This window comes from Ruegeria sp. BG5 (assembly GCF_056538425.1).
Map to the genome: position 1 here is coordinate 1,536,499 of NZ_JBQFTC010000001.1, position 108,781 is coordinate 1,645,279.

A 108,781-nucleotide genomic window follows, 5' to 3' on the forward strand; every position below is an offset into this window, starting at 1 on the left:
CATGCTGGCCGCCGCGGACGCCTGCGTTGAACGGCTGCGCGGTCAGGCCGGGGCTGAGGTCGAATGCGAAGAGGTGACCAGCCACGCCGCAGCCGATGTTATCTTTCGCACGCTGTTTTCCGTACCGATCGAGCATGAGATCGCCGCCGAGGTGTTTCGTAAGTTCCGAACCTATCAGCGCGAACAACCGTTGCTGAATCTGGCGGCCTTTGTGCCGCTGCCACGCTGGTTGCCCCGGTTGCATTCGAAACGCACCCGTCAGACGGCTCGGGAAATCCGCGACCTTATCGCCAGACTCACGTCCGAGCGGGCCGTGGCGATTGCCCAAGGCGAGGCCCCGGATGATCTGGCAACCAAGATCATGACGACGCCTGATCCCGAAACCGGTGCGTGTTTTGACACCGAAGAGATGATCGATCAGGTCGCGATCTTCTTTCTGGCGGGCCATGAAACCAGCGCCTCGGCGCTTGCGTGGACGTTGTACCTGATGGCGCTGTACCCTGAGTGGCAGGAGAAAGTCGCGCAAGAGGCCGAGGCGTTGGACGTCCCCTCCTTCGCCGTCATGTCCAAGCTGAAGCTCAGCCGTGATGTGTTTCGCGAGGCATTGCGGCTGTACCCGCCGGTGCCGATGATGGTGCGGCAAGCCTCTTGCCCTGAAAGATTTCGCAATCGCGAAGTGCCGAAGGGGTCCCAGATCGTTATCAGCCCGTGGCATCTGCACCGCCAAGAACGGTTGTGGGATAACCCCGACGCATTCGATCCGGCACGCTGGCACACCGAAAATGGCAAGTCCTGTCAGCGCGACGCCTATATCCCGTTCTCCACCGGCCCGCGTGTCTGTACCGGGGCGGGGTTTGCGATGGTCGAGGGGCCGTTGATCCTTTCCACGCTATTGCGCAGGTTCAGATTCGAAACAATCGCCGAAAAAACACCGGTTCCGGTGGCCCATCTGACCGTCAGATCGAAAGACGGCATTTGGTTGCGCGTGGTTGAGCGCTAACAAACTATCATCGCCCAACGCCGTGCTGTATGCGAAGAATGAAATCGGAATCATTCTTGAACGGGAAAACATTATGTCCAAAGCAGAACAGCGCGCGCAGATGTCCAATGGCGCAGGGTTTATCGCAGCACTGGATCAAAGCGGCGGATCGACTCCCAAGGCGCTGGCGCTTTATGGCGTGGATGCCTCGCAATATGGATCGGACGAGGAAATGTTCGGCGAAATCCAGCAAATGCGCGCGCGGATTATTCTGGCGGATGACTTCACCAAGGACAAAGTGATCGGCGCGATCCTGTTCGAACGCACTTTGGGCGAGGAAATCGAAGGTCGCAAAGTGGCCGATTATCTGTGGTCGGTCAAAGGGATCGTGCCGTTCCTGAAAATCGACAAAGGGCTGGAAGATCAGGCCAATGGCGTTCAGATGATGAAGCCCATTCCGGGGCTGGCTGAAACCTTGGGCAAGGCTGAGGGCGTGTTCGGGACCAAGGAACGCTCGGTCATCCACGAAGCCAACGCCGAAGGCATCGCCGCTGTGGTCGCGCAGCAATTCGACGTTGCGCGCGAGGTTGTCGCCGCAGGCATGGTTCCGATCATCGAGCCTGAGGTGAACATCAACTCGGACACCAAGGCCGAGGCCGAAGATATCCTGAAGGGTGAGTTGCTGAAAAACCTCGACCAGTTGGACGAGGGGCAGGATGTGATGCTCAAGCTAACCATCCCGAGCAACGCGAACCTGTATGACGAGGTTGCAGATCATCCGCGCGTCGTGCGTGTCGTGGCGCTGTCGGGCGGGTATTCGACCGAGCAGGCCTGTGATCTTCTGGGTCAGAACGGCAAGATGATCGCCTCGTTCTCGCGCGCATTGACCGAAGGACTGTCGAAGCAGCAATCAGAAGCCGAGTTCAACGCGGCTTTGGGCGGCAATATCGACAAGATCTTCAACGCGTCCTGCTAAGCCTCAGACCGGTTTGACAAAATCGCGGCGCATCTGCGCCGCTTTTTCCCGGCATAAGCAGCCCTCGGCATGGTCATTGACCAATCCCATCGCCTGCATGAAGGCAAAGACCGTGGTGGGTCCGACGAATTTCCAACCGCGTTTCTTCAGGTCCTTCGACATGGCGATGGATTCAGCCGAGGTTGAGGCGCTGCGTGGCGGCGGCGGGATTTCCGGCTCATACCGCCAGACATAAGCGGCCAGAGAGCCTTCCGAGGCGACCAGTTCTTGCGCGCGGCGGGCATTGTTGATCACCGCTTCGATCTTGCGGCGATGGCGGATGATGCCTGTGTCCTGCGACAGACGTTCGACCTCTGCATCGGAAAACTCGGCCATCCTGTTGAAATCAAACCCACAAAAGGCTGCGCGAAAATTCTCGCGCTTGCGCAGGATCGTCAGCCAGCTGAGGCCGGACTGAAAGCTTTCAAGACACAGTTTCTCGAACAACCGTTGGTCGTCGGCCACCGGGTATCCCCACTCATTATCGTGATAGTCCGGAAACTCGGGCGCGGCCAAAGACCACGTGCACCGAGGTTTTCCGTCTGGGCCGATGGCTGTGTCCGTCATGCGCGTACCCTTTTTGTTCTCACCTCACGCTACACGCATTGCAAGCGTGCTTGCAAGGGTCAAACCTTGTCGCGGTACCAGTTCAATATGAAGACCCGAATAGCGGATGCCAGGCCTGTTTCGGGATCACGAGCCACATCAATCTCTGCCGCCAAAGCATTGATTGGTTGATCTTTTTCCTGTGCAATATCCCGAAAGGCCCGCCAGAACTCATCTTCCAGAGACACCGAAGTGCGATGCCCTTTAAGCGTCAGGGACCGTTTGACGGGACGGCCGCTCATTCATCCAACTCGTGATTGTCCAGGTCGCGCTTCTGCTTGTCCTGCCGCAGTTTCACGACGTCTTTTTCGGCCTTGGTCCGCCCAAAGGCGACAGCGTTCTGATCTGCGCGGGCCTTCTTTTCGGCCCGCGCCCTTTCTTTGCGAAACCGGTTCAGATTGACCGGCTTGCCCATCAGTTTTTCGGGCCGATCATCTGCTCGGGCCGGACAACGGCGTCAAAGGTTGCCTCATCCACAAAGCCCAGCGCGATGGCCTCTTCCTTCAGGGTCGTCCCGTTCTTATGCGCGGTCTTGGCAACGGTGGTGGCGTTGTCATAGCCGATCGTGGGCGCCAGTGCGGTGACCAGCATCAGCGATTCCTTCATCAGCTTGTCGATGCGCGGTTCGTTGGCCTTGATGCCCAACAGCATCCGTTCGGTAAAGCTGTCGGCAGCGTCACCCAGCAACTGGATCGATTGCAGCAGGTTGTAGGACATCATCGGGTTATAGACGTTCAGCTCAAAATGCCCCTGCGACCCGGCAAAGGTCATCGCGGCGTTGTTGCCCATTACATGGGCCGCGACCTGAGTCAGCGCCTCGGCCTGAGTCGGGTTCACCTTGCCCGGCATGATCGATGAGCCGGGCTCGTTTTCAGGCAGGATCAGTTCACCGAGACCAGAACGCGGGCCGGAGCCCAGAAACCGGATGTCATTGGCGATCTTGTAGCAACTGCCTGCAATCGTCGCCAAAGCACCAGACAGGAAGACCATGGCGTCATGGGCGGCCAGCGCCTCGAACTTGTTCGGGGCCGTCACAAAGGGCAGGCCGGTGATCTCGGCCATATGGCCTGCGACCGCTTCACCCCATCCATTTTGGGTATTCAGGCCGGTGCCGACGGCTGTGCCGCCTTGCGCCAATTCATAGATCCCCGGCATCGCCGCGTGCACGCGGGCAATCCCTTGACGGATCTGGTGGGCGTAGCCGCTGAATTCCTGACCCAATGTCAGGGGCGTTGCGTCCTGAGTATGGGTCCGGCCGATCTTGATGATGTCCTTGAACTCTTCGGCCTTCTGTTCCAGCCCCGAGGCCAGTTTCTCAAGACCCGGCAGCAACACGTCGCGCACGCTCATCGCGGTGGCGATATGCATGGCGGTGGGGAAGGTGTCGTTCGAGGACTGACCCATGTTGCAGTGATCGTTCGGGTGCACCGGGTCTTTCGAACCGATGACTCCGCCCAGAATCTCGATGGCGCGGTTTGCGATCACCTCGTTCGAGTTCATGTTCGACTGCGTGCCCGAACCGGTCTGCCAGACGACCAGAGGGAAGTTGTCGTCAAACTTGCCCTCAAACACCTCACCGGCCGCCTGAATGATCGCGTCAGCGATTTTGGCGTCCAGCTTGCCGGTCGCCTTGTTTTCCATGGCGCAGGCTTGCTTGATCACGCCCAGCGCGCGCACGATGGCCACGGGCTGTTTCTCCCACCCGATGGGGAAGTTCATGATCGAGCGCTGCGTCTGCGCCCCCCAATACTTGTCGGCAGGAACCTCGAGCGGGCCAAAGCTGTCGGATTCGGTGCGGGTCTGAGACATCTGTCACTCCGTCTGGTATGCAGTCGTATGCCGTTTAGCGGCCACAACGCCGTGACGCAATCGGCCAGTTGCGCGCACCTTAGACATACGGTCCCGAAAGGTATAGCCGCCGGATGGCATCATTTTAATTTGCACCGCACAGGATTGTGCCATTGTGCGCACCGCGCGCTTGTTTAGAATAAGGTGGCTGCGGTCGAGGAGGTTTAAATGCCCGAATCTGAACGGATATCGCCAATCAACGCCATCGCGGTGGCTTTGGCCGCAACCTTGTGGATCGCAGTTCTAAGCGTGTCGGCCCGCGCCGCCGACGTAACGCCGTTTGTCGGAGACTATATCGGTTCGGCAAATGTGGTGGACGCGGACGGAACAAGCACGCCCCGAGACATGAGCGTTTCGATTCACGAGACCAAGAACGGCTTTAATGTCAGTTGGAAAACAACGACCTACAAGCTGGACGGGCGCGTCAAGGAACAGGCGTTTTCAATCGATTTCCAACCGTCTGACCGGCCCGACGTGTTCGCCGCCGCGATGAAGCGCAATGTCTTTGGTCATGAGGTTCCGTTGGACCCCATGAAAGGTGAACCCTTTGTCTGGGGCCGCATCGACGGGGACACGATGACCGTGTTTTCACTGTTTATCGATGAGACCGGCGGATATGAATTGCAGCAGTTCGACCGCACTCTGGCCGAGGGTGGTCTGAACCTGTCCTTCTCGCGCTTTATCAACGGCGAAAAGTCCCGCTCGGTCGAAACGTTTCTGAAGAAATAATAAACCCCGCGTGGGTCGCGGGGTTTCAGGGCCTATTTGCGGAAGCTGTCCAACGAGACGACGTCTGCGTCGTGGTGTTCCTCAGGCTCTTCAACCTCAATCGACTCTTCGATGAAGTTGTCTTCTTCCAGCTCGTCCTCGGGGCTTTCGAACCGCAGGCCAAACTCGACGGACGGGTCCACGAAGGTTTTGATGGAGGTATAGGGGATATACAGCGGCTCGGGCGCGTCGCCGAAGTTCAGCGTGATGGCAAAGCCGGTCTCGCCAACCTCAAGGTTTTCGAACCAGTGCTGCATGACAATTGTCATCTCTTCTGGATACCGCTCGCGCAGCCAATCCGCGATCTGCACGCCGGGTTCACGGGTGTCGAAGGTGATGAAAAAATGATGGGTGCCGGGCAGGCCGGTTTCGGAAACGCCGGTCAGAACCGTTTTGATGAGACCGCGCATGGCGGTGTGCATCAGGTTTCCATAGTCGATGTCTTGCGACATGTGTGATCCTCGAAAGTGGTTATCCCCAGCATAGGCGTTTTAACTGGAAACGAAAGAGCAGGTATGGCCGGATTGATCAGAATAGATGGATGGCCATGCCAGCCAGAGCCATCAGCGCCAGTACCGTTGCCATCCCCAATTTTGCCTTGAAAATCAATAGACCTGCGGCAAATGTCAGGGCCAGAGCAGTATAATTTGCGGATAACACGTCCGGAACAGGAGTTGACAGCGGCCCCCAGCTTGCCTGACCGACCACATCAAAGAGAACATTTAGGGCGAACCACACGGACAGGTTGAGAATCACACCGACCACCGCCGCCGTGATGCCGTGCAGCGCGGCTGTCAGCCTTGGCCTCGTCGCAAGGCTGTCCAGATAGGGGGCGGCCAGAAAAATCCAGAGGAAACAGGGAACAAATGTCGCCCATAGCGCCACAGCACCCGCTGCCAGGGCCAATGTGACGCCGCCGTTTATCTGCCCGGTCAGCATGGCAACGAACTGCGTCACCAGAATCAGCGGCCCCGGCGTTGTTTCGGCAAGGCCCAGCGCGTCGATCATCTGGCCTGTGCTGATCCAGTTGTACTGATCGACGACCGTCTGAGTCATGTAGGCCAGAACCGCGTAAGCGCCGCCAAAAGTCACAACCGCCAGACGGGCAAAGAACCAGCCCAGATCGCTGAGCAGTTGGTGCCCCGACAGTGTCAGCAGGACCAGCGGTCCCAGCCACAGGGGCAGCCAAATGGCTATCGTACGAAACGGTTTTGCCAAGGTCGTTGCAGCGGTGGGTTCGGGTGCGGGTACCGCGCCCTTGAAACTGAGATACCCCCAAAGAGCAGCCGTCAGAATGATCAAAGGGAACGGAATGTTGAACAGGAAAATGCCCAGAAACCCGAGACCCGCGAGGATGCGGTGTTCCCCATCCGACAGCGCCTTGCGGGACAGTTTGAGCAAAGCCTGTAGGACAATCACGATGACCGTGGCCTTGATCCCAAGAAAGGCCGACTGAACCAGGGGCAGGGTGCCAAATGCTGCGTAAAGCATCACCAAAGCCGCGATCACAATCGCGCCGGGCAGCACAAACAGGGTTCCGGCAATCAACCCGCCGGTCACGCCGCGCAGGCGCCAACCCGCATAGGTCGCCAGTTGCATGGCTTCGGGGCCCGGCAGTAACATGCACAAGGACAAGGCTCGCAGATAGGCTTGCTCATCCAGCCAGGGCCGACGTTCAACCAACTCGTGATGCATCAGCGAGATCTGAGCGGCCGGCCCTCCGAAGGACAGAAGGCCAATCCTGCCGAACACTTGCGTTAATTCCCTGAGTGTAGGCGTCATGATCTGCGATCCGTCGGCCAGTCATGGGTTTCTTCAAACCCGTCGCGCGCCCATCGGTACAGGGCGTCATAGAGATGCATCCCGGCCTCAAGGTTTTCGTGATCGTCACGATATTGTCGTGACAGGCCGACCGAGATGGCCAGTAATCCGGCTGCCTCGGGGGCAAGGTCGTGGCGATTGGTGTCCGCAGCCCGCACCACGGTTGCAAGCCGATCCAACGCTTCAGAGCGCAGGCGCAGCTCGTCCAACAGTGTATCAAATGTGCAGGCGTCGCCTCGGTGGCTCCAGAATGCGTTTTCGATGTCAAAGGGCGTGGCGTTGAATTTTTCTGCGACGCTTTCCACCTCGGCTGGCGCGACGAACAGAAATTTCGCCTTGGGGTCGACAAAGCGACGGATCAGCCAGGGGCAGGCGATACGGTCAATCTTTGGACGGTGCCGCGTGACCCACAGTGTCTGCCCGTTAACCGGCGACGGCACAGACGCGGCCGGAATGCGCAGGCCGTCCGGCAGGTCGCGCCAACCATACATGCCGCCATCCAGATACTCAGCCGCGCAGCCTTCACTGCGCAGCCAGGAAACGACACCTTGGCTGAGTTTCTTGCCCTTTTGACAGATGATAACGCTGCGGCGATCCGAGACCAGCCGCACAAGCCCCGCAATGTCTGCGACCGGGTGCCGGAATGAACCGGGGATCAGATACGGATCCTCCGCAAAATCTTCGTCCAGACAAATATCCACCAGCATCGGGGCCTGAGGTGTGCCGATCAGACGCGACAATTGCTTTGGGGTAATGGAGTTTGGCGATGCCATGGCATGTTCCTTGTAGTCTCGGATACATGCGAAACTTGGGCTGACGCCTCACGGGGCGTTCGCAATCTTACCCCATGGCTCTAGCTACCGTGCAAGCCGCCCATGGGTCAAGATTGCACCACCCTTGGATCAGGCCCAATCCAGTCTTTGCCCCGTCATACAAACCGGCAGTGTGTCCTGCGGAAACTGCCCCAGTTGTTCGAAAAGCGAGACGAAATCGAACTGATTATAGGCTTCGACCATCTTGTCGCCCTTGAATCGCGCCATGACCTGCCCGGTGACCTCCAGCGGTGCCCCGTTATCGGCGCGGAAGGTTTTGACGTGCAGAATGGCTGAAACCCAATCGCCGTTTTCGATGATTTTGGGCATCTCAACAGTGATCTCGCCAAGGATATGACGGAAGGCCATGACCAGATCGCGGAAATCGTCGGCGCCCACCTGCATTTCGGGGATCAACCCCTCGGCCATCGTATCGGGCGCAAAATACTGATCGATCGCTTCGGTGTTTCCCTGTTCCCAAACCTCGGCGTACCATGCTTTTAGGATATCTGTGTGTTTCATCCCGGCTCTCCTGTCTGACTGGGATGACAGTGGACGAAAGGGATGAACAAACTCTAAATCTGCACAGAAAAAGAATTAAACTCAGACATTATAATGTGGAAATGCAGGTTTCTGTTGCCAGGTACCTGCGAACCCCGCCTTACGCGGCTAGGCGCAAGGGCTTAGATTTCGGTCTTGTTACTGCTTACGCAGCAACTGCAACCGGAGCACGATTGTCGTTTGCAATTGTACTATTTTCGCCGGTAACGGTGGCAGACAGCCGAGACAAAGCTAACCCCTTTAGACGTTCGTCGATCCTGTTTCGGCCCCAAAATCCCCAAACGAAGGATGGTTGGTGGAGCCGCCGGGTACCGCCCCCGGGTCCGATCCGCTTATTACGAGCGCGTTTATGTCCATAGTCCCGAAGGACATACCCTATATAGGTGAGGCGGCGCTGGGTTGCAAATCCAGATTTTTGGATGCGGATACGTTCAAGAACAGATGGTTACGTTGTTTTGTTGAAGTTCGCCGCAATCAGCCAGACGGCCAGTACAAGTTCGATTCCACCAAAAGTGGCTGCTTTGACGAATGGCGGGTTGTCCAACGCCAGCGACACGAACCGCCCAAGCGCCGCCCCTGCGTAGACCACGCCCAACATTGTGTAGGCCATCGGCGCGTTCAGCCAGATCACGGCAATGCCGGTCACAACAAACAACCCTCCGACCGAGGCGCGCAATTCACTTAGGCCCATTGTGCTGTCGGTCGGGGCCAGATCCAGCGCGTTGGCGGTGTGGGCGGGGGCCAGAAAGCCGAAAAGGCCGAATCCGATGGTCAGCAATGCGACGATTACATTCAGGGTTGTTACCATTTCGGCCTCTTCCAACTTGCTTATCCGACGACAACGGTAATCCGTTGTTTTCCGAAGAAAAGAACTAAATCGCAGACCACAGCCCCAGAACTCCAACCAGAATCAGACTGAGCGCCCAGATCAATTCCAGATTGAACCAACTGCGGGACAGGAATTGCAGGCCCAGCCAGCGATAGACGGCATAGGCCAAAAGACCCCCGCCAAGGATCATCGCGGCGGTATGCAGCGCCGCCACGCCCAGAACCAGCAGGCCATTCGTTGTCATGATCCGCAAGATTGCCTGATGCCCGGCATCCAATTCATCCAAGCCGCACAGGCCCAGATAGATCGGAACCAGCATCAGCGCGGCCCCATGCGCCAGCGCCACCAGAAAGGACCAAAGCGCCAGTTTGCTTGGGGGGACGCGCGACAAAAATCGAGGGTGGCGCTGGGTGAGGGCGATATACAGACCCATCGCGATGACGATCAGTGCGGCCCCGATGCGAATCTCGCGTTGGTAGTCAACCAGTACGGTCATAAGGGCAAAGGGCAGCAGGACCCCCAGCATCGCCACGAAGTGCCCGCCTGCCAAGGCCACCAGCGCGCGCCAGAGGGCGGATTGGCGCTGCTCCATCAATGCCGAAGAAACAGCCAGCGGCCAGCCCATTCCGGGGTTCAGCCCGTGATACGCGCCGCTGAGAACAACGGCCAGCCACAGGCCAGCCGTTGATGTCATCAGAGCCTCCAACTCAGACCGAGGGGTAGCAGAAGCTGTCGGTCGAGCAGTCTCCGCCCTCTAGCCGGATCTGGTGGCTGCGGTAGCCGTCGGGGAATTCGACCCAGAAGTTCGGGTCCAGCGTCAGGCCACCGTTTTCGCCGACATCGGCCTTGACCATCGCCGCGCCGCGTTCACCGGGATAGAACTGATCATCCCATGTGGAATAAAGCGAGTTGGTCCAGTAGACGCGTTTACCGTCTCGGCTAATCTCCACCATCTGCGGGCCGTAACCAAAATCCTGACCGTTTGGATGTTTGGTTTTCTTGACGATACCACCGATTTCAACCTTGCCCGCCAGCGTCGGGTTCATCGGGTCCGAGACATCGTACTGATGCATCTCACCCGTGCCCCAGCAAGCGACATAGAGATATTTGTCGTCGAGGCTCAGGTCGATATCAGTGACCAATGGCGGAACGGCCGAGAATCCCTTCAGCAGATCGGGCAGGTCATCCGGGTCGGCTGGTTGCGGGTCGATGGTGATGGTCTTTTTGGCCTCGAACGTGCCGTCCTCATTGCGCCACCACGTGAAAATCGCGCCTTGCAGGTTGGTGGTGTCCACAACCACGCCGCAGAACCCGTATTGCTTGACCGGATCATGGGCCGGGCGGATTTCCAGCGCCATCTGGTGGTTTTCACCCAGATCGATGGTCTGGATATTGGTCCGGTTGCGCAGGTTCCAGAAGTGGATGCTGTGACCGTATTTGTTCGACAACAGATCCTCGGCCACGATGCCGTTTTCGAACTGCGGAGGAAGTCCCCATTCAGAACTGACCATGTAATCGCGTGGCAGGTTCCACCAGAAATCATAGTGCTTGTCCTGCACGCCGCGCTCGATCTCATACCGCCCTATGATCTCAAAGCTTTGGCAATCCATGATGAAGATACCCGGCGGGCCATCGGTCCCATCTTCACCGCCACCACCCAGCGTGCTGACATAGATGCCCTCGGGGCCGCAATGGATGGTGTGAGGGCGGGAATACCCCGTCTTTGCAAAGACTTCTTCGGGTTCGATGATCTTGTGGATCTTGGCCTCAAGCGGGTTCTTGACGTCGATCACGTAAATCCGGCTCGACCGAATACCCGGAATAATCAGATAGCGCCGTTCCAGAAACGCATGGCCGGTAAGCGGTGACAAGGCCGAGGAACAGGCGTTCCAGCCAAAATGATGAAACTCATCACCTTTTTCCGGCATCATCACCTTGTGGACGATCTTGCCGAAATCGTCGGATGTCGGATCGACATTCACAACCGCCAGCCCGTCGGGTTGCGAAAAATCCGGGCTCAGCATCAGCGTGAAAGCAAGCGTCTCGGCGGGGCCCTCCATCGCCAGCTTGGCGGATGGATAAAAGGTTGGGTCCGGTCTTGTGTTCATAACGTCCTCCCGTAAGCAATTGATATTCAATTTGTATTGAGAGTTCCGGTCTTGGCGCCGGGTGACATCCTGCCTGCTCTGTCTTCCTTGTGCCTGTTCGTCTGCGTCAATCCTGGGGCCTGATCGGGATCAGGCGGGTTTGCGTTTGCGCTCGGCCACGTCCTGGGCCAGTTGGCGGGTGTAAGCTTCCAGCTCGACCAAGGTGGCATCGACCGTTGTGGCGTCATGCGCTTCAAGGGCGTCGGCGATCTTGGTGTGAAGCAAGATGATCTCTTCGCGTGACCTTGCGGTGAAGGTGATCATGTTCATCAGGGGCTGCATCGCCTCGACCGCGCCTGCCAGTTGATAGGACAGAACCGGATTGCCCGCGCCATCCACAAGTGCCCGGTGAAAGGCGACGTCCGAGGCGCAAAACGCCTCATCCGTCAAGCCGGGCTGCGCCTGTCGGAAAATCTCGGCCCGCATGGTGGCGAGTTGATCTGCTGTGCGACGCTGCGCAGACAAGGGGGCGCAGGCGCGTTCCAGCGCATATCGCGCCTCGCAAGCCGTATCGAAGCGCACCGCGTTCATCGACAGCAACAAGGTCGAAGTGGTGATTTGCTGCGAATACGCATCTTCAAAACTGATGCGGTTCACAAAGGCCCCGCCGGTTGCCCCGCGCTGGGTGCGGATCAGGGACTGAGCCGCCAGACGTTTCAGCGCCTCACGGACCGTTGGGCGTGAGACCTGAAATTGGTCGGCCAATTCGGCCTCGGACGGCAAACGCTCATCCACGATCAACTCACCCGAGACAATCGCATCGCGAATGGCCTGCGCGATTTGCGCGGACAGGTCTGCGGTTTTCTGTGGGTTAATCTTCATTTTGCACGCGGCTTTACGATTTTATTTGTCTGACATTTAAAAGTCTGACATTTGAAAAGCAAGGGAGTTGAGTCGGAGGGGATCACATGAGTCGCGCAATGCTACGCAGCGGGATGTGGCTGGCGTTCTATGTGCTGATCCTGTGGGCCTGGTGGGTCATGTTCTCGATGAGCCGCGACATGGACCTGGATTGGATCGGTCGTCCGGGTCCGATGGGGCAGGCCATGGCGGCGATGGACCCGCGTATGGACATGTATATGCCCATGGCCGAGTTTGGCCCGCTGTTCTGGATGTGGGCGATCATGATGGCGGCGATGATGCTGCCGACTCTGGTGCCAACCCTGCGCAGCTATGACGACCTGATCCACAGCGCGAATGGCTCGCGCGGCGGATGGCTGGGCGTTCTGACCGGATATTTCATCGTCTGGGTGGGCTTCGCGGCGCTGATCACCGGCGTTCAGCTGGCTTTGTTGTTCGGCGGCGCCATTTACATGCTGGGCATCGCCAAGTCCAACTGGGTGGCCGGAGGGTTGCTGATCGTCGTCGGTGCCTTCCAGTTCACCCGCGTGAAAGAGGTCTGCCACGGCGTCTGCCATGCGCCGATGACCTATTTCCTGGGCCATTGGAAAACCGGTTTCACAGGCGGCGTGAAAATGGGGCTGGGCCTTGGCGCGTTTTGCGTGGGCTGTTGCTGGGGCTTCATGGCACTTGGCTTTGTCGGTGGTGTCATGAGCCTTTTGTGGATGGGTCTGGCCACCCTGTTCATGGTTTTGGAAAAACTTCCCCAGATCGGGCATGTTGTGACCCGACCCATGGGGTTTGCGTTGATTGCAGGCGGTCTTGTCCTGCTGATCTATCCCTTTGCATACGGAGGATAAGCCGATGGCAAAAAACAGAAAACCCGAAGCGGACAGGCTTCCCATAAGTCAGCGGATCGACAGCCGTATGCCCAACCCGAAACGGCGCGAGATGAGCCCGACGGAATGGGCCATAAAGGGCGAGCTGATCCTGAACTGCTCGTGCGATGTGTTTTGTCCCTGCGTTGTCTCGCTGGGCGCGCACCCTCCGACCGAGGGGCATTGTCACGCGTGGATGGGTGTCATCATTGATGAGGGGCATTACGAGGGTGAGGACCTCTCGGGTCTGTGCGTCGGCCTGCTGGTCGACATTCCGGGCCGCATGGGCGAGGGGCAATGGAAAGTCGCCGCCTATGTGGACGAACGTGCCAGCGGCAAGGCGTATAACGGGCTATTGCAGATTTTCAGCGGTCAGGCGGGCGGCACCACCGGCTTGTTCACCATGCTGGTGAGCGAGATCATCGGGGCAGAGCGGGCTCCGGTCGTAATCGAGCGCGACGGCACCAAACGCCGGATCGTAATCGGTCGCAAAATTCAGGGTGAGATCGAGATGCTGGCGGGCAAGGACCCCGAGCATCCCGTGATGGTCTCGAACTCGAAATACTGGATGGGACCGGACATCATCGTGGCGCGCGGCACCAAGTCCAAGGTGCGCGATTATGGCCGTGTCTGGGATTTCGGCGGCAAATCGGCCGAAATTTGCCCCATCGATTGGCATGGGCCAAAGTGATGATTACCGGAGCCTATGCGCGTGAGATGTCGCGCTACAATCAATGGCAAAACAGTCAGTTGGCCGAGTTCCTTCAAGCATTGACCTCAGAGGAACTAACGCGCGAACGCGGGGCGTTTTTTGGCTCGATCCTGGGCACGGCGAACCATTTGCTGTGGGGCGATTGGATCTGGATGTCCCGGTTCGACAAAGGGCCGGGCCCGGAAAGCAACATCCATCGCAAAGGCGGCGGCATCCATGAAAGCGTCTATCTGTGTCCTGATCTGGCCAGTTGGCTGTCTCTGCGTAAGACCGTGGATATCCGGATTGCCGATTGGGCGAACACGTTGGGTGATGATCTGATCACCGGCCCGTTTACCTGGTATTCGGCGGCAAAAGAAGGTGATATTACATTGCCTTACGCGCAATGCATCATGCATTTTTTCAACCACCAGACGCATCATCGCGGTCAATTGCACAAAATGCTGACCGAGACCGGGTCTGAGGCCCCGGTCAGTGATCTGGTTTTCCTGCCGCAGGAGGGCTGAATGCCGCAAATATCCTTGTCTCGCCGCTTGCGGCGCACGCCCTTTTCCGACGGGGTCGAGGCTGCGGGGGTCAAAGGCTATACGGTTTACAATCGCATGTTGTTGCCGACGGTTTTTGAAAGTGTAGAAGCCGACTATCGCCATCTGAAAGAGCATGTTCAGGTCTGGGATGTATCCTGCGAGCGGCAGGTGGAACTGCGCGGCCCGGATGCGGCGCGGCTGATGCAGATGCTGACGCCCCGTGACCTGCGCGGGATGCTGCCGGGGCAGTGCTATTACGTGCCCATCGTGGATGAAACCGGTGGGATGCTAAACGATCCCGTTGCGGTGAAGCTGTCCGAGGACCGCTGGTGGATTTCCATTGCCGACAGTGATTTGTTGTTGTGGGTCAAAGGATTGGCAAATGGGTATCGGTTGGACGTGCTGGTGGACGAGCCTGACGTCTCGCCTTTGGCAGTTCAGGGGCCCAAGGCCGATGAGTTGATGGCGCGTGTCTTCGGAGATCGGGTGCGTGATATCCGGTTTTTCAAGTTCGACATGTTCGAGTTCGAAGGTCGCGATCTGGCTGTTGCGCGATCTGGCTATTCGAAACAGGGCGGGTTCGAGATCTATGTCGAGGGCGGCGATATCGGGATGCCGCTTTGGAACGCGCTGTTCAAGGCGGGCGAGGACCTTCAGGTGCGGGCCGGGTGTCCGAACCTGATCGAACGTATCGAAGGCGGCTTATTGTCTTATGGCAATGACATGACCGACGACAACACGCCGCATGAATGTGGACTGGGCAAGTTCTGCAACACGCACACGGCCATTGGCTGCATCGGGCGCGATGCCTTGCTGCGCGTGGCCAAGGAAGGCCCGGTGCAACAAATCCGACCGATTGCAATTCAGGGCGACCCGGTGCCGCCCTGCGATCGACCATGGCCGGCTTCTGTGGATGGGAAACAGGTGGGGCAGGTGACCTCGTCTGTCTGGTCGCCCGATTTCGAAACGAATGTCTCCATCGGCATGATCCGCCTGAGTCATTGGGAACCGGGGACCGAACTGGATGTTGAAACGCCGGATGGCACGCGCCGCGCGCAGGTGAAGGCGCATTTCTGGGTGTAGAGGGGGAAGGGGGCTCTGCCCCCGTCGCTGCGCGACTCCCCCGGGATATTTTTAGCCAGAAGAAGACTCGGATCTGGTTTTTTGGAAACGAAAGGAACTGCAAATGTTCAATGCGTTAGTAATGGACAAGGATGAAGAAAGCGGGCTGGCGAGCGCTTCGGTCAAGCAGCTTTCAGCAGATGATCTGCCCCATGGTGAGGTGACGGTTGCCGTCGAATACTCGACAGTGAACTATAAGGACGGTCTGTGCATGTCGCCCAAAGGGGGCGGGTTGGTGCGGTCGTACCCACATGTGCCGGGCATCGATTATGCGGGTACGGTCGAGGCGTCCTCGGACGATCGGTACGCGCCCGGCGACAAGGTGGTATTGACCGGTTGGCGCGTGGGTGAGGCGCATTGGGGCGGATATTCGCAGAAAGCCAACGCTTTGGCGGATTGGCTGGTTCCCTTGCCGGACGGGCTGAGCGCGCGGCAGGCGATGGCGGTGGGAACTGCTGGTTTCACGGCCATGCTGGCTGTCATGGCGTTGGAGGATCATGGTCTGTCCCCGGACAAAGGTCCGGTTCTGGTCACCGGTGCCGCAGGCGGCGTTGGGTCCGTGGCGACCGCCATTCTGGGCAACCTGGGTTACGAGGTCGCCGCCGTGACCGGGCGGCCCGAGACCGGGGATTATCTGAAGTCGCTTGGGGCCACGACCATTGTGCCGCGTGAGGAGTTGAACGAGACCACCAAACGCCCGCTGGAAAGCGAAACCTGGGCGGGTTGTGTGGATGCTGTTGGCGGAGAGATGCTGGCGCGGGTGCTGGGGCAGATGAAATACGGCGGCTCGGTCGCGGCCGTAGGTCTGGCCGGGGGCGCGGGGCTGCCTGCGACAGTGATTCCCTTCCTGTTGCGCGGTGTGAACCTGCTGGGCATCGACAGCGTGATGCAGCCCTATGAAAACCGCGTGCGCGCGTGGCAGCGGATCGCGACCGACCTGCCTATGGATAAGCTGGAGGCGATGGTGCACCCCGCCGCGCTGTCCGATCTGCCCGGACTGGGCGCGGATATTCTCAAAGGTCAGGTCAAAGGGCGCGTGGTTGTCGACGTGAACGCCTGATCTGACATGGCAGCCGGGGCGTGCCTGTCCCGGCTGATCAAAACCTGGCGAAAAAGGACCGAAACAACTCTGGTCATTGGCACAATTCCTGATCATGATTGCTATACATCCCAAGTGCGATGGCGTAAGACCCATCCAAACAGCACCTGAAGACGGGGAGTGAGCTGCATGTCTGACGACTTCGAACTGGACACCGATGATCTGAAGCGCCGCATGGAAGGCGCGATGTCCAACCTCAGAACCGAATTTGCCTCACTGCGGACCGGGCGGGCCTCGGCCTCGATGCTGGAGCCGGTGATGGTGGATGCTTATGGGTCGATGACACCGATCAATCAGGTTGGCACGGTCAATGTGCCCGAGCCCCGGATGGTGACGGTCAATGTCTGGGATAAGTCCCTGGTCGGTAAGGTGGAAAAGGCAATCCGTGAAAGCGGGCTGGGGATCAATCCACAGCTAAACGGCACGATCATCATGTTGCCGATCCCCGAACTGAACGAAGAACGTCGCCGCGAGTTGGGCAAGGTCGCCGGGCAGTACGCCGAAAGCGCCCGGGTTTCGATCCGGAATGTGCGCCGCGACGGGATGGACCAGATCAAGAAAGCCAAGGCTGACGGCATGTCCGAGGACGATCAGAAGTTCTGGGAAAGCGAAGTGCAGGACCTGACGGATGAGATGATCAAGGCCGTTGATGCCGCGCTTGAGACCAAGCAGTCCGAAATCATGCAGGTCTGAGCCGGTCTCATGCCCAAAGATCCCCACACCGAGCCCTGTGCTGGTCCGCGCCATGTGGCCATTATCATGGATGGCAATGGCCGTTGGGCGCAGGCGCGCGGTCGGCCCCGGCTGTTTGGGCACCATGCAGGCGCACGGCGCGTGCGCGAAGTGGTTGAGGCCTGCCCGGGACTGGGGATCAAATACCTGACAATCTTTGCCTTTTCGACCGAGAATTGGAAGCGGACACAGGTCGAGGTCGCCGGGCTGATGAGCCTGTTTCGCCGGTATATCCTGAAAGAAACCAAGACGCTGGCGGATAACGGCATTCGTGTGCGGTTCATCGGGGATCGGGTGCGCCTGGATTCCAAGTTGACCGATCTGATGGATTCTCTTGAGGAAGAGACCAAGGATAATGACCTTGTCCATCTGACGGTGGCGCTGAACTACGGCGGTCGGGATGAGGTTGCGCGGGCCACCAAACGTCTGGCCAGTGATGTCGCCGAGGGGCGGTTGAAGCCTGAAGATGTGGATGAAGAAACCCTGCCGAAATATCTGGATACCCGGGTTCTTCCCGACCCTGATCTGGTGATCCGCACCAGTGGTGAGGCTCGGATTTCGAACTTTCTGCTCTGGCAGTCGGCCTATTCCGAATATGAGTTCATCGACACCTTGTGGCCCGATTTCACCGCCGCTGAACTGGAACGCCTGTGTCGCAACTACGGCTCGCGCGAGAGACGCTTTGGGGCAGTTCCGGCATGAGCGAAGGCCGATGGTCTGATCTGACGACGCGGGTTCTGTCCGCCATTGTGCTTGTGGCCATCGGCTCGATCGAGGTGTGGCTGGGCGGTCTGTGGTTCGAGGCGTTCATCGCCATCGCCTGCGCCATCATGACATGGGAACTGGTTCGGATGATCGAACCGCAGCGCATGGGTGTGGCGGTTCAACTGGGCATTCTGACGGGCATCGCGGTGGTTCTGAGTTACCATGTGCCGCCGCTTTACAAACTACCGATCTTGCTGGCCCCGGCGCTGGTGGGGGCCGGGCAGGTCAGCCACTCCAGGGGGCTGTACGCCATCTTTGTGATCTGGATTGCCGGGGCAGGGCTGGGATTTATCTCGATCCGCGAGAATATGGGGTTCGGCTGGATGATCTGGCTGATCGCCATTGTGGTCGCCACCGATGTCGCGGGTTATTTCGTGGGCAAGACCATCGGCGGGCCGAAGTTCTGGCCCAAGGTCAGCCCCAAGAAGACATGGTCTGGTACGGCAGGCGGTTGGGTCGCTGCTGTTATTGTCGGGGTCGCGTTTGCCGCCCATGGCGGGTTTGGCGTTCTGTTCGTAATGGTCTCGGTCTTTGCGTCCATGGCCAGTCAGGCAGGCGATATCGTGGAAAGCGCGGTAAAGCGCAGGTTCGGGGTCAAGGACAGCTCGAACCTGATACCGGGCCATGGCGGGTTTCTGGACCGGTTTGACGGCATGATGGGTGCGGCCCTGTTTGTCTTGCTGGCAGGCCTGCTTTATTCACCCGGGGCAATGTGATGCGCAAAGTATCGATTTTTGGCGCGACCGGTTCTGTCGGTCAGAACACGATTGATCTGATCGCGCGGGATCCGCAGGCCTATGACGTCGTGGCGCTGACAGGTGGTGCGAATATCGAACAGCTTGCTGCTGATGCCCGTCGATTGAAGGCCGATTTGGCCGTCACGGCCTTTGAGGATCGCCTGCCGGACCTGCGCGACGCGTTGCAGGGGTCTGGTGTCGAAGCTGCCGCAGGATCTCAAGCACTGACCGAAGCGGCGGCGCGCCCGGCGGATTGGGTCATGTCTGCGATTGTCGGAGCCGCCGGTCTTGCGCCGGGGATCGAAGCGTTGAAGCAAGGCGCGACACTGGCGCTTGCCAACAAAGAAACGCTGGTTTGTGCCGGGCCTTTGGTGCTGGAAACAGCCAAGACCCACAATGCCCGCCTGCTACCGGTGGACAGCGAGCATTCGGCCGTGTTTCAGGCACTGTTGGGGGAAGAGATTGATGCGGTCGAGCGCATCATCATCACCGCCAGCGGCGGCGCATTCCGGGACTGGCCGCTGGACGATCTGGCCAAGGCGACGGTCGAACAGGCCTCGAGCCACCCGAATTGGGATATGGGTCAGCGGATTACCATCGATAGCGCGTCCATGTTCAACAAGGCACTTGAGGTCATCGAAACGAAAGAGTTCTTTGGCGTCGCCCCGGATCAGATCGAGGTTCTGGTCCATCCCGAATCCATCGTTCATGCGCTGGTCGGGTTTCGCGACGGGGCGGTGATGGCCCATTTGGGCGCGCCGGATATGCGCCACGCCATTGGATTCGCGCTACATTGGCCCAATCGGCAGGACTTGCCCGTTCAGCGGCTGGATCTGCCCGCCATTGGGCAGTTGAACTTCCAGGACCCCGACCTGGCCCGCTATCCGGCGCTGAAACTGGCGCGGGACGTGATGGCGCGCGGGGGCTTGTCGGGGGCTGTGTTCAACGCGGCCAAGGAACGGGCGCTGGATCACTTTATCGCGGGTCGAATCAATTTCCCCAGCATGGCGGATATTGTCGCAATGGTTCTGGACAGATTCGAAGCGGGACATAGTCTTATTGATGCCGCTTTGACTCTTGATAACGTACAGCAAACGGACCAACTGGCACGGCAATGGGCGGATGAAGCCGTAAGCAAACGAGCAGGATAGACATTTGGACCTACTTTCCCTGATCCCGCAATTTGGCAATTTGCTTTGGACCATTGTGGCCTTTGTCATCGCCTTGTCCGCCATTGTCGCGGTGCACGAATATGGCCATTACATCGTCGGGCGCTGGTCAGGCATTCATGCCGAGGTGTTTTCCATCGGGTTCGGCCCGGTGCTGTGGAGCCGCATGGACAAGCGCGGCACCCGCTGGCAGATCGCTTTGCTCCCCTTTGGCGGCTATGTGAAGTTTCTGGGCGATGCCAACGCGGCGTCGGGCAAGGACGAAGAGGCGATGGAAGAGATCGCCGAACAAAGCCCCAAAGAACTGCGTCGCACGATGCACGGCGCGCCGCTCTGGGCGCGGGCGGCCACTGTTGCGGCGGGTCCTGTGTTCAACTTTGCAATGTCGATCATCGTGTTCGGGCTGATCTTCTGGTCTCAGGGCGTTTCGCGCGAGCCTTTGACCGTGGGTGAGTTGCAACCCCTGCCGGGCACCGTTCAGGGTTTGCAGGTCGGTGATGAGATCGTCGCAATCGCAGGCATCCAAACACCGGATTTCGATGAGGAAAGCACCTGGAGCGAGTTCACCGACTCGCTGCCGGTTGAGCCAGTGCTGGACTACACGGTCATTCGCGATGGGCAGACCATCGATGTTGAAGCCCCGTGGCTGTTTCCGCCGCTGATCCGTCAGGTCGCGCCGCGCAGCGCGGCCATGGATATCCAGCTTGAGCAGGGGGATGTCATCACCTCGGTAAATGGTGAACCGATCTTTGCGTTCGAGCAGCTCAAGGAATTTGTCGAAAGCTCGGATGGTCGGGTTCTGTTGCTGAATGTCTGGCGCGACGGGGCCGATCTTGAGTTTGCACTGGCCCCGCGCCGCACGGATGAACCAAAGTCTGATGGCGGTTTTCAGACCCATTGGCGCATCGGTATCGTCGGTGGAATGATGCTGGAACCTGCAACCCAGCCTGCGGGTCTGTTTGACTCGCTAACAGGCGGCGTCAATCAAACGATCCGCATCATCGAAGGATCGCTGTCGGGGATGTGGCATATGATCACCGGCGCGATCAGCACCTGCAACATCTCCGGCCCGATTGGCATCGCCGAGACGTCGGGCGCAATGGCCAGCCAAGGCGCGCAAAGCTTTATCTTCTTCATCGCCGTCCTGTCCACCGCAGTCGGGTTGCTGAATCTGTTCCCGATTCCGGCTCTGGATGGTGGTCATCTGCTGTTCTACGCCTATGAGGCCGTGACCGGAAAACCACCCAGCGACATGGCATTGCGGATTCTGATGACTGTTGGAATCACGGTTATTCTCAGCCTGATGTTGTTCTCGGTGACCAACGACCTGTTTTGCTGATTGTGGCGCAAGCCGCACAGGAAAGCCGCATTCTTGCCGCATTCCGACGGTACGGTTTGCGCGACGTTGAGGGGCGATCATGACCAAAGCACTGCGCAAATCCTATCGGAGTTTTAGCTTCCTGTTCATGCTGAACTGGGATGTGTTGCTGAGTTTTGCCGTCACCGCTCTGGCACTGGCCGCTGGCGCCTATCTGGCGGGATTGTGATTCTGACAGACCGTCTTTTCACGCCCTAAAGGCCATCAAATGCCGGATGCGCTTTTTGGCCTTTTGACAACCCCATCCATTCCCGCTACTCAGCATTAAAGTCTTAAAATTCTGGGTTGAGAAAAAAATGACCGACGGGCGAGGCGCGGGCACATCCTGCGGGGGGCGTAAGTCTACAAACAAGATTTTGTGGCAATCGCTGACGTTTCTTTTCCTTTTTGTTGCCGCCAACTTACTGGCTTTGCCGAATACGGCACAGGCGCAAAGTTTCACCATCAACTCGTTCGAGGTGGAAGGAAACCGCCGCATCGAGACGGGGACGATCATCGCCAGAACGGGGATCGAACCGGGGCAAACCGTCACAACCGGTCAGTTGAATGACGCGTTCCAGCGTTTGCTTGACAGTGGTGTTTTTGAAACAGTCGAACTGACCCCGCGCGGCACAACTCTGCTGATCGAGGTACAGGAATACCCGACGATCAACCAGATCAGCATCGAAGGGAATCGTCGCGTCAAAGACGATGTCCTGCTCGAAGTGATTTCGTCCCAACCACGACGCGTTTTCACCCCTCAGGTCGCGGAAACCGACGCAGATCTGATTGCCGAGGTGTACTCGGCCCAAGGTCGGGTCGCCGCAACCGTAATCCCGCGCATCATCCGCCGCAGCGACAATCGCGTAGATCTGGTCTTTGAAGTCGCCGAAGGCACGACGATCGAGGTTGAGCGTGTCAGCTTTGTCGGCAACCGGGCCTATTCGGACCGCCGCCTGCGCCGTGTGCTGGAAACCAAACAAGCGACCTTCCTGCGCACTTTCTTCCGCAGCGACACCTTCATCGGTGACCGGATCGAGTTCGACAAACAGGTTATCCGCGACTTCTACCTGTCGCGCGGCTATATCGACTTCCGCGTAAACAGCGCAAATGTGGAATTCACCCGCGAGCGTGATGCCTTCTTCCTGGTCATGAACGTGACCGAGGGGCAGAAATTCTCGTTCGGCAAGATCACGACTGTCAGCGAAATTCCCGGCGTCGATCCGGCCCCGTATCAGGAAGCGCTGAAGATCAAACCGGGCGTGACCTATTCGCCCACGCTGATCGAAAACTCGATTGCCCGGCAGGAGCGTTTGGGGATCCGGCAAGGTGTCGATTTCCTTCGAGTCGAACCTCGGGTGACCCGCAACCCACGCGATCTGACGCTGGATGTCGAATTTGTCCTGAGCAAGGGACCACGCATTTTTGTTGAGCGGATCGACATTGAAGGCAACACCACCACGCTTGACCGCGTAATCCGGCGTCAGTTCGACACGGTCGAAGGCGACCCCTTCAACCCGCGTGAGATCCGGCAGGCAGCGGAACGCATCAACGCACTGGGCTTTTTTGCCGTGGCGAATGTCGAGCCGCGCGAAGGATCCTCGCCCAGTCAGGTTATTCTCGATGTGGATGTCGAAGAGCAACCGACCGGATCGCTCAGCCTTGGTGGTAGCTTCTCGGCCTCGGATGGCTTCGGGATTGCGATTGGCCTGAACGAGTCCAACTTCCTCGGTCGCGGCCAGAACCTGGGTTTGACCCTATCGACGGCGCAGGATTCCGAGCAGTACACCATCAACTTTACCGAACCTTATCTGCTGGGACGTCGTCTGCGTTTCGATCTGGGCCTCGGTCTGGCCGGTACGAACTCGGGTTTTGCAAGCTACGACACCGAGCGCGTGTTCTTTAACCCGCAGCTGACCTACGCGATTGGCGAGCTGTCCTCGCTTCGCCTGCGGTACGGCTGGGAACGCAGTGAGATGACGCAGCAGGATGATGAGATCAACGGCGCGGTCATTTCCTCGGAAATCGATCAGGGCAAGCGCACGACCAGTTCAATCGGTGTATCTTATGTCTATGACAGCCGTCTTGGTGGCCTGAATCCGAATGCCGGTGTGCTGTTCGAGGTTGGTGTTGATGCGGCCGGTCTGGGTGGCGACAACGAGTTCTTCAGAACAACCGCGCGCGGTATCGCACAGACCCGCGTCCTAAGCGAAGAAGTGGTGTTGCGCGCGACACTGGAACTGGGTGCCTTGCATTGGACAGGCAACGATTTCAGCCGCACAATTGACCGCTTCCTTCTGGGGCCGAACACGTTCCGCGGGTTTGAGCCCGCAGGTCTTGGCCCGCGCGACCTGTCCAACGGTCAGGACGACGCCATCGGCGGCAACTACTACTGGGTTGCCCGGTTCGAGTCGGATTTCCCGCTGGGCCTGCCGGAAGAACTGGGTTTGCGCGGCGGTGTGTTCTATGATGTCGGGAACCTCTATAACATCGACAACGTGAACACGGCCGGTGCAAACATCGTGGGCGCCAACGGATCGATCCGTCACGTCATCGGCGTCTCGGTCCTGTGGGAAACGCCGTTTGGCCCGCTGCGGTTCAACTTCTCGAAAGCTCTGAAAAAAGAAGAGTTCGACAACGAGCAGAACTTTGACCTGACCGTTCAAGCCCGGTTCTGATCCGCGATGCGGTGGATTTGCAAACGTCTCATTCAGGGCCCTTTGGGGGCCCTGTGTGTTTTTCTGGCTCTGTTTGGCGTGACATCAGCGGCGGCGCAGCAATTGGGCGTCACGCAGACCGTTGTGCTGACAGTCTCAAGTGATCGCTTGTTCACCGAATCCGAATTTGGCCAGCGGGTGCTGCGCGAGATTGAGCAGGAAGGCACGTTGCTGTCCGAGGAAAACGAACGGATTGTTGCCGAGCTAAGCACCGAAGAAAAGGACCTGACCGAGAAACGTGCTGAATTGGCGCCCGAAGACTTCCGTCCTCTGGCGGAGGCATTTGATCGCAAAGTACAATCGCATCGCGAGGGTCAGCGCGCCAAACTGGATGCTCTGGGCCGCATCAGCGAAGAAAGCCGCCAAAGGTTTTACGAATTGGCGCGCCCGGTTCTGATCGATCTTATGCGTGAAAACGGGGCGTCCATCATCCTCGAACGCTCCAGCGTGCTGCTCAGTTCGGACACTTCGGACATTACCAGCGCCGCGATTGAGCGTATCGATGCTGCAATCGGTGATGGAACCGGCTTGCAGGACGGGACAGGCGAATAGGTTTGCTTGCCCTTGCGGGCCTGTATTGCTAACCACGCTGAAACTGAGAATGCAAAACGGGACATTTGAGTTATGACCACGGAAACCAAAAGCGCTGACATTCAGCTGATCCAGCGGATTTTGCCGCACCGCTATCCGTTTCTGCTGGTCGATAAGGTGGTCGATATTACCGATTACCACTCGGCCCGTGGCATCAAGAATGTCACCATGAACGAGCCGCATTTCCAGGGCCACTTCCCCGGAACCCCGATCATGCCTGGCGTGACAATTGTCGAGGCGATGGCTCAGACCGCCGGTGTTATGCTGGGCGTTGGCATGGATGTGATCGACACCGAACTGCTGATCTATTTCATGAGCATCGACAAGTGCAAATTCCGTCGCAAGGTTGTTCCGGGTGACGTGCTGGAAATGCATGTCGAGACGATCCGTGGCAAGAAGGGCGGCAAGCTGTTCAAGTTCAGCGGTCGTGCAACCGTTGAAGGCGAGGTTGCAGCGGAAGCTGAGTTTTCGGCCTATGTTGACTGGGACATGGAAAAGACAACATGAGCGGCATTCACCCCAGTGCAATCATCGAAGAAGGCGCCCAGATCGGGCAGGACTGCGTCGTTGGGCCGTTCTGCTACGTCGGGGCGCAGGTCCGGTTGGGGGACCGGGTCGAGCTGAAGTCTCATGTGGTTGTCACCGGCGAAACTTCGGTTGGCGACGACACGGTGATCTTCAATTTCTCGGTCATCGGTGAGATCCCGCAGGACCTGAAGTTCGGTGGTGAGAACACGCGGCTGGAAATCGGTCAGCGCAACCGGATCCGCGAGCATGTGACCATCAACACCGGCACCGAAGGCGGCGGCGGTGTGACCCGCATTGGCGATGACTGCTTGCTGATGGCCGGTGTTCACGTGGCCCATGATGTTCAAATCGGCAACCGTGTGATCATGGTGAACCATGCAGGTGCGGCAGGTCATTGTATCATCGAGGATGACGTGATCGTGGGCGGAATCTCGGGCCTGCACCAATGGGTGCGTGTGGGTCGCGGGGCCATTATCGGCGCGCTGACCATGGTGCCCAATGACGTGATTCCATACGGGCTGGTACAGGCACCGCGCGGTGAACTGGATGGACTGAACCTGGTGGGCCTCAAGCGGCGCGGCGTGTCGCGCGCTGATATCTCGGCTTTGCGGGCGGCGTTCCGCGAATTGTCGGGCGGCGAGGGCACCTTTCAGGAGCGTGCCCGCCGCGCGGGTGAAGATACCGAAAGCGAATATGTGCGCCGTATCGTCGATTTCGTCACAGGTGACACGGACCGGTCGTTCCTGACCCCAAGGAAGTAACCCCATGCTGGCATTGATTGCGGGAACGGGTGTTTTACCGGAGGAGGTTGCGTCTGCGCTGGCAGAGCGGCCTTTGGTCTGTGCAATGGAGGGGTTCGAGCCCGATAACCTGACACCCGATCTGGTGTTTCCGCTGGAACAATTGGGCAGTTTCATCGCCGACCTCAAATCGCGGGGCGTGACCCAAATTTGCATGGCAGGCGCAGTTCGGCGACCCAAGGTTGATCCCGCACGCATTGATGCGGCGACGCTGCCGTTGGTGCCGATCCTGCAACAGGCAATCATGTCTGGCGACGATGGTGCCTTGCGGGCGGTGATCGGCATCTTCGAGGATGCTGGCCTGACCGTTCAAGCCGCGCATGACATTGCGCCTGATTTGCTGCCTCCGCTTGGTTGTCTGACCGAGGCGCAACCGTCCGAGGCTGATCTGGCTGACGCTGAGCGCGCCGCAACTGTCCTGCGTGCAATGGGCAACGCTGATATCGGACAGGCCTGTGCGGTTTCGCAACGGCAGGTGCTGGCCGTCGAAAGCATCTTTGGCACTGCCTGGATGCTGCAATCTCTGACTCAGCGGCCCGATGCTGGTGGCGGTGTGTTGTTCAAAGGCCCCAAACCCGCTCAGGATCGTCGGGCCGATTTGCCTGCGATCGGACCCGATACCGTGTCGGGCGCGGTGGCTGCGGGCCTTGCGGGGATCGTCATCGAAAAGGGCGGCGTTCTGGTGTTGCAACGCGACCGCGTGATTGCCGAATGCGACCGTCTGGGGCTGTTCCTTTACGTGCGCGAGCGTGCCTCCTGATGCGTGTTTTTCTGGTCGCCGGGGAACCTTCGGGCGACCGGCTGGGCGGCGCTTTGATGGAGGGGCTACGGACCCTTGTTCCCGAAATCGAATTCGATGGGGTAGGCGGGCCACTGATGCAGGCGCAAGGGTTGGAAAGCCGGTTCCCGATGGCCGAGCTGAGCGTCATGGGGCTGGTCGAGGTCCTGCCCAAGTTCTTCCACCTCAAACGCCGGATCGCCGAGACTGCGCAAGCGGTGCTGGACACGCAGCCCGATGTGCTGATCACCATCGACAGCCCCGATTTCTCGCTGCGTGTGGCAAAACTGGTGAAGGCGGCCAGCGACATTCGCACCGTGCATTACGTGGCCCCCAGCGTTTGGGCCTGGCGTCCGGGGCGGGCGGACAAGATGGCCAAGGTGATCGATCACGTTCTGGCCCTGCTGCCCTTCGAGCCGCCTTATATGGAACGCGCGGGGATGGAGTGCGACTTTGTCGGCCATCCGGTCGCCAGCGAACCAATTGCGACCGAGACGGAAATCCGCGATTTCCGGGCCGCCTATGATCTGGGCGATGCGCCCATTCTTCTGGCCTTGCCGGGCTCGCGCCGGGGCGAGGTGGACCGGCTGGCCCCCGTCTTTGGGAAGGCGCTGGGGCAGTATCTCAGAACCCGACCAGACACGCGCGTCGTGGTGCCCGCCGTGGCCCATATGGTTGATACAGTGGCCGAGCATCTGCGCGACTGGCCCGGATCGCCAGTTGTGATCGACCCGCGTGATATGCCCTCGGATCAGGCGGTGGCCCAGAAACGAGCAGCCTTTGCGGCGGCCGATCTATCGCTGGCTGCGTCGGGGACGGTCTCGCTGGAGCTGGCGGCGCAGGCGACACCAATGGTGATTGCTTACAACCTGAACTGGCTAACGACCCTGATCGCCAAACGCATGGTGCAACTGGACACCGTGACTCTGGTCAATCTGGTCTCGGAAACCCGGACGGTTCCCGAATGTCTGCTGGATGACTGCCAACCGGACAAGATCGCCGCTGCGTTGACGCAAGTTGCGGATGCACCGGATGCCCAGCGGCAGGCCATGGAGATCACGATGGAGCGTCTGGGCCGCGGCGGCGAAGCGCCAGGTCTGCGGGCGGCAAGGGCGGTTTTGCAGCGCATGACGGCCGCAGATGGGTGAATACCTGCTCTTTGCGGTGTCCGCCGGGATCGCGATGGTGTCGACCAATCTCGATAATCTGGCGGTGCTGCTAGGGCTGATGCTGGTCATGGATCACAAGCGGGCCGTGGCAGGGTTCGCCATGGCGCAGGCGATTGTGCTGTCGCTGGCTTTCGCGGTGGCCATCGGTGTCAGTCAAAGCGGCCTTCCGGGCTGGATCGGGTATCTGGGGCTGATCCCCTTGGCCTTGGGGCTTCGCGGTATCTGGCAGCAGTTTTCGGGGGCCGAGCGACAGGCGGATGGACCCAAAGGGGCGGTGACTTCGGTTGTGACCCTGTTTCTAAGCCTGTCAGTGGACAGTTTCGCAGTGATGACGCCACTGCTGGCGGATTCGGCCCCGGTTTTCCGGCTGGTCGCCCTGATCGGAGCGATTTGCGCCGCGGTTCTGTTGGCCTCGGTCGCTGCGTGGGGGGCGCCTTACGCACAGAACCTTGGGCCTCGTGTTGCGCGTCTGGATCGGATCGCGCCGTATATCATGGTCTGTGTCGGCCTTTACATCCTGCTCAATTCGCCGACCGACGTGCTTTGATCCGCCGTCTCGGCGTTGTGATCGCCGCGCTGTTGTCGCGGCGATCTGGCCCTGCAATACCCTGCGGCCAAAGGAGATCGCAGATGACCCGCATTCCCCCATTGACCGACGATCAGATGACTCCGCAGGCCCGCGCGGCCCATACCGAGCTGGGTGCATACGGCCCGTTCGACAACTGGGCGCGGGTGGCGGCCCATTGCCCGCCGGTGTTGGAACACGTGAGCGGTATGCTGACCGCATTGCGCGCGCAGGAAACTCTGCCGCGCCGGGCGCTGGAACTGGCGATGGTGACAGTGTCCAAGCTGAATGCCTGCGATTATTGCGTGTCGCATCACGCGCCATTGCTGACGGTTGCCGGGCTTAGCCCCGAAGGCGCGGCGCGGTTGCCCGATGTTGAAGATCACCCCGAACTGGACGCCTGCGACAAGGCGGTCGTGCTCTACGCTCAGGCGGTGACAACCCGTTCAGGCCGGATGCGCGATGCCGAGATTGCGGACCTGCGGGAATGGTTCAGCGATGCGCAGATCGTCGAACTGACCTGGCGCATCGCGCTGTGCGGCGCGTTCAACCGGTTCAACGATGCGCTGCAAATCCAGATCGAACCCGAGGTCGAGCCGGTCTCGGCTTAATACCCGCGCCAGATCCAGCCGCCGCCAAAGATGCGGCTGCCTTCATTGGCATAGAACACGCAGGCCTGACCCGGAGAGATACCTTCTTCGGGTGTCAGCAACTCGACCTCAGCCGTGGTGTCCGACAGGGGGCGGATGATCGCCTCACGCGGGGGGCGGGTCGAGCGAACTTTGACCGACAAGTGCCATTCACTGCGTGAGGTGAAGGGTTCATCGCCCAGCCAGTTGATCTCGCGCACGGGAACGGTGCGGGTGGCCAGCATCTCTTTTGGGCCGACAACAACCTGTTTCTTATCCACGTCCAGCTTGACGACATAAAGTGGCTCGCTCAGCCCACCGATGCCAAGACCGCGCCGCTGACCAATGGTGTAGTGAATCACCCCGTCATGCTGCGCCAGAATACGGCCATCGGCGTGCACAATCTCACCCGGTTCCGCAGCACCAGGGCGCAGCTTCTCGATCACGCTGGCATAGTTGCCGTTGGGCACGAAACAGATGTCCTGACTGTCGGGCTTGTCGGCCACTGCCAGCCCATATTGCGCCGCCATTTCGCGCGTTGCGTCTTTGGAGGGCAGGTGGCCCAGCGGGAAGCGCAGGTAATCCAGTTGTTCGGGCGTGGTCGAGAACAGGAAGTAGGACTGGTCGCGGTTTGCATCCTCGGCACTGTGCAATTCCGGGCCGTTCGCGCCCATCTTGCGCTGAATATAGTGACCGGTGGCCATGCAATCAGCTTCCAGATCCTTGGCGGTTTCCAGCAGATCCTTGAATTTCACCCGTTCATTGCAGCGGATACAGGGCACCGGTGTCGCGCCGGCCAGATAGCTGTCGGCGAATTCGTCGATCACCGCGTCCTTGAAGATGTTCTCGTAATCCAGAACGTAATGCGGAAAGCCACGTTCCTCGGCCACGCGGCGCGCGTCGTGGATGTCGATCCCTGCACAGCATGCACCTTTCTTGGCCAGCGCCGCGCCATGGTCGTACAGCTGCAAGGTCACGCCCACCACGTCATACCCCTGATCGGCCAGATAGGCTGCCACGACGGAGCTGTCGACGCCGCCAGACATGGCAACAACCACCCGCGTTTCCGAGGGAGGTTTGGCAAAGCCAAGCGAATTGAGTTGGGTCTCGGCGGCGAGGGCCATGGCGATTCCAGTCCGGGTTAAGAAAGACCGGCAGAATATAGGAAAATTCTAGACACTCTCAAGGGGCGGTTTCACCCGGCATTAAGTAGGCTGGTGCCAGCTTTGATGCAGCAGGAAAAGGGTTGAAAGATGTATTTGCACAAAGTTGAAGGACCGCGGTCCGTAACCCTGCCGGATGGAACGATTTTGTCCCGCGCCGATCTTCCGCCTTCGGACACGCGGCGCTGGGTGGCCTCGCGCAAGATCGTAGTCGTACGCGGGGTGCTTTATGGGCTGATTACGCTGTCAGAGGCCAAGAAGCGCTATGGCATCAGCGATGAAGAGTTCAACACCTGGGTCGCAGCGGTTGCCGAGCACGGTGTTGAGGCGCTGAAAGTCACCGCCTTAAAAAAATATCGACAACCTAAAGGAGAAAGTGAATAAATGATTCAACGGTAACGTCATATTAACCATTCTTGGTCAGGTTTAATTTTAATTGGAATATTTGACCCGAATTGGAGCAGTGAAATGAGAATACTTCTTGTCGAGGATGATCCGACCACGTCCAAAAGCATCGAACTGATGCTGACGCATGCAAACCTGAACGTGTATGCGACGGATCTGGGGGAAGAGGGGATCGATCTGGCAAAACTCTACGATTACGACCTTATTTTGCTGGACCTGAACCTGCCGGACATGAATGGGCACGAAGTTTTGCGGCAATTGCGGATCGCGCGGGTAGAAACGCCGATTCTGATCCTGTCGGGCGCCGATGATACCGAGAGCAAAATCAAAGGGTTTGGCTTCGGGGCTGACGATTACCTGACGAAGCCGTTCCACCGTGAAGAACTTGTCGCGCGTATTCATGCGATCATCCGCCGCTCCAAAGGGCATTCACAATCGGTGATCCACACGGGCCGCGTCGCAGTTAATCTGGATGCAAAAACGGTCGAAGTGGATGGCAAAACGGTTCATCTGACCGGCAAGGAATACCAGATGCTGGAGCTGTTGAGCCTGCGCAAAGGGACGACTCTGACCAAAGAGATGTTTCTGAATCATCTCTATGGCGGCATGGATGAGCCCGAACTGAAAATTATCGACGTTTTCATCTGTAAGCTGCGTAAGAAACTCAGCAACGCGACCGGTGGCGACAGTTATATCGAAACCGTTTGGGGCCGTGGCTACGTTCTGCGCGACCCGCAAAGCAACACGGTGGACGAGACCCGTATGGCCGTCGGCGCCTGACACAAGAACACCTGTGCCGCCGGTGGTCCAGGGCGGCACCCGCACTCACGGATCAGCACGTCTGGACCTGGCCATGGCCTCGCCCTATCACTGATGTCCAAGAAGACGTGACAGGGCGAGGCCATGAGCAACTCCATTACACCCGCAGACATGACCGAAGACGAGGCCCGCGCCGAGCTGGAGCGTTTGGCCAAAGCGCTTTTGCGGGCCAATCGGTTGTACCACGCCGAAGACGCGCCCGAGATTTCGGATGCGGAATACGATTCTCTGAAACGCCGCAATGCCGAGATCGAGGCGCAATTCCCGCACCTGAAACGCGCCGACAGCCCCAGCGAACAGGTCGGCGCCCGGGCCGCAGACGGATTCTCCAAGGTCACCCATGCGATGCGCATGATGTCATTGGGAAATGCCTTTGATGACGAGGACGTAGGCGATTTCGACCGGTCGATCCGAAAATACCTCGGGTTGGCCGCAGGCGCGCCGCTGGCCTTTACGGCGGAACCCAAGATCGACGGTTTGTCCCTGTCCTTGCGTTATGAGGACGGTGAATTGGTTCAGGCCGCAACGCGTGGCGATGGCGAGGTGGGCGAGAATGTCACCGCAAACGCCCGCACGGTTTCGGACATCCCGCAAAGGATCAAAGACGCGCCAGCCGTTCTGGAGGTTCGGGGCGAGGTGTATATGTCCCACGCGGATTTCGATGCGCTCAACCAGCGCCAGACGGAGAGCGGAGGGAAGACATTCGCCAACCCCAGAAACGCGGCCGCCGGGTCCTTGCGACAACTGGATGCGGAAATCACCCGCGCGCGACCTTTAAGGTTTTTTGCCTATGCCTGGGGCGAGGTGTCAGAGCCGCTGGCGGACACTCAGATGGGTGCAATTGAACGGCTAAAGGATTTTGGGTTTTCGACCAATGCCTTGACGCGTCTTTGTAATGCGACAGAAGATATTCTCGCGCATTACCGCGATATTGAAGCGCAGCGTGCAACCCTTGGATATGACATCGATGGGGTCGTCTACAAAGTGAACGACCTGGCGCTGCAAGCACGGTTGGGGTTCCGGTCCACGACGCCTCGCTGGGCCATCGCCCATAAATTCCCCGCCGAACTGGCCTGGACCCGGTTGGAGGCAATCGACATTCAGGTCGGGCGCACCGGTGCCCTCAGCCCCGTGGCGCGCCTGCATCCGGTGACAGTGGGCGGCGTCGTCGTGTCGAACGCCACCTTGCATAATGAGGATTATATTGCGGGTCGGGATGCCAAGGGTGGCACCATCCGAGACGGCAAGGACATTCGGGTCGGCGATTGGGTTCAGGTCTATCGCGCCGGTGACGTGATCCCCAAAGTGGCCGATGTCGATCTGACCAAACGCCCGGCAGACAGTATCGCGTACGCTTTCCCGCAAGAATGCCCCGAATGCGACAGCGCCGCCATCCGCGAAGATGGTGATGCCGTCCGGCGTTGTACAGGTGGGTTGATTTGCCCCGCACAAGCAGTTGAAAAACTAAAGCATTTTGTATCCCGGAAGGCGTTCGATATCGAAGGGCTCGGGGCCAAACAGATTGAGATGTTTCATGGCGATGAGGTTCTGCCGATCAACACTCCGGCAGATATTTTCACGCTGCAGGCGCGCGACGCGGGCAATCTGGCTCGGCTCAAGAACCGGGACGGATGGGGTGAGACGTCGGCCAGGAACCTGTTCGACGCCATTGACGAAAAACGAACCATCGAACTGGGGCGCTTGCTGTTCGCCCTCGGCATTCGCCATGTCGGAGAGGTTGGCGCGCGCGACTTGGCGCTACACTACCTGACCTGGGAGGCTATGGCGCAGGCGATTGATGCGGCCCGCCCGGCCGCACTGGCGCAACGACGCGCCGATCAGGCCGAAGAGGCCGAGCGCATCGCCGCCACCGAAGAAAACCGTCGGGCCCGCGTGAAAGAAGCACGCGACGCTGCAATCGCAACTTCGGATGTACCCGAGGCCGCTGCCACGGCCTGGTCCGATTTGATTGGCATCGACGGCATCGGCGCAACGCTGGGCCTGTCCCTGTCGGATGCCTTTGCCAATTCGGATGAGCGCCGCGCTTTCGATGACCTGATCCGGCATTTGACGATCATATCACCCGACGCCCCTGCATCGGACAGCCCGGTTGCAGGCAAGACGGTCGTCTTCACCGGAACGCTGGAAAAGATGACCCGCGCCGAGGCCAAGGCGAGGGCTGAGGCTTTGGGTGCCAAAGTCTCAGGCTCGGTCAGCAAAAAAACCGATTTGTTGGTGGCCGGGCCCGGGGCAGGATCCAAGGCCAAGAAAGCCGCAGAACTGGGCATCGAAACGCTGGATGAGGATGGCTGGCTGCAGCTGATCTACGGCGCATGAGCGGACGGCCCGAACAACTTTTCCCGCTGTTTGCCGGGTTGGAAACGCTGGAGGGTGTCGGCCCCAAAACCGCACAGGCCATGATGCAAAGCGGGATCGAAAGCCCGCGCGATGTGCTGTTTGGGCTGCCATATGCCGTGGTTGACCGGCGCAGGCGTGACACGATCCAAGGGGCTGATTTGCCGACAACTCTGACGGTTGAGGTGACTGTTGGCCCGCACGGTCCGCCCCGAAACAAGGGCGGGGCCTATCGGATTCATGTCGAGGACAGTCAGGCCGATTTTCAACTCGTGTTCTTTCACGCACGCGGCGACTATCTGAAGAAGGTGCTGCCGCAAGGATCGCGCCGGGTGATCTCGGGCAAGTTGGAGCTGTTCGACGGGATGGCGCAGATGGTGCATCCCGATCACATGCTGCCGGTTGAGCAGGCGCGCGACATTCCCGAATTCGAACCGGTCTATCATTTGACGCAAGGGGTGACGCAGAAAACGGCGTACAAGGCCGCGCGCAGTGCGTTGGCCCGCGCGCCTGAATTGGCCGAATGGATTGATCCGGCACAAGTGGCCCAGCAAAAATGGACAAGCTGGCATGATGCGGTTCACGCCGCCCATCATCCGCAGGGCGCCGATGATGTGGCCGCGTTCTCTCCGGCCCGGGAACGTTTGGCTTATGATGAGCTGTTGGCGCATCAGTTGACCCTGGCTCTGGCGCGTCAGATCGAACGCAAGGCGAGGGGGATCTCCAGCGTTAGCACCGGGGCGTTGCAGTCCAGAGTTCTGCGCAGCCTGCCGTATCGGCCGACCGGGGCGCAAACCCGCGCGATTGAAGAGATCTCGGCCGATATGGCATCTGATCTGCGGATGAACCGGTTGCTGCAGGGCGATGTAGGGGCGGGGAAGACACTGGTCGCGTTCATGGCGCTTCTGATCGCGGTTGAGGCTGGCGGGCAGGGCGTGATGATGGCCCCGACCGAGATTCTGGCCCGTCAGCATCTGGAAGGCCTGCGCCCCTTGGCCGAAGAGGCCGGAGTCGTTCTGGAAATCCTGACCGGACGCGACAAGGGGTCCGAGCGTCGCGCCAAGCTTGAGGCTTTGGCGCGTGGCGATATTCAGATTCTTGTCGGCACCCATGCAGTATTCCAAAGCGACGTGGCATTTAGAAACCTGCGGCTCGCCATCGTTGACGAACAGCACCGGTTCGGGGTGCGTCAACGGATGGAATTGTCTGAAAAAGGGAAGGGCGCCGATGTCTTGGTGATGACCGCGACACCGATCCCGCGCAGTCTGGCGCTGGCGCAATATGGCGACATGGATGTTTCAGTTCTGGACGAAAAGCCGCCCGGGCGAAAGCCGATCAAAACCGCGATTGTCAGCACTGGGCGCATGGATGAGGTCGTCGCCCATCTGCGTCGCGCGATTGATGAGGGGCGACAGTGCTATTGGGTGTGTCCCTTGGTCGACGAATCTGAGGTGTCGGATCTGACCGCGGCCGAAGAACGGTTCAAGCGTCTGCGGGCGGTGTTGGGCGAAGGCATCGTTGGGCTGGTGCATGGTCAGATGCCGCCCGCCGAAAAAGACGCGGCCATGACAGCGTTTCAGAACGGGGACACCAAGGTTCTGGTGGCCACGACGGTCATTGAGGTCGGTGTGAACGTACCCAATGCCACGATCATGGTGATTGAACGGGCCGAGATCTTTGGTCTGGCGCAACTACACCAGCTGCGCGGTCGGGTTGGTCGGGGCGACGCGGATTCGACCTGTTTGCTGATGTATCAAGCGCCGCTCAGCGAAGGCGGGCGCAAGCGGCTGGAAGTGCTGCGCGAGACCGAGGACGGCTTTCGCATCTCGGAAACCGATTTGCAGATGCGCGGGGCGGGCGATCTGATCGGCACGGCGCAATCCGGGTTGCCGAAGTTCCGCATTGCCGATCTGGAGCGGCAGGCCGGGTTGATGGCGGTTGCGCAATCAGATGCCCGCGCGTTGCTGAATGCGGACCCGAAACTGACCTCGGACCGGGGCAAGGCCGCGCGTGTTCTGCTATGGCTTATGAAACAGGATCAGGCGATCCGTTTGATTTCAGTGGGTTAGATCATAAATCCCGTAAAGTTCACAAATGTTCTCAAAAAGTTCTTTACCGACTCGGCAAAATATGAGAACAAAAGGTCAACAAAGGATTAAATCCCTGACCGGAGGTGACCCATGCTGACCCAGATCAAGACAGTCTTTACCCGCTCGCAACCGACGATCCTGCAGGATGCGGTGGGTGTGGCCTCCTTGGTCGTTATGCTGATGGTTGCCCTTCACCTTCCGATTGGATTCTAAGCCTTTCTGCCTGCGCTCTCGTGCCGATTAACCCGCGCCTGTCATCCCCAATACGATCAAGGGTGACCTGCCTGTCCCAAACCCCTTGAAGGGGCCATGCCTCGGCCCCGCGCGGTGTCCCGGACCCCACACGAGAAACGCATTGCCTGCCGCCGCCCTTTCCGCCCGGAAGGTGCGGCGGTTTTTTTATAGCTGACCGGTTTTCATGATTTCCAACATCGCCGACAGCACCGAATTGACTGCGACCGAGGCCAGGATCATTCCCATCACCCGGCTGATAATCGCGGCACCGGAATGTCCGATCAGGCGAATGATCGGCTCGGCCAGCAACATCAGGACAAAGGCAATCACCAGAACCGACAGCATGACCAGCGCGGTAATGCCCTGATCTGCCGCGCTGTAACGGTTGTTGTCGGTCAGGATCACAATCGCCAGCATCGCGCCCGGTGAGGCAAGGGACGGCACGGCAAGCGGAAAGATGGCCGGGTTATGCGTGTGGGTTTTGTCGTCCTTATCATCCTCGGCGGCGCGTTGTTCCATGTCCTGCTTGCTTTCGCCAAAGATCATGGTCAGTGCGAACAGGAACAGGATGATCCCGCCAGCTACTTGAAACGAGTTCAGGCCAATATCCAGCGCCTCGATCAGCAACTGGCCGAACACCAGGAAGAACAGCAAAACGCCGGCGCTGATCAAGGCGGCCAGAACAGCGGTGCGCCGTCGCGCGGCGGCCTCAAGCCCGGCAGTTACGGCAATGAACACAGGAATCGTCCCGATGGGGTCAATCACGACCCACAATGTCACGAAATGTTCGAGTAAATTGTTCACACCCATCTCTCCGCCAAATTGTGACTGACGTTAGACGGGATTGCCGCAAAACGCTACGATCAGGCGCAGTTGGCCTGTTCAGCTTGCGCAATTGCTTCGGCGGTGGCGTCAAGACACAAAAGGATCGAGGCGTGGCGGTTCTTATAGTCCCGCGCGGGTATCAGCACCTCTAACCCGTCAAACGGCGCGTCGGGGACCGGCCCGTCTTTTTTCAGCATCGCAGCCAGTTGATCCCGAGCGGTTTCGATCTGCGCCCGCGTGGCCCCCAATACCGCGTCTCCGACAACCGAAGCCGATGCCTGACCCAATGCACAGGCTTTCACGTCCTGCCCGAAAGCGGCGACTCGGCCATCCTGCACCTTCACGTCAACGGTCACGGTCGAACCGCACAGCGGAGACCGTTTTTTGACCGTCGCATCGGGGTTATCCAGCCGATCCAGATGCGGAATATCCGCCGCGAGCGCCAGAATGCGTCCGGAATAGAGCTTTATCAGATCGTTCTCGCCGCTCATGGCTTTCCCTCGTTGCGTGTTCCCCATACATAGTGGTCAGCCCCCGGGATGCAAAAGGTTTTTGTCATGTCTGACCCTGTCGTGTTTGACCCATCGACTTTGAAATATAACGAGGCTGGGTTGATCCCCGCCATCGCGCAGGATCACACATCCGGCGAGGTGCTGATGATGGCCTGGATGAATGCGCAGGCGGTGGAACGCACGTTGGAAACAGGGCGCGTCACCTATTGGTCGCGGTCGCGGCAGTCCTTCTGGATCAAGGGTGAGTCTTCGGGACACACTCAGGAACTGGTCGATTTCCGTGTCGATTGTGACAGGGACTGCCTGTTGGTTCTTGTTGATCAGAAAGGTCCCGCTTGTCACACCAACCGGCGCAGCTGTTTCTATACGGCCATTCGGGACGGAGATGAGACCGAGTTGATGAAACCGATGGAGTGAATGGCGCAAGCGCCATGCCTTCGGCGAGAGTATTTTTAAAAAGATGAAGCGCGGTCAGAGGCCGACCATGACGCGGATGTCCTGAGGCGACGCACCTTCGGATCGGTATTTTGAGATCGCGCGCGCGTCGTCGCGTTTTGCCAGCCGTTTTCCATTTTCGTCCCGGACAAGGTCGTGGTGGAGGTATTCAGGCGTCGGCAGGTCCAAAAGGGCTTGCAGCAGCACATGGATGCGGGTGGCTTCGAACAGGTCCTGCCCACGGATAACCCGTGTGATGCCTTGCTCGGCATCGTCCAGCACGACGGACAGATGGTAGGATGTGCCCATTCCCCGGCGCGCGAGGACCACGTCACCGATGGTTTCGGTCAATTCTTTGGGTGTGAAGGTGACAGTACCCGTTTCGCCGTTTGGCCCCTGGCCGAATTCGGCAAATTGACCTGCAGTGGGGTTTTTATCGAAGACGTGGCGCGCGGCTTTGGCCATGTCCAGTCGTAGTGCCTCGGTCCTTGGTCGGGGCGATGTTCCCCGCGTTTGGGGGCGGTTCCGGCAGGTTCCGGGATAGATCAAACCGTCCGGACCAAGCAGCGGCGCGCCCTCTTGCGGGGCGCTGACCGCCGCCCCGATGTCTTTGCGGTTGCAAGTGCAGGGATAAAGAAAGCCGCGTTGCCAGAGGCTGTCCAAAGCCGCGTCATAGATGGATTGCCGCTGCGACTGGCGCAGCGTCGGCTCGGGCCAGTCAAGGCCCAGCCAATGCAGGTCGTCATAGATCTGCTCTTCCCAGTGAGGCCGGGATCGGGATTGGTCGATATCTTCGATCCGCAGCAGAAAGGCACCGCCCTCGGCAGCCGCCATGTCACTGGCCAGCAGCGCCGAATAGGCGTGACCCAGATGAAGGGGACCCGTCGGAGAAGGCGCGAAGCGCGTGGTAAAAATCACGTTTTTTCTAATACATACACGTCAGATTTCATGTCCAGGCCGGGTAAATGCGGGCCATGTTCCCGGAACAGAAGACGCGCAGCCCCCATATCGAGCCAGTCGTTCAATCGTGACGTGTAGCTGTGATCCGCAAGCGTATGATCGTTAAAGGAAAAGGCCAGCTTTCCACCCTTGGGAAGCGCGTGCATAAGCATGTCCAGAGTTTCCGGCGGAGCGGCCCCCGAACCAATCACACCGATAGCCGTGATCGCCGCATAGGCATCTGGGGTCAACGGTGCGGGTTCGGTAATTTCAAAGCTCTTGAGATCCCGGTAAACAGCTTTGTCGCGCGCAACCTTCAGCATGTTTTCGGTTGGGTCCATGCCATCAAGCACTTCGAACCCGGCCTTGCGAAGCGCGACGCCGGACAGGCCGGTGCCACAGCCGTAATCCAGAACTGGCGTCAGGGGTTCCGGCATTTTCGACCAGAGCGCCTGGGCCACGCGGTCGGGGGTGGCATAGCCTTGCTCGGCCACCTCGGCCTCGTAGGTCGCGGCCCATTTCTGATAGTGGGCTTCGGTTTGTTCGGGTGTTTCCAGATCGTAGGTGCTTTTAAAGAATTCGTCGCTCATAACCACATGGTAGGCTGATCAACGGCGTCGCGTCCAGTCAGCACGCGGCCAGCCAGTTGGTCCATTCTTCTTTGGCGCGATCCGTGTAGGCTTTGTAACGGTCTTTGCGTCCGCGACGGCCGCCTTTCAGGCCATCGACAGGGCGGAACAGGCCGAAATTCACGTTCATGGGCTGAAAGGTCTTTGCCTCGGCCCCGCCGGTGATGTGGTGGATCAAGGCCCCCATGGCACTGTCTTGCGGTACGGTGGGTAGGGTGCGCCCCAAGATTTCGGCAGCAGCCAATCGGCCAGCAAGCAAACCCATCGCGGCGCTTTCGACATACCCCTCGACCCCGGTGATCTGACCGGCAAAGCGGATATTCGGTTTGGTTTTCAACCGCATCTGCGCGTCCAGCAACGTGGGCGAGTTGATAAACGTATTGCGGTGAATACCGCCCAAACGTGCGAAACTGGCGTTTTCAAGCCCGGGGATCATGCGGAACACCTCGGTCTGTGCGCCGTATTTCATCTTGGTCTGGAAACCCACAATGTTGAACAGCGTGCCCAAGGCATTGTCGCGACGCAATTGCACCACCGCATGAGGTTTCACGTCCGGCTGATGCGGATTGGTCAGGCCGACAGGCTTCATCGGACCGTGGCGCAGGGTTTCGCGACCACGCTCGGACATCACCTCGATCGGCAGACAGCCGTCAAAGTAACCTGCGGTCTCGCCTTCGTGGAACTCGGTCTTGTCGGCGGCCAGCAGGGCATCGATGAACGCTTCATACTGATCGCGGTCCATCGGGCAATTCAGATAGGCCGTACGTTCCTCTTCCGTCTCGCCCTTGTCATAGCGTGACTGCATCCAGGCCTGACTCATGTCGATGCTGTCAGCGTAGACAATGGGGGCAATGGCATCGAAGAAGGCCAGCGAGTCCGCACCGGTCTCGGCCCGGATTGCCTCACCCAAAGCCGGAGAGGTCAGGGGGCCGGTGGCAAAGATCCAATGCCCGTCATCGGGAAGGGTCGTGACCTCTTCGTCCGTCACGGTTACACGGGGATGGGCGCGCAGCTTGGCGGTGACATCCTCGGCAAACGGATCGCGATCGACGGCCAGTGCGCCCCCGGCGGGCAGGCGGTGCGCATCGGCGGTGGTCATGATTAGGCCGTTCGCGGCACGCATTTCCCAATGCAGCAGGCCCACGGCGTTTTGTTCGTCATCGTCGGACCGGAAGGAATTCGAACACACCATCTCGGCCAGATTGCCGGTCTGGTGCGCGAAAGTGCCGACATTGGGGCGCATTTCATGGATCACAACATCCACGCCCATCTCGGCGGCTTGCCATGCGGCCTCGGACCCGGCCATGCCGCCGCCCACGATATGCAAAACTTGTGTCATGCGCTGCCACATAGGGCAGGGGGCTGGCAGACGCAACTCAACCCTGTCAGTGGCTTCGAATTTTATGGGAGGGTCTTGGGGTCGCCGCTGCGGGAATGTCAACGCCGGTGAGAGAAACCAGCTTGGAGGGACCTTCCGCCCACGGCGACCCAAAAGTGTACCTGAGGCCTCAGCCTCGTCTCAGCTTTGCCACAGTGTCGCCCTTTTGAAAAGTGCAAAAATGAAAACAGTGGCAAAAAATGTACCTAACAATTGCGTCATTGCGTCCAATTCGGGGGGCGTTTCTCAATAAAGGCGGAAATGCCTTCTTCTGTGTCCCGATGCAGCATATTCTGCGCCATTACCTCTCCGGTATAGGTATAGGCCTGATCCAGCGGCATCTGAAGCTGTTGATAAAACGCCTCTTTTCCGATTTTAACGGCCGTTCCCAGCTTGCTGCCCAATTGCTCGGCCAATGAGATCGTTTCATGCTCCAGCAACATTTCTGGCACAACACGATTGACCAGACCCAATTCCGCGGCCCGTTCAGCCGAGATGAAATCACCCGTTGTCAGCATCTCAAACGCATGTTTTCTGGGGATATTGCGGCTGAGCGCGACCATGGGGGTCGAGCAGAACAGCCCGATATTCACACCATTCACGCCAAATCGCGTGCCCTCGGCAGCGACCGCCAGATCACAGGTTGCCACCAACTGACAGCCCGCAGCCGTGGCGATGCCGTGCACTTGCGCGATAACCGGTTGCGGAAGTGTCTGAATGGACATCATCATTTTGGCGCAACGCGCGAACAGGTCCTGGAAATAGGCCTTGCCGCCATCCTCGGACTGGCGTCCTGCGGTCATCTGTTTCAGGTCGTGCCCGGCACAAAAGGCCTTGCCCGCGCCCGACAGCGTGATCGCTCGAATCGAGCTGTCCTCGCGCAGCGCGTCGAATTCGGATTGAAGGGCCGCCAGCATCTCATCGCTCAGGGCATTCAGCCTGTCAGGTGCGTTCAGTTTCAACTGAGCAACCGCGCCTGTGTCGTTACGTTCCAAAATTGCCATCTTGCCCTCCCGCTGGCTGTTGGTCCAACTCTAGGGCGCGACGTTCAGGAGGGGAAGTATGGGTTTAGCGCTGCAGAAGGACGAACTGTCACAATACCTTCACCAGGTATTTCCGCAGGTGAAACAGGATTTTGTTGTCGAGGACCTGACCGAAGACAGTGTGACCATGCGGATGATGGTGGCCGAGCGTCACTTGCGCCCCGGTGGCACCGTATCTGGCCCGTCCATTTTCAGCCTGGCGGATGTCAGCGTCTATGCGATGGTTTTGGCGCGCAAGGGGCGTCAATCCCTGGCTGTTACCACCAACGGATCCTTGGATTTTCTGCGCAAACCGGAAGGCGGCAAGGATCTGATAGCCGAATGCCGGTTGTTGAAACTGGGGCGCAGCCTAGCGGTCGGGGATGTGCTGATCTTCTCGGAAGGGTCGAACAAGCCTGTGGCGCGGGCCAATATGACCTATTCCATCCCGCCCGAAGGTTCGGCTGCGGCGAAATTCGGTTGAAAAAGGGCCGGGGACGAACCCCGGCCTAGGAAGAGGTCCCGTGATGGGACTGGGGATAATTCAAAGCTGCCAGAAATAGCGTTTTACTTCGCGTGTGGCTTGCATGCGGGTCAAACCCACATCTTCAAGCAGCCTGTCATCCAGATAGCTCAGGTTAATACGACTGCGACGACGGCGTTCCCATTGAGTGACCGCCGCCGCAAACCGCACGGCCAGCGCGGCGATCAGCGGCAGCCGGGGGCTGTCGTTCAGCAGCAAGAGGGCGGGGTTGTGCATTGTGCGTGTCATCTCAGTATTCCTTTCAAATTGTATTGACACAAAGTATTATTGTTCGGTACAGTTGCTTGATACATTTGATATTGTGTCAAATGCAAAGGAAGAATTGTAATGGATACAATTTGGCCAGAGGCGCTACCGAAATCCAAGGGACCGAAGTATACTCTGGTCGCTGATACAATACGAAAAGCCATCGAAAGCAAAACGTTAGACATCGGAACCAAGCTGCCGCCGGTGCGTGAGCTGGCGTATCGATTGAAAATCACTCCGGGCACAGTTGCGCGGGCTTATACGATTTTGACGGACGAAGGCTTGCTACAAGCCGAGGTTGGGCGTGGTACATTCGTGGCCCCGCCAAAATCACCGATTCTGGACGATGTCTGGGCGCGGCAGCTGCATCTGCGGGACGATAAGTACAATGCCAATGTCAGCCTGTTTAGTCCTCGTTTGGCAGATGCCGGGCAGGTGGCGTTGATCCGGGAGTGTCTGCAAAAGGTCTCGCAAGCCGATCCGGGGCTGTTTTTGAATTATCCAACGCGCGATGCCTATCAACCGATGCGTCAGGCGGTTGTCGACTGGTTGTCGGACTTGCCTTTGGGTGCCGTCTCGCATGACGACATTGTACTGACCCACGGCGGTCAGAACGGGCTGTGTCTTGTGTTCCAGACAATCCTGCGCGGTCCAAAGCCGACTGTTCTGGTCGAAGATCTGTCTTATGCCGGGTTCCGACGGGCCGGAGAGCTAATGCGGGCCGAGGTCATTGGTGTGAAAATGGACAAATGGGGCATCGACCCGCAAGCGATGGAGCATGTGCTGCGGCAGAACCAGGCACAGGCTGTTTGCGTCTCGCCCGAAGTGCAAAACCCAACCGGCGCACATACGCCATTGGAGCGGCGCAAGGAGGTTGTCGAAGTGGCCCGCCGTTTCGATCTGCAAATCGTCGAGGACGATTGTTATCGTATGGGCGACGCCCGCGAACCCAGCTATCGCGCTTTGGCACCGGAACGGGGTTGGCATGTCTCGTCAATCTCAAAGACCCTGACCCCGGCCTTGCGGGTCGGGTTTGCCATTGCTCCGAAGGAACGCAGCGTGGATCTGCGACGCTCGGCGGAATACGGGTATTTCGGTCTGGCGCAGCCGCTTGCGGAACTCACCCGGTTGATCCTGTCCGATCCCCGCACCCGTCAGATCGCGCAGGACGTACGGTCCTGTATGGGCGAATACGTGCGGGTGACGGTGAATGCGCTGGGGGGCTTTGATCTGAACTGGGCGCCGGATGTGCCCTTTGTCTGGCTGAACCTGCCATCCGGCTGGCGCGCCGCCGCGTTCAGCCGCGCGGCTGAGCGGGAAGGGATACAGTTGCGATCCGCGGATGAGTTCGCCCTGCGTGACGGGCGCGCGCCGAACGCTGTGCGTATCGCAATGAACGGTCACGTCTCATTGCAACGGTTCGAGGATGCCATGCTGCGGCTGCGGGCACTGCTGGACAATCCACCTGAACAAATCAGCGTCTAAGCGGTTACAACTCGTCCAGGTAATCCTCGGCCAGATCGGCGATTTCCTTTTGCTTGTCGGTGCCATTGATGACCCGTCGCGCCTCAAGAAAATCGGTCTTTCCCTTCGACACGTAATCTTCAAGCTTTCGCCCCGTGAATGTGCCGATCTTCATACCATGAGCGATGGTGAACAGGGACGCGTCGTGCCGAAGGGCCAGATCGGGGTCGCCGACAAGATCAAGCCCCAGAATACTGGAATACACCTTGTAGTTATTCTCCCAGGTCAGTTGCACATAGCCGCGTCCGTAATAGGGATAGTAGCGAAAGTTGTCCCTCCGCCACTTTTCGCTGAGCCAGTAGGCTTCCTTTACCGGTTCGAAAGTGTGCCCGGTTTCCCACTGCGCGGTTGCAAGGCCGTAGGCGATCTGGGTCTTCAATCCCAAACCGATAAAGCGGAACATGGCGGCGATGCTGTCTTTGACGTCATCTTTGCTGTCGGCGGGCATTGCGAAAATTGTGCGCAGCCGCTTGGCCTTTTTCTTCAGGTGATCGATCACAGCATCAGAGACAACCGAGGGATGGCCATTTCCGATGTCCTGCACCAGTTCGGCAAAGGCGTTTCGGGTTTTGGGTCCGATCAACCCATCTGCTTCGCCAAGGGGGTGGGCGCAGATGGCCAACCCTCTTTGAACGGCGGCCAGTCGGGTTTTGTTCAGGTCATCCAGTCGTGTACCCGGATCGATTTTGTCTAACGCGGACAGGTCCAGCATGTTCCCCTCCTGAAATATGTGCTTGCGATGCAATCGCGTTTTGGAAACTGTCAGAAATTGAAAAATAGGGCAGCAGGATACTGCGCGAGGTGGAATTTAGATGGGGTAAAATAATACCTATTTTTTAACACTTTGTAATTACGTCATAAAATAAGGTTTTCGGTTGTTGACGCGGCATTCCCGCGCGACTAAAACCCGTCCATCGAATTCGGGCCGCTCCGCTGGGGCGGTCTTTCACATCAAACAGGACTATCCTGCCATGAAAACCTTTTCTGCAACACCTGCAGACATCGACAAGAAATGGATCCTGATCGACGCCGAGGGCGTTGTTCTGGGCCGTCTTGCCTCGATCGTCGCCATGCGCCTGCGTGGCAAGCACAAAGCGTCGTTCACCCCGAACATGGACATGGGCGACAATGTCATCGTGATCAACGCTGACAAAATCCAGATGACCGGCAAGAAGCGCGAAGAGAACTTCTACTGGCACACTGGCCACCCGGGCGGCATCAAGTCGCGCACCAAACAGCAGATCCTGGAAGGTGCACACCCCGAGCGCGTTGTGACCCAGGCGGTCAAGCGCATGCTGCCGGGCAACCGTCTGGCGCGCCAGCAGATGACCAACCTGCGCGTTTATGCCGGTGCCGAGCACCCTCATGAGGCGCAAGCGCCCGAAGTTCTGGACGTCAAGTCCATGAACAAGAAAAACACCCGGAGCTAATGACCGATGGCTGATCAGATCAATACTCTCGAAGAGCTGAGCGCCGTCGCAGGCGTCGAAACCGTAGTCGAAGAAGTCATCGCACGTGAACCCGTGCGTGACGAACTGGGCCGTTCGTATGCCACCGGCAAGCGTAAAGACGCTGTTGCCCGCGTTTGGATCAAGCCGGGTTCCGGCAAGGTCACCGTGAACGGCAAAGACCAGGACAAGTACTTCGCGCGTCCCGTTCTGCAGCTGATCCTGCGCCAGCCGTTCCAGGTTGCCGGCGTGGAAGGTGAGTTTGACGTTGTTGCAACCGTCAAAGGCGGTGGCCTGACCGGTCAGGCCGGTGCGGTCAAGCACGGCATCTCGAAAGCGCTGCAACTGTACGATCCGTCGCTGCGCGGCGCTCTGAAAGCCGCTGGCTTCCTGACCCGCGACAGCCGCGTTGTGGAACGTAAGAAATACGGTAAGCGCAAAGCGCGTCGTTCGTTCCAGTTCTCGAAGCGTTAATCGCTGCGGAATACGACATTCGAAGGGCTCGCATTTGCGAGCCCTTTTTCTTTGCGATTACTCTTCGTAGACCAGTTTCCACGCCCCGTTTTCGACCACGTTCACAAAGACCGTGTCCGCGCCCTGATGGTCATCCGGGCCGTAGGTGATGTGGTTACCGACCAGTTCGTCGGTGTAGTCCAGCGACTCCATTGCCGCGATAAAGCTTTCATGGGTCAGGTCCGGACCGGCGGCCTCTAGCGCCTTGACCATCATTTCCGCAGCGGAATAGCCCAGCATCGCAAAGCCAACCGGATCTTCACCCGTTGCGGCCTTGTATTCCTCGATAAACGCAGCCGGCGCAGGTTCGTCGGCGCGTGCCCAAAGATCCTTCCACGACGCCGCCGCGTAGAAACCGTCGGTCACACCGCCCGGCACCTGCGCGACAACGGTCAGGAAGCTGGCCGAGGTGCCCAGGAATTTCATGTCGGTCAGGCCCATTTTCTTGGCAGTCCCAACGACCGTGATCGCCTGCCGTACGCCAAGCGCCATGGTGACGATGTCGCAGCCTTCTTCCTTGAGTTTGCTTAGCGAGCCGACAAAGTCCGTCTCATCCGGCTTGTGGGTGGTTTCTGCGACAAAGGAAATCCCGGCTTCTTCAGCTCCGGCTTTGCTGCCTTCCAGAATTTCCTCTCCAAAATCGGTGGGAAGATACATGGTGCAGACAGATTGTGATCCAAACTCACCGTTGAGGTATTTCACGCCAACCCGGGCCTGATCATAATAGGTCGAGAAGGATGTGAACTTATTGTCCATCGGTTCCTGCAGCATCTGCCGCGCGGCGGTAAGAGGGGCAACGTTGGGAATACCTTTGGGGTCCAGCAACTTGAACCCGGCCAGGTTCATCGGTGTGCCCAGCGATTGCAGCATGGCAAACACCTTGTCGCGGTTCAGCAGCTTGTTATAGCCCTGCATCGCGCGCGGCATCTGATAGCCATTGTCCTCGACCACATAGCGGATCGTGCGACCATGCACGCCACCTGCGGCATTCACTCGATCAAAGACCACATTCGCGCCTTTGGTGGCCGGAACACCCACGGCGGCGAAAATACCGCTCAGATCATTGACCGAGCCGATCACGATCTCATCGTCGGTGACCCCTTGCGTTTGCGCCCAACCCATCGTTGCCGCTGCAGTCAGCGCCGCAGCAACAGTCAGCCGGTTCCTCAGCTTGCTCATCTTTCTCCTCCCGTTTTATCCCTTGGTTAACTGTACATATCTTCAATCAAATGTGCGTGTTTCTTTTCTACCAGCCCTCGTTTCAACTTCATCGTGGCAGTCAGTTCATCGTCTTCTGCCGTCAACAATACATCGATCAGGCGGAAATCCTTGATCTGCTCTACCCGCGCGAAATCGGAATTGACTGAGGCGACTTCGGCACCGATCAGGTCCTTGATTTCGGTTGCCGCGCAAAGTGATGAGAAGTTCGAGAAGGGGATTTTGCGGTCCTGCGCAAATTTCTCGACGTTTTCCTGATCGATCATGATTAGCGCGGTCAGGTATTTGCGCTGATCACCCACGATCACCGCGTCCGAGATATAGTGGCTGAACTTCAATCGGCTTTCGATTTCAGCCGGGGTGATATTCTTGCCGCCCGCCGTGATGATAATGTCCTTCATCCGACCGGTGATCGAAAGAAACCCGTCCTCGTCAATTTTCCCGACATCGCCGGTGCGCAGCCAACCGTCGGTGGTAAAGCTTTCAGCGGTTTTGGCGTTGTTGCGCCAGTAGCCCTGAAAGACATTCAGGCCCTTTACCTGAATTTCCCCGTCGTCCGAGATACGCATGGCACACCCCTCGACCGCGCGGCCAATGGTGCCGACGCGGTTGTCTTCGATCGTGTTCAGGGATGCCAGACCCGAGGTCTCGGTCATGCCAAACCCTTCGATCAACGGGACACCAATGGCCCAGTACCATTTCAGCAGATCAGGTGAGATCGGCGCCGCCCCGGACCCGCCGCGGCGCATTTTGTCCATGCCCAGCATCCGCCGCAGATTGCGCAGCACCAGATGATCCCAGACCCAGAACCGCGCGGCAATACTGGTTGGGACAGGCTGGCCTGTCGTCAGGTACTCGGCCCTTGCCAACCCGGCCTTTACCGCCAGACCAAAGGCCAACCGGCCCAGCGGCGTGGCATCCTGCGACATGATCTGTACCTGCGCATAGATCTTCTCCCACACACGGGGAACAGCGGTGAATGTGGTGGGCGAGACCTCTTGCAGGTTGGCGAACACCGTTTCCGGGCTTTCGGCGAAATTGACGGTGCAGCGGGCGGCCAAGGGGAAAAAGACGGAAACATCCCGTTCGAGAATATGGCACAGGGGCAGGAAGCAGAGCTGCTCGTCGCTGGCCAGGGTCGGCAGCGCCCTTGCACCGCATTCGATACCGGCCAGAATGTTCTCGTGACTCAGCATCGCGCCTTTTGGTTGGCCAGTGGTGCCCGAGGTGTAGACCAGCAAGGCGGTGTCCTGCGGTTTGGCAAGGGCAATTTCGGCCTCGAACCGGCTCGGATCTTCGGCTTCGGCCTGTTTGCCAAGCGCATAGAGGTCTTCGATCATCATACAGCGGGGATGATCCAGATCGTGCAGACCTTCGTCTTCCAGAATGATGACCTTCAGCAGCCCCGGAACCTCGTCTTCGACCTCAAGAAACTTGTCCAGTTGTTCTTCATTCTCGACAACCAGAAACCGGCTATCGCTGTCATTGATCAGGTATTGCACCTGTTTGGCCGCGTCAGTGGTGTAGATTCCGGAAGAAATACCCCCAACGCCTTGGATGCCCATATCGAACCAGGCCCATTCCTTACGGTCCTCGGACAGGATCGAGACCACTTCGCCGCGCTCAAGCCCAAGTTTGCGCAGCGCCAGACCGATCCATTTGGCGTGTTGCCAATAGTCGGTCCACGAATAGGACTTCCAGATGCCCAGATCCTTTTCCCGATGGGCCGAGCGATCACCCAGTTCCGCGCAGCGGCTTTGGAAAAGGTCCGAGATCGTGATGCAGCCATCCACGCGCACGGGGCGCTGACCGGGCGTTGCGTTCAACTGCACGCCGTTGATCGTGATCTGAGGGGGCAGGGGGGTGCTGTCCATCCGTGTCACCTCCACGTCTTTTTCCGCTTCCAGCGGCGGTTTTCCCGCGCGCCTTCTTCCTGCACGCCCAGATAGAAATTCTGGATGTCCTCGGATTGCAGCAATGTGTCGGCAGCCCCATCCATGACGATGCGTCCGACCTCCATCACATAACCATGATGCGCCAGTTCCAGCGCCGCGTGGGCATTCTGTTCAACCAGCATCATCGTCATGTTCTGTTCGTCATTCAACCGTTTGAGGATGCCGAAGATCTCCTGAACAAGCAGCGGCGACAGACCCAGCGAGGGTTCGTCCAGCAGCATGATCTTTGGACTGGCCATCAGGCCCCGGCCAATCGCCAGCATTTGCTGCTGACCGCCTGACAGGGTTCCGGCCTCTTGTGCGCGACGCTCTTTCAGAACCGGGAAATAGCTGAACACCATCTCGCGATCCTGTTCGATCTGGGCTTTGTCCTTGGCCGTGTAGGCCCCGAGGCTGAGGTTTTCGTTCACGGTCAGCAGGGGAAATACCTCGCGGCCCTCGGGGACATGAACGATGCCTTGTTGCACAACCTTATGCGGCTCGGACCCCTGAATATCCCGCCCGTCGAAGGTGATCTTGCCTTTTTCGGGGTCCATGACGCCCGAGACGGTTTTCATCAGCGTGGTCTTACCCGCCCCATTGGCCCCAAGGATCGAGACGATCTGACCCGGATGCACATCCAGCGAGACACCGCGAATGGCCATGATCGGGCCATAGAAGCTTTCGATATTGCGGATTTTCAGGATCGGCTCGCTCATGAGGCTTTCCCCAGATAGGCCTCGACCACGGCGGGGTGGGATTGCACCTCGGCGGGTGTTCCAAGGGCCAGTTTGGCCCCATCCGCCATCGCCAGAACTCGGTCAGACACGCCCGAGACCAGACCCATGTCATGTTCGACCATAAGCACGGTGATCCCCATCTGCCGCCGGATGTCATCGATCCACCAGCGCATATCCGTGGTTTCCTCGACCGACAGGCCTGAGGCTGGTTCGTCCAGCAGCAACAGCTTTGGATCGGTGGCCAGCGCGCGCGCCACCTCGACCACTTTGCGCACACCGTATGGCAGGCCCGAGATCATCTTGTCGCGATAGGCCTGCAGGTCGAGGAAGTCGATGATCTGTTCGACCTTCTCGCGGTTTTCCAGTTCCTGCCTGCGGGCCGAGGGTAGGAACAGAACCTCGGACAGCAGGTTGGTTTTGCGGTGCCGGTGCCGACCGACCAGCAGGTTTTGCAGCACGGTGGCATGTTCGAACAACTCGATATTCTGAAAGGTCCGCGCCACGCCAAAGGCGGCCACGCCCGAAGGTTTCACCCGCAACAGATCATGCCCGTCAAAGCGGATCGAGCCCGCGACCGGGTCATAGAAGCGTGAGATCAGATTGAACACAGTGGACTTGCCCGCGCCGTTGGGGCCGACGATGGCAAACACCTCGCCCTCCTCGACCTCAAACGACAGATTGTCGACCGCGGTGACGCCGCCGAATTTCAGGGTGACGTTCTCGAACTCCAGCAGACTCATCTCAGACGCTCCGTCTTGAGATAGGATTTCTGCCGTTTGAACATGTCCTTGCGGTAGAAGGGGAACAGCTCGAACCAGGTGCGGATTTTCAGCCAGCGGCCATACATGCCCAAGGGTTCGAACAGGATGAAGGCGATCAGGATCATGCCGAAAATGCCGAATTCCAGCCCCGGAATAGCGACTGTACTGCCGCCGAACAGGACACCCACATACTCCTTCGAGATTGACAGGAATTGCGGCAGGAAGCCGATCACGATAGCCCCCAGAAACGCGCCGTGGATCGAGCCCAGCCCACCAATCACAATCATCATCAACAACTGGATCGAGATCAGAACTGAGAAAGTTTCATTGTTGAACGCCCCGGAAAACATGCCCATCAACGCGCCGGCCCAGCCGGTTACGGCACAGGACAACGCGAACGAGATCATCTTGGTTCGGGCAATATCGACCCCCATGGCTTGCGCGGAGACTTCCGAATCCCGCACGGCGATGAAGCTGCGCCCCAAAGGTGCGCGCAGCAGGTTGATATAGCCCAGCGTGACCAGAACAGCGACGCTCAGCACCAGCCAGAAGAATGGGGCGGGGGTGCCCCAGCGATCCACACTCAGGCCAAAGATGTCGACGCCGCCGATGAACTTGCCCGCCACGCCACCCGTCAGAGGCTCGGCCAGAACGATCACGTCATCCATCAGGATGGACAATGCCATGGTAAAGATCGCCAGATAGATCCCGTGCAGGCGCAGGGCAGGGATGGCCACGGTGACACCGGCTATTCCGGTCAGGACACCGGCCAGCGGGAAAGCGATCAGGAAGGGTACGCCAGCCTCGATCAGGATCACATTGGCATAACAGCCAAAGGCCAGAAATGCAGCGTGACCAAGGCTGACCTGCCCCGTATGGCCGGTCAGGATCATCAGACCCAGACCGGCGATGGCCCAGATCAGGACATTGGTCAACTCACCCAGATAAAAGTCATCCAGCCACCACGGGGCAACCGCGACGACGACTAGCAGGAGCAGATACAGAACCAGTTGGTAGCGGTCCTTCCAGGGCCGAATATCCTGCATGTAGTTGGTTTTGAAAACGATGCGCATCGATCAGACCTTCTTGACCCGAACCTGGCTGAACAGGCCGTTGGGCCGGAAGATCAGCACGGCCAGCAGCAGCGCATAAGGGGCGATCTGGCTGTAGCCTGCGGCGATATAACGGCTGGCAAACGGCTCGATCACGCCGACGATCAGACCACCCGCCAACGCGCCGGGCAGGCTGCCGAAGCCGCCAATCACGGCGGCAGCAAAAGCCTTGATCCCCAGCAAGCCCGTCGTTGGATCGACCGAGCCCTTCGCGGCGAAGAGGATACCGGCGATCCCGGCCACAACTCCGGCCAGCGCCCAGATGAACCCCTGCACGCGCTTGACCGGAATGCCCATGTAATAGGCCGCCAACTGGTTCTGTGACGCACCCTGCATCGCCAGCCCCAGCTTGGTTCTGCTGAAGAACACATAAAGACCCCAGGTCAGCAGGATGGTGACGACGATGACAGCAACGTCCTCCATCCCCAGAACAAGCCCGCCAAAGCGGACCTCTTTCCCGGCCAGTGGGTTTTGCAGTGTCTGCGGTTCATGCCCCCAGATCAGCCCGGCGACAAAGCGGATCACAAAGCCCAGAGCGATGGTCAGGATGACAACGGCGGTCTGGCTTTGACCGAACATGCGGCGGATGATCAGGCGATCCAGCAGATACCCCAGCGCCCCCATGATCCCCAGAGAAATCGGCAGTGCCATCCAGAAAGGCAGGCCCATATATTCGGTGTTTGTCAGGCCGATCGTGACAAAGGCCCCCAGCATCATGAAATCGCCCTGCGCGAAATTCACCGCTTCGGTCGCCTTGTAGATCAGAACAAAACCAAGCGCGATCAGGCCATAAACACACCCGTTCGCCAGCCCGCTGATCAGCAGCTGCGCGTTATCCAAGCTCACCCTCCCCATGCCGGTTATCCGGTTCATGTCCAACCCGCACAGCAAAGGTGCGGCGTTCGTTCTACTATGGCGTGATAATCACCTTCCCGTCACTCTTTTTTAGCGCATCGGCGAGATTTGGGATCAGATTCCTGAGTGTAAGCCGTTCTGACACATCGGTTTTCCATCGCCCATCGGCAAACCGGGCCTGAACTTCGGTCACAACGCGCATCTGGTCTGCGGGCGGCGTGGACATCATCCATTGCGTCAGCCAGAAGCCTTCGATCCGCTTGCCCATAAAGATCAACTGGCCGGTTTGCGTCAGCGTCGGGGCCTCGCTGCCCAGCTTGCCGTAACACACCCACCGCGCCTTGTTTGGCATGGCGCAGAACACCTGTTCCGAGAGTTGGTCCATCACCGCATCCAGAAACATGCGAGGTTTCAGTGTGCGGCTCAGCTCGGCGAATTTCTGGCCCACATCAGGGTCCGAGGTGACCAGCACCTCGGACGCGCCAAGGTCTTTGAGCATATCGACAGTCTCGGCCCGCCGGACCAGAGCGATGGGTTTCAGACCCAGATCGCGCCCCAAGCTGCACATCAGCTTGCCCAGTTGGCTGGTCGCGGCCGAGATGACAAAGGCGTCGCCTGCCTCTTTCGCCATGTCGACCATTGCCATCGCGGTCAGCGGGTTGACGATCTGAGCCGCACCGTCATCGTCCGAGATGTCCGGGCGCAGCGGGATGCACATCTGCATCTGGGTCACCACATACTCGGCCCACGCGCCCGAACCTGCCGCCACAAAGGCCACGCGCTGATCCTGTAACGACTCGGCCCCTTTGCCGGTGGCCACCACATCGCCGCACCCCTCAAAACCCGCCGCAGCCCCCTTGACCCGAGGTTGTCCGTACTCGCCCTTGATGAAATGCAGATCCGATGGATTGACCGAGGCTGCACGCAGCTTGATCAGAACCTGACCGGGGCCGGGCTGGGGAACGGGCAGTTCCGCTTCGGCCAGCCAGTCATCGGCATCCTCGATCACCGGGCCGGTCATGGTGCCGGAATAACCCTCATGCCTGAGGATGGTTGCGAACATGGAAGAGGGGATATCGGTCACGGTTACGTCCTAAAAATTGTCGCCGTTGTATCGCTTGAATCCGAAGGACCCTGCGAAATGGCGATGGTTTGGGTGTAACGTGAGCCAAGCAAATGGGGGCTGCTGCGTCAATCGCGCGGATACCTGACCCAACGGAAGGGACGGTAACGTCCAAAAAAGGGGTCAGCCCTGAAAGCTGACCCCCGTTTTTTTATTGTTGCGTCAACAGATTGCGCAGGTCCTGGATCTTTTGCAAAATCGTCTCGGGCGAGGCTTTGATCTCATCAAAGATCTGGATCGCCTGGGTTTTCAGCTCTTCCGACAGCACGCTGTCCTGAACCGAGGCAACCATGGCGTCATAGTCGAACTGCTGCGCGGTCAGCATTCCGTCCTGCAGCCACGAGTTGAAGAGTTCCTGACCCTGACCTGCCAGCGCCGCAACCTGATCGCCAGCCTGCTCGGCCGCATCCGCGGCTTGATCCGCGACCGAAGACGCGGCCTCGGCTGCCTGATCCGCAGCAGCATCCAACGCTTCCGAGGCGGTATTCTGCGCGGACTCAACCGCGTCAGTCACAGCCTCTTGCGCGTCGGCCACCGCGTCGCTTGCCGCGTCTTGTGCCTCTGTCGCCGCGTCGTTCACAGCTTCGGCTGCATCTTGTGCGGCGTCCTGCAATTGCTCTGCCGGGGTGGGCTCGGGTTGGTTCAGATAGTAATAGCCGCCAGCGCCGATTGCAGCGATGACAATGGCCAGAATAAGAGTACGCGACATGTGAATCTCCTTTGGAATTTGTGTCGCCGGGATGCGGCAAAACTAGCTGTTCTCAAAGGGGAATTCCGCGAGTTTTTCTGCATCTGCGAGATATGCGCCATGCTACGCTGATCCAGCCGGTCCGGCACGGCAATAACACGCCAACCCGCACGATGATCTTAGATTTCTGGCCACACACCACTTGAAAGTTGCGCGCCCTATGATGTCGGAATTTCTGGCTACTCTGATTGAGTGGCGGAGAGACAGGGATTCGAACCCTGGGTGGGCTTGCACCCACAACGGTTTTCGAGACCGCCCCGTTCGACCACTCCGGCACCTCTCCGCGGGGGTCTGTGAGGGGGGGATTTAGTGAGGAACGGGCAGGGGTGCAAGCAGAAAATTCCTCAAATTCAGAAAGCCGTGATTTTCCATTGCCTGCCGGATCAAAACACCTAGGCTGATGGGTATGACACATCATGCCCAACGCCTTGCTCTTTCGTTTTTGGCCCCGCTTATCGCACTGTTGCTTTTGCCTTCACTTGTGGCCGCAGCCAATCGAGACCGGATCGAGGCTTTTCTGACCACCACGGGGTTTGACGTTGCCCTGGAAAGCATCGCGCTTGCGTCCGGGTCGGCACCGCAAATGCTGGGAATTGACCCGGACGGATTCGGCTCGGACTGGACGCGCCTGACGGAAGAGGTGTTCGACACCGAGGGCATGCATGAAACGGCTGTGTCGATCCTTGAGCAGACCCTGAATGACGAAGCACTGAACCATGCGGTAGACTTTTATGCCTCGGATCTGGGTCAGCGCCTGGTCGTGGCCGAAAATGCCTCGCACCTGAAAGAGGATGAGGACGGCAAGCAACTGGAAGGACAGCAGATCTTTGCCGCGCTGGTCGAGGCGGGGTCGCCACGGGTTGAAAGCTACAAGCGTATGAACGCGGCGATTGACTCGTCGGGCACTGCATTGCGGGCCTTGCAGGAGATTCAGGTGCGGTTTCTGCTGGCGGCAAGCGCTTCGGGCGTTATCGAATTGCAGCTGAGTGCGGATGAGTTGCGGGAAATGCTGAAACGCAATGAGGCCGGGATGCGCCAATCGCTGCAATTGTCCGGGCTGGCGGGGGCTGCGTATACCTATCAGGGCTTCTCGGACGCCGAAGTGGATGACTATGTCGAGGCGCTGGAACACCCGCTGATGCAGGAAGTCTACGAATTACTGAACGCGATCCAATACGAGATCATGGCCATGCGGTTCGAAGTTCTGGCAGCCCGAATGGCTGAATTGCACCCCGCGCAAGACATATGATGCGTCTGCTGACACTTATTCCCGCGCTGCTTTTCTGGGTTGTGCCCGGCTTTGCCAGTGAAAAGGTCGAACGGCTGGCCCTGGCCATGCATTTAATGCAGGCGATGGACATTATTGTCGACGAAGGCGACACCCAGCGGCAGGAACTGGACAAGACCCTATTGGACAATTCCGGTGGCGAGTTCTTTGAGGCGCAGGTCGAGGACATCTTTGACCCTGTCTGGATGCGCAACCGGATGACCGACGCTTTTGAGGTCGGACTGACCGATGCTCAACTGGATCAGGCAATCGAGTTTTTCGAAAGCGACCTGGGACAGACCATTATCACGCTGGAAAATTCGGCCCGGCGGGCATTTCTGGATGAAACCATCGAGGATATGGCGCGGGAGGCTTATGAAAATGCCTCGAAGGACGACGTGCATTATGAACTGGTGGACGAGTTTATACAGGTAAACGATCTGATTGACCTGAACGTTCAGGGCGCGCTGAGTGCCGATTACAATTTCTTCAAGGGGTTGGAATACGGCCCCAGCTCTGACGATGCCGAGTTGCTGGCGCAGCTTTTGGCCGAACAGGATGCGGTTACCGCAGATACGACCTCATGGGTCTATTCCTTTCTGCTGATGGCCTATGCCCCGCTGGACGAGACGCAGATGCGCGAATACATTGCCTTTTCCCGAACCGAGACGGGCAAGGCCCTGAACGACGCCTTGTTTGACGGGTTCGACCGGATGTTCGATGGAATTTCCTTCCGCTTGGGCGAGGCCGTTGCACAGGTTTTGAACGCCCCGGATCTTTAGGCCCGGTTGGGTGTTGACTTTGCCCCGCAATCTATGGATAAGCGCGCATCCCGGCCGGTTTTCCGCGCCGGGTCTCGTTATTATTTGACCCATCGGGATTGTCCCGGGGTCGTCACACAGCCCGAAAAGGGCGCGCTGTTCGAGGTGGCGAAAGCCGGCAACACCCATACGGGGACCACAGAACGCGGGTATGAAAAGGAAAGACGCATGTTTGCGGTCCTCAAGACTGGCGGCAAGCAGTACAAGGTTCAGGCGGGTGATATCCTCCGCGTTGAAAAACTGGCTGCCGACGCAGGTGAAAAAGTTCAATTCAACGATGTTCTGATGCTGGGCGGTGACGCTCCGGTTGTTGGTGCACCTTTCGTTGAAGGCGCAGGCGTACAGGCCGAAGTGATCGAACAGATCAAAGGTGACAAGGTCATCAAATTCGTCAAGCGCCGTCGTAAGCACAGCTCGAAGCGTACCGTTGGCCACCGTCAGAAGCTGACTCTGGTCAAGATCACCGACATCCTGTCGTCGGGCGCTGACAAGTCGGGCATCAAAGCTGCAACCGGATCGGCCCCGGCTGGCGAAGCAGCACCTGCTGGAAAGCCCGCCAAGAAAGCTGAAGCCAAAGCAGAGGCACCTGCCGCTGCTGCTGCCGCCGACGATCTGACCAAGCTGAACGGTGTCGGCCCTGCCGCTGCCAAAAAGCTGGTTGAAGCCGGTATCGAGAGCTTTGCCGCTCTGGCCGCCTTGTCGGACGAGCAGATTGCTGCTATCGACACCATCAAAGTGAAACCCGAATGGGTTGAGCAAGCCAAAGAGCTGGCTCAGGGCTAAGGAGAGAGAGAATGGCACATAAAAAAGCTGGCGGTTCCTCCCGTAACGGTCGCGACTCAGCGGGTCGCCGCCTTGGCGTGAAACTCTATGGTGGCCAGGCAGCCATCGCAGGCAACATCATCGTACGTCAGCGCGGCACCAAGTTCTGGCCGGGCGAAGGCGTAGGCATGGGCAAAGATCACACCATCTTTGCAACCACCGATGGCGCCGTGAAGTTCCACAAGGGACTGAAAAACCGCACCTTCATTTCGGTCCTGCCAGTGGCGGAGGCCGCAGAGTAAGCCGAAACCCATAAGGTTAATAAAAAATTCATGGGGGACCGGCAGAAAGTGCCGGTCCCTTTTTCGTTTTAACGCAGTCGTGATTGACCACCCTAATGACAGTCGCAACCACCAGTTTCCTGATCTTTGCCGCCAGCCAGGTCGGCACGCCGGGACCAGCCAATATGGTCCTGCTGGGAACAGGTGCGCGCTATGGTTTTCGGGCGGCATTGCCTTTTGTGGGCGGCGTTATATTGGGCAAGCAGTTGATCATCTGGCCGGTTGGGTTCGGGCTGATGCAAATGGCCGATCAGGCGCCGTTGGTGTTTGAGGTGCTGAAATATGCCTCGGCCGCGTATATTGTCTGGCTGGCGTGGAAGATTGCCAATCTGCGGCTGTCGCGCGGAAACGCTGACACGCAAGTGCCGGGTTTTCTGGCCGGGCTGATCGTTCACCCGCTGAACCCAAAGGCCTGGGCGATGATCATTGCCGGGTTTACGGGCTTTGTGGCCGTGGGCACATCAAGTTTTGAAGCGACGTTAACAATCGCTCTTTGCCTGTTGTTTTGTCAGGTCTTATTGCACCCGGTCTGGACTTTTGCAGGCGATCGGATCGCCCAGACGGTTGAAGGTCGGCCTGCGGAAAAATATCTGATGTGGACGTTAGCCAGTTTAACCGTTGCGTCCGTACTTTTTGTGTTGTTCGGAGGAGGAACGCACTCATGAAACTTGAGACGATAATCAATCAGCCGGTCATCGAAACCGAGCGGTTCGACCTGCGCCCCCTGCGCCGGTCGGATATGGGTCTCATTGAACATTATGCAGGCGATGAGCGCGTGGCGCGGATGACAACGTCGATTCCGCACCCATTGCCGCCGGGCTCGATTGAGGCCTTTGTGACCCGTTCGATGGCCGAAGACCGGGACGAAGACGTCTGGGCGATGGACGCCACCAAGGATGGCGGGCCTGAACTGATCGGCCTGATCTCGTTGCAGCGGCTGGATCGCAACCAGTCCGAGGTCGGCTATTGGGTCGCTCCGGTTTACTGGAACACAGGCATCGCGTCCTTGGCGGTCGAGGCTCTGGTTCTGGCGAATCCGCTGGAAAACTCGACCATGTTCGCCAGCGTGTTTCAGGACAACCCGGCCTCGGCCCGGGTGCTGACCCATTGCGGGTTTGAATATCTGGGGGACGCCGAAAGCTATTCGGTGGCGCGCGACGCAAATGTGCCCACCTGGACCTATAGTAAAAAACTCTGACTTGTGGCCGATGGGGCCTTTGCAGTAGGGGACTGACATGAAATTTCTCGATCTTGCAAAGGTCTACATCCGGTCCGGGGCCGGCGGTAGCGGCTGCGTCAGCTTCCGACGCGAAAAATACATCGAATACGGCGGACCCGATGGCGGGGACGGCGGTAAGGGCGGGTCTGTCTGGGCCGAGGTTGTGGATGGGCTGAACACCCTGATCGACTTCCGCTATCAACAGCATTTCTTCGCCAAGAACGGCCAGCCCGGTCGCGGTCAACAACGCACCGGCAAGGATGGTGACGACATCATCCTGCGCGTACCTGTCGGGACCGAGATTCTGGACGAGGACGAAGAGACCGTCATTTGCGACCTGACAGAGGTCGGACAGCGGTTCTTGCTGGCCAAGGGCGGCAATGGTGGGTTCGGCAACCTGCATTTCAAATCGGCCACCAACCAGGCCCCGCGCCGTGCAAATCCGGGGCAGGCGGGGATTGACCGCACCATCTGGCTACGGCTGAAGCTGATCGCGGATGTGGGTCTGCTTGGCATGCCCAACGCGGGCAAATCGACCTTTCTGGCAGCGACCTCGAATGCCCGACCCAAGATCGCCGACTATCCGTTTACAACGCTGCATCCCAATCTTGGTGTTGTCGGCGTCGATAACGTCGAATTCGTCGTGGCCGATATCCCCGGCCTGATCGAGGGCGCGCATGAGGGGCGCGGAATCGGCGACCGGTTCCTTGGCCATGTCGAACGCTGCGCGGTTCTGTTGCATCTAGTCGATGGCACCTCGGAAACCGTGGTCGAGGATTATCGGACCATCATCACCGAGCTTGAAGCCTATGGCGGAGAGCTGGCGGACAAGCCGCGCATCACCGTGCTGAACAAGATCGACGCTTTGGACGAGGAAGAGCGCGATCTGATCAAGGCCGAGCTTGAAGAGGCCGTTGGTGGCCCCGTCATGACCATGTCCGGTGTTGCTCGTCTCGGCGTGACCGAGGTGTTGCGGGCTTTGCGCGCGCAGATCGACGAAAACCGCCTTCGCCAAAAGCCCGCTGAGGAGGTTCAGTCTTGGCAACCCTGACCGCAGCACGCCGCTTGGTGGTCAAGATCGGGTCTGCCTTGCTGGTTGACCGGCACACCGGTTTGCTGCGCTCGGACTGGCTGAAATCACTGGCGCAGGACGTGGCGTGGCTCAAGGGGCAGGGCGCGGATGTCATTCTGGTGTCCTCCGGCTCAATCGCATTGGGTCGCGGCGTTCTGGGATTGCCGATGGCAGACTTGCCACTGGAGAAATCGCAAGCGGCAGCGGCAGTGGGTCAAATCAGGCTGGCGCGCGCCTATGAAGAGGCGCTGGCCCCTCATGACATCACCACGGCTCAGGTGTTGGTCACGCTGGAGGACAGTGAGGATCGGCGGCGCTATCTGAACTCGCGCGCCACGCTTGAGACTTTGTTGGGGCTGGGTGTTGTGCCCATCGTCAATGAAAACGACACCGTCGCCACGGACGAGATTCGCTATGGCGACAATGACCGTCTGGCCGCGCAAATCGCGGTGACGGTCGGGGCCGATCAGCTGATCCTTCTGTCCGACGTCGATGGGTTCTATTCCGGCAATCCGAACGAAGACCCCTCGGCCACCCGCTATGACACCATCGACACCATCACGCCCGAGATTGAGGCGATGGCAGGCGATGCCGGGTCCGGCCTGTCCAAAGGCGGGATGAAGACCAAGTTGCTGGCCGCCAAAATGGCGACTGCGGCGGGCTGTGACATGGCGATAACCGAAGGATCGCCCATCAACCCATTGAAATTGCTTGAAAATGGCGCGAACTGCACGTGGTTCACGGCGACGTTGGACCCGCATGCAGCCCGCAAGCGCTGGATCTCAGCCATGAAACCACGTGGGGAGATCAAGGTGGATGCGGGTGCCGCAAAAGCGCTGGCCAATGGCAACAGCCTGCTGCCCGCCGGTATCGTCGAAGTCACCGGAGATTTCGGGCGCGGCGACCCCGTTGCAATCCTCGACCCGCAGGCGCGGCGACTGGCGCAAGGGATCAGCCGCTATACCGCGCAGGAAGCGGACGCGATCAAGGGGCGCAAATCCTCGGAGATTGAGGCGACGCTGGGCTATCCCGGTCGCGCGGCGCTGATCCACAGGGATGATTTGGCGCTGTAATGGCGCAGAAAGGCATATGATATGAAGGACCTCGACAATATCCCCGCCCTGATGGCCGACCTTGGCAAACGCGCCAAAGAGGCTGCGCGCGAACTGGCCTTTGCCAGCGCCGAGCGCAAACATGCGGCCCTGATCGCGGCTGCTGAGGCCGTTTGGGCCAACCGTGCGGAAATCATCGAGGCCAACAAGAAAGATCTGGAGTTTGGTCGTGACAAGGGCCTGAGCCCCGCAATGATGGATCGCCTGATGCTGGACGAATCCCGCATTCAGGGCATGGTTGACGGGCTGCGCACTGTCGCGGACCAGACCGACCCTGTGGGTGAGGTGATCACCGAATGGGACATGCCCTCGGGCCTGAATATTCAGCGGGTGCGCACGCCGTTGGGTGTGATCGGCGTGATTTACGAAAGCCGCCCCAATGTGACAGCGGATGCGGGTGCTTTGTGCCTGAAATCAGGGAATGCGGTGATTCTGCGCGGTGGGTCCGAAAGCTTCCACTCCTCAACCGCCATCCACGCGTGTCTGGTCGAAGGGTTGAAGGCCGCGAACCTGCCCGCAGATGCGATTCAACTGGTTCCGACCCGTGATCGCGCCGCAGTTCAGGAATTGCTGACCATGACCGACTATGTCGATGTCATCGTGCCCCGAGGTGGCAAAGGCCTTGTCGGGCTGGTTCAGCGCGAGGCGCGCGTTCCGGTCTTTGCGCATCTGGAAGGCATCGTGCATATCTACATCGACAAAGCCGCTGACCCGCAAAAGACGCTGGACGTGGTGCTGAACGCAAAAACCCGCCGCACCGGTATCTGCGGCGCGGCTGAGTGTCTTCTGGTCCATCAGGACGTCGTAGACACGTTGGGGCGTGACGTGATCGCGGCGCTGATTGCAGCGGGTGTCGAGGTCCATGCCGAGGGCGCTCTGGCCACAGAAGGGACCGTCGCAGCCACCGCCGATGATTGGGGCAAAGAGTTTCTGGACAGCATCATCGCTGCCAAACCCGTTGCCGATATCGACGCGGCGATTGCGCACATCCAACAGTTCGGCTCGAACCACACCGACTGTATCATGACTGAGGACACTGCTGCCGCAGGGCGCTTCTTCGAACGGCTCGACAGTGCGATTTTGATGCACAACGCCTCAACCCAGTTTGCTGATGGTGGTGAATTTGGGATGGGCGCTGAAATCGGGATTGCCACCGGCAAGATGCATGCGCGCGGACCGGTGGGCGCGGCGCAACTGACCAGTTTTCAGTACCTGGTGCGCGGCAACGGCACCACCCGCGCCTAAAACCGAAGGGCGACGCGGGTTGAGTTGGTTTCTACGCTAACCCGCCGCCCCATCGCGGTCGCCGTCTCCGGCAGAAGGGCAAACTGCACCTGCGCAGGCGTGATCTTTTTGGGAAACCGCCCCGTTGTGACGTTCTTCCAAAGATCAGGGTCGACATTTAACTTGTCCGCCGTCCCGGTCACCTGCCAGCCGGTACCATTGACTGAAATCTCGACCTCGCCACCCAAGGGCATCGCACTTTCGCAACACATCAGCGCCAGAAAGGCCAGCTTGACCTGATTGCGCGGCACCGGCTCGGTCAGGTTCCAGTTCACCCGCACACGTCCGGCGCGTTCGATATCCTTCAGCAATTCAGCGACTTCGGTCTTCCCCAGCGGCTGATCGCTGGCCGACCCGAACGCCACCCGAAAGAACCGGATACGCGCGCCCGCGCTGCCAACACTGCCCGAGATCAACTCCATCTCGGGGCCCTGCACTGCGCCAACCATGTCCAACAGTTCCAATCCGTTGGTGATTGCCCCAATCGGGCTGATCAGATCGTGACAGATCCGCGAGCCGATCAGCTCGGCCAGGTTGACGTCCGTAGCGCCCATGCGTACCTCCTGCTGTATCTGCCACCGGACCGGAGCCCAAATGTCAGACCTCAATGCCATTCTTGCACCGGGCATGTATGTCCGCCACCCGGATTTCCCCGATTGGGGTATCGGACAGGTGCAGTCCAACATCGCAGGCAAGATCACCGTTAACTTTCGCGAGCAGGGGAAAGTGGTAATCGACGGGACACGCATTGCCCTGGTGCCGGTCTTTGATCCGTGAAACTGGTTTAGGAAAGGTTAACGCTGAACACCAGATGTGGCCGTGTTGCCTTTACGTGAAAACCTGCGGTATCAGCCGGGGGCAATTCAAAGGATAGACATGCCGGATACAGGCCCCTCATTTACCATCAAACTCGCCGAAACCGAGGATGACCTGCGCGCCGCGCAACGGCTGCGCTATGATGTGTTCGTGCGCGAACTGGGCGGCGGCGGCGAGATGGTCGATCACGACGCGGGTCTGGAACAGGACAAGTTCGACCCGTATTTCGATCACATGCTGGCCATTGACGACCTGAGTGGCGAAGTTGTGGGCGTTTACAGGCTGTTACCGGGCGAACGTGCTGCGGAAATCGGGCAGTTCTATTCCGAAGACGAGTATGATCTGACCGTCTTAAAGCAAAGCGGACGCAAGCTGTTGGAATTGGGCCGGTCCTGCCTGCATGCAGATTATCGCGGTGGTACTGCGATGTATCACCTGTGGAATGGCTTGGCCGCCTATGTGAACGAACGCGGGATCGAAGTTCTGTTCGGCGTCGCCAGCTTTCACGGCACCGATGTTCAACCCCTCGCGCAATCCCTGTCCATGCTGCACCACAACCATCTGGCCCCCGAGGATCTGCGGGTGCGGGCACAGCCGGACGTGTTTCAATCGATGGATCTGGTCGCGCCCGAAGACCTCGACCGCCGCGCCGCGATGGTGCAGGTGCCCGCGCTGATCAAAGCCTATTTGCGTTTGGGTGGATTTGTGGGCGAGGGGGCGTTTATCGACCATGCGTTCAACACCACGGATGTTTGCCTGATCCTGGATACCGCCCGTATGAACGAGCGGCAAAAACGCATCTATGGTGGGGCATAACCGGCGTGAACGATCCATTGTGGAATAGTGACGAGGCACCTGACCCGATCAATCTGGGTCCGCTGGGCTGGGTTCTTGTCATCTTGCGCGGGGTGCCTCTGGCGCTTTTGGTGTTTGGGGGCCTGATCGTCCTTCTGACCATTCGCCTGTTCGAACTCCCTCTCTTCGGGGTTCGTCGTCCGATTACTCCGTTCATCGCGCAATTTGTGTGCCGCAATGCACTCCGGTTTCTGGGTATCGGTTTTCGAACGTCGGGCGAGTTGATGCAGCAGCGCGGAGCTGTGGTGGCGAACCACACGTCCTGGCTGGACATCTTCGCCCTGAACGCGCGCAAGCGGATTTACTTTGTGTCCAAGGCCGAGGTCGCGAAATGGCCCGGAATCGGCTGGCTGGCCCGTTCGACCGGAACCGTATTTATCGAGCGGAACCCAAAAAAGGCGCGCGAGCAGACCAAAGTGTTCGAGTCTCGCCTGAAGGCCGGACACAAACTGTTGTTCTTCCCCGAAGGGACTTCGACCGATGGATTGCGGGTTTTGCCATTTAAAACAACGCTCTTCGCGGCATTCTTCGCAGATGAACTGCGTGATTTTATGTATGTGCAGCCTGTTTCCGTCGTGTTTCACGCGCCAAAGGAGCAACCGGATCGGTTCTATGGCTGGTGGGGTGATATGGAGTTCGGTCCGCACCTTCTCAAGACACTCGGCGCACTGCGTCAGGGTTCGGTCGAACTGATTTACCACGCGCCCGCCAAGGTCAGCGACTTTGAAAACCGCAAGGCGCTGGCAGCCCATTGCGAAGAGGCCGTGCGGCATGCGCACAGCCTGGCGCGGCTTGAAAAATAAGGGCAAAAGGCCCTTGCACTGCATCAAAACCTGCCGTATACGCGCGCCATTCAAACCCGCAGGCGGGGTTTGGGCTTTTTGAGGGAGACATCCTCATCAAGACCGCCGGTTGGAGCATCCGCTTCTTTCACCCCCGCCCAGGCGTAAACCGGAAAAGGAAAATAGCATGGCTCTTCCCGAGTTCTCCATGCGTCAGCTGCTGGAAGCTGGCGTTCACTTTGGTCACCAGACACAGCGTTGGAACCCCCGCATGGGCCCGTTCATCTATGGTTCGCGCAATGGCATCCACATCATGGACCTGACCCAGACTGTTCCGATGCTGGACCAGGCGCTGCAGGCCGTTCGTGACACCGTTGCAAAAGGTGGCCGCGTTCTGTTCGTTGGTACCAAGCGTCAGGCCGCCGGCCCGATCGCCGAAGCCGCTGAAAAGTCGGCTCAGTACTACATGAACCACCGCTGGCTGGGCGGCACGCTGACCAACTGGAAAACCGTTTCCCAGTCGATCAACCGTCTGAACCAGATCGACGAAGCGATGGAATCAGGCGCCGAAGGCCTGACCAAGAAAGAGCGTCTGGGCATGGAACGTGACCAGGCCAAGCTGCAGGCGTCGCTGGGCGGTATCCGCGAGATGGGCGGCGTTCCTGACCTGCTGTTCGTCATCGACGTCAAAAAAGAAGCACTGGCCATCGCCGAAGCCAACAAGCTGGGTATCCCGGTTGTGGCCGTTGTCGATACCAACTGCTCGCCCGACGGCGTTGACTATATCATCCCCGGCAACGACGACGCAGCGCGCGCCATCGCTCTGTACTGCGATCTGGCAGCCCGTGCCGCGTTGGACGGCATGACCGCTCAGCTGGGTGCCGCAGGCGTTGACCTGGGCGAGTTCGAAGAAGCCCCGGTTGAAGAAGCCGTTGCAGAAGAAGCTGAAGCACCTGCCGAAGCGTAAGCTGCCCGTCACGTAAATGACATATGGGGCAGGGTATGACCTGCCCCAATTCCGTTTGAATTGAGGAGAGCCAAGAGATGGCAATCACAGCAGCAATGGTTAAAGAACTGCGCGACGCAACCGGCGCAGGCATGATGGACGCAAAAAAAGCGCTGACCGAAACCGGCGGCAACATGGACGAAGCCGTTGACTGGCTGCGCACCAAAGGTCTGGCCAAAGCGGCCAAGAAATCGGGCCGTACCGCAGCAGAAGGTCTGGTTGCTGTTCACGTCAACGGTGGCAACGGTGTTGCAGTCGAAGTGAACTCGGAAACCGACTTCGTTGCGAAAAACGCCGAGTTCCAGGAAATGGTTGGCAAGATCGCTTACGCAGCCGAAGGCGTCGACAATGTCGAAGCGCTGCTGGCCGCTGATCTGGGTGGAAAATCCGTTGCCGACACCCTGACCGACAAGATCGCCACCATCGGCGAAAACATGTCGGTACGCCGTATGGCCAAGCTGTCGGGCGACACTGTTGTGTCGTACGTCCACAACGCAGCCACCAACGGCATGGGTAAAATCGGCGTTCTGGTCGCTCTGACCGGTGGCGACGAAGCGATCGGCAAGCAGGTTGCGATGCACATCGCTGCTGTGAACCCGGCAGCTCTGTCCGAGGCCGACATGGACCCGGCAGTTGTCGAGAAAGAAAAGCAGGTTCAGATGGACATCGCCCGCGAATCCGGCAAGCCGGAGCAGGTGATCGAGAAGATGATCGAAGGCCGCATGAAGAAATTCGTCGCGGAATCGACTCTGCTGAACCAGTCGTTCGTTGTGAACCCTGACCTGACCGTTGAAGCAGCGGCCAAAGAAGCGGGCGCAACCATCACCGGCTTCATCCGTCTGGAAGTTGGCGAAGGCATCGTGGTCGAAAAAGAAGACTTCGCAGCCGAAGTCGCCAAGGCGGCCCAAGGCTAAGCGACCATTCAGGGCCTCGTCAGTGGCCCGACACAACAAAAAAACCGGTTACGCACAGCGTAACCGGTTTTCTTTTTGGCCAACGTCAGGCCGACGCAAACCAAGAGGAAGAAGGATGGAGGGCCCCGCATGATGGGGATGGTCGAGGCCCCCCAAATTTCCGACCTCGTGACGCGGACAAATAGGCGCCTCAGTGTCAGAGTGACCAGAGAGCTCTGAAATTGCAAAGATCTGATCGATGTGTTCCCTGGCTAAAGCCACCACTCACGGAACAATATCAATCTGCAACTTTATCGCGTAAACCGGAAGTCATGATTTCCTTACCTAAGGTAAATTGACGCAGTTTAGCGTCAGAAATCAACAACATCAGGCCTCCATGATGAACATTTGGTTGTGTAGCGAGGCCTTGAGGACCGCTTGCGCCGTGGTTTCAACCGAAAGCGACTCGCGCGCGAGCCTCAGGTGCTTTTCCACGGTGGCCGAGGTCAGCCCCATCAACAGCGCAATGTCCTGAGTCGTCTTGCCATCCCCGACCCATTGCAGCGCCTCGCGCTGTCGTTTGGTCAGCGCCCGGTTCGGGGGATTGTAGGGCAGGGTCAGGATCTTGAGATGCGCCATGTTGTTCATCAACAGGATGTCTTCGCCATGCTCTGCCCAGATCTCGTCAACTTCATCCTGACTTGGCCCACCTTTTGCGGACAGCGAAATCGCACCCTTCGACCGCATCGAAACGGAATTGAAGCTAACCGTGTAGCCCGTCACTACGCCCATCGACTTGTTGAACTCAAAGACCTTGCGTTCCTGCGCCGTCATACGACCGCTGGACATCATGTCCTGGATCATCCGCCAACTGGCAGCGCCTTCGTTGTCCAGCGCCCATTTGAGCATCGGGGCATGGAAGTACAGTCCGCCCTTCAGAAAACCGTCCACGTAGTTGTGGCAGTGATTGGTCAGGATCACGAAATCCTCGGGGTCGCCCAGTGAGGTTTCGGTGCGGAACTGCGTATAGCCATAAATCAGCCGGTCAAAGCCATATTCGGCCATCTGCCGGCAATGCGCGTCCCACAACTCTTCCAGGGTTTTGGCGTAGCTTACGAAATGCAGGTATTCTTTCAGAGTCATCCGGCACCTCTTGACCCCAAATGGGCGGCCAGCGCGTCAAGCGCCAGAACATAGCTCTGCGCCCCGAACCCGCAAATCTGCCCCAGTGCTACCTTTGCGATATAAGACGTATGGCGAAAGGTTTCGCGGGCGTGGATGTTGGACAGATGAACTTCGACCATCGGAAGTTCGACAGAGGCGATCGCATCCATCAGCGCGATAGAGGTATGCGTATACGCACCCGCGTTAAGAACCAGACCGTCCTGCGCGCCCCGCGCCGCATGAATCGCGTCGATCAACGCGCCTTCGTGGTTGGATTGGAAATGCGTGACATTCAGGCCGATGGACGCACCATGTTCGACACACAAATCCTCGACCATCTGCAAGGTGGTGCTGCCGTAAACCTCGGGCTGGCGCGTGCCCAGCAAATTAAGGTTCGGACCATTCAAAACCAGAACGTTATTCATGTCTTTACTATCCCCATTACAGGTTCATAGACATGAATAGGCCAGATTGTCTACCGCGCTGTGTCGCATTGCAGCATAAGCGCCTCGGGCTGTGATCTTGTGCCGCTTGTTCAGCGGGAATTTCAGTCTGAACCGGGCGTGACGACCAGCTTTCCCAGAACCGAACGCCCGGCCAGCAGATCCAGCGCCTGTCCGGCTTTGGCCAGCGGGAATCGATCACTGATGCGCGGTTTGATGTGTCCCGCAGCATAGAGGCCAAACAGCTCGGCAACGTTTTCCGCGTGCCCCTTTGGGTCACGGAATACGGACGCGCCCCAGAATACGCCAACGACCTGACACCCTTTGAGCAAGGGAAGGTTCAGCGGGATGTTCGGGATCCCTGCCGGGAAGCCGACAACCAAAAAGCGCCCGTTCCACGCCATACTGCGCAGGGCGGGCTCGGCAAAGGGTCCTCCGACCGCGTCATAGACGACATCCACACCATTTGACCCGGCCAATGCTTTGATCTGGCCCGAGAAGTCCTTTTGCGCCTGTTTGTCCATGTCTTTCGGGTACACGATGGTTTCATCCGCGCCGACCTGACGACAGAACTCGGCCTTGTCCTGCGAAGACACCGCCGCAATCACCCGCGCGCCCATGGCCTTACCCAACTCAATCGCGGCCGAACCGACGCCTCCGGCCGCGCCCAGAACCAAGAGGGTTTCGCCGGATTGCAGATGCGCGCGGTCTTTCAGGGCGTGGTACGAGGTGCCGTAGGTGAAAATGAAACAGGCGGCGTCCTCATACGGCATCTCGTCCGGAATCTTGATCGCCGTCGCAGCCTTGAGTGTCAGGTGCGTCGCAAATCCGCCGTGACCAGTCAGCGCCAGCACCCGATCACCCGGTTCAAATCCGGTGACGCCTTCACCGATGGCCAGAACCTCTCCGGCAATTTCTCCGCCGGGGGCAAAGGGGCGCGGGGGTTTCATCTGATAAAGATCGCGGATGATCAGCGTGTCGGGGAAGTTCACGCCAGCCGCTTTCACTTCGATCAACAGATCGCCTTTGCCGGGGGTTGGATCGGGCAGGGTGGTCAGTTCCAAAGTCTCGGGCCCGCCGGGCGCGACGCTGAGTAATGCTTGCATGTTGACCCTGATGTCTCTGTTATTCTGTCACAGGAAGCTTTGGTGCAGGATCATGTGTTGTCAACGGGCCACCCCCTTGGTTCCCGCAACGGCACCTGCCCACAGATGTCAGTGAGGAGCAGACCATGACCCCCGAGACCCTATTTTCGCTGCAAGGCAAAACCGCGCTGGTGACAGGTGGTGCAACCGGCATCGGGCGCATGGCGGCCGAGGCTTTGGTCAGGGCCGGGGCCCATGTCCTGATCGCCTCGCGAAAAGGCGACGCCTGCGCAGCAGTTGCCCAAGAGCTGAACGCGCTGGATGCACCGGGCAGCGCGGTTGGATTTGCCGGGGATCTGGGAAGCCAGGAAGGGATTGATGCACTGGTTGCGGACATTAATGCGCGCACTGATCGCCTTGATATTATTATGAATAATTCCGGCGTTAGTTGGGGCGCGCCAATGGGGCAGTTCCCGTATGACGCTTGGGACAAGGTCATGTCCGTCAACGTTGCTGGTATATTTGATCTGACCCAGAAACTGTTGCCCTTGCTGATGAAGTCCGGCACCGCCGAAGATCCTGCGCGGGTCGTCAATGTCGGCTCGGTCATGGGTGAGGTTCCGATGGGCGATGGGGCCTATAGCTATTCGGCGTCTAAAGCTGCGGTGCTGCACCTGACCAAAATCTTGGCGAAAGAGTTGTCGCCTTACCATGTCACCGTGAACGCCCTGGCCCCGGGGCCGTTTGTGTCGCGCATGACAGCTTTTGCCACAGCGGACGAAGATACTCGCGCAAAGGTCGGCAAATCCGTCCCTCTGGGCCGCGTGGGCCGGGACGAGGATATTGCGGGCTGTATGCTGTTTCTGTGCGGACGCGGTGGCAGTTACGTGACCGGTGCGGTTATCCCAGTATCAGGTGGCATTAACGTTGTGACTGCCGGTAATATCTTTGAAGCTGCGTTCTAAGTGCGAGGGCCAGTTATGAGCACCGAAACCGATCTGGACCTGGATGCTGTCGACGCCTACCTGTCCCAACATCTGGCGGGGTATGAAGGTCCGCTGGACGCCACGAAATTCGCCATCGGCCAGTCGAACCCGACCTTCCGGTTGCGTACGCCAAAACAATCGTACGTTTTGCGCCGCAAGCCCCCGGGTGTGCTGCTGAAATCCGCCCATGCGGTGGATCGAGAGTTCCGGGTGCAACGCGCCCTTGCCGACAGCCGCGTTCCGGTGCCGCGCATGCTGTTACTGTGCGAGGATGATTCGGTGATCGGGTCGGCATTCTACGTAATGGAACATCTGGAAGGCTGGGTCTTTCTTGAGCCGCAGATGGAGGGCGAAAGCAACGATGCCCGCCGCGCGGTCATCGACGAAATGAACCGGGTTCTGGCAGAGTTGCATATGGTGGACATCGACGCCGCTGGTCTGACTGACTACGGCCCGACGGGGAACTATTTCGAACGCCAGATCTCACGCTGGACCAAGCAATACCGCGCATCCGAAACCGCGAACATTGCGGACATGGACAGGTTGATCGGCGCGCTGGAGACGTCGCTTCCGCAGGATGACGGGCAACGGACGCTGGTGCATGGTGATTATCGCATCGACAATCTGATGTTCGCCGCAGACGGCACAAACTGCATCGGTGTTCTGGATTGGGAATTGTCGACCATCGGCCACCCCTATGCAGATCTGGCAGCCGTGATCATGCAGTGGCAAATGCCTCCGGGAAAAGAGGGGCGCGGGCTGGCCGGAATCGACCGGGATGCTCTGGGCCTGCCTAGTGATCGGGCCTTTATCGCACAATATTGCGAACGGCGCGGACTGCCGGGGATCGACAATTTCGGCTTCTATCTGGCCTTCAACTTCTTTCGGATGGCGGGGATTTTGCAGGGCGTCTACAAACGCGCTCTGGATGGCAACGCGTCCGATCCAAAGCGCGCCCAGGCGTTCGGAGCCTATGTTCCCATCTTCGCGCAACACGGGCTGGCCGCGCTGGAACGACGTTAGGTAGGGTCGTCAAGCATCTAATTTTTCAGAGAAAGTTCAAGATCGAGATTGGCAAGGCTGTTCTTGCCAAAAAACATCTCGGACCCAACGAACATACTGGGAACACCAAAGGCGCCCCGCCTGACGATGTCCTTGGTCTGCTCTTTCAGCAATTGCTTGGTCTCGGGCGCGGCGATGGCCTCGCGGATTTTGCGGACGGGCAGTTCGGCCTCGCGCAGGATCTCTGATAGTACATTCAGCTCATCGACCTTTTGACCATGCACCCAAATCGCATCAAATACTGCGTCTATATATTTGTTTTCCCATGGCTTTCCGGAGGCAAAATACGCGCCGCGCATGGCGAATTTGGTGTTCACCGGAAAATGCGGGCTCATGTGAAAGCTTACGCCGCGACGGCGGGCAAAGCGATGCAGGTCATGGGTCAGATAGGATGATTTCTGACGGTTCTCTGAAAAAGCCTCGAACGGGCTTTGGTTATGCGTGGATTTGAAGATAACCGGCAACATCACCGGGACCGGCACGACCGTGGCCTTGTGCCCCTTGGCGATTTTCGGCAGCATTTTATACGCGAGAAACGCATTCGGGCTGCAAAAATCGTAAACGAAATCTATGGTTTGCGCCATGTCGGTACTCCAAAAGAAGGTGTCGGCAGATCTTTAGAACAGGCACGCAACGAATCTGCGACGGGGGCAGCCTTTCATAGAAAGTAATCGCTTATGGCCTGCACATTGCAAGGGACAAACTTTGCCGTGCTGGCATAGGGTGAAATCAGGCAGCATTCAGACAGGTTCATCATGACATCCTTCGACCCAAACCGCCTGAACCGCATCCGCACCTGGATAGATCGGTATGTCACGCAGCGAAAATACGCGGGCAGCGCGTTTTTGCTGACACATCAAGGTACCGAGGTGTTCTTTCACGCCTGCGGCCAGCGCAGTGTTGAAAAGGATCTGCCGTTTCAGCGGGACACGCTGACCCGGATTTACTCGATGACCAAACCGATCACGTCGGTCGGGCTGATGATGCTGGCCGAGAAGGGGCTGTTCCACCTGGATGCGCCTCTGTCCGATTTTCTACCGGAATTCAGGGGGATGCAGGCGCTTGTTCCCGGTGCCGAACGGCTGGATCAAACCGAGGATGCGCCGACGCCAACGCTTCATCAGTTGCTGACGCATACAAGCGGGTTCAGCTATCCGTTCAATCCAGGCCTTTTGCCCGAAGCGATGGATGAACAGGATCTGTTATTCAAGCCTAACCAAGGGGTTTTGGCAGATCGTATCCGTGATCTGGCCGCGTTTTCGCTGGCGTTTCAGCCCGGTACGCGGTGGGAATACTCGGTCAGCACGGATGTGTTGGGCCGCGTGATCGAAATCGTGTCCGGCCTGCCGCTGGATCAGTATTTCGCGCAAGAGATATTCGCACCACTTCAGATGACCGAAACCGGCTTTTCGGTGCCTCAAGGGGCAGGGGACCGGTTTGCCTCGCTCTACTCGCCCTTGTCCGGCGATGCCATGGCGCTGAACTCTGCCGAGCGGGGCACGGAAACTCTGCGCCTTGTGGATGAGGCCGGATCATCGCCCTTTGAACGCACGACCACATTTTCCGGCGGTGGCGGGTTGATCGGCACCATCGACGATTATGCGCGGTTTGTCGAAATGCTGCGCAATCGGGGGGCTTTTAACGGTCACCGTCTGCTGGGGCCGAAGACCGTAGACTTCATGCTTTGCAACCACTTACCGGGCGATATTGCCTCGATGGGTCCCAGCAGTTTTGCCGAACAACCGATGGAGGGGATGGGTTTTGGTCTGGGCGGATCGGTCGTCCTGAATCCGGGCAGGGTGCGTGTGCCGGGATCGGTCGGGGATTTCAGCTGGGGCGGCATGGCCTCGACCTATTTCTGGCTCGACCTGCAAAACGATCTTACAGCCGTGTTTTTTACGCAATTGTCGCCATCCAGTTCCTACCCGTCCCGGGCCGAGTTAAAGGCGCTGGTTCTGGCCGCCATGATTGAATGATCCGATACCGGCTGATACCCAAAGCACGATCACTTCCGGAGACAGGACCATGACCGAAGCCGAACGTATTCTTCTTGACCTTCTGGATATTGAACGGCTTGAGGTTGATCTGTTCCGGGGCACCGGGTCTGGCGGCGAAACCCCGACCCGCATCTTTGGCGGGCAGGTGATCGCCCAGGCCCTGGCCGCAGCCTATCGAACGGTTGAGGATCGGCTTTGCCACTCTTTGCACGCCTATTTCATTCGTCCCGGCGATCCGTCGATCCCTGTTATTTATCAAGTGGATAGAGCGCGGGATGGAGGCTCTTTTACAACTTGTCGGGTTGTTGCGGTTCAGCATGGGCGGCAAATTTTGAACATGTCGGCTTCGTTTCATGTTCAGGATGAAGGATGGGAACATCAGCATGCGATGCCCGCTCTGAACGGGCCAGAAACCTATCCGTCCCGAGCCGAGCTTCGGGGCAAATACCTGGACCGCGTTCCCGAGAGGCTTCGCAAGGAACTGATGCGCGAACGTCCTATCGAGGTGCGAGAGGTTGGGCATCTGGACCCGTTCAATCCGGCGGTGGCAGATGACCGCAACCAGATCTGGTTCCGCATGGGGGCCGCCGCAACCGCTGATGCCCGAACACAGCACCTGTTGCTGGCATATGCCTCGGATATGGGTCTGCTGAGTTCGGGAATGCGCCCGCATGGGCTAAGCTGGTTCACCGGACAGGTGAACGGCGCAAGCCTTGATCATACAATGTGGTTTCATGCGCCGGTGCGTTTCGAGAACTGGCATCTTTACGCGATGGATTCACCGTGGTCAGGGCAGGGACGTTCGTTCAATCGCGGCTCGATCTATTCGCAGGACGGCGTTCTGGTCGCCTCGGTCGCGCAGGAAGGTTTGATGCGCAAACCACAGTCGAGGGTTTAGTTATCTTCCACAAACTGTTGATTTAACTTCCGCATTCCGCCCAGCCAACGATCATAGTCGGCGGATTTGAGGCGGATGTAATCCAGAACCTGAGGGTGTGGCAGAACAAGAAACTGTTCGGCGCGAATGGCCTCGACACAGGCGTTTGCGACGTCTTCGGGTTCCAGCATCCCGTCTATGGCGGCGACCGAAGCCTCGTGCCCGCGCGTCATCTCGGACCGCACGGCCTGAGGGCACAGGACCGATACGCCCAGGCCTTTGTGGCCATAGGTCAAGGACAACCATTCGGCAAATCCTACGGCTGCGTGTTTCGTCACGCCATATGGCGCAGCGCCCGGTTGGTTCAAAAGTCCGGCCGCCGAGGCCGTTATCAGCACATACCCGTTGCCACGTTCGATCATGCGCGGCACCAGATGGCGCGCCATCCAGACATGAGACATAACGTTGATGGTCCAGATCCTGTTCCAGTCGTCATCCGGAATATCCGGGCCGCCAAGCGTCAGGATGCCAGCATTTGCACAGAATAGATCTATCGGCGCGATCTCGCTTTCTACATGATCGATCAGAACTTTGATTTGCGCTTCGCTGGACACATCACAGGGATAGGCATGGCCGCCGATACCAGAGGCAACGGTTTGCGCGGCTGCAAGATCAATGTCCGAACACACGACCGTTGCACCGTCCTGCGCAAACCGCTCGGCCAGACCTTTGCCAATGCCGCCAGCGGCGCCGGTTACAACAACTGTTTTTCCATTTATATCCATAGGGCGTTTCCGGTGTGGTTCAGATATGTGCGCTAAGCGTCGGGTTTTGCAGTGTTTTCAAATCACCTAACTTTACATAATACTGATTATACGATTATCTAAACACTGCTCCCACTGCCGCCAATCGCACGGTTGGCGGCAGATTTGGGATTGGTGCAAGACTTAATAAAACGCCTGCAACCCCGTCTGAGCACGCCCCAGTATCAGCGCATGCACATCATGCGTGCCTTCGTATGTATTCACGGTCTCCAGATTGACCATATGGCGGATCACGTGGAACTCCAGCGAGATGCCGTTGCCGCCGTGCATGTCACGGGCCATGCGTGCAATGTCCAGCGCCTTGCCGCAGTTGTTGCGTTTCACAATCGACACCATCTCGGGCGCGGCCTCGGCCTGGTCCAACAAACGACCGACACGCAAGCTGGCCTGCAGGCCCAAGGCGATCTCGGTCTGCATATCCGCCAGTTTGCGCTGGAACAGTTGGGTCTGTGCAAGCGGCTTGTCGAACTGCTTACGGTCCAGCCCATATTGACGCGCTGCGTGCCAGCAGTGTTCCGCAGCCCCCATGACGCCCCAGCTGATGCCATAGCGGGCGCGGTTCAGACAGCCGAACGGACCTTTCAGGCCCTGAACATGCGGCAACAACGCGCCCTCGCCCACTTCAACGCCGTCCAGAACGATTTCACCGGTGATCGACGCGCGCAGGCTTAGTTTGTTTTGAATCTTCGGCGCGCTCAGGCCTTTCAACCCTTTGTCCAGAACAAACCCGCGAATTTTGCCGTCATGGGCATCGGACTTGGCCCAGACCACGAATACATCCGCAATCGGAGCGTTTGAGATCCACATTTTGCTGCCGGTCAACCGATAACCACCATCGATTTTCTCGGCCCGCGTTTTCATGCCTGCGGGATCCGAGCCTGCGTCCGCTTCGGTCAGGCCAAAACAACCGATCCATTCGCCAGAAGCCAGTTTCGGCAGGTATTTTTGACGCTGTTCTTCGCTGCCGTAGGCATAGATCGGATACATGACCAGCGAGCTTTGCACTGACATCATCGAGCGATAGCCGGAATCCACACGCTCAATCTCGCGCGCGACAAGGCCGTAGGACACGTAGTTGCCGCCCAAACCGCCGTATTCCTCCGGGATCGTGGTGCCCAGCAGGCCCATCTCACCCATCTCACGGAAGATCTCAGGATCGGTTTCTTCGGTCTGGAAAGCGGCAGTCACGCGCGGCAGCAGCTTTTCCTGAGCATAGGCCCGGGCGCTGTCGGTGATCATCCGTTCGTCTTCTTGCAGTTGGTCAGACAGGCGAAACGGGTCTTCCCACGAAAATTTACCCAGATCCGGCGCATCTTTTGCACGCAAGGTCGGTTTCGTTTGAGGCGCGTTCATTGTGCTTCTCCGCTTGATCAGATTTGCTGCACCCTAACGTGGGTCTGCCGCAAAAAACAGCAAGAGTTTGGCACGTGTCCACAAGCAATTGTCATGGGCAGGAAACCGGTGTCCGAGGTCCCTGCCCTTGATGTGTTATCCCAAAGCGTAACCGGCGCCGCGCACAGTGCGCACAGGGTCTTCACCGCCATGTTGGGTCAATGCCTTGCGCAGCCGACCGATATGAACATCGACGGTCCGCGTATCGACATAGATGTCGCGGCCCCAGACCCGATCCAGCAGTTGCTCGCGGCTCCAGACGCGTCCCGGTTTTTCCATGAAGGTACTCAGCAGCCTGAACTCGGTCGGGCCCAGTTTCAGCGGCTTGCTGTCGCGGCTGACCTTATGCGTCTCGGAATCAAGAACAATGTCGTCGAACTCCAACAGGATGCCCACGGTCGCCGGACGCACGCGCCGCAATTGGGTGCGCACGCGGGCCATCAGTTCGACAACCGAATAAGGTTTGACAACATAGTCGTCTGCGCCCGTTTCAAGGCCGCGCACCTTGTCGACCTCTTCCGAGCGCGCCGACAGCATGATGATCGGGATCGAGCGGGTATCAGGCCGGGTTTTCAACCGCCGACAAACCTCGATCCCGCTGAGATTGGGCATCATCCAGTCCAGAACGATGATGTCGGGGCTGTCTTCATCCACCAGAAGCAATGCTTCGTCACCGCTGGCGGCTTTGGAAACCCGAAACCCTTCGGCCTCGAGGTTATATGCCAGCACTTCACGCTGGGCGAGTTCATCCTCGACAACCAGGACAGTTGGCTGATCTGCGGACATCTTCTGCGTCTCCTAGACGGTTTGCGACGTGGTGTCGGCCTTGGGCCGCGCTTCGGCCGGGCGTTCACCCGTGACCAGATAGACCACCTGCTCGGCAATCGAGGTAACGTGATCGCCCATCCGTTCAATATTCTTGGCGATGAAATGCAGGTGCATACAGGCCGAGATGTTGCGCGGGTCCTCGGCCATATAGGTCAGGAACTCGCGGAACAGGCCGTTATACATCTGGTCGACATCTTCATCGCGGTTAATGACGTCGGTCGCCAGTTCGGCATCGCGCTGGATATAGGCGTCCAGGGCGTCGCGCAGCATCCGTTCGACTTCGCGCGCCATGCGGCGCAGGGCGGCGGCACTGCCGTTGACCTCGCCTGCATCGACCAGAACCGTGGTACGCTTGGCGATGTTCTTGGCATAGTCACCGATTCGTTCGAGGTTGCCGGATACTTTCAGCACTGAAAGAACCAGACGCAGGTCGCTGGCTGTCGGCGCGCGCAGCGCGATCAGGCGGGCGGTTTCCTCATCGATCACCTCTTCCAGCGCGTCGATGGCCTTGTCACCCTGCCGCACTTCCTGCGCCAATTCCACGTCGCGGGATTCAAGCGAGCGGGCGGCGCTCATGATGGCGGCTTCGACCAGGCCGCCCATCTTCATGATATGCGCCTGGATGGCCTCAAGGTCACGATCGAAAGCAGATGCAATATGTTGTTCGCTCATATCGGTCATATCTGAATACCTGTGCTCAGCCGATGCGGCCTGTGATGTAGCTTTCCGTGCGCGGATCTACGGGGTTGGTGAAGATCTGACCGGTTTCTCCGAACTCGACCAGATTGCCCAGATGGAAGAACGCGGTTTTCTGGCTGACGCGCGCGGCCTGCTGCATCGAATGGGTGACGATCACCACCGAATACTGCGCGCGCAGTTCGTCGATCAGTTCCTCGACTTGCGCGGTCGCAATGGGGTCCAGCGCCGAGCATGGCTCGTCCATCAACAGAACTTCCGGCTCAGTCGCTACGGCGCGGGCGATGCACAGGCGCTGCTGCTGACCACCCGACAGGCCGGTGCCCGGGGCATCGAGACGGTCTTTGACCTCATCCCAGATCGCACCGCGGCGCAGGGATTTCTCAACGATCTCATCCAGTTCCGCCTTGTTCTTGGCCAAACCGTGGATGCGCGGACCATAGGCTACGTTATCATAGATCGACTTGGGAAACGGGTTCGGTTTCTGGAACACCATGCCGACCTTGGCGCGCAGCTGCACCGGATCGACGCGTTTGTCATAGATGTCTTCGCCATCCAGTTTGAAACTACCCTTAACGCGCGCCACGTCGATTGTGTCGTTCATCCGGTTCAGGCAGCGCAGAAAGGTGGACTTACCGCAGCCCGACGGGCCGATGAACGCGGTGACGGTTTTGTCTTCGATATCGACATTCACATCTTTGATGGCGTGGGTGTCGCCGTAGTAGACTTGGCAGTCCCGGCACTCCAGCTTGATTTCATTGGTGTCCACTTGTCTCTCCACTCGCGACATGTCGTTCATAGTATAGCCCCTTTTTACCAGCGGCGTTCAAAGCGGCGGCGCAGGATGATTGCAATGATGTTCATGGTCAGCAGGAACATCAGCAGAATGATGATCCCGCCCCAGGCCTTTTCGTAGAAACCCACATCGGCGCGGGCGGCCCAGGTGTAGATCTGGGCGGGCATGGCCGAGTTTGCCTCGGTAAACCCGGCAAGGAAGCCGTCGGGGTAGCCACGGGCCACAAAGCCCACCATCCCGATCAGCAGCAGCGGGGCGGTTTCCCCCAAAGCCTGCGCCAAACCGATGATGGTTCCGGTCAGGATGCCGGGTGCAGCCAGCGGCAGAACGTGGTGGAACACCGCCTGCATTTTCGAGGCCCCTACCCCAAGCGCCGCGTCACGGATCGACGGAGGAACCGCCTTCAGCGACGCGCGGGTCGAGATAATGATCGTCGGCAATGTCATCAGCGTCAGCACCAGACCACCGACCAGCGGGGCCGATTGCGGCAGGTGCATGAACTGGATGAACACAGCCAGACCGAGGATACCGAACACAATCGACGGAACAGCGGCGAGGTTCGAGATATTTACCTCGATCAGATCGGTAAACTTGTTCTGCGGCGCGAATTCTTCCAGATAGATCGATGCCGCCACACCAATCGGCAGGGACAGGCCCAGAACGACCAGCATCATGAAGAACGAACCCACGACCGAGGCGCCGATACCAGCACCGCCGGGGTTGTCCACGCCCGAGTCTGCGCCGGTGATGAAGGGCCAGTTGAAGACCTGCTTGATGATCCCGGCCTCTTCCAGCGCATCCACCAGATCCAGGTCGCTTTTCTGAAGGAAGCGGCTGTCCTGAATGCTGTCGCGCGACACTCGGCCCTTGTAGTATCCGTCCACCCGGCTGGACGCTGCCAGATCAAACTCAACCGGTTGGCCCAACTGATCCGGGTTGTCCGCATAGAACGTCCGAATGGTTCCGCCGACTTTACCCAGAAGACGCTCAATCGCGGCCTCGTCGAAATCGACCTCAAGTCCGCTTTCATCCAGCTCTTTGTTCAAGGCCGCGATGAACAGGTCAGAATAGGCCTTGGTCTTGAACAAGGTGCTTTCGGCTTCTTCCTGTTCCTGCTCGGTCAGTGTGAATTCCACGCTGACAACGGTCCGGGTAAAGGCCGGGATCCCTTCGGACAGGATCGAGGCGAACAGGACGAGCAGAAAGAACAGGCCGGTGGCAATGGCCACGATCCCATAGGCGCGAAAGCGTTTTTCGGCATTGGCACGTTTGCGGGTATGTGCGTCTGACGCCGTGAGCGACACAGATTTGCGACGCGGCTCAGAGGTTTGCATGCTTGCGTCGGTCATTCGTACTGCTCCCGGTACTTGCGCACGATGTAAAGGGCAAAGACGTTCAGGCCCAGCGTGACAACGAACAGTGTCATGCCAAGCGCAAAGGCAACCAGCGCTTCGGGCGAGGCAAAATCTGCATCACCGGTCAGCTGGCTTACGATTTTCGCGGTGACGGTTGTCATCGCCTCAAAGGGGTTCAGGCTAAGCCGCGCTGCGGCCCCTGCCCCCAGAACCACGATCATGGTCTCACCAATGGCGCGCGAGGCTGCCAGCAGGATGGCACCAACGATCCCCGGCAACGCGGCAGGCAGAACCACCTGACGAATGGTCTCGGACTGCGTGGCACCCAACCCATATGACCCGTCGCGCATCGCTTGTGGCACAGCGTTGATGATGTCGTCGGACAGGGATGAGACAAACGGGATCAGCATGATGCCCATGACCAGACCGGCGGTCATCACAGCCGTACCGGCTTTCATCCAGCCCAAACCTTCATCGCCGAAGACACCCAGCAGCATCGGGCCAACGGTCAGCAGGGCGAACAGGCCGTAGACGATGGTCGGGATACCAGCCAGAACTTCGAGCAGCGGCTTGGCAATCGAACGAACGGCGGGCGAGGCATATTCGCTGAGGTAAATCGCAGCGAACAGGCCAATCGGCACCGCCACCAGCAAGGCAACGACCGAGATATACAGCGTGCCCCACAGCAGCGGCAGGATGCCAAGATCCGACGCGCCACCCCGGCCCGAAAAGCTGGGCGCCCAGGTGGTGCCAAAAAAGAAATCAGAGGCAGGGTATAGTCGGAAGAATTCCCACGTGTTGAAGACCAACGACAGAACGATGCCAACGGTTGTCAGGATGGCGATGGACGCGGCGGCCAGTAGCAAAACGCGGACGCCCTGCTCAACCACATTTCGCGCGCGATAGCTGGCATTGGTTTGCACCAGGCTGACGGCTGCGCCTGCCAGAGCAACAAGGATCACAGCGATCGTCATCACCAAATAGCCGCTTGCATTCATCACGCGATAGCGCTGCGCGGCTTGAAGAACCGGTTGCGTGATGGTCGATGTCACAACCTGCCCGGCGTCTTTCAAAAGTTGCGTGATGTCGGCGACGTCCGCGCTTGGGTTTTGGGCGACAGCCTCATCCAACTGACCCTGAGTGATAGCGGCATCCAGCCCCGAAGCGGTACGGCGCACTTCGGCCATGACCAGCCCGCGCGACGAGCCTTCCTGAATGGCCGAGTCCGGGATCATCCCCGAGATCTGAGAGTTCACGAATAACGGCTGCGCCAGCAGCCACACGATCAACAACCCAAAGGCAGGTATGACCACCTTCAGCGCGACATTGGCACCATAAAAGGACGGAAGGGAATGCAGTTCCCGACTGTCGCCCCCGGCGCTTTGCAAGGCGCGAGACCGCCCCAACACATAACCGACTGCCGCAATCGCCAAGACAATCAGAAAAAGCCAAACTATCGGCATAACGCCCCCACAGGTCTTGATCGGGAAGAAAAGAAACATGGGGGCGGCACAGAATGCCGCCCCCCGCAAATCATATCGAAGGGGGCTTAGCTGCCCGAACCCATGGTGACTTCGTTGGCAATTGCTTCCTGAGTTTTGGACAGCTCAGGGTCAGCAACCAGACCATAGTTGGCCAGCGGGCTCGACGGGCCAGCGATTTCGTCAGCGGTGAAGAACTGAGCGTATTCTTTCAGGCCGGGGATCACGCCGATATGGGCTTTCTTGACGTAGAAGAACAGCGGACGCGACACGGGGTATTCACCGGTCGAGATGGTCTCGGTCGACGGTGCGATACCGGACATGGTCGCAACTTTCAGCTTGTCGGTGTTGTTCTCGTAGAACGCCAGACCAAACACGCCAATGCCGTTCGGGTTGGTGTCGATACGGGCCAGGGTTTCGGTGTAGTCACCGTCGATGTCGACCGACTTGCCATCGGTGCGCACGTCCAGACATGCATCTTCGGCGTCATCTTCGCTCATGCCGCCTGCAACCATGGCTTCCATTGCACCGGTTGCTTCACAGCCGATCAGCAGAACTTTTTCTTCGAACACTTCACGGGTGCCGTGCTTGGTGCCCGGAATGAAACCGGCGATTTCAACGTCAGGCAGGTCGCCGTTGAACTCGGCCCAGGTGTTGTAGGGGTTGTCGACGATCTCGCCGTCTTTCAGGACCTTCGCGCCCAGGGCATTAAAGATGTCTGCGGGCTCAAACGCGGTGAAGGCAGGGCCAGACTGTTGGCTGGCAAAAACGATGCCGTCATAGCCGATGCGGACTTCCATGATGTCGGTCACGCCGTTTTCGGCACAGGCTTTGATTTCTTTTTCGCGGATGGCGCGCGATGCGTTTGCAACGTCGATGGTGTTTTCGCCAACGCCCTCACAGAAACGCTTCAGACCCGCCGAAGAACCACCCGATTCGACAACAGGTGTCGGGAAATCGGTGTTTTCACCAAACAGTTCAGCAACGATCGAGGCATAAGGCAGAACGGTCGACGAACCGGCAACCTGTACGTTGTCACGAGCTGCAGCAGTGGTTGCCGAGACGGCAGCGATTGCCAGCGCAGATGCCGACAGTTTTACAAAGGACATTTCAGTCTCCCTGAAAAGTAGAACTTGATCACCCCCATGATGATCTTGCGGGCACGTTTAAGTGAGGTGCGTAAGCCTTTTGTGACAGCTATGTAACAGCTTTATGACAGTCGTTATGAAAACTGAGTGACGTGACGCAAAGCTGCCATGCGCCGTTTACATACCGACGGGTTCAACCACGGACCCAGTCATTACCGTGGTAAAATAACAGTAAAGACCGATCCCTTGCCCAGATCGCTTTCCACGCGCAACCGCCCCCTGTGGCGATTGACGATGTGCTTTACAATCGCCAACCCCAACCCGGTTCCACCCAATTGACGCGAGCGGTGGCTGTCGGCGCGATAGAATCGCTCGGTCAGGCGCGGCAGGTGCACCGCATCGATGCCCGGGCCTTTATCCACGATCTGAACCCGAACCGCCGGGCCGCGCATGGCTGTGTCACGCTCGGACGGGACAATGCGCACTTCGACACTGCCGCCGCTGCCGCCATATTTGATGGCGTTCTCGATCAGGTTCGTGAACACTTGCCGCAACTGGTCGCTGTCGCCGATCAAAGGCACTGGGTCCTGCGGCGCGTTCAAATTCAGGACGACACTGGCATCCTCGGCCAAGGGTTTCAGCGAATTCAGCGTCGATTGCAAAAGCCCCGTCAGTTCCAGCTGTTCTTTGGGGCGCACCCTCTCTTCGCTTTCCACACGGTTGAGCGACAGAAGATCGCCAACAAGCCGGTTCATCCGGTTCGCCTCATCCGTCATGATCTGAAGAAACCGATCCCGCGCCGCCGCGTCCTCGCGCGCGGGGCCGCGCAGGGTTTCAATAAAGCCCATCAGCGCGGTCAGGGGCGTGCGCAATTCGTGGCTGACATTTGCGACGAAGTCACGGCGCATCTGGCTGGCCTGTTCCAGATGGGTAATGTCCTGAAAGATGGCCAGAACCGCCCCGCCCGAGACGGCACCGACACCGTTCATATAGCGGCACTGAACTTCGAACGTGGTGTCCTGCGCGCCGTCATTGGACAGATGTCGGGTTTTGCTGGGCCCTTTGCTGCGCAGGCTCTGCTCCATCGCGTCGATCACCTGCGGTTGGCGCAGGATGGTCGCGAAATGCCGACCTTGCATATTTTGCCCCAGCAGCGTGCGGGCATCGGTATTTGCGGCGATGATGCGCTCGGTCTGATCTACCATCAGCGCAGGCATCGGAATGGCCGACACTATTTCCGTAAGCAGGTCTTCTGACATCGGCTGATTCCGTACTTGTCCCGATCTGTCAGGACACAGGCCTCATGGTTTCGCGAAATTTGCGCATGTTCTGCTGATAGTGCAGCGCGCTGAACGTGATCCGCTGGGCCGAGGCATCATCCAACTGGCGCACAACTTTGCCCGGTGATCCCATGACCAGCGAATTGTCCGGGATTTCCTTGTTCTCGGTAATCAGGGCCCCTGCCCCGATCAGACAATTCTTCCCGATCTTTGCCCCGTTCAGAACAATCGCGCCCATACCGATCAGAGTGTTTTCACCGATGGTGCAGCCATGCAGCATGACCTTGTGACCAATGGTGCAGTTCGCCCCGATGGTCAGCGGATAACCCGCATCGATATGCATGACACAGTTTTCCTGAACGTTGCTGCCTGCGCCCACCCGAATCTCTTCATGATCGGCCCGGATCGTGCAGCCGAACCAGACCGAGGCGCCTTCTTCCAGAACGACCTTGCCGATGAGATTTGCATCCGGCGCGACCCAGGTGTCTTCATGGATTTCGGGTGCGTGATCACCCAGAGCATAAATGGTCATGACAGGGCCTCGAATTCGTTTTGCAATGTGCGGACGTGGTCTTGAAGTTTCGGCTGTTGAATGCGGCGCATCCGTTCGGCGCTGACGATGGTTTTCAGCTTTTCCTCGGTCGCGTCCAGATCATCATTGACCAGAACATAGTCGTAATAGCCCCAGTGGCTGATCTCATCCCAGCTTTTCAGCATCCGCTTGGCGATCACATCTTCGCTGTCCTGACCCCGGCCTTCCAGACGGCGGCGCAGTTCGGGGATCGAGGGCGGCAGGATGAAGATCGACAACGCGTGTTTTCCAAGGTCCGAATTACGGATCTGAACCTCGCCCTGCCAATCCACGTCGAACAGCACGTCCTTGCCCGCATCGATCGACTCGCGCACCGGGCCAGCGGGAGAGCCATAGAAATTACCGAACACATGCGCATGTTCCAGCATCTGGCCATTGGCGACCTGCTGTTTGAACTCATCCTCGGTCTGAAAATAATATTCGCGCCCGTGTTCTTCGCCCGGACGCGGGGCGCGGGTTGTGGCCGAGATCGAGAATTCAAGGCCGGTGTCCCAGGCCATTAGCCGGCGGGCCAAAGTGGATTTGCCCGCGCCTGATGGCGAAGACAGGATGATAAGTAGCCCGCGGCGATCTGCCATTTCAGTTCTTCCTATTTTCATTCAACATTCTGCACCTGCTCGCGCATCTGATCGATCACGGCCTTGAGTTCCAGCCCGACCGACGTCAGTTCCGCGCTTTGCGCCTTGGAGCATAGGGTATTGGTCTCGCGATTGAACTCCTGCATCAGGAAATCCAGTTTCCGCCCCACGGCCCCGTCCTGCGCCAACAGATCGCGCGCGGCGGCGACATGTGCGGTCAGGCGGTCAATCTCTTCCGTGATGTCGGCCTTCACCGCGATCAGCGCCAGTTCCTGCGCCACCCGATCCGGGTCGGCACCCTGCGCATTGTCCAGCACCCGCGCAAGGTTGTCGCGCAGCGCGTCTGCCATCTTGTCCTTGCGCTGTTCGGCCAGATCGGCAGCCTGCGTTGTCAGGGCTTCAACCTGATCCAGTTGAGCGCGCAGGATCTGGGCCAGCGCCTCCCCCTCGGTCCGGCGCATGTCGATGAAAGCCGCCAACAGGGGCGCAAACTCGGATGTCAGATGCGCAACCAGAGGCGCGGGATCATCGGCTTCGGTGCCTGCGTCCATCATCCCCTTCAGGGCCAGTAAATCGGTCGCCGTGGATGGGGCTAAGGCAATCCCCTTGGCCTGAGCCATCTCTTGCGTCTGCTGCAAGGCGTCCAGCGCCGCAGCCATTGCGGTTGCGTTCAGGGCCAGATCGGGTTGCGATTCATCCCGGCTGAGGCGCATCGACAGGGTCACGTTGCCCCGGCTCAGCGATTTGGACAGGGTGGCGCGCAGCGCAGCCTCAAGCCCGGTCAGCCAGTCCGGCACACGGATGCGCATGTCCAGGCCCTTACCGTTGACGCTACGCAGCTCCCAACTCCAGCTATGCGGGCCAAACTCCCCCGTCCCCGAGGCGAACCCGGTCATGGATCTGATCATGACTGCCCTTTCTGTCCCACACGTCTTTTTCTTGTCTGCCGCACCTAATGCCATTGGCTGGTCCAGAGCAAGAGTTTGCTCAACACGCAATTCATCCGCAGAAGTTAACCATTCGTTAAAGAATTCCTCCAAAATTGTATTAACCCGTGTCAATTTGGCCGTAGCACAGGCTGTCGGGCCGCGAATGCCCCCGATGCACTGCATTTTAGAAAATTGCGATCAATTGACGGTAGGGTGATGGTAATGAAAACCTTTTTCGGGACTGGCTCCGGCTCAGAATTTGGAAAGATCGTCGCAATGGATCGCTTTGACAGTGGACGCTCTCTTTCGCCGATCCGTCAGGCCGAGGCGTATTGGACCGCGTTGCTTTCGGAAGACGGTGTGCCCATGCGGTCGCAGATTGACCCGCGTGGATTAGAAAACGTTCTGCAATACACGTTCATTCTGGAACGCATCGCGCCCGGTCTGGCCCGGTTCCGGCTGGCGGGCACACATCTGAACCAGCTTGCCGGTATGGAAGTGCGCGGTATGCCGTTCACCGCCTTTTTCGAAGCTGATTCCCGGCCCAAGGTCAAAGACACGCTGGAACAGGTGTTTTCGGCCCCCGCAACGGCCGAGATGGGGCTTGTGTCCGGCGGAGGGTTCGGTCGCGCCCGCCTGCAGGCCCGTTTGATCCTGTTGCCGTTGAAAAGCGATCTGGGCGATGTCAGCCGGATCATGGGCGTCATGCTTTGCGATGGCACTATCGGCCCTACTCCGCGCCGCTTCACGATCTCGGACCAGCGTATCAAGCCGGTGTCCGAGTTGCAGACCCCAGCGGCACCTGCGGCCAGAGAATCCGCAGGCTTTGCCGAAGATCAGGCCGGATTCAAACCGGCGGCAAGCCATCTGCGGCTGGTTGTTTCCAGAGACGACTAACGAAAAACGGCGAGCCATTGGCCTGCCGTTTCGCATTCATATCTGCCCTGTTCAGCCTGCGGCGCGTTTCGAGCCGTTCCGGCGCAGGTTGGTCAGTTCTTCTGCCACCAGGAAGGCCAGTTCCAGCGACTGCGACGCGTTCAGGCGCGGGTCGCACGCGGTGTGGTAGCGGTCGGACAGGTCCTCTTCGGTCACGGCGCGGACGCCGCCGGTGCATTCGGTCACATCCAGACCGGTCATCTCGAAATGCACACCGCCGGGAATGGTGCCCTCGGCCTGATGCACGCCAAAAAAGTCGCGCACCTCGCGCAGGACGGAATCGAACGGACGCGTCTTATAGCCCGTGGCCGACTTGATCGTGTTGCCATGCATCGGGTCGCAGACCCAGGTGACATTGGCCCCTTCTTCTTTCACGGTCTTGACCAGACGCGGCAGATGCTCGCCCGCCTTGCCGGCCCCGAAACGGGCGATCAGGGTCAGGCGACCCTCTTCGTTTTCGGGGTTCAGCTTGGCCATCAGAACCTTGAGGTCTTCGGCAGTTGTGGTTGGGCCACATTTCAAACCGATCGGGTTCTGAACGCCCCGGCAGAATTCCACATGGGCACCGTCAGGTTGACGGGTGCGGTCGCCGATCCAGATCATGTGACCCGATCCAGCCAGCCAGTTGCCCGACGTGGAATCCAGACGCGTCAGCGCCTCTTCATATTCCAGCAGCAGACCTTCGTGGCTGGTGTAGAATTCAACGGTCGAGAATTCATGCGTGGTATCCGCCGTGATCCCCGCTGCATCCATGAAGTCGATGGTGTCCTGAATGCGGTCGGCAATCTCGGAGTATTTCTGCACGTCCTGCTCATCCGTGAACCCAAGGGTCCACGAGTGAACGCGGCTCATATCCGCGAAACCGCCGGTCGAGAAGGCGCGCAACAGGTTCAGCGTCGCCGCCGCCTGCGTGTAGGCCTGAAGCATCTTGGCCGGATTCGGAATCCGCGCCTCAGGGGTGAACGCCAGTTCATTGATGATGTCGCCGCGGTAGCTGGGCAGTTCCACGCCATCCACAACTTCGGTCGGCGCGCTGCGCGGTTTGGCAAACTGGCCTGCCATGCGGCCCACCTTGACCACTGGCACCTTGGCACCATAGGTCAGAACCATCGCCATCTGCAGCATCACCTTGAACGTGTCACGGATCGCATCCGCGCTGAATTGTTCAAAGCTTTCAGCGCAATCCCCGCCCTGCAGCAGGAAGGCCTCGCCGCGACCGGCGGCACCCAGATGTTGCTTGAGACGCCGCGCTTCGCCCGCAAAGACCAGCGGGGGATACTGCGAAAGCTGAGCCTCGACTTTGGCCAGCGCGGCCGCGTCGGTATAGTCTGGCATCTGAACCCGGGGCTTGTTGCGCCAGTTCGATTTTTGCCATTCGGTCATAGCTTTGATCTCCGCTGAAGTGTTCAGGTCGCTTCTATACAAAATGCATTGCAGAGTGACCATATCCCATTTGCGCCTCTTGACGCCGGAAACAAGCTTTGAGCATGGTGTCTGGCAAATCACACGCGACGGGGGGTCAACCGTCGTGGATTCGGGGAAACAACAGCCATGCAAGAGCAACGCCAAGTTGTCACAGTGGACGGCGGGTCGGATAAGCCTGTCAATTTCGTATTCATTTTGCTGGACAAGTTCTCGCTTTTGTCGTTTGCGTCTGCGCTGGACAGCCTGCGCATTGCCAACCGCATGGCCGGGCGCGAGATCTATAGCTGGTCGCTGGTCGGCGAAGGCGGCGAACTGGTGTCGTGTTCCGCCGGAACAACATTCAAGCTCGATTCGGACCTTGAAGAGCTACATCGCGACGATTTGATCCTGGTGTGCGGCGGGGTGGACGTTCAAGCTTCGACCACCAAGAAGGTTCTGAACTGGCTGCGGCGCGAGGCGCGCAAGGGTCTGAAGATTGGCGGTCTTTGCACCGCCGCCTATACGCTGGCCAAGGCCGGATTGCTGGATGACAAGCGGGCGACGATCCACTGGGAAAACGCCGACAGCTTTTCAGAAGAATTCGACGCGGTCGAATTGACCAAATCCGTGTTCATCGTGGACGGCAACCGCATGACAACGGCGGGCGGTACATCCTCGATCGATCTGATGCTGAAGCTTATTGCGGATGATTACGGCGAGGAACTGGCCAACGCGGTGGCGGATCAGATGATCTATTCCTCGATCCGCACCGATCAGGACACCCAGCGCCTGTCCACCCCGACCCGGATCGGGGTGCGGCACCCAAAGCTGAGCCAGGTTATCCTGATGATGGAGAAAAACACCGAAGAGCCGATTTCGCCCTCGATCCTTGCCAAAGATGTCGGCATGTCAACCCGCCAGCTGGAACGCCTGTTCCGCCGGTATCTGAGCCGGTCTCCCAAGCGGTATTACATGGAGTTGCGCCTTCACAAAGCGCGTAACCTGCTGATGCAGACCGATATGAGTGTTATCAACGTGGCCTTGGCCTGCGGCTTTGCCTCACCCAGTCATTTCTCGAAATGCTACCGGGCGCACTACAATACGACGCCATACCGCGAGCGCGGATCACAAAGTGGGCGGTTGTCGATCTGATTAGCCGGGTGTAAGCCTGTAAACAGCGCCCTGCCCGACAGAAATGAACCAGATCGATCCGTCCGGTCCTTGAACAATGTCGCGGACGCGTTCGGTTTCCGGGCCTTTGATCTGTTCCACCTCGCGCAAGGGTGAGCCGGACAGGCGTGCGATGTAGTCGAACTTGAGCGAACCTACGAAAATGTCGCCTTTCCATTGCGGGAACATGTCACCGGAATAAACCAGCAGGCCCGAGGGCGCGATTGAGGGGTCCCAATACAGCGCCGGTTGCTCCAAACCCGGTTTTGACGTCCCCTCTCCGATTTTCTGACCGGAATAATGGGTGCCGTACGAGATCACGGGCCACCCGTAATTCTTGCCCGGTTGCACCAAATTGACCTCATCCCCGCCGCGCGCGCCGTGTTCGGACACCCATAATGTTCCGCGCGCATCCAGACCGGCCCCTTGCGGGTTTCTGTGGCCATAGGACCAGATTTCTGGTCGCACACCGGATTGCCCGACAAACGGATTGTCCGCAGGAACCGAACCATCGCGGTTGATCCGAATGACCGACCCCATATGAGTGCTGGTGTCCTGCGCCGAAGGCCGGTCGCCCCGGTCTCCGATGGTAATGAACAGGGTCCCGTCCTGCGCCTCGACCACGCGCGAGCCGAAATGGCGACCGCCAGAGCCGCCCGGTTTGGCCTCGAAAACGACCCTGACATTGGTCAGTTTGTCCCCGCGCTCGGAAAGGCGCGCAACGGCCAGTGCGGTGCCCGCGCCGCCAGATTGCGGTTTGGAGAAGGTCAGAAAAATCTCGCGGCTGCGGTTGAAGTCACGGGGAATGGTGACATCCAGCAAACCGCCCTGCCCCGAGGCAGCCACTCTTGGCACACCCGACACATACCGGGCCTCGCCTTCAGACACATGGATCAGCGCGCCGTCCCGCTCGGTCACCAGATAGCTGCCGTCGGGCAGAAGACCCAGCGCCCAGGGCGTATCCAGCCCGCCCAGCATCTTTGTGGCCCGAACCGGGCCGTCGGCTGTCTGCAATGTCTGGGCATAAGCCACACCGCCGGACCAGATCAGAACGAAAAACGCGAAAAGCCGGATCATATGTGACCTCCATCAGTTGGGGTTCAGTCGTCAGGGCAAGCCAATACGTCAAACAGATAGGTGCGCTTTGTCAAAAAGCAGGACCTCTATAAGACTTTTCTTTTCCCGATAGCTTGCCTAGGGTCGTGCCCAGTTAGACTACGACATCAGGGAGTAACCTTATGAAAAAGCTGCTTACAGCAACTGCAGCAACCGCTCTGCTGGCGGGCACCGCCATGGCCGAGGATGTAAAGCTGGGCATTCTGTTCGGTTTCACCGGCCCCATCGAATCTCTGGCACCGGCCATGGGATCGGGCGCGGAAATGGCGATTGCCGAGGTCAGCGAGTCGGGCAAACTGCTGGACGGCAAGACAGTTGTTGGCACCCGCGCCGATACCGGCTGTATCGACAACGGTCTGGCCACCTCGAATGGTGAGCGCATGATCGCGGATGGCGTTGCCGGCATCATCGGCGGTGACTGCTCGGGCGTGACCGGCGCGATCCTGCAGAACGTGGCGATTCCGAACGGTATGGTCATGATCTCGCCTTCGGCCACGTCGCCCGGCCTGTCGACCATGGAAGACAACGGCCTGTTCTTCCGCACCGCGCCGTCGGATGCGCGTGAAGGTCAGGTGATGGCGGACATTCTGAATGACCGCGGCATCAGCTCGATCGCCTTGACCTACACCAACAACGACTACGGCAAGGGCCTGGCGGATGCGATCCAGTCCTCGTTCGAGGCGTCGGGGGGTGAAGTGACCATCGTGGCCGCGCATGAAGACGGCAAAGCCGACTACTCGGCCGAAGTGGGCGCGCTGGCCTCGGCCGGTGGCGACATTCTGGTTGTTGCTGGCTATCTGGATCAGGGCGGTCTGGGTATCATTCAGTCGGCGCTGGACAGCGGCGCGTTTGACACGTTCGGTCTGCCTGGTGGCATGATCGGTGACTCGCTGCCTGCAAATGTTGGCCCCGACCTGAACGGCTCGTTCGGGCAGATCGCCGGTTCGGGTGGTGAAGGCGCCGAGAAATACTTTGCCATGGCAGAAGCTGCGGGCTTTGACGGCTCGTCGCCGTATTCGCCTGAATCCTATGACGCCGCCGCGCTGTTCATGCTGGCGATGCAGGCCGCAGGGTCCACCAACCCGGCGGATTACGGTGCCAAGGTGATGGACGTCGCGAACGCGCCGGGTGAGAAGATCTATCCGGGTGAGCTGGTCAAGGGTCTGGAGCTGATCGCTGCGGGTCAGGACATCGATTATGTCGGCGCTTCGGGTGTTGAACTGATCGGCCCCGGCGAAAGCGCGGGCTCGTATCGTGAGATCGAAGTGACCGACGGCGAGAACAAGACCGTCAACTTCCGTTGATCCTGCGCTAAGCGTCATAAAACAAAGCAGCCCGGGCCTTGTGTCCGGGCTGTTTCAATGAAAAAAGGCCGCACCTCGGGTTCGAGGATGGGATAAGAACGCCGAAAACGGCGGCTAGGGGAAAAGATGATCGTCGTCGAGGACGTGCACAAGCATTTCGGCGGGTTTCACGCGGTGGATGGGGCATCGCTGGAAATCCAGAAGGGTTCGATCACCGGGCTGATCGGCCCGAACGGTGCCGGAAAAACCACGCTGTTTAACGTGATTGCGGGTGTTCTGCCACCGACGTCTGGCCGCGTGTTCATGGATGGCGAGAACATTACCGGCCTGCCCCCGCATGATCTGTTCCACAAGGGTTTGCTGCGCACGTTCCAGATCGCGCATGAGTTTTCCTCGATGACCTGTCGCGAGAATCTGATGATGGTGCCGGGCGCGCAGGCCGGGGAATCGCTGTGGAACACCTGGTTCGGACGCAAGCGGATCGCGGATGAAGAACGCGCGCTGAAGGCCAAGGCGGATGAGGTTTTAGAGTTTCTGACCATCGAACATCTGGCCGACCACAAGGCCGGTCAGGTATCGGGCGGGCAGAAGAAACTGCTGGAGCTTGGACGCACCATGATGGTTGACGCCAAGATCGTGTTTCTGGACGAGGTTGGTGCAGGCGTGAACCGCACCCTGCTGATGACTATCGCCGACACAATTCTACGCCTCAATAAGGAACGCGGCTATACCTTTGTGGTCATCGAGCATGACATGGATTTCATCGGCAAGATTTGTGATCCGGTCATCTGCATGGCCGAAGGCAAGGTTTTGGCCGAGGGGACCTTGGATGAGATCAAGGCCAATGAGCATGTGATCGAGGCCTATCTGGGGACCGGGTTGAAAAACAAAGACAAACTGGAGGCAGGCGCGTGAATGGAGTGATCCAGATGTGCGCCTGCGGCGCGCTTGAATTGTTTGATTGGGGGCTCTGCCCCCATGACCCCCGAGATATTTTTAGCCAGATGAAGAAGGATCCTGTGAATGGCTGAGCCGTTTCTGATCGGGGACACCATGACCGGCGGTTATGGCAAGGGGCCGGATATTCTGCATGACTGCACCATCGCCGTGGACAAGGGCGAGATTGCGGTGATCGTTGGCCCGAACGGGGCCGGTAAATCCACGGCGATGAAGGCCGTGTTTGGGATGCTGGACGTGCGCGCTGGTTCTGTTCGGCTGGACGGAGAAGATATTACGTCATTGTCCCCGCAAGACCGGGTGAACAAGGGGATGGGCTTTGTGCCGCAAACCCAGAATATTTTTACCTCGATGACGGTGGAAGAGAACCTTGAGATGGGGGCTTTCATTCGTCGAGATGACATCAGCCAAACGATGGAGCAGGTCTATGATCTGTTCCCTATTCTGCGCGACAAGCGCAACCAGGCCGCCGGCGAACTGTCCGGCGGTCAACGCCAGCAAGTTGCCGTGGGCCGCGCGCTGATGACGCAACCGAAAGTGCTGATGCTGGATGAACCCACCGCCGGTGTCTCGCCCATCGTGATGGATGAGTTGTTCGACCGGATTATCGAGGTATCGCGCACCGGGTTGCCGATCCTGATGGTCGAGCAGAACGCCCGTCAGGCGCTGGAGATTGCGGACAAGGGATATGTGCTGGTACAGGGCCGCAATGCCTATTCCGGCACCGGAAAGGAACTGCTGGCAGACCCGGAAGTGCGTAAGAGTTTTCTGGGCGGCTGACTCCGGTATCCTTGCGCGCGGAGGATTGAGTGATTCCGCGCCAAAATAAGGCGGTTTTGCGGCGAAGATGCTCGGCGTTAGAGGTCGCCTTTCAAAGATGCATTGTAAGCTTATGTTATTACACATCTAATCAGCATCACGACGGTTCGATGTAGCTGCCATTCAATCCAAAGATTGCCCGCTTAAGGATGCATTCCGGTCAGAATATTCTCCTATCGCGTGCGTGCTGATGCTCCAGTTCCATCTGCGCCTGACATCGCGCTGCTCGGATTGGCGTGCGCACAACATCAATGAAGAACGACAGGAAACAACAAAAATGACAAAATGGATGATGGCGACGCTGTTCGCATTGGTGGCGTCGGGTGCCGCAGCAGAGGAGCATGTTTTTTCGTGCGTTTCAAATCTGGACGGAACTGAATTTGTCCTCAACAGCGCGTCGGAAGGCAGCGCGGGCACGATTTCGACCATCGACATCGCTGGCGACACTGTGGCCTTTGACGCCCAGGTGTTGAAAGGTGTTGGCAGTGTTACTTTCCTGTCGATGCAGGAAACGCAGGTTCTGACCTATGTCGTGAACTTTTCCGACATGACCTATGATTTGTCGATCAATGGGGAACACTCGGCAAATGACAAAGGGACGTGCACGGAAGGGCAAGTTTGATCTTGGCACGGTTGAGTAAAATTAACCGTTAAATATCAATGTGATATAATTCTTCATTACACGGAATATTCACCGCGACTCAACTGACGGTGAGAACGGATGTAACACCGTTTCCCGACCGACTTTCTGGCTTAGGTCTATTGATGTGATCCGTGTTTGGATTCGACGCCAAACCTGATCTCATCAGACCTAAGACCAGGCGGTAGGTGGCGTGAATACCAGCGCCCCGTAGACCGCCCAAAAGTTGGAAATGTGACCGATGAAGAAGATGATCGCCTTGACCCTTTCGCTGCTGATCCCCCAGCTGGCCTCGGCCCAGAATGCAGGCCCACTGGACGGCGCGGATTTTGTCGTCAATTGCGTGTCGGACAAAGACGGCAGCTCGGTGACCCTCGCCCGTTCGGGTGGCACCAACAAGGGCTATATCGTGACCGACGCCATCCGGGGCGAAGCGACCATCCTATCGGGCATCGGGTCGTTGACATTTCTACACCTGATGGAGCGGGAAGTGATCACCTTTGTGGTTGATTTCGACAACCTGAGCTATGACCTGACAATCAAGGGTCCGCACGCCACCCAGGACCATGGTGCTTGTGATGATCCGATAAGCTGACGGATCGTACAATTTTCTCACTGGAACTGTAATTTACGGCCCAAAAACGGGCGCAAAATATTGTGCCCGGCAGGCAGGGCATGCCATAAGGCTGCACTCGGACAGTGAGAAGAACTGATGGATTTACTGAACGCGCTTGTTGCGCTTGCGAATTTTGTGATCGTTCCTGCGATTGCCTATGGGAGCCAACTTGCGCTGGGGGCGCTGGGCGTCACTCTGATCTACGGCATCCTGCGGTTTTCCAACTTCGCCCATGGCGATACGATGGCCTTTGGCGCGATGATCGCCGTGCTGGTAACCTGGGGCCTGCAGGCTGCCGGTGTCAGCTTTGGGCCGCTGCCGACCGCTCTGCTGGCGCTGCCCTTTGCGATCCTAGGCTGTATTGTTCTGGTTCTGATCACGGATCGGCTGGTCTATCGGTTCTATCGCGAGCAAAAGGCCAAGCCGGTGATCCTTGTCATCGTGTCGATGGGCGTAATGTTCATCATGAACGGGTTGGTTCGCTTTGTTATCGGACCCGACGATCAGAGGTTTTCCGACGGCGCGCGGTTTCTGATTTCCGCGCGGGATTTCAAGTCGATGACCGGGCTGAGTGAGGGTCTGGCGATCCGCACATCCCAAGCGATTACCGTTGTTGTAGCCGTCGTTGCGGTAGCTTTGCTGTTCTGGTTTCTGAACAAGACGCGCACGGGCAAGTCGATGCGGGCCTATTCGGATAACGAAGATCTGGCCCTTCTGTCCGGTATCAACCCCGAGCGCGTTGTGATGATCACCTGGATCATCGTGGCGGCACTGGCGACAACCGCCGGGGTGCTTTACGGGCTGGATAAGAGCTTCAAGCCCTTCGTCTATTTCCAGCTTCTTCTGCCGATCTTTGCCTCGGCCATTGTCGGCGGGCTGGGCAACCCGCTGGGCGCAATTGCCGGTGGCTTCATAATCGCATTTTCCGAGGTGACGATTACTTACGCCTGGAAAAAGGTCCTGACCTATCTCGCGCCAGAGACGCTGGCACCGTCGGGTTTGGTGCAGTTCCTGTCCACCGATTACAAATTTGCCGTCAGCTTTGTGATCCTGCTGATCGTCTTGCTTTTTAAGCCCACGGGCCTGTTCAAAGGGAAAGCGGTATGAGCGAAGCAACCAAAAACACGCTTCTGTTTGCCGTGGTCGGCGGGCTGATCCTGATGACCGGTTTCACGCAAAGCTGGAACGCGGCGATTCTGATCCTGAACATGGGGCTGATCTCGGCCATCATGTCGATTGGGGTGAACTTGCAATGGGGCTTTGCGGGCCTGTTCAACGTTGGCGTCATGGGCTTTGTCGCGCTGGGCGGTCTGGCTGTTGTGCTGGTATCTACGCCGCCGACGCCCGGGGCGTGGTCCTCTGGCGGGTATGGCATTGTGCTTGCTTTGCTGTTGGGTGCGGCGACCGTTGTTGCGGCTGTTATGGCGGCGCAGAAACTGCCCAAGGGCAATGTGCGCAACCTGTCCATCCTCGGTATCCTTGTGGCTGGTTTTTTCATCTATCGCGCGGTGTTTGACCCCAGCGTTGCGGGGGTCGAGGCCATCGATCCTGCGATTGCGGGCAACCTTGGCGGCCTGAACCTGCCGGTTCTTCTGGCCTGGCCTGCGGGCGGGCTGCTGGCGGCGGGCGCGGCCTGGCTGATCGGGAAAACGGCTTTGGGTCTGCGGTCCGACTATCTGGCCATTGCCACGCTTGGTATCGCCGAGATCATCATTGCGGTCCTCAAGAACGAGGATTGGCTGGCCCGCGGCGTCAAGAACGTCTACGGCCTGCCTCGCCCCGCCCCCGTGGTCGGGTATGAGATCGACCTGCAACAGGATCCCGGATTCATCGCGCGTGCGGAATGGCTGGGGCTGGACCCGGTAACTGCCTCGACGTTGTCCGTCAAGCTGGGATACTCGCTGCTGTTCCTGATCGTTCTGCTGGTGCTGCTGTGGATGGCGCAAAAGGCGCTGCACAGCCCCTGGGGTCGCATGATGCGCGCGATCCGCGACAACGAAGTGGCTGCCGAGGCGATGGGCAAGGATGTCACCCGCCGCCATTTGCAGGTGTTTGTTCTGGGCTCGGCCATTTGCGGGATCGCTGGTGCGATGATGACCACGCTGGACGGGCAGTTGACCCCCAGCGCCTACCAGCCGTTGCGCTTTACCTTCCTCGTCTGGGTCATGGTGATCGTAGGCGGCTCGGGCAACAACTTTGGCGCGGTTCTCGGCGCGTTCCTGATCTGGTTCCTGTGGGTTCAGGTCGAGCCGATGGGTCTATGGATCATGAACCTGATCACCTCTGGCCTGCCGGACGGCAGCGCACTGAAAGCGCACCTGATCGAAAGCGCCGCGCATATGCGCCTGTTTACCATGGGGCTGGTGCTTTTGATTGTTCTCAGATTCAGTCCAAGGGGCCTGATCCCCGAGAAATAGGCTGAAATCTTCTCAAATCACAAAGCCGTGTCGGCGAATACCGGCGCGGCTTCTTGATTCTTAAAGATTTTTTGACTAAACCAACCCACCATTCCCGGCATTGGATACGTCTTCATTTCTGTCGACGCTCACTCACACACCCTCTCGCCGGTCTTATGAGGCCAGTTACCCAGTCTAAAGAGTAGATCTTAGAACCATGAAAAAACCACTCAGCAAAGTTGTCATCCTGTTGCCGCTTGTTGCGGCAGTTGCGGCCTGTGTCCCCTCGCCCGAAGATCTGGAAACCACACCGGTCAAGGTCAACACGCCCGAGGGTGTTGTGACCTGTCAGCTCTATCGCCATGACCGCGTGACCTGGGACCGGGCCATTGATTTCCCGGCGACCAAGATGTCGGTGCGTCAGGCTGATGCCTATTGCCGTCAGGAAGGCCAGCGCCGCCTGAAAGGTTGAGCTAGCGGTTTCGGAACAATCCACCCAAGATGCCGCGCACGATGCGGCGACCGGTGGTGCCTTTCAGTTCCTTGATCACGGCCTCGCTCATCGCGGTGGCAAACGTGTCTTTCTTGCGCGTCACGCGCGAGGAAGACCGCCCCACCCGACTGCCCGAATATCTGCGGGCCGAGGCGAATTCGCGCTCCATAGCCGTCTGCATTTCCACAACCTCTTCGGCTTCGGCGGCTTCGGCTTCCTTGGCGGCGGCCTCGGCGCGGGCCTGAAGGATCTCAAAGGCCGATTTTCGATCCACGGGTGTGTCGTATTTTGCAGCCATTGGTGACGCACTCATAACCTCCTGGCGTTCAGCGTCAGAAATCGGCCCCAACTGGGAAGCCGGCGGGCGGATCAGTGTACGTTCGACAATGCCCGGCACACCCTTCTTTTGCAGCATTGATGTGACGGCTTCACCCACACCGACCTCGCGGATTGCCTCTTCGGTGTCAAAAGCTGGATTCTCGCGATAGGTTTCTGCGGCAAGGCGCAGGTTCTTCCGGTCGCGCGCGGTAAACGCCCGCAAGGCGTGCTGCACGCGATTGCCCAACTGTCCCAGAATATCTTCGGGTATATCGGCCGGATTCTGCGTGATGAAATAGACCCCGACACCCTTGGAGCGGATCAAGCGCGCCACCTGTTCCACCTTGTCGATCAGAACCTTCGGCGCATCCTCGAACAGCAAATGGGCCTCATCGAAGAAGAAGACCAGCTTGGGTTTCTCGGGGTCACCAACCTCGGGCAGTTCTTCGAACAACTCGCTCAGCAGCCATAGCAGGAAAGTTGCATAAAGGCGCGGCGATCCCATCAGTTTGTCCGAGGCAAGGATGTTCACAACACCCTGCCCGGCCTCATCCGTGCGCATCAGGTCGGCGAGGTCCAGCGCCGGTTCCCCGAACAGCCGCGTGCCGCCCTGGTTCTCCAACACCAGCAACCGGCGCTGGATCGCACCGATTGAAGAGGTCGAGACATTGCCGTAACGCAATGAAAGCTGCGCCCGGTTCTCACCAATCCAGACCAACAGCGCTTGCAGGTCCTTGAGGTCCAGCAGCGGCATGCCTTCTTCATCGGCCACACGGAAGGCGATGTTCAGTATCCCCTCCTGCGCTTCGCTCAACTCCATCAGGCGGGACAACAGCAATGGCCCCATCTCGGTCACTGTCGTACGAACCGGATGCCCCTGCTCACCAAACAAGTCCCAGAAGGTCACCGGGCAAGCACGGTACGCGAAATCGGTGAATCCGATCCGCGTGGCGCGATCCATGAAAGCCTGATGCAGTTTGTGTGTCTCGGTTCCCGGCAATGCCAGCCCGGACAGGTCACCTTTGACGTCCGACAGGAAAACCGGAACGCCTGCCTTGGAAAACCCTTCGGCCAGAATTTGCAGCGTCACCGTCTTGCCGGTCCCGGTGGCCCCGGCAATCAACCCATGCCGGTTCGCGTATTTCAGCGTCAGCCCCTGCGGCTGGCCATAGTCCTGACCGCCGCCGCCCAGAAAGATATCTTCGCCCATGTTTTCACTGCCTTATGTCTCACCGATCCGGACCCAGCATACAAAGTTAACCTTTGACTGCGATAGTCATTTTGCGCGCTTTGCGGTGCCAGCCGCAAAGGCGCACTTCCTCCCTGTTGACTGGCCGTGCCTTCGGGCACGGCTTTTTTGCCCGTTCACGCGGATTAAACTGAACTGACGAGTATATTAAAAGTTCAGGTTAGCAGTTGACCACCGCGTCCCCCTCTCGTAACGTCTGCCACATAACTAAGTCGGCCAGTCCGACGGGGAGAAACATTTATAGAAGGGAGCTGCTCCACCAGCTCCCTTTTTCTTGTTTTTAAGGGGTGGAAACCCTACCTGAGTGGCAAGAAATTGTTCATTTTCGAACCGACCCATCGCTTAGTGCCTGACACCAGCCGTGAACGGTGCTAGAGGAAGAAAAAAAACTCAATCACCAAATATCGAGGCATTCATGATCAAGTCACTCCTTTCGATCAATACGCTCGCTGCTGTCCTTGTTTGCGGCGCTGTCAGTGCACAGGAAACCTCGGAACCCGAGGCCGATAACGGGCTGGACCTGGGCGAGACCGGTCCGCGTGCGGGCGAACAGTTCGTCAAAGAAACTTCCGGCGACTGGGAGGTGTCCTGCATCAAGGCGCAGGAAGGCGAAGACCCATGCGCCATCGTTCAGGTTCTCAACGGCCAGCAAGGCGATCCGATTGCCGAGGTGTCCATTGGCAAACTGCCCGAAGGTGGGGCCGCCGTGGCCTGGGCGAATGTGATCGTTCCGCTGGAAACCCTGCTGCAGGCGCAACTGGCGCTGTCCATCGATGGCGCGCCGCGCAAGCTGTATAACTATCACCACTGTGTGCCGGTCGGCTGCGTCGCCCAACTGGGTCTGAGCCAGGGTGACATCGATGCCATGAAGGCGGGCAGCAAGGCGACCTTCTCGCTGGTGCCCGCACGCTTCCCGGATCAGGTTCTGACCATGGACATGTCGCTGTCTGGCTTCACCTCGGGGTTTGACAGTCTCAGCGTCAACGTAAACTGAGCGATGCTTTCGTCGCCGCAGTGGAAACGCTGCGGCGACTTTCGGGCTGTCGTCAGACTTTCTTCAAAGCCAGAACAGCATTCAGGCCGCCAAAGGCAAAGGCGTTGCTGAGGGCAACATCCACCTTGGCCTCGCGCGCCTCGTTCGGTACCACATCCAGCGCGCATTCCGGATCGGGTTCCTCGTACCCGATGGTCGGCGCAATAACGCCATCCCGCAGAGCCATGATGCAGGCCAGCAATTCGACAGCACCAGTGCCGCCGATCAGGTGCCCGTGCATGGACTTGGTGGACGAGATCATCAGGTCATCCGCATGCGGCCCGAACACGTCTGCAACTGCGGCGCATTCCGTTTTGTCATTTGCTGCCGTTCCGGTGCCATGCGCGTTGATATAGCTGACATCGCTGGCGTTCAGCTTTGCGTCAGCCAAAGCCCCGGCCATGGCGCGTGATGCGCCCTGCTTGCTGGGCATGACAATATCGGCCGCATCCGAGGACATGGCGAACCCGACGACCTCGGACAGGATTTCTGCACCCCGCGCGCGGGCATGTTCGTATTCCTCGAAGACAAAAATGCCGGCACCTTCGCCCTGAACCATCCCGTTACGGTTGGCGCTGAACGGGCGGCAGGCGTCTTTGGACATGACGCGCAAGCCTTCCCAGGCTTTCACGCCGCCAAAACACAGCATCGATTCCGACCCGCCGGTGACCATCGCAGGCGCAGCACCGCTGCGGACCATCTGGAACGCTTGCGCCATCGCATGGTTCGACGATGCGCAGGCTGTTGAAACGGTAAAGCTGGGTCCTTTGAGGTTATGTTCCATTGACACATGGCTGGCGGCCGCATTGTTCATCAGCTTTGGCACAACAAAGGGGTGCACGCGGTTTTTTCCGTCTTCGTAGACCGACCGGTAATTGTCGTCCCAGGTCGAAACACCGCCGCCTGCCGTGCCCAGCACGACGCCGGACCGGGCCGCCAATTCCCCGTGGAATTCGATCCCCGATTGCTCGATGGCTTCTTTGGCTGCGGTCAGTGTGAACTGCGTGAACCGGTCATACAGAGACATCTGTTGGCGATTAAAGCGCCCTTCGGCCTCGAACCCGCGCACCTGACCGCCGATCTTGATGGCCAGACGATCGACATCGCGAAACTCCAGTTCCGAGATACCGCAGCGCCCTTCACGCATGGCCTCCAGCGTGTCGGGGACAGAGTGACCCAGCGAGTTGATGGTGCCCGCGCCGGTGATAACAACCCGTTTCATTGTTCCGGGTCAGACCTTTTCCGACACAAGCTGTTCGATGCCCGCAATGATCGCGGCCACGTTCGAGATGTCGAAATCGTTCGATTCAGGTTCGTTGGCGTTGAAGGGAACCGAGATGTCGAACTCTTCCTCGATCGCAAAGATGCTTTCGACCAGACCCAGACTGTCGATGCCCAGATCTTCCAGCGTGCTTTCGGGTGTCACATCCGATGGCTCCAGCACGGCCTGCTCTGCAATTATTGCGATGACGCGGTCGCTGATGCTCATATCGATCCCCTGATTATCAATCTGAGGATGATTTAATCGCTCGGGGGCTGTTTGGAAACAGCCTTTTTAAGTGCCTCAACGTCGCGGGCCAGACGCGGCAACCGGCGTTGCGCTTTGTAGATGTCGGTATGGGTTTCCATCTTGATCCCCGGATAGCCCATGATCACCCGACCGGCGGGCACATTGGACAGGATTTTGGTGCCGCCGCCCGAGATTACGCCGTCGCCGATGAAAATGTTGTCCACCACGCCGGTCTGGCCGCCCAACACCACGTTGTTGCCAATATCGACCGAGCCGGACACGCCGGTCTGTCCGCACAGCAGGCAGTCACGCCCCACACGGGTGTTGTGGCCCACATGCACAAGGTTATCCAGTTTCGACCCATCGCCGATCCGGGTGTTGCGAATTGTGCCATTGTCTACGGTACAGTTCGAGCCGACCTCGACATCGTCACCAATTTCAACCGCGCCCAGAGAATGAATGCGCAGCCAGCTTTGCGCCTTCGCCTCACCCTGATCCCCCATGGTTTTGCGCGCGTTTTCTGCGCCAGATACTTCGGGAGTTACAAAGCTGAAACCGTCTCCACCAATCCGCGCGCCCGGTTGGGCGATAAAGCGATCCCCGATCTGAGCGCGCGCGCCGATGCTGACCATTTCGCGCAGCAGCGCCTGTTCGCCAAGAACAGCGTCGATACCAATCGTGCAATGGGCGCCAATTACCGATCCGGCCCCGATCCGCGCCCTGGCCCCGACAACCGCCAAAGGCCCAATCGACACATCTGCGCCAATCTCTGCCGTCGGATCAATCACGGCCGAGGGGTGAATGCCGGGCTCAACACCCTGCCCGCGATCCAGCATCGATGTTATGCCTGCCATCGCCATGCGCGGACGTTTCACAAAAATCGCCGCGCGCAGGCCCATGGCCTGCCAATCCGCACCTTCCCACAGAACCGCCGCGCGTGCCTCACCACCTGCCAGAGCCTCGGCGTATTTCGGTGACATCGCCATGGCCAGATCGGTGGGTCCGGCGTCACCGGGCTCGGCCGCGCGCACAATCGTCAGGCCGGTGTCGCCCTGGCACTCGGCACCGAGGCTGTCGGCGATTTGCTGAATGGTAAACTGCATGGCGGGCTTTCTTTCGGCAGGATTTGCCCCCGTGCTTACCCCTGAACGTCCGGCAGGGCTACCCCTGCCTTTTGCAGCGCGTCCCAAATCTTGGCGTCGCGGTTGTAGACGTCGCGGCGATACTGCACCTCGCCCTTCGGGCCCATATAGGCGGTGCGATAGATCAGATGCACCGGAACCTTCTGGTCCAGTTTCACTGTGGTTTCCTTGCCGGTATTCAGCACTCGGTGAAAAAACGCTTTTGGGTCTTCCTCTTGCTTGGCCAGCAACGCATAGGCGAATTCGAACGGTTGCGCCAATCGGATACAGCCATGCGAGAAGGCCCGCACCTCGCGCGCGAACAGAGATTTCTGAGGCGTATCATGCAGATATATGTTGTACTTGTTGGGGAACATGAACTTCACCAGCCCCAGTGCATTGCTTTTGCTCGGCGGTTGACGCATCGCAAACGGGAAGTTGCGCGCGGTGAATTGGGTGAAGTCCACGGCCCCGCGGTTGACCTGACGGCCACTGCGATCGGTGATCTGGATATGACCCACGGCATTCGGGTTGGATTGCAGCTTGGGCAGATATTCCTTTGTGATGATCGAGCGTGGCACATACCAGCTGGGGTTGATCACCATATGCTCCATCTCGTCCGAAAACTCGGGGCTGCGGCGGTCATGCACGTTTTTGCCGATTACTGCGCGGGTCTCGAACGTGACCTGCCCGTCATCGACGATCTTGGCAGAGAAATCGGCCTGATTCACCAGAATATGGCGGGTCCCACGTTCACGCGGCAACCAACGCTCGCGTTCCAGCGCCACCAGAACCGACTTCAACCGGTCCGATGCCGGGCGGTTCAGTTCCGAAATCGTGCCCTGCCCGGCAACACCGTCCGGCTCCAACCCATGCGCGGTTTGAAAGCTGCGAACAGCCTCAAGCAAAGTGGCATCAAACGAAGGGCTGGCAGTGGGTTTCAGATAGCCCATCGCCACCAAACGGTTGCGCAGCTTGATGACATTTGGCCCTGAATCCCCAAGTTCCAGCTTGGCCACCGGAACACTCGCGCCCCAGCCGCCCTGATCGACCAGAGCCTCCAGTGCGAGTTTCTGCTTCATCAGCGCACGATACTGGCGCGTCTGCGGTGCGAGCTGATCCAGATAGGCCGCACCATGCGTGTTCAGTTGCTGCAGATGTTCCTCGGGGCTGCGCCGTTCCACCTTGCGCACCAGCCCGTCGTCAATGCTGGCCGGGCGCAGGGCACCGGAATACAGATCGTCGGCGTAAGCCAGAAACACCCGCGTCAGTTCAGCCTCGACCGCGCCCAAATCCCGAACAGATCGCGCCTGCCGCATCTGTTCAACCAGCGCGTCTACATCGTAACCTGCTGAGGGCAGACCGTGCATATGGCTGTTGGACAGCGCGTTGATCAACGCGGCGCGCCGGTCGGCATGATCTTGCGAGGCTCCGACCCAGACAGGCGAAAACCCGTTGGTCCGGTAAAACGCCGCAATATCGCTGGATGTCGGAGTGTGCTCGGCCACAGCCATTTGAAACGCGGTGCCCTGAATCGGGTCAGACGTTGTGTTGGCAATGGCTGCTGTGGCCGCAAAACATGCCGCGACAAGGATACTGGTACTGGTCCGCAATACTGAGAACATGGGATGCCCTTGGTTATTCAATAGTTTGCGCTGATGGGGATGCGCCGAACAAATATCATTTTTGCACTCTGCCTTTGTCTATTCACAAATTCCTTACTCGGCCTCTTCTATTTCGGCCTGATGCGCGTTTGCATCGAAGCGGTGCCGAAACGCCTCAATTGCGCAAAAAATGTGCCGGTTGCCCCATCTGCGCAAAAAACTGCCGAAAATTCCCCCTTGAAAAGGTGAGTATCAAACACTTCTTGGCGACCGAATCCGATTGTGCCATAAATTCGCCATCTGGGATGGGAAAATATTAATACAGCGCGCGTAACATCGTGCGCAGGCAGGAACAGTACGGGACGAAACAAAAATGACCAAGAGCAGTACATCGGGCTTGACCCGGCGTGCCCTATTGGGGGCATTCGCAGCCACAGCAGTTGCTGCAGCACCGACTTATTCCAATGCAGCAGGTTTTCTTCGCGGCGGCGGCGACATTCGTCGTATCCGCATGTATTCCGGTCGCACAGGCGAACGGATCGATATGATATATTGGGTTGACGGCAAATACATCAAGGATGCTGTCAAGGAAGTGAACCATTTCATGCGCGACTGGCGGACCGATCAGGTCAAAAGCATGGATTTGCGCACGGTCGACATCATGGCCGCCGCCCACAATCTTCTGGACGTGAACGAGCCTTACATGCTGCTGTCCGGCTATCGTTCGCCGCAGACAAACGCCATGCTGCGTTCCAGATCGCGCCGCGTTGCCCGGAACTCCCTGCACATGCAAGGCCAGGCGGCAGACCTTCGCCTCGGCTCGCGTTCCGTCTCGCAAATGGCCAAAGCGGCGATGTCGTGTCGCGCGGGCGGTGTAGGCCAATACTACCGGTCGAACTTCGTACATATGGATTGCGGCGTGGTCCGCACCTGGCGCGGCTAATCCGCCTCGCCAATACCAATTGTTCCGAACCCCCGCAGATCGTCTGACGGGGGTTTTGTTTTGCGCAATGCGATCCGACCGGAGCGCGGATGCTAAACCTAGTGAAAGATGGCGCACCTGAGAGGATTCGAACCTCTGGCCTCTGCCTTCGGAGGGCAGCGCTCTATCCAGCTGAGCTACAGGTGCCTTGGCCGTTAGCTAACCTTGTTCCGGGTCGGGTGCAACTGGAAATCTGCGCGACCCGGCAAGGTTTCACGCAAACAAATCATGCGCCAGTTCAAGCGCTTCGATCAGCGTGTCGACCTCATCCGTGGTATTATACAGGCCAAAACTCGCCCGGCAGGTCGCAGTGACGCCCAGATGATCCATCAACGGACCCGCGCAGTGATGACCGGCGCGCACGGCGACGCCCTTTTTGTCGAGGATGGTCGAGACGTCATGCGCGTGCCCCGCCCCATCGAGCGTGAAGCTGAAGATCGCGGCCTTGTCCGGGCGGGTGCCCTGGACCTGTACCCAGTTCAACCCGGTCAGGCGTTGCATCGCATAGTCGCGCAGGCTGGATTCATGGGCGGCGATGTTCTCCATCCCCAGATCCATCATGTAGTCCAGCGCCACGCCCAAACCGATGGTTTGCACGATGCCGGGTGTTCCGGCTTCGAACTTCATCGGCGGGTCGTTATACGTGATCTGGTCCTTGCTGACCTCTTTGATCATGTCACCGCCACCAATGAAGGGGCGCATTTCGGCCATACGCTCGGATTTGATGAAGATCGCGCCGGACCCCGAAGGGCCGTAGAGTTTGTGCCCGGTGATCGCGTAGAAATCGCAGCCGATCTCATCGACGCTGACCGGCATATGAACCGCGCCCTGACTACCGTCCACCAGAACCGGAACACCTTTGGCATGGGCGCCTTCGGTGATGGCTTTGACATCTACAACCGTGCCCAGAACGTTAGAGCACTGCGTCACCGCCACCAGTTTGGTTTTGGGCCCGATCGCATCCAGAACGGCCTGCGGATCAAGGCCGCCATCTGCATCCACATCGACCCATTTCAGAACAACGCCCTGCCGTTCGCGCAGGAAATGCCAGGGCACGATATTGGCGTGATGCTCCATCACGCTCAGCACGATTTCGTCGCCTGCCTCAAGCCGGGGCATGGCCCAGCCGTACGCGACCAGATTGATCCCTTCGGTGGTGCCCGAGTTCAGGACTATCTCGTTCTCATTCGCCACCCCAAGGAACCGCGCAATCGTGCCACGAACGCCTTCGTATTTCTCGGTCGCGAGGTTTGACAGGTAGTGCAAACCGCGATGAACGTTCGAATATTCCTCGGCATAGGCACGGGTCACTGCATCTATCACCGCCTGAGGTTTCTGCGCCGAGGCCCCGTTGTCCAGATAGGTCAGCGGCTTGCCGTTCACCTGCCGCGACAGGATCGGAAAATCAGAGCGGATTTTCTGCACATCATACATAGGGCTGTCTTCCTAGACGGGCGCCACGGGGGCGAGCATAAGGACAAAAGGAACCGCAACCAAAGCGGACAACAAAACCACACCGAACGATTTCCAAAGCGATCCGAACTGATGCGCCTCGTTCAGGAAATGCAACGTGATGTAGAGACTCAGGATCGCGGTGGCCAACAGCAACACCGCCATCAGAAACGGGATCGTCAGGCTCAGGATCAGGACGCCAAGCAATGCCGCGATCTGCAGGTATTGCACCCAGACGATCAGCACCATCATCCCCTCGAACCGCGCCGTTCCGCCCAGAAAACGGCCGACGAACAGGAAGGCAAGGATACTGAACATCATCGTACCTGCCGAGCGAACCAATACAATCGGAACGCTTTCCGTAATCGGGCCAGCATCGCCTTCGACAACCGGAATCGACAGATCAATGCCCAACTGGATTATGCAGTTCAGCACAACGGCAAGGAAAAACGCCAGCCAAAGCACCTCGCGCCCCGGGTTCAGGGCCAAAAGCTGACGCGCCGCCTCGGCGGGTTGTCTTAGCGTCAGAACCGCCAGTTGACCCAGGTTCGGAGTATTCATTCAGCGGACCTTTGTACTTGTCGCAGTCCGGATAACCAGAACCAGACAAAAACGGCAACCCAAATCAAACCCACAAGGGTCAGCGTTGGACCAGAGCCGATGAACCCGGCGACCAGCCCGTTCAGCAAAACCAAGGGGGCGGAAGACAGCAAGGCCCAGAACAACGCCAAACGCGCGCCATAGGGCGTCCCTTTGCCACCCGCCAAACGCGCGGCCCAATGCGAGATCAGCGCCAGACTGTAAAAGAACAACGGCAGGATAAAGACCGAGCCCAGCAAGGCACCGCCCAGCAGCATGTTCAGCTCCACCCCTTCAAGATGCGCACGGCGCGCAAGGCTTGGCATCTGGGCGATGAAGGACACAATGCAGAAGGCCATGACGAAAATCAGCGCCCGGTCTTCGCGCGGCCCCATATCCAGAAGCCGGCGCACGACACGCCCCGGCCCCCGGTATGTGGCAACGATATCTGACGACACAGGCATCAGCTGCGGCGCGCCAACCAACCTTCCAGACGGCTCACGATGGCCTCGGCCAATGCGCCGTCTTCGATCTCGTCGACGGCCTCGGCCAGGAACGCCAGCGTCAGCATGTTGGTCGCGTCCTTGGTCGGAACCCCGCGCGAGCGCAGGTAGAACAGCGCGGTCTCGTCAATCGCGCCCGAGGTCGAGCCGTGCGAGCAGGCCACGTCGTCGGCGTAGATCTCAAGCTCGGGCTTGGCGAGGAACTGGCTGTCATCATCCAGAA

Annotated in this window: 118 protein-coding genes, 2 tRNA genes, 1 other RNA gene and 1 pseudogene (2 of these 122 running past the window's edge); 62 read left to right on the forward strand and 60 right to left on the reverse strand. The window is 58.7% G+C overall.

Annotated features, from left to right (window positions below):
* A protein-coding gene (locus ACR0KX_RS07100) for a cytochrome P450 (protein WP_170621769.1) crosses the window boundary here: on the forward strand, positions 1-1,000 show its 3' portion. It extends 350 nt beyond the left edge of the window; only the last 1,000 of its 1,350 coding nucleotides appear in the window; its start codon lies off the left edge, out of view; its stop codon occupies positions 998-1,000.
* Between the two features lie 73 nt (positions 1,001-1,073).
* On the forward strand, positions 1,074-1,955 hold the full coding sequence (locus tag ACR0KX_RS07105) for a fructose bisphosphate aldolase (protein ID WP_170621770.1): 882 nt from the start codon (positions 1,074-1,076) through the stop codon (positions 1,953-1,955).
* 3 nt (positions 1,956-1,958) lie between these two features.
* Here the strand turns inward: ACR0KX_RS07105 and ACR0KX_RS07110 are convergent, their stop codons facing one another.
* The 4 genes from ACR0KX_RS07110 to fumC are packed head-to-tail and all read right to left on the reverse strand — an operon-like array spanning position 1,959 to position 4,409.
* Entirely contained in the window at positions 1,959-2,561 is a 603-nt protein-coding gene (locus ACR0KX_RS07110) for a DNA-3-methyladenine glycosylase I (RefSeq protein WP_170621771.1), read from the reverse strand.
* Positions 2,562-2,620: 59 nt separating this feature from the next.
* Positions 2,621-2,842 carry a ribbon-helix-helix domain-containing protein gene (locus ACR0KX_RS07115; RefSeq protein ID WP_170621772.1) on the reverse strand — a complete coding sequence of 74 codons (222 nt, stop codon included), beginning with the start codon at positions 2,840-2,842 and terminating at the stop codon, positions 2,621-2,623.
* Positions 2,839-3,015, reverse strand: a complete 177-nt coding sequence (locus ACR0KX_RS07120; protein ID WP_170450832.1) for a DUF4169 family protein — start codon at positions 3,013-3,015, stop codon at positions 2,839-2,841. The genes ACR0KX_RS07115 and ACR0KX_RS07120 overlap by 4 nt, the downstream gene beginning before the upstream one ends.
* On the reverse strand, positions 3,015-4,409 hold the full coding sequence (fumC, locus tag ACR0KX_RS07125) for a class II fumarate hydratase (RefSeq protein WP_170450830.1): 1,395 nt from the start codon (positions 4,407-4,409) through the stop codon (positions 3,015-3,017). Before fumC ends, ACR0KX_RS07120 begins: the two co-directional genes overlap by 1 nt.
* 207 nt (positions 4,410-4,616) lie before the next feature.
* Here fumC and ACR0KX_RS07130 point away from each other — a divergent pair, with 207 nt between their 5' ends.
* Positions 4,617-5,177: a hypothetical protein gene (locus ACR0KX_RS07130; RefSeq protein ID WP_480708160.1), complete on the forward strand. Its 561-nt coding sequence runs from the start codon at positions 4,617-4,619 to the stop codon at positions 5,175-5,177.
* A gap of 32 nt (positions 5,178-5,209) precedes the next feature.
* Here the strand turns inward: ACR0KX_RS07130 and ACR0KX_RS07135 are convergent, their stop codons facing one another.
* The 9 genes from ACR0KX_RS07135 to ACR0KX_RS07175 all read right to left on the reverse strand — a co-directional run bounded on the left by ACR0KX_RS07135 (position 5,210) and on the right by ACR0KX_RS07175 (position 12,208).
* The gene (locus ACR0KX_RS07135) at positions 5,210-5,668 is read right to left on the reverse strand and encodes a ClpXP protease specificity-enhancing factor SspB (RefSeq protein ID WP_170450827.1); all 459 of its coding nucleotides are present in this window, start codon (positions 5,666-5,668) and stop codon (positions 5,210-5,212) included.
* 76 nt (positions 5,669-5,744) lie between these two features.
* Positions 5,745-6,998, reverse strand: coding sequence for a chromate efflux transporter (chrA, locus tag ACR0KX_RS07140; RefSeq protein WP_170621774.1), 1,254 nt, complete (start codon positions 6,996-6,998; stop codon positions 5,745-5,747).
* On the reverse strand, positions 6,995-7,810 hold the full coding sequence (locus ACR0KX_RS07145) for a sulfurtransferase/chromate resistance protein (RefSeq protein ID WP_170450823.1): 816 nt from the start codon (positions 7,808-7,810) through the stop codon (positions 6,995-6,997). Before ACR0KX_RS07145 ends, chrA begins: the two co-directional genes overlap by 4 nt.
* A gap of 129 nt (positions 7,811-7,939) precedes the next feature.
* Positions 7,940-8,371, reverse strand: coding sequence for an ester cyclase (locus tag ACR0KX_RS07150; protein WP_170450821.1), 432 nt, complete (start codon positions 8,369-8,371; stop codon positions 7,940-7,942).
* Positions 8,372-8,471: 100 nt separating this feature from the next.
* Positions 8,472-8,819, reverse strand: a transfer-messenger RNA (tmRNA) gene (ssrA, locus tag ACR0KX_RS07155).
* Positions 8,820-8,855: 36 nt separating this feature from the next.
* The gene (locus ACR0KX_RS07160; RefSeq protein ID WP_170518469.1) at positions 8,856-9,218 is read right to left on the reverse strand and encodes a DUF4345 family protein; all 363 of its coding nucleotides are present in this window, start codon (positions 9,216-9,218) and stop codon (positions 8,856-8,858) included.
* A gap of 64 nt (positions 9,219-9,282) precedes the next feature.
* Positions 9,283-9,933: a hypothetical protein gene (locus ACR0KX_RS07165; protein WP_480708163.1), complete on the reverse strand. Its 651-nt coding sequence runs from the start codon at positions 9,931-9,933 to the stop codon at positions 9,283-9,285.
* Positions 9,934-9,946: 13 nt separating this feature from the next.
* Positions 9,947-11,347: a selenium-binding protein SBP56-related protein gene (locus ACR0KX_RS07170; RefSeq protein ID WP_170518475.1), complete on the reverse strand. Its 1,401-nt coding sequence runs from the start codon at positions 11,345-11,347 to the stop codon at positions 9,947-9,949.
* A gap of 129 nt (positions 11,348-11,476) precedes the next feature.
* Complete coding sequence (locus ACR0KX_RS07175; protein ID WP_480708165.1) at positions 11,477-12,208, reverse strand: FadR/GntR family transcriptional regulator; 732 nt, start codon at positions 12,206-12,208, stop codon at positions 11,477-11,479.
* Between the two features lie 86 nt (positions 12,209-12,294).
* On the opposite strand from ACR0KX_RS07175, the gene ACR0KX_RS07180 reads away from it, so the two are divergent.
* The 19 genes from ACR0KX_RS07180 to ACR0KX_RS07270 all read left to right on the forward strand — a co-directional run bounded on the left by ACR0KX_RS07180 (position 12,295) and on the right by ACR0KX_RS07270 (position 29,083).
* Positions 12,295-13,086, forward strand: a complete 792-nt coding sequence (locus ACR0KX_RS07180; RefSeq protein WP_480708167.1) for a DUF2182 domain-containing protein — start codon at positions 12,295-12,297, stop codon at positions 13,084-13,086.
* A 4-nt stretch (positions 13,087-13,090) separates the two neighbouring features.
* Positions 13,091-13,795 (forward strand): DUF1326 domain-containing protein, encoded by a 705-nt coding sequence (locus ACR0KX_RS07185; RefSeq protein ID WP_170621778.1) that lies wholly within the window; start codon positions 13,091-13,093, stop codon positions 13,793-13,795.
* The gene (locus ACR0KX_RS07190) at positions 13,777-14,322 is read left to right on the forward strand and encodes a DinB family protein (RefSeq protein WP_480708169.1); all 546 of its coding nucleotides are present in this window, start codon (positions 13,777-13,779) and stop codon (positions 14,320-14,322) included. The genes ACR0KX_RS07185 and ACR0KX_RS07190 overlap by 19 nt, the downstream gene beginning before the upstream one ends.
* The gene (locus tag ACR0KX_RS07195) at positions 14,323-15,426 is read left to right on the forward strand and encodes a dimethylsulfoniopropionate demethylase (protein ID WP_170621779.1); all 1,104 of its coding nucleotides are present in this window, start codon (positions 14,323-14,325) and stop codon (positions 15,424-15,426) included. It begins immediately after the preceding gene.
* Between the two features lie 103 nt (positions 15,427-15,529).
* Positions 15,530-16,525 (forward strand): acryloyl-CoA reductase, encoded by a 996-nt coding sequence (gene acuI / locus ACR0KX_RS07200; protein WP_170450802.1) that lies wholly within the window; start codon positions 15,530-15,532, stop codon positions 16,523-16,525.
* A 168-nt stretch (positions 16,526-16,693) separates the two neighbouring features.
* The gene (gene frr / locus ACR0KX_RS07205) at positions 16,694-17,257 is read left to right on the forward strand and encodes a ribosome recycling factor (RefSeq protein ID WP_170450800.1); all 564 of its coding nucleotides are present in this window, start codon (positions 16,694-16,696) and stop codon (positions 17,255-17,257) included.
* 9 nt (positions 17,258-17,266) lie between these two features.
* Positions 17,267-17,998, forward strand: coding sequence for an isoprenyl transferase (locus ACR0KX_RS07210; protein ID WP_170450798.1), 732 nt, complete (start codon positions 17,267-17,269; stop codon positions 17,996-17,998).
* Positions 17,995-18,777 carry a phosphatidate cytidylyltransferase gene (locus ACR0KX_RS07215; RefSeq protein ID WP_480708395.1) on the forward strand — a complete coding sequence of 261 codons (783 nt, stop codon included), beginning with the start codon at positions 17,995-17,997 and terminating at the stop codon, positions 18,775-18,777. The genes ACR0KX_RS07210 and ACR0KX_RS07215 overlap by 4 nt, the downstream gene beginning before the upstream one ends.
* Positions 18,777-19,949, forward strand: a complete 1,173-nt coding sequence (dxr, locus tag ACR0KX_RS07220; RefSeq protein WP_170450795.1) for a 1-deoxy-D-xylulose-5-phosphate reductoisomerase — start codon at positions 18,777-18,779, stop codon at positions 19,947-19,949. The genes ACR0KX_RS07215 and dxr overlap by 1 nt, the downstream gene beginning before the upstream one ends.
* A gap of 4 nt (positions 19,950-19,953) precedes the next feature.
* On the forward strand, positions 19,954-21,306 hold the full coding sequence (gene rseP, locus ACR0KX_RS07225; protein WP_170621781.1) for an RIP metalloprotease RseP: 1,353 nt from the start codon (positions 19,954-19,956) through the stop codon (positions 21,304-21,306).
* A 79-nt stretch (positions 21,307-21,385) separates the two neighbouring features.
* Positions 21,386-21,514, forward strand: coding sequence for a hypothetical protein (locus ACR0KX_RS07230; RefSeq protein WP_480708172.1), 129 nt, complete (start codon positions 21,386-21,388; stop codon positions 21,512-21,514).
* A gap of 127 nt (positions 21,515-21,641) precedes the next feature.
* On the forward strand, positions 21,642-24,002 hold the full coding sequence (gene bamA, locus ACR0KX_RS07235; RefSeq protein ID WP_170621782.1) for an outer membrane protein assembly factor BamA: 2,361 nt from the start codon (positions 21,642-21,644) through the stop codon (positions 24,000-24,002).
* Positions 24,003-24,008: 6 nt separating this feature from the next.
* Entirely contained in the window at positions 24,009-24,593 is a 585-nt protein-coding gene (locus ACR0KX_RS07240; RefSeq protein ID WP_170450788.1) for an OmpH family outer membrane protein, read from the forward strand.
* Positions 24,594-24,665: 72 nt separating this feature from the next.
* On the forward strand, positions 24,666-25,139 hold the full coding sequence (gene fabZ, locus ACR0KX_RS07245; protein WP_170450786.1) for a 3-hydroxyacyl-ACP dehydratase FabZ: 474 nt from the start codon (positions 24,666-24,668) through the stop codon (positions 25,137-25,139).
* Positions 25,136-25,921: an acyl-ACP--UDP-N-acetylglucosamine O-acyltransferase gene (lpxA, locus tag ACR0KX_RS07250; protein WP_170518503.1), complete on the forward strand. Its 786-nt coding sequence runs from the start codon at positions 25,136-25,138 to the stop codon at positions 25,919-25,921. Before fabZ ends, lpxA begins: the two co-directional genes overlap by 4 nt.
* Before the next feature lie 4 nt (positions 25,922-25,925).
* On the forward strand, positions 25,926-26,720 hold the full coding sequence (locus ACR0KX_RS07255) for a UDP-2,3-diacylglucosamine diphosphatase LpxI domain-containing protein (protein WP_170621783.1): 795 nt from the start codon (positions 25,926-25,928) through the stop codon (positions 26,718-26,720).
* Entirely contained in the window at positions 26,720-27,886 is a 1,167-nt protein-coding gene (lpxB, locus tag ACR0KX_RS07260; RefSeq protein ID WP_480708175.1) for a lipid-A-disaccharide synthase, read from the forward strand. The genes ACR0KX_RS07255 and lpxB overlap by 1 nt, the downstream gene beginning before the upstream one ends.
* Positions 27,879-28,454, forward strand: coding sequence for a hypothetical protein (locus ACR0KX_RS07265; protein WP_480708177.1), 576 nt, complete (start codon positions 27,879-27,881; stop codon positions 28,452-28,454). Before lpxB ends, ACR0KX_RS07265 begins: the two co-directional genes overlap by 8 nt.
* Positions 28,455-28,537: 83 nt before the next feature.
* Positions 28,538-29,083: a carboxymuconolactone decarboxylase family protein gene (locus ACR0KX_RS07270; protein WP_170621786.1), complete on the forward strand. Its 546-nt coding sequence runs from the start codon at positions 28,538-28,540 to the stop codon at positions 29,081-29,083.
* Here the strand turns inward: ACR0KX_RS07270 and mnmA are convergent.
* Complete coding sequence (mnmA, locus tag ACR0KX_RS07275; RefSeq protein WP_170621787.1) at positions 29,080-30,225, reverse strand: tRNA 2-thiouridine(34) synthase MnmA; 1,146 nt, start codon at positions 30,223-30,225, stop codon at positions 29,080-29,082. The genes ACR0KX_RS07270 and mnmA overlap by 4 nt on opposite strands.
* A 129-nt stretch (positions 30,226-30,354) precedes the next feature.
* Between mnmA and sciP the strand changes: the two genes are divergently transcribed.
* The 5 genes from sciP to ACR0KX_RS07300 all read left to right on the forward strand — a co-directional run bounded on the left by sciP (position 30,355) and on the right by ACR0KX_RS07300 (position 36,146).
* Positions 30,355-30,648: a CtrA inhibitor SciP gene (gene sciP, locus ACR0KX_RS07280; protein WP_170450771.1), complete on the forward strand. Its 294-nt coding sequence runs from the start codon at positions 30,355-30,357 to the stop codon at positions 30,646-30,648.
* 84 nt (positions 30,649-30,732) lie between these two features.
* Positions 30,733-31,449 (forward strand): response regulator transcription factor CtrA, encoded by a 717-nt coding sequence (gene ctrA, locus ACR0KX_RS07285; RefSeq protein ID WP_480708179.1) that lies wholly within the window; start codon positions 30,733-30,735, stop codon positions 31,447-31,449.
* A 123-nt stretch (positions 31,450-31,572) separates the two neighbouring features.
* On the forward strand, positions 31,573-33,825 hold the full coding sequence (gene ligA / locus ACR0KX_RS07290) for an NAD-dependent DNA ligase LigA (RefSeq protein WP_480708181.1): 2,253 nt from the start codon (positions 31,573-31,575) through the stop codon (positions 33,823-33,825).
* On the forward strand, positions 33,822-35,912 hold the full coding sequence (recG, locus tag ACR0KX_RS07295; protein ID WP_170621788.1) for an ATP-dependent DNA helicase RecG: 2,091 nt from the start codon (positions 33,822-33,824) through the stop codon (positions 35,910-35,912). The genes ligA and recG overlap by 4 nt, the downstream gene beginning before the upstream one ends.
* Before the next feature lie 111 nt (positions 35,913-36,023).
* Complete coding sequence (locus tag ACR0KX_RS07300) at positions 36,024-36,146, forward strand: hypothetical protein (protein ID WP_480581227.1); 123 nt, start codon at positions 36,024-36,026, stop codon at positions 36,144-36,146.
* A 186-nt stretch (positions 36,147-36,332) separates the two neighbouring features.
* Here the strand turns inward: ACR0KX_RS07300 and ACR0KX_RS07305 are convergent, their stop codons facing one another.
* Together ACR0KX_RS07305 and ACR0KX_RS07310 are read right to left on the reverse strand one after the other, a co-directional pair.
* Complete coding sequence (locus tag ACR0KX_RS07305; protein WP_170450764.1) at positions 36,333-36,971, reverse strand: MarC family protein; 639 nt, start codon at positions 36,969-36,971, stop codon at positions 36,333-36,335.
* Between the two features lie 59 nt (positions 36,972-37,030).
* Positions 37,031-37,483, reverse strand: a complete 453-nt coding sequence (locus ACR0KX_RS07310) for an iron-sulfur cluster assembly scaffold protein (protein WP_170450762.1) — start codon at positions 37,481-37,483, stop codon at positions 37,031-37,033.
* A 48-nt stretch (positions 37,484-37,531) separates the two neighbouring features.
* Between ACR0KX_RS07310 and hisI the strand changes: the two genes are divergently transcribed.
* On the forward strand, positions 37,532-37,921 hold the full coding sequence (hisI, locus tag ACR0KX_RS07315; protein ID WP_170450760.1) for a phosphoribosyl-AMP cyclohydrolase: 390 nt from the start codon (positions 37,532-37,534) through the stop codon (positions 37,919-37,921).
* Positions 37,922-37,975: 54 nt separating this feature from the next.
* On the opposite strand, the gene gluQRS is transcribed toward hisI, so the two are convergent.
* The 4 genes and pseudogenes from gluQRS to ACR0KX_RS07335 all read right to left on the reverse strand — a co-directional run.
* Positions 37,976-38,857: a tRNA glutamyl-Q(34) synthetase GluQRS gene (gluQRS, locus tag ACR0KX_RS07320; protein WP_170450758.1), complete on the reverse strand. Its 882-nt coding sequence runs from the start codon at positions 38,855-38,857 to the stop codon at positions 37,976-37,978.
* On the reverse strand, positions 38,854-39,468 hold the full coding sequence (locus ACR0KX_RS07325; RefSeq protein ID WP_170450756.1) for a methyltransferase domain-containing protein: 615 nt from the start codon (positions 39,466-39,468) through the stop codon (positions 38,854-38,856). Before ACR0KX_RS07325 ends, gluQRS begins: the two co-directional genes overlap by 4 nt.
* A gap of 37 nt (positions 39,469-39,505) precedes the next feature.
* Positions 39,506-40,846, reverse strand: a complete 1,341-nt coding sequence (trmFO, locus tag ACR0KX_RS07330; RefSeq protein WP_170450754.1) for a methylenetetrahydrofolate--tRNA-(uracil(54)-C(5))-methyltransferase (FADH(2)-oxidizing) TrmFO — start codon at positions 40,844-40,846, stop codon at positions 39,506-39,508.
* Positions 40,847-41,103: 257 nt separating this feature from the next.
* A pseudogene (locus ACR0KX_RS07335) lies at positions 41,104-41,898 on the reverse strand (enoyl-CoA hydratase); the annotation flags it as partial.
* A 49-nt stretch (positions 41,899-41,947) separates the two neighbouring features.
* On the opposite strand from ACR0KX_RS07335, the gene ACR0KX_RS07340 reads away from it, so the two are divergent.
* Entirely contained in the window at positions 41,948-42,391 is a 444-nt protein-coding gene (locus tag ACR0KX_RS07340) for a PaaI family thioesterase (RefSeq protein ID WP_170450751.1), read from the forward strand.
* 60 nt (positions 42,392-42,451) lie between these two features.
* On the opposite strand, the gene ACR0KX_RS07345 is transcribed toward ACR0KX_RS07340, so the two are convergent.
* Entirely contained in the window at positions 42,452-42,679 is a 228-nt protein-coding gene (locus tag ACR0KX_RS07345) for a YjiS-like domain-containing protein (protein ID WP_170450749.1), read from the reverse strand.
* Between the two features lie 99 nt (positions 42,680-42,778).
* Between ACR0KX_RS07345 and ACR0KX_RS07350 the strand changes: the two genes are divergently transcribed.
* A complete protein-coding gene (locus ACR0KX_RS07350; RefSeq protein ID WP_170621790.1) occupies positions 42,779-44,182 on the forward strand; it encodes an aminotransferase-like domain-containing protein in 1,404 nt (467 codons plus the stop codon).
* Positions 44,183-44,186: 4 nt separating this feature from the next.
* On the opposite strand, the gene ACR0KX_RS07355 is transcribed toward ACR0KX_RS07350, so the two are convergent.
* A complete protein-coding gene (locus tag ACR0KX_RS07355; protein ID WP_170621791.1) occupies positions 44,187-44,933 on the reverse strand; it encodes a glycoside hydrolase family 19 protein in 747 nt (248 codons plus the stop codon).
* Between the two features lie 259 nt (positions 44,934-45,192).
* Here ACR0KX_RS07355 and rplM point away from each other — a divergent pair, with 259 nt between their 5' ends.
* Positions 45,193-45,651, forward strand: a complete 459-nt coding sequence (gene rplM, locus ACR0KX_RS07360; RefSeq protein ID WP_039536983.1) for a 50S ribosomal protein L13 — start codon at positions 45,193-45,195, stop codon at positions 45,649-45,651.
* Positions 45,652-45,657: 6 nt separating this feature from the next.
* Positions 45,658-46,143 (forward strand): 30S ribosomal protein S9, encoded by a 486-nt coding sequence (gene rpsI, locus ACR0KX_RS07365; protein WP_170518545.1) that lies wholly within the window; start codon positions 45,658-45,660, stop codon positions 46,141-46,143.
* Between the two features lie 57 nt (positions 46,144-46,200).
* Here rpsI and ACR0KX_RS07370 read toward each other — a convergent pair whose 3' ends face one another.
* From ACR0KX_RS07370 to ACR0KX_RS07410, 9 genes are all read right to left on the reverse strand, one after another.
* Positions 46,201-47,361, reverse strand: a complete 1,161-nt coding sequence (locus tag ACR0KX_RS07370) for an ABC transporter substrate-binding protein (RefSeq protein ID WP_170621792.1) — start codon at positions 47,359-47,361, stop codon at positions 46,201-46,203.
* A 26-nt stretch (positions 47,362-47,387) separates the two neighbouring features.
* A complete protein-coding gene (locus ACR0KX_RS07375; RefSeq protein WP_480708186.1) occupies positions 47,388-49,274 on the reverse strand; it encodes an AMP-dependent synthetase/ligase in 1,887 nt (628 codons plus the stop codon).
* A gap of 5 nt (positions 49,275-49,279) precedes the next feature.
* Complete coding sequence (locus ACR0KX_RS07380) at positions 49,280-50,053, reverse strand: ABC transporter ATP-binding protein (RefSeq protein WP_170450737.1); 774 nt, start codon at positions 50,051-50,053, stop codon at positions 49,280-49,282.
* Positions 50,050-50,814: an ABC transporter ATP-binding protein gene (locus tag ACR0KX_RS07385; protein ID WP_170450735.1), complete on the reverse strand. Its 765-nt coding sequence runs from the start codon at positions 50,812-50,814 to the stop codon at positions 50,050-50,052. The genes ACR0KX_RS07380 and ACR0KX_RS07385 overlap by 4 nt, the downstream gene beginning before the upstream one ends.
* Complete coding sequence (locus ACR0KX_RS07390) at positions 50,811-51,908, reverse strand: branched-chain amino acid ABC transporter permease (protein WP_170621795.1); 1,098 nt, start codon at positions 51,906-51,908, stop codon at positions 50,811-50,813. Before ACR0KX_RS07390 ends, ACR0KX_RS07385 begins: the two co-directional genes overlap by 4 nt.
* Before the next feature lie 3 nt (positions 51,909-51,911).
* Complete coding sequence (locus ACR0KX_RS07395; protein ID WP_170518560.1) at positions 51,912-52,787, reverse strand: branched-chain amino acid ABC transporter permease; 876 nt, start codon at positions 52,785-52,787, stop codon at positions 51,912-51,914.
* Positions 52,788-52,857: 70 nt separating this feature from the next.
* Positions 52,858-53,886 carry an alcohol dehydrogenase catalytic domain-containing protein gene (locus tag ACR0KX_RS07400; RefSeq protein WP_480708189.1) on the reverse strand — a complete coding sequence of 343 codons (1,029 nt, stop codon included), beginning with the start codon at positions 53,884-53,886 and terminating at the stop codon, positions 52,858-52,860.
* Between the two features lie 190 nt (positions 53,887-54,076).
* Positions 54,077-54,634 (reverse strand): hypothetical protein, encoded by a 558-nt coding sequence (locus ACR0KX_RS07405; RefSeq protein ID WP_170621797.1) that lies wholly within the window; start codon positions 54,632-54,634, stop codon positions 54,077-54,079.
* Between the two features lie 232 nt (positions 54,635-54,866).
* Positions 54,867-54,956, reverse strand: a tRNA-Ser gene (locus tag ACR0KX_RS07410).
* A gap of 123 nt (positions 54,957-55,079) precedes the next feature.
* On the opposite strand from ACR0KX_RS07410, the gene ACR0KX_RS07415 reads away from it, so the two are divergent.
* The 9 genes from ACR0KX_RS07415 (at position 55,080) to ACR0KX_RS07455 (ending at position 62,512) form a co-directional block, all read left to right on the forward strand.
* Positions 55,080-55,922, forward strand: a complete 843-nt coding sequence (locus tag ACR0KX_RS07415) for a DUF2059 domain-containing protein (RefSeq protein WP_170621798.1) — start codon at positions 55,080-55,082, stop codon at positions 55,920-55,922.
* Positions 55,922-56,722, forward strand: a complete 801-nt coding sequence (locus tag ACR0KX_RS07420; protein WP_480708191.1) for a DUF2059 domain-containing protein — start codon at positions 55,922-55,924, stop codon at positions 56,720-56,722. The genes ACR0KX_RS07415 and ACR0KX_RS07420 overlap by 1 nt, the downstream gene beginning before the upstream one ends.
* Positions 56,723-56,929: 207 nt before the next feature.
* The gene (locus tag ACR0KX_RS07425) at positions 56,930-57,544 is read left to right on the forward strand and encodes a 50S ribosomal protein L21 (RefSeq protein WP_170621800.1); all 615 of its coding nucleotides are present in this window, start codon (positions 56,930-56,932) and stop codon (positions 57,542-57,544) included.
* An 11-nt stretch (positions 57,545-57,555) separates the two neighbouring features.
* Positions 57,556-57,825: a 50S ribosomal protein L27 gene (rpmA, locus tag ACR0KX_RS07430; RefSeq protein WP_039535512.1), complete on the forward strand. Its 270-nt coding sequence runs from the start codon at positions 57,556-57,558 to the stop codon at positions 57,823-57,825.
* 95 nt (positions 57,826-57,920) lie between these two features.
* The gene (locus ACR0KX_RS07435) at positions 57,921-58,529 is read left to right on the forward strand and encodes a LysE family translocator (protein ID WP_170518575.1); all 609 of its coding nucleotides are present in this window, start codon (positions 57,921-57,923) and stop codon (positions 58,527-58,529) included.
* On the forward strand, positions 58,526-59,062 hold the full coding sequence (locus ACR0KX_RS07440) for a GNAT family N-acetyltransferase (RefSeq protein ID WP_170450716.1): 537 nt from the start codon (positions 58,526-58,528) through the stop codon (positions 59,060-59,062). Before ACR0KX_RS07435 ends, ACR0KX_RS07440 begins: the two co-directional genes overlap by 4 nt.
* Before the next feature lie 37 nt (positions 59,063-59,099).
* Positions 59,100-60,134, forward strand: a complete 1,035-nt coding sequence (gene obgE, locus ACR0KX_RS07445; protein ID WP_170518578.1) for a GTPase ObgE — start codon at positions 59,100-59,102, stop codon at positions 60,132-60,134.
* Positions 60,122-61,228, forward strand: a complete 1,107-nt coding sequence (gene proB, locus ACR0KX_RS07450; protein ID WP_170518581.1) for a glutamate 5-kinase — start codon at positions 60,122-60,124, stop codon at positions 61,226-61,228. The genes obgE and proB overlap by 13 nt, the downstream gene beginning before the upstream one ends.
* Before the next feature lie 21 nt (positions 61,229-61,249).
* A complete protein-coding gene (locus ACR0KX_RS07455) occupies positions 61,250-62,512 on the forward strand; it encodes a glutamate-5-semialdehyde dehydrogenase (RefSeq protein WP_170621804.1) in 1,263 nt (420 codons plus the stop codon).
* On the opposite strand, the gene ACR0KX_RS07460 is transcribed toward ACR0KX_RS07455, so the two are convergent.
* A complete protein-coding gene (locus tag ACR0KX_RS07460; RefSeq protein ID WP_170450707.1) occupies positions 62,509-63,105 on the reverse strand; it encodes a histidine phosphotransferase family protein in 597 nt (198 codons plus the stop codon). The genes ACR0KX_RS07455 and ACR0KX_RS07460 overlap by 4 nt on opposite strands.
* A gap of 40 nt (positions 63,106-63,145) precedes the next feature.
* Here ACR0KX_RS07460 and ACR0KX_RS07465 point away from each other — a divergent pair, with 40 nt between their 5' ends.
* From ACR0KX_RS07465 to tsf, 5 genes are all read left to right on the forward strand, one after another.
* Entirely contained in the window at positions 63,146-63,328 is a 183-nt protein-coding gene (locus tag ACR0KX_RS07465) for a DUF3553 domain-containing protein (protein WP_170450705.1), read from the forward strand.
* Between the two features lie 99 nt (positions 63,329-63,427).
* Positions 63,428-64,183, forward strand: a complete 756-nt coding sequence (gene olsB / locus ACR0KX_RS07470; protein WP_170450703.1) for an L-ornithine N(alpha)-acyltransferase — start codon at positions 63,428-63,430, stop codon at positions 64,181-64,183.
* Between the two features lie 5 nt (positions 64,184-64,188).
* Positions 64,189-65,025, forward strand: a complete 837-nt coding sequence (gene olsA / locus ACR0KX_RS07475) for a lyso-ornithine lipid O-acyltransferase (protein WP_170450701.1) — start codon at positions 64,189-64,191, stop codon at positions 65,023-65,025.
* 166 nt (positions 65,026-65,191) lie between these two features.
* The gene (gene rpsB / locus ACR0KX_RS07480) at positions 65,192-65,971 is read left to right on the forward strand and encodes a 30S ribosomal protein S2 (RefSeq protein WP_170450699.1); all 780 of its coding nucleotides are present in this window, start codon (positions 65,192-65,194) and stop codon (positions 65,969-65,971) included.
* Between the two features lie 77 nt (positions 65,972-66,048).
* Positions 66,049-66,924, forward strand: a complete 876-nt coding sequence (tsf, locus tag ACR0KX_RS07485) for a translation elongation factor Ts (RefSeq protein ID WP_170450697.1) — start codon at positions 66,049-66,051, stop codon at positions 66,922-66,924.
* A gap of 366 nt (positions 66,925-67,290) precedes the next feature.
* Here tsf and ACR0KX_RS07490 read toward each other — a convergent pair whose 3' ends face one another.
* The 3 genes from ACR0KX_RS07490 to ACR0KX_RS07500 all read right to left on the reverse strand — a co-directional run bounded on the left by ACR0KX_RS07490 (position 67,291) and on the right by ACR0KX_RS07500 (position 69,616).
* Positions 67,291-68,046: a LuxR family transcriptional regulator gene (locus ACR0KX_RS07490; protein WP_170518593.1), complete on the reverse strand. Its 756-nt coding sequence runs from the start codon at positions 68,044-68,046 to the stop codon at positions 67,291-67,293.
* Positions 68,043-68,492 (reverse strand): type II 3-dehydroquinate dehydratase, encoded by a 450-nt coding sequence (aroQ, locus tag ACR0KX_RS07495; protein WP_170450693.1) that lies wholly within the window; start codon positions 68,490-68,492, stop codon positions 68,043-68,045. The genes ACR0KX_RS07490 and aroQ overlap by 4 nt, the downstream gene beginning before the upstream one ends.
* A 122-nt stretch (positions 68,493-68,614) precedes the next feature.
* Entirely contained in the window at positions 68,615-69,616 is a 1,002-nt protein-coding gene (locus ACR0KX_RS07500) for an NADPH:quinone oxidoreductase family protein (RefSeq protein ID WP_170518596.1), read from the reverse strand.
* Between the two features lie 125 nt (positions 69,617-69,741).
* Here ACR0KX_RS07500 and ACR0KX_RS07505 point away from each other — a divergent pair, with 125 nt between their 5' ends.
* Both ACR0KX_RS07505 and ACR0KX_RS07510 read left to right on the forward strand, forming a co-directional pair.
* The gene (locus tag ACR0KX_RS07505; protein WP_170621805.1) at positions 69,742-70,560 is read left to right on the forward strand and encodes an SDR family oxidoreductase; all 819 of its coding nucleotides are present in this window, start codon (positions 69,742-69,744) and stop codon (positions 70,558-70,560) included.
* 15 nt (positions 70,561-70,575) lie between these two features.
* The gene (locus ACR0KX_RS07510; RefSeq protein WP_170621806.1) at positions 70,576-71,604 is read left to right on the forward strand and encodes a phosphotransferase family protein; all 1,029 of its coding nucleotides are present in this window, start codon (positions 70,576-70,578) and stop codon (positions 71,602-71,604) included.
* A gap of 17 nt (positions 71,605-71,621) precedes the next feature.
* Here the strand turns inward: ACR0KX_RS07510 and ACR0KX_RS07515 are convergent, their stop codons facing one another.
* A complete protein-coding gene (locus tag ACR0KX_RS07515; protein WP_170450686.1) occupies positions 71,622-72,227 on the reverse strand; it encodes a 2-hydroxychromene-2-carboxylate isomerase in 606 nt (201 codons plus the stop codon).
* A gap of 171 nt (positions 72,228-72,398) precedes the next feature.
* Here ACR0KX_RS07515 and ACR0KX_RS07520 point away from each other — a divergent pair, with 171 nt between their 5' ends.
* Positions 72,399-73,619, forward strand: a complete 1,221-nt coding sequence (locus ACR0KX_RS07520) for a serine hydrolase domain-containing protein (protein WP_170621807.1) — start codon at positions 72,399-72,401, stop codon at positions 73,617-73,619.
* A gap of 49 nt (positions 73,620-73,668) precedes the next feature.
* Positions 73,669-74,538: an acyl-CoA thioesterase gene (locus ACR0KX_RS07525; protein ID WP_480708196.1), complete on the forward strand. Its 870-nt coding sequence runs from the start codon at positions 73,669-73,671 to the stop codon at positions 74,536-74,538.
* Here ACR0KX_RS07525 and ACR0KX_RS07530 read toward each other — a convergent pair.
* The 12 genes from ACR0KX_RS07530 to ACR0KX_RS07585 all read right to left on the reverse strand — a co-directional run bounded on the left by ACR0KX_RS07530 (position 74,535) and on the right by ACR0KX_RS07585 (position 86,335).
* Positions 74,535-75,302 (reverse strand): SDR family oxidoreductase, encoded by a 768-nt coding sequence (locus ACR0KX_RS07530; protein WP_170621808.1) that lies wholly within the window; start codon positions 75,300-75,302, stop codon positions 74,535-74,537. The genes ACR0KX_RS07525 and ACR0KX_RS07530 overlap by 4 nt on opposite strands.
* Before the next feature lie 162 nt (positions 75,303-75,464).
* Positions 75,465-76,694 carry an acyl-CoA dehydrogenase gene (locus ACR0KX_RS07535; RefSeq protein ID WP_170518620.1) on the reverse strand — a complete coding sequence of 410 codons (1,230 nt, stop codon included), beginning with the start codon at positions 76,692-76,694 and terminating at the stop codon, positions 75,465-75,467.
* Positions 76,695-76,829: 135 nt separating this feature from the next.
* A complete protein-coding gene (gene phoB / locus ACR0KX_RS07540) occupies positions 76,830-77,519 on the reverse strand; it encodes a phosphate regulon transcriptional regulator PhoB (protein ID WP_170450676.1) in 690 nt (229 codons plus the stop codon).
* A gap of 12 nt (positions 77,520-77,531) precedes the next feature.
* On the reverse strand, positions 77,532-78,233 hold the full coding sequence (gene phoU / locus ACR0KX_RS07545) for a phosphate signaling complex protein PhoU (protein ID WP_170450675.1): 702 nt from the start codon (positions 78,231-78,233) through the stop codon (positions 77,532-77,534).
* 25 nt (positions 78,234-78,258) lie between these two features.
* Complete coding sequence (pstB, locus tag ACR0KX_RS07550) at positions 78,259-79,047, reverse strand: phosphate ABC transporter ATP-binding protein PstB (RefSeq protein ID WP_480582213.1); 789 nt, start codon at positions 79,045-79,047, stop codon at positions 78,259-78,261.
* A gap of 23 nt (positions 79,048-79,070) precedes the next feature.
* Positions 79,071-80,402 carry a phosphate ABC transporter permease PstA gene (gene pstA, locus ACR0KX_RS07555; protein ID WP_170450671.1) on the reverse strand — a complete coding sequence of 444 codons (1,332 nt, stop codon included), beginning with the start codon at positions 80,400-80,402 and terminating at the stop codon, positions 79,071-79,073.
* Positions 80,399-81,871, reverse strand: a complete 1,473-nt coding sequence (gene pstC / locus ACR0KX_RS07560; RefSeq protein WP_480708199.1) for a phosphate ABC transporter permease subunit PstC — start codon at positions 81,869-81,871, stop codon at positions 80,399-80,401. The genes pstA and pstC overlap by 4 nt, the downstream gene beginning before the upstream one ends.
* An 86-nt stretch (positions 81,872-81,957) precedes the next feature.
* Entirely contained in the window at positions 81,958-82,998 is a 1,041-nt protein-coding gene (locus ACR0KX_RS07565; RefSeq protein ID WP_170518623.1) for a substrate-binding domain-containing protein, read from the reverse strand.
* Positions 82,999-83,189: 191 nt separating this feature from the next.
* Entirely contained in the window at positions 83,190-84,236 is a 1,047-nt protein-coding gene (locus tag ACR0KX_RS07570) for an ATP-binding protein (protein ID WP_170621810.1), read from the reverse strand.
* Between the two features lie 28 nt (positions 84,237-84,264).
* Positions 84,265-84,789: a gamma carbonic anhydrase family protein gene (locus ACR0KX_RS07575; protein ID WP_170450663.1), complete on the reverse strand. Its 525-nt coding sequence runs from the start codon at positions 84,787-84,789 to the stop codon at positions 84,265-84,267.
* Complete coding sequence (gene gmk, locus ACR0KX_RS07580) at positions 84,786-85,427, reverse strand: guanylate kinase (protein ID WP_170450661.1); 642 nt, start codon at positions 85,425-85,427, stop codon at positions 84,786-84,788. The genes ACR0KX_RS07575 and gmk overlap by 4 nt, the downstream gene beginning before the upstream one ends.
* Before the next feature lie 17 nt (positions 85,428-85,444).
* Entirely contained in the window at positions 85,445-86,335 is an 891-nt protein-coding gene (locus ACR0KX_RS07585) for a YicC/YloC family endoribonuclease (RefSeq protein ID WP_170621811.1), read from the reverse strand.
* A gap of 297 nt (positions 86,336-86,632) precedes the next feature.
* On the opposite strand from ACR0KX_RS07585, the gene ACR0KX_RS07590 reads away from it, so the two are divergent.
* Positions 86,633-87,253: a PAS domain-containing protein gene (locus ACR0KX_RS07590; protein WP_170450657.1), complete on the forward strand. Its 621-nt coding sequence runs from the start codon at positions 86,633-86,635 to the stop codon at positions 87,251-87,253.
* Positions 87,254-87,304: 51 nt separating this feature from the next.
* Here the strand turns inward: ACR0KX_RS07590 and ACR0KX_RS07595 are convergent, their stop codons facing one another.
* A complete protein-coding gene (locus ACR0KX_RS07595) occupies positions 87,305-88,675 on the reverse strand; it encodes a class II 3-deoxy-7-phosphoheptulonate synthase (RefSeq protein ID WP_170621813.1) in 1,371 nt (456 codons plus the stop codon).
* A 168-nt stretch (positions 88,676-88,843) separates the two neighbouring features.
* Between ACR0KX_RS07595 and ACR0KX_RS07600 the strand changes: the two genes are divergently transcribed.
* A complete protein-coding gene (locus tag ACR0KX_RS07600; protein WP_170450653.1) occupies positions 88,844-89,848 on the forward strand; it encodes a GlxA family transcriptional regulator in 1,005 nt (334 codons plus the stop codon).
* Here the strand turns inward: ACR0KX_RS07600 and ACR0KX_RS07605 are convergent, their stop codons facing one another.
* Positions 89,849-90,943 (reverse strand): PQQ-dependent sugar dehydrogenase, encoded by a 1,095-nt coding sequence (locus ACR0KX_RS07605; RefSeq protein ID WP_170621814.1) that lies wholly within the window; start codon positions 90,941-90,943, stop codon positions 89,849-89,851. It abuts the gene before it with no gap.
* A gap of 161 nt (positions 90,944-91,104) precedes the next feature.
* Here ACR0KX_RS07605 and ACR0KX_RS07610 point away from each other — a divergent pair, with 161 nt between their 5' ends.
* The 8 genes from ACR0KX_RS07610 (at position 91,105) to ACR0KX_RS07645 (ending at position 98,186) form a co-directional block, all read left to right on the forward strand.
* Positions 91,105-92,286: an ABC transporter substrate-binding protein gene (locus tag ACR0KX_RS07610; protein ID WP_170450650.1), complete on the forward strand. Its 1,182-nt coding sequence runs from the start codon at positions 91,105-91,107 to the stop codon at positions 92,284-92,286.
* 126 nt (positions 92,287-92,412) lie between these two features.
* The gene (locus ACR0KX_RS07615; protein WP_170450648.1) at positions 92,413-93,201 is read left to right on the forward strand and encodes an ABC transporter ATP-binding protein; all 789 of its coding nucleotides are present in this window, start codon (positions 92,413-92,415) and stop codon (positions 93,199-93,201) included.
* Between the two features lie 108 nt (positions 93,202-93,309).
* On the forward strand, positions 93,310-94,023 hold the full coding sequence (locus ACR0KX_RS07620) for an ABC transporter ATP-binding protein (protein ID WP_170518649.1): 714 nt from the start codon (positions 93,310-93,312) through the stop codon (positions 94,021-94,023).
* Positions 94,024-94,339: 316 nt separating this feature from the next.
* Positions 94,340-94,684, forward strand: coding sequence for a hypothetical protein (locus ACR0KX_RS07625; protein WP_170450644.1), 345 nt, complete (start codon positions 94,340-94,342; stop codon positions 94,682-94,684).
* A 259-nt stretch (positions 94,685-94,943) separates the two neighbouring features.
* Entirely contained in the window at positions 94,944-95,297 is a 354-nt protein-coding gene (locus ACR0KX_RS07630) for a hypothetical protein (protein ID WP_480708204.1), read from the forward strand.
* A 117-nt stretch (positions 95,298-95,414) separates the two neighbouring features.
* Complete coding sequence (locus tag ACR0KX_RS07635; protein WP_170450640.1) at positions 95,415-96,425, forward strand: branched-chain amino acid ABC transporter permease; 1,011 nt, start codon at positions 95,415-95,417, stop codon at positions 96,423-96,425.
* A complete protein-coding gene (locus ACR0KX_RS07640) occupies positions 96,422-97,735 on the forward strand; it encodes a branched-chain amino acid ABC transporter permease (RefSeq protein WP_170450638.1) in 1,314 nt (437 codons plus the stop codon). The genes ACR0KX_RS07635 and ACR0KX_RS07640 overlap by 4 nt, the downstream gene beginning before the upstream one ends.
* 196 nt (positions 97,736-97,931) lie before the next feature.
* The gene (locus tag ACR0KX_RS07645; RefSeq protein ID WP_170450636.1) at positions 97,932-98,186 is read left to right on the forward strand and encodes a hypothetical protein; all 255 of its coding nucleotides are present in this window, start codon (positions 97,932-97,934) and stop codon (positions 98,184-98,186) included.
* 1 nt (position 98,187) lies between these two features.
* Here ACR0KX_RS07645 and ACR0KX_RS07650 read toward each other — a convergent pair whose 3' ends face one another.
* Entirely contained in the window at positions 98,188-99,735 is a 1,548-nt protein-coding gene (locus ACR0KX_RS07650) for a helicase HerA-like domain-containing protein (protein ID WP_480708207.1), read from the reverse strand.
* A 454-nt stretch (positions 99,736-100,189) separates the two neighbouring features.
* Between ACR0KX_RS07650 and ACR0KX_RS07655 the strand changes: the two genes are divergently transcribed.
* A complete protein-coding gene (locus ACR0KX_RS07655; RefSeq protein WP_170450634.1) occupies positions 100,190-100,768 on the forward strand; it encodes an invasion associated locus B family protein in 579 nt (192 codons plus the stop codon).
* Positions 100,769-100,820: 52 nt separating this feature from the next.
* Here ACR0KX_RS07655 and ACR0KX_RS07660 read toward each other — a convergent pair whose 3' ends face one another.
* Genes ACR0KX_RS07660 through ACR0KX_RS07675 form a run of 4 tightly spaced genes read right to left on the reverse strand, consistent with a single transcriptional unit; the run spans position 100,821 to position 105,063 of the window.
* On the reverse strand, positions 100,821-102,029 hold the full coding sequence (locus ACR0KX_RS07660; protein WP_170450633.1) for a beta-ketoacyl-[acyl-carrier-protein] synthase family protein: 1,209 nt from the start codon (positions 102,027-102,029) through the stop codon (positions 100,821-100,823).
* A gap of 9 nt (positions 102,030-102,038) precedes the next feature.
* Positions 102,039-102,296, reverse strand: a complete 258-nt coding sequence (locus ACR0KX_RS07665) for an acyl carrier protein (RefSeq protein WP_170450632.1) — start codon at positions 102,294-102,296, stop codon at positions 102,039-102,041.
* Positions 102,297-102,328: 32 nt separating this feature from the next.
* Positions 102,329-103,420, reverse strand: a complete 1,092-nt coding sequence (lpxD, locus tag ACR0KX_RS07670; protein ID WP_170450631.1) for a UDP-3-O-(3-hydroxymyristoyl)glucosamine N-acyltransferase — start codon at positions 103,418-103,420, stop codon at positions 102,329-102,331.
* Positions 103,421-103,455: 35 nt separating this feature from the next.
* The gene (locus ACR0KX_RS07675; protein WP_170450630.1) at positions 103,456-105,063 is read right to left on the reverse strand and encodes a L,D-transpeptidase scaffold domain-containing protein; all 1,608 of its coding nucleotides are present in this window, start codon (positions 105,061-105,063) and stop codon (positions 103,456-103,458) included.
* Between the two features lie 352 nt (positions 105,064-105,415).
* Between ACR0KX_RS07675 and mepK the strand changes: the two genes are divergently transcribed.
* Positions 105,416-105,985 carry a peptidoglycan L,D-endopeptidase MepK gene (mepK, locus tag ACR0KX_RS07680; RefSeq protein WP_170450628.1) on the forward strand — a complete coding sequence of 190 codons (570 nt, stop codon included), beginning with the start codon at positions 105,416-105,418 and terminating at the stop codon, positions 105,983-105,985.
* A 109-nt stretch (positions 105,986-106,094) separates the two neighbouring features.
* On the opposite strand, the gene ACR0KX_RS07685 is transcribed toward mepK, so the two are convergent.
* The 5 genes from ACR0KX_RS07685 to ACR0KX_RS07705 form a co-directional block, all read right to left on the reverse strand.
* Positions 106,095-106,171: transfer RNA gene (locus ACR0KX_RS07685), tRNA-Arg, on the reverse strand.
* Between the two features lie 66 nt (positions 106,172-106,237).
* Positions 106,238-107,458, reverse strand: coding sequence for a cysteine desulfurase (locus ACR0KX_RS07690; protein WP_170621816.1), 1,221 nt, complete (start codon positions 107,456-107,458; stop codon positions 106,238-106,240).
* A 12-nt stretch (positions 107,459-107,470) separates the two neighbouring features.
* Positions 107,471-108,037: a YIP1 family protein gene (locus ACR0KX_RS07695; protein ID WP_170450624.1), complete on the reverse strand. Its 567-nt coding sequence runs from the start codon at positions 108,035-108,037 to the stop codon at positions 107,471-107,473.
* Positions 108,034-108,519, reverse strand: a complete 486-nt coding sequence (locus ACR0KX_RS07700) for a YIP1 family protein (RefSeq protein WP_170450622.1) — start codon at positions 108,517-108,519, stop codon at positions 108,034-108,036. Before ACR0KX_RS07700 ends, ACR0KX_RS07695 begins: the two co-directional genes overlap by 4 nt.
* Positions 108,519-108,781 carry the end of a SufB/SufD family protein gene (locus ACR0KX_RS07705; RefSeq protein WP_170621817.1) on the reverse strand. 1,018 nt of this gene lie beyond the right edge of the window, so only the last 263 of its 1,281 coding nucleotides appear in the window; its start codon lies off the right edge, out of view; the stop codon is at positions 108,519-108,521. Before ACR0KX_RS07705 ends, ACR0KX_RS07700 begins: the two co-directional genes overlap by 1 nt.

Excerpts from the sequence above, each read along its gene's own strand:
- ACR0KX_RS07565 (WP_170518623.1), bottom strand. The coding sequence starts at position 82,998 with ATGTCCTTTGTAAAACTGTCGGCATCTGCGCTGGCAATCGCTGCCGTC.
- ACR0KX_RS07145 (WP_170450823.1), bottom strand. The coding sequence starts at position 7,810 with ATGGCATCGCCAAACTCCATTACCCCAAAGCAATTGTCGCGTCTGATC.
- ACR0KX_RS07435 (WP_170518575.1), top strand. The coding sequence starts at position 57,921 with ATGACAGTCGCAACCACCAGTTTCCTGATCTTTGCCGCCAGCCAGGTC.
- ACR0KX_RS07130 (WP_480708160.1), top strand. The coding sequence starts at position 4,617 with ATGCCCGAATCTGAACGGATATCGCCAATCAACGCCATCGCGGTGGCT.
- ACR0KX_RS07635 (WP_170450640.1), top strand. The coding sequence starts at position 95,415 with ATGGATTTACTGAACGCGCTTGTTGCGCTTGCGAATTTTGTGATCGTT.
- bamA (WP_170621782.1), top strand. The coding sequence starts at position 21,642 with ATGACCGACGGGCGAGGCGCGGGCACATCCTGCGGGGGGCGTAAGTCT.
- ACR0KX_RS07640 (WP_170450638.1), top strand. The coding sequence starts at position 96,422 with ATGAGCGAAGCAACCAAAAACACGCTTCTGTTTGCCGTGGTCGGCGGG.
- ACR0KX_RS07405 (WP_170621797.1), bottom strand. The coding sequence starts at position 54,634 with ATGTCGCGTACTCTTATTCTGGCCATTGTCATCGCTGCAATCGGCGCT.
- rpsI (WP_170518545.1), top strand. The coding sequence starts at position 45,658 with ATGGCTGATCAGATCAATACTCTCGAAGAGCTGAGCGCCGTCGCAGGC.
- ACR0KX_RS07585 (WP_170621811.1), bottom strand. The coding sequence starts at position 86,335 with ATGATCAGATCCATGACCGGGTTCGCCTCGGGGACGGGGGAGTTTGGC.
- ACR0KX_RS07630 (WP_480708204.1), top strand. The coding sequence starts at position 94,944 with ATGAAGAAGATGATCGCCTTGACCCTTTCGCTGCTGATCCCCCAGCTG.
- ACR0KX_RS07120 (WP_170450832.1), bottom strand. The coding sequence starts at position 3,015 with ATGGGCAAGCCGGTCAATCTGAACCGGTTTCGCAAAGAAAGGGCGCGG.
- ACR0KX_RS07655 (WP_170450634.1), top strand. The coding sequence starts at position 100,190 with ATGATCAAGTCACTCCTTTCGATCAATACGCTCGCTGCTGTCCTTGTT.
- ACR0KX_RS07460 (WP_170450707.1), bottom strand. The coding sequence starts at position 63,105 with ATGGGCGCTACGGACGTCAACCTGGCCGAGCTGATCGGCTCGCGGATC.
- ACR0KX_RS07575 (WP_170450663.1), bottom strand. The coding sequence starts at position 84,789 with ATGACCATTTATGCTCTGGGTGATCACGCACCCGAAATCCATGAAGAC.
- tsf (WP_170450697.1), top strand. The coding sequence starts at position 66,049 with ATGGCAATCACAGCAGCAATGGTTAAAGAACTGCGCGACGCAACCGGC.
- ACR0KX_RS07650 (WP_480708207.1), bottom strand. The coding sequence starts at position 99,735 with ATGGGCGAAGATATCTTTCTGGGCGGCGGCGGTCAGGACTATGGCCAG.
- frr (WP_170450800.1), top strand. The coding sequence starts at position 16,694 with ATGTCTGACGACTTCGAACTGGACACCGATGATCTGAAGCGCCGCATG.
- ACR0KX_RS07325 (WP_170450756.1), bottom strand. The coding sequence starts at position 39,468 with ATGAGCGACGAATTCTTTAAAAGCACCTACGATCTGGAAACACCCGAA.
- ACR0KX_RS07195 (WP_170621779.1), top strand. The coding sequence starts at position 14,323 with ATGCCGCAAATATCCTTGTCTCGCCGCTTGCGGCGCACGCCCTTTTCC.
- pstA (WP_170450671.1), bottom strand. The coding sequence starts at position 80,402 with ATGACCGACGCAAGCATGCAAACCTCTGAGCCGCGTCGCAAATCTGTG.
- ACR0KX_RS07160 (WP_170518469.1), bottom strand. The coding sequence starts at position 9,218 with ATGGTAACAACCCTGAATGTAATCGTCGCATTGCTGACCATCGGATTC.
- ACR0KX_RS07185 (WP_170621778.1), top strand. The coding sequence starts at position 13,091 with ATGGCAAAAAACAGAAAACCCGAAGCGGACAGGCTTCCCATAAGTCAG.
- ACR0KX_RS07525 (WP_480708196.1), top strand. The coding sequence starts at position 73,669 with ATGACCGAAGCCGAACGTATTCTTCTTGACCTTCTGGATATTGAACGG.
- ACR0KX_RS07600 (WP_170450653.1), top strand. The coding sequence starts at position 88,844 with ATGCAAGAGCAACGCCAAGTTGTCACAGTGGACGGCGGGTCGGATAAG.
- ACR0KX_RS07520 (WP_170621807.1), top strand. The coding sequence starts at position 72,399 with ATGACATCCTTCGACCCAAACCGCCTGAACCGCATCCGCACCTGGATA.
- ACR0KX_RS07270 (WP_170621786.1), top strand. The coding sequence starts at position 28,538 with ATGACCCGCATTCCCCCATTGACCGACGATCAGATGACTCCGCAGGCC.
- ACR0KX_RS07105 (WP_170621770.1), top strand. The coding sequence starts at position 1,074 with ATGTCCAAAGCAGAACAGCGCGCGCAGATGTCCAATGGCGCAGGGTTT.
- ACR0KX_RS07455 (WP_170621804.1), top strand. The coding sequence starts at position 61,250 with ATGAAGGACCTCGACAATATCCCCGCCCTGATGGCCGACCTTGGCAAA.
- rpmA (WP_039535512.1), top strand. The coding sequence starts at position 57,556 with ATGGCACATAAAAAAGCTGGCGGTTCCTCCCGTAACGGTCGCGACTCA.
- ACR0KX_RS07355 (WP_170621791.1), bottom strand. The coding sequence starts at position 44,933 with ATGCTGGACCTGTCCGCGTTAGACAAAATCGATCCGGGTACACGACTG.
- ACR0KX_RS07595 (WP_170621813.1), bottom strand. The coding sequence starts at position 88,675 with ATGACCGAATGGCAAAAATCGAACTGGCGCAACAAGCCCCGGGTTCAG.
- ACR0KX_RS07620 (WP_170518649.1), top strand. The coding sequence starts at position 93,310 with ATGGCTGAGCCGTTTCTGATCGGGGACACCATGACCGGCGGTTATGGC.
- ACR0KX_RS07150 (WP_170450821.1), bottom strand. The coding sequence starts at position 8,371 with ATGAAACACACAGATATCCTAAAAGCATGGTACGCCGAGGTTTGGGAA.
- trmFO (WP_170450754.1), bottom strand. The coding sequence starts at position 40,846 with ATGACACAAGTTTTGCATATCGTGGGCGGCGGCATGGCCGGGTCCGAG.
- ACR0KX_RS07165 (WP_480708163.1), bottom strand. The coding sequence starts at position 9,933 with ATGACATCAACGGCTGGCCTGTGGCTGGCCGTTGTTCTCAGCGGCGCG.
- sciP (WP_170450771.1), top strand. The coding sequence starts at position 30,355 with ATGTATTTGCACAAAGTTGAAGGACCGCGGTCCGTAACCCTGCCGGAT.
- ACR0KX_RS07690 (WP_170621816.1), bottom strand. The coding sequence starts at position 107,458 with ATGTATGATGTGCAGAAAATCCGCTCTGATTTTCCGATCCTGTCGCGG.
- ACR0KX_RS07425 (WP_170621800.1), top strand. The coding sequence starts at position 56,930 with ATGTTTGCGGTCCTCAAGACTGGCGGCAAGCAGTACAAGGTTCAGGCG.
- ACR0KX_RS07505 (WP_170621805.1), top strand. The coding sequence starts at position 69,742 with ATGACCCCCGAGACCCTATTTTCGCTGCAAGGCAAAACCGCGCTGGTG.
- ACR0KX_RS07310 (WP_170450762.1), bottom strand. The coding sequence starts at position 37,483 with ATGAGCGGCGAGAACGATCTGATAAAGCTCTATTCCGGACGCATTCTG.
- recG (WP_170621788.1), top strand. The coding sequence starts at position 33,822 with ATGAGCGGACGGCCCGAACAACTTTTCCCGCTGTTTGCCGGGTTGGAA.
- ACR0KX_RS07370 (WP_170621792.1), bottom strand. The coding sequence starts at position 47,361 with ATGAGCAAGCTGAGGAACCGGCTGACTGTTGCTGCGGCGCTGACTGCA.
- fumC (WP_170450830.1), bottom strand. The coding sequence starts at position 4,409 with ATGTCTCAGACCCGCACCGAATCCGACAGCTTTGGCCCGCTCGAGGTT.
- ACR0KX_RS07665 (WP_170450632.1), bottom strand. The coding sequence starts at position 102,296 with ATGAGCATCAGCGACCGCGTCATCGCAATAATTGCAGAGCAGGCCGTG.
- chrA (WP_170621774.1), bottom strand. The coding sequence starts at position 6,998 with ATGACGCCTACACTCAGGGAATTAACGCAAGTGTTCGGCAGGATTGGC.
- ACR0KX_RS07420 (WP_480708191.1), top strand. The coding sequence starts at position 55,922 with ATGCGTCTGCTGACACTTATTCCCGCGCTGCTTTTCTGGGTTGTGCCC.
- phoB (WP_170450676.1), bottom strand. The coding sequence starts at position 77,519 with ATGTCCGCAGATCAGCCAACTGTCCTGGTTGTCGAGGATGAACTCGCC.
- phoU (WP_170450675.1), bottom strand. The coding sequence starts at position 78,233 with ATGAGCGAACAACATATTGCATCTGCTTTCGATCGTGACCTTGAGGCC.
- ACR0KX_RS07590 (WP_170450657.1), top strand. The coding sequence starts at position 86,633 with ATGGATCGCTTTGACAGTGGACGCTCTCTTTCGCCGATCCGTCAGGCC.
- ACR0KX_RS07615 (WP_170450648.1), top strand. The coding sequence starts at position 92,413 with ATGATCGTCGTCGAGGACGTGCACAAGCATTTCGGCGGGTTTCACGCG.
- mepK (WP_170450628.1), top strand. The coding sequence starts at position 105,416 with ATGACCAAGAGCAGTACATCGGGCTTGACCCGGCGTGCCCTATTGGGG.
- lpxB (WP_480708175.1), top strand. The coding sequence starts at position 26,720 with ATGCGTGTTTTTCTGGTCGCCGGGGAACCTTCGGGCGACCGGCTGGGC.
- ACR0KX_RS07175 (WP_480708165.1), bottom strand. The coding sequence starts at position 12,208 with ATGAAGATTAACCCACAGAAAACCGCAGACCTGTCCGCGCAAATCGCG.
- ACR0KX_RS07265 (WP_480708177.1), top strand. The coding sequence starts at position 27,879 with ATGGGTGAATACCTGCTCTTTGCGGTGTCCGCCGGGATCGCGATGGTG.
- ACR0KX_RS07345 (WP_170450749.1), bottom strand. The coding sequence starts at position 42,679 with ATGACACGCACAATGCACAACCCCGCCCTCTTGCTGCTGAACGACAGC.
- rpsB (WP_170450699.1), top strand. The coding sequence starts at position 65,192 with ATGGCTCTTCCCGAGTTCTCCATGCGTCAGCTGCTGGAAGCTGGCGTT.
- ACR0KX_RS07660 (WP_170450633.1), bottom strand. The coding sequence starts at position 102,029 with ATGAAACGGGTTGTTATCACCGGCGCGGGCACCATCAACTCGCTGGGT.
- ACR0KX_RS07625 (WP_170450644.1), top strand. The coding sequence starts at position 94,340 with ATGACAAAATGGATGATGGCGACGCTGTTCGCATTGGTGGCGTCGGGT.
- aroQ (WP_170450693.1), bottom strand. The coding sequence starts at position 68,492 with ATGAATAACGTTCTGGTTTTGAATGGTCCGAACCTTAATTTGCTGGGC.
- ACR0KX_RS07535 (WP_170518620.1), bottom strand. The coding sequence starts at position 76,694 with ATGAACGCGCCTCAAACGAAACCGACCTTGCGTGCAAAAGATGCGCCG.
- ACR0KX_RS07350 (WP_170621790.1), top strand. The coding sequence starts at position 42,779 with ATGGATACAATTTGGCCAGAGGCGCTACCGAAATCCAAGGGACCGAAG.
- ACR0KX_RS07135 (WP_170450827.1), bottom strand. The coding sequence starts at position 5,668 with ATGTCGCAAGACATCGACTATGGAAACCTGATGCACACCGCCATGCGC.
- ACR0KX_RS07340 (WP_170450751.1), top strand. The coding sequence starts at position 41,948 with ATGGGTTTAGCGCTGCAGAAGGACGAACTGTCACAATACCTTCACCAG.
- ACR0KX_RS07515 (WP_170450686.1), bottom strand. The coding sequence starts at position 72,227 with ATGGCGCAAACCATAGATTTCGTTTACGATTTTTGCAGCCCGAATGCG.
- ACR0KX_RS07415 (WP_170621798.1), top strand. The coding sequence starts at position 55,080 with ATGACACATCATGCCCAACGCCTTGCTCTTTCGTTTTTGGCCCCGCTT.
- ACR0KX_RS07605 (WP_170621814.1), bottom strand. The coding sequence starts at position 90,943 with ATGATCCGGCTTTTCGCGTTTTTCGTTCTGATCTGGTCCGGCGGTGTG.
- ACR0KX_RS07490 (WP_170518593.1), bottom strand. The coding sequence starts at position 68,046 with ATGACTCTGAAAGAATACCTGCATTTCGTAAGCTACGCCAAAACCCTG.
- gmk (WP_170450661.1), bottom strand. The coding sequence starts at position 85,427 with ATGGCAGATCGCCGCGGGCTACTTATCATCCTGTCTTCGCCATCAGGC.
- ACR0KX_RS07300 (WP_480581227.1), top strand. The coding sequence starts at position 36,024 with ATGCTGACCCAGATCAAGACAGTCTTTACCCGCTCGCAACCGACGATC.
- ACR0KX_RS07530 (WP_170621808.1), bottom strand. The coding sequence starts at position 75,302 with ATGGATATAAATGGAAAAACAGTTGTTGTAACCGGCGCCGCTGGCGGC.
- lpxA (WP_170518503.1), top strand. The coding sequence starts at position 25,136 with ATGAGCGGCATTCACCCCAGTGCAATCATCGAAGAAGGCGCCCAGATC.
- ACR0KX_RS07210 (WP_170450798.1), top strand. The coding sequence starts at position 17,267 with ATGCCCAAAGATCCCCACACCGAGCCCTGTGCTGGTCCGCGCCATGTG.
- ACR0KX_RS07375 (WP_480708186.1), bottom strand. The coding sequence starts at position 49,274 with ATGGACAGCACCCCCCTGCCCCCTCAGATCACGATCAACGGCGTGCAG.
- ACR0KX_RS07380 (WP_170450737.1), bottom strand. The coding sequence starts at position 50,053 with ATGAGCGAGCCGATCCTGAAAATCCGCAATATCGAAAGCTTCTATGGC.
- ACR0KX_RS07110 (WP_170621771.1), bottom strand. The coding sequence starts at position 2,561 with ATGACGGACACAGCCATCGGCCCAGACGGAAAACCTCGGTGCACGTGG.
- ctrA (WP_480708179.1), top strand. The coding sequence starts at position 30,733 with ATGAGAATACTTCTTGTCGAGGATGATCCGACCACGTCCAAAAGCATC.
- ligA (WP_480708181.1), top strand. The coding sequence starts at position 31,573 with ATGAGCAACTCCATTACACCCGCAGACATGACCGAAGACGAGGCCCGC.
- ACR0KX_RS07510 (WP_170621806.1), top strand. The coding sequence starts at position 70,576 with ATGAGCACCGAAACCGATCTGGACCTGGATGCTGTCGACGCCTACCTG.
- ACR0KX_RS07465 (WP_170450705.1), top strand. The coding sequence starts at position 63,146 with ATGTCAGACCTCAATGCCATTCTTGCACCGGGCATGTATGTCCGCCAC.
- ACR0KX_RS07115 (WP_170621772.1), bottom strand. The coding sequence starts at position 2,842 with ATGAGCGGCCGTCCCGTCAAACGGTCCCTGACGCTTAAAGGGCATCGC.
- olsB (WP_170450703.1), top strand. The coding sequence starts at position 63,428 with ATGCCGGATACAGGCCCCTCATTTACCATCAAACTCGCCGAAACCGAG.
- mnmA (WP_170621787.1), bottom strand. The coding sequence starts at position 30,225 with ATGGCCCTCGCCGCCGAGACCCAACTCAATTCGCTTGGCTTTGCCAAA.
- ACR0KX_RS07440 (WP_170450716.1), top strand. The coding sequence starts at position 58,526 with ATGAAACTTGAGACGATAATCAATCAGCCGGTCATCGAAACCGAGCGG.
- ACR0KX_RS07695 (WP_170450624.1), bottom strand. The coding sequence starts at position 108,037 with ATGAATACTCCGAACCTGGGTCAACTGGCGGTTCTGACGCTAAGACAA.
- rplM (WP_039536983.1), top strand. The coding sequence starts at position 45,193 with ATGAAAACCTTTTCTGCAACACCTGCAGACATCGACAAGAAATGGATC.
- ACR0KX_RS07390 (WP_170621795.1), bottom strand. The coding sequence starts at position 51,908 with ATGCGCATCGTTTTCAAAACCAACTACATGCAGGATATTCGGCCCTGG.
- ACR0KX_RS07675 (WP_170450630.1), bottom strand. The coding sequence starts at position 105,063 with ATGTTCTCAGTATTGCGGACCAGTACCAGTATCCTTGTCGCGGCATGT.
- ACR0KX_RS07610 (WP_170450650.1), top strand. The coding sequence starts at position 91,105 with ATGAAAAAGCTGCTTACAGCAACTGCAGCAACCGCTCTGCTGGCGGGC.
- fabZ (WP_170450786.1), top strand. The coding sequence starts at position 24,666 with ATGACCACGGAAACCAAAAGCGCTGACATTCAGCTGATCCAGCGGATT.
- ACR0KX_RS07645 (WP_170450636.1), top strand. The coding sequence starts at position 97,932 with ATGAAAAAACCACTCAGCAAAGTTGTCATCCTGTTGCCGCTTGTTGCG.
- ACR0KX_RS07215 (WP_480708395.1), top strand. The coding sequence starts at position 17,995 with ATGAGCGAAGGCCGATGGTCTGATCTGACGACGCGGGTTCTGTCCGCC.
- pstB (WP_480582213.1), bottom strand. The coding sequence starts at position 79,047 with ATGTCGCGAGTGGAGAGACAAGTGGACACCAATGAAATCAAGCTGGAG.
- ACR0KX_RS07255 (WP_170621783.1), top strand. The coding sequence starts at position 25,926 with ATGCTGGCATTGATTGCGGGAACGGGTGTTTTACCGGAGGAGGTTGCG.
- ACR0KX_RS07700 (WP_170450622.1), bottom strand. The coding sequence starts at position 108,519 with ATGCCTGTGTCGTCAGATATCGTTGCCACATACCGGGGGCCGGGGCGT.
- pstC (WP_480708199.1), bottom strand. The coding sequence starts at position 81,871 with ATGCCGATAGTTTGGCTTTTTCTGATTGTCTTGGCGATTGCGGCAGTC.
- ACR0KX_RS07500 (WP_170518596.1), bottom strand. The coding sequence starts at position 69,616 with ATGCAAGCATTACTCAGCGTCGCGCCCGGCGGGCCCGAGACTTTGGAA.
- ACR0KX_RS07180 (WP_480708167.1), top strand. The coding sequence starts at position 12,295 with ATGAGTCGCGCAATGCTACGCAGCGGGATGTGGCTGGCGTTCTATGTG.
- lpxD (WP_170450631.1), bottom strand. The coding sequence starts at position 103,420 with ATGCAGTTTACCATTCAGCAAATCGCCGACAGCCTCGGTGCCGAGTGC.
- dxr (WP_170450795.1), top strand. The coding sequence starts at position 18,777 with ATGCGCAAAGTATCGATTTTTGGCGCGACCGGTTCTGTCGGTCAGAAC.
- obgE (WP_170518578.1), top strand. The coding sequence starts at position 59,100 with ATGAAATTTCTCGATCTTGCAAAGGTCTACATCCGGTCCGGGGCCGGC.
- ACR0KX_RS07230 (WP_480708172.1), top strand. The coding sequence starts at position 21,386 with ATGACCAAAGCACTGCGCAAATCCTATCGGAGTTTTAGCTTCCTGTTC.
- ACR0KX_RS07240 (WP_170450788.1), top strand. The coding sequence starts at position 24,009 with ATGCGGTGGATTTGCAAACGTCTCATTCAGGGCCCTTTGGGGGCCCTG.
- ACR0KX_RS07570 (WP_170621810.1), bottom strand. The coding sequence starts at position 84,236 with ATGTCAGAAGACCTGCTTACGGAAATAGTGTCGGCCATTCCGATGCCT.
- acuI (WP_170450802.1), top strand. The coding sequence starts at position 15,530 with ATGTTCAATGCGTTAGTAATGGACAAGGATGAAGAAAGCGGGCTGGCG.
- hisI (WP_170450760.1), top strand. The coding sequence starts at position 37,532 with ATGCAAAAGGTTTTTGTCATGTCTGACCCTGTCGTGTTTGACCCATCG.
- ACR0KX_RS07170 (WP_170518475.1), bottom strand. The coding sequence starts at position 11,347 with ATGAACACAAGACCGGACCCAACCTTTTATCCATCCGCCAAGCTGGCG.
- ACR0KX_RS07385 (WP_170450735.1), bottom strand. The coding sequence starts at position 50,814 with ATGAGTCTGCTGGAGTTCGAGAACGTCACCCTGAAATTCGGCGGCGTC.